Origin of the sequence: Desulforamulus aquiferis (assembly GCF_030577015.1) — a bacterium.
Lineage (GTDB): Bacteria > Bacillota > Desulfotomaculia > Desulfotomaculales > Desulfotomaculaceae > Desulfotomaculum > Desulfotomaculum aquiferis.
Genome location: NZ_JARPTC010000002.1, coordinates 57,672 through 173,014, shown reverse-complemented (window position 1 = coordinate 173,014; position 115,343 = coordinate 57,672). Strand labels below are relative to the sequence as shown.

At 41.2% G+C, this 115,343-nt stretch carries 118 protein-coding genes, 2 tRNA genes, 1 pseudogene and 1 riboswitch (2 of these 122 cut by a window edge); of the genes and pseudogenes, 16 read left to right on the top strand and 105 right to left on the bottom strand.

What is annotated here, in order from left to right; translation table 11 throughout:
• The 3 genes in view from hydF to P6N53_RS01960 are tightly spaced (at most 12 nt apart) and all read right to left on the bottom strand, a layout consistent with a single transcriptional unit that may run on beyond the window.
• Positions 1–690: the 5' portion of a [FeFe] hydrogenase H-cluster maturation GTPase HydF gene (gene hydF, locus P6N53_RS01970; RefSeq protein ID WP_304540741.1), read on the bottom strand. Its footprint begins 540 nt before the window's first position; only the first 690 of its 1,230 coding nucleotides appear in the window; it begins with the start codon at positions 688–690; its stop codon lies beyond the left edge, outside the window.
• A gap of 12 nt (positions 691–702) precedes the next feature.
• A complete protein-coding gene (locus P6N53_RS01965) occupies positions 703–2,127 on the bottom strand; it encodes an aspartate ammonia-lyase (RefSeq protein ID WP_304540739.1) in 1,425 nt (474 codons plus the stop codon).
• Positions 2,128–2,138: 11 nt separating this feature from the next.
• Entirely contained in the window at positions 2,139–2,387 is a 249-nt protein-coding gene (locus tag P6N53_RS01960) for a TM1266 family iron-only hydrogenase system putative regulator (protein WP_304540738.1), read from the bottom strand.
• A 356-nt stretch (positions 2,388–2,743) separates the two neighbouring features.
• Here P6N53_RS01960 and P6N53_RS01955 point away from each other — a divergent pair, with 356 nt between their 5' ends.
• Positions 2,744–3,163: a chemotaxis protein CheW gene (locus P6N53_RS01955; protein ID WP_304540735.1), complete on the top strand. Its 420-nt coding sequence runs from the start codon at positions 2,744–2,746 to the stop codon at positions 3,161–3,163.
• A gap of 100 nt (positions 3,164–3,263) precedes the next feature.
• Here the strand turns inward: P6N53_RS01955 and P6N53_RS01950 are convergent, their stop codons facing one another.
• From P6N53_RS01950 to P6N53_RS01895, 12 genes are all read right to left on the bottom strand, one after another.
• A complete protein-coding gene (locus P6N53_RS01950) occupies positions 3,264–3,575 on the bottom strand; it encodes a YbjQ family protein (protein ID WP_304540734.1) in 312 nt (103 codons plus the stop codon).
• A gap of 30 nt (positions 3,576–3,605) precedes the next feature.
• The gene (gene hemL, locus P6N53_RS01945; RefSeq protein WP_304540732.1) at positions 3,606–4,907 is read right to left on the bottom strand and encodes a glutamate-1-semialdehyde 2,1-aminomutase; all 1,302 of its coding nucleotides are present in this window, start codon (positions 4,905–4,907) and stop codon (positions 3,606–3,608) included.
• A gap of 11 nt (positions 4,908–4,918) precedes the next feature.
• Positions 4,919–5,392: a siroheme decarboxylase subunit beta gene (ahbB, locus tag P6N53_RS01940; protein ID WP_304540731.1), complete on the bottom strand. Its 474-nt coding sequence runs from the start codon at positions 5,390–5,392 to the stop codon at positions 4,919–4,921.
• Between the two features lie 13 nt (positions 5,393–5,405).
• Positions 5,406–5,873, bottom strand: a complete 468-nt coding sequence (ahbA, locus tag P6N53_RS01935; RefSeq protein WP_304540730.1) for a siroheme decarboxylase subunit alpha — start codon at positions 5,871–5,873, stop codon at positions 5,406–5,408.
• Entirely contained in the window at positions 5,874–6,866 is a 993-nt protein-coding gene (nirJ2, locus tag P6N53_RS01930) for a putative heme d1 biosynthesis radical SAM protein NirJ2 (protein WP_304540727.1), read from the bottom strand.
• A gap of 3 nt (positions 6,867–6,869) precedes the next feature.
• Positions 6,870–7,850 carry a porphobilinogen synthase gene (gene hemB / locus P6N53_RS01925; protein ID WP_304540725.1) on the bottom strand — a complete coding sequence of 327 codons (981 nt, stop codon included), beginning with the start codon at positions 7,848–7,850 and terminating at the stop codon, positions 6,870–6,872.
• 18 nt (positions 7,851–7,868) lie between these two features.
• Complete coding sequence (gene nirJ1 / locus P6N53_RS01920) at positions 7,869–9,044, bottom strand: putative heme d1 biosynthesis radical SAM protein NirJ1 (protein ID WP_304540723.1); 1,176 nt, start codon at positions 9,042–9,044, stop codon at positions 7,869–7,871.
• A gap of 89 nt (positions 9,045–9,133) precedes the next feature.
• A complete protein-coding gene (cobA, locus tag P6N53_RS01915) occupies positions 9,134–10,657 on the bottom strand; it encodes a uroporphyrinogen-III C-methyltransferase (RefSeq protein WP_304540721.1) in 1,524 nt (507 codons plus the stop codon).
• A gap of 3 nt (positions 10,658–10,660) precedes the next feature.
• Positions 10,661–11,590: a hydroxymethylbilane synthase gene (gene hemC / locus P6N53_RS01910; RefSeq protein WP_304540719.1), complete on the bottom strand. Its 930-nt coding sequence runs from the start codon at positions 11,588–11,590 to the stop codon at positions 10,661–10,663.
• A gap of 17 nt (positions 11,591–11,607) precedes the next feature.
• Positions 11,608–12,999 (bottom strand): glutamyl-tRNA reductase, encoded by a 1,392-nt coding sequence (gene hemA / locus P6N53_RS01905; RefSeq protein ID WP_304540718.1) that lies wholly within the window; start codon positions 12,997–12,999, stop codon positions 11,608–11,610.
• Positions 12,984–13,616, bottom strand: coding sequence for a precorrin-2 dehydrogenase/sirohydrochlorin ferrochelatase family protein (locus P6N53_RS01900; protein ID WP_304540716.1), 633 nt, complete (start codon positions 13,614–13,616; stop codon positions 12,984–12,986). Before P6N53_RS01900 ends, hemA begins: the two co-directional genes overlap by 16 nt.
• A gap of 12 nt (positions 13,617–13,628) precedes the next feature.
• Entirely contained in the window at positions 13,629–14,591 is a 963-nt protein-coding gene (locus tag P6N53_RS01895) for a polyprenyl synthetase family protein (RefSeq protein WP_304540713.1), read from the bottom strand.
• 218 nt (positions 14,592–14,809) lie between these two features.
• Between P6N53_RS01895 and P6N53_RS01890 the strand changes: the two genes are divergently transcribed.
• Together P6N53_RS01890 and P6N53_RS01885 are read left to right on the top strand one after the other, a co-directional pair.
• Positions 14,810–15,100, top strand: a complete 291-nt coding sequence (locus P6N53_RS01890; protein WP_304540711.1) for a hypothetical protein — start codon at positions 14,810–14,812, stop codon at positions 15,098–15,100.
• Between the two features lie 161 nt (positions 15,101–15,261).
• Positions 15,262–15,359, top strand: a tRNA-Sec gene (locus P6N53_RS01885).
• Between the two features lie 307 nt (positions 15,360–15,666).
• On the opposite strand, the gene P6N53_RS01880 is transcribed toward P6N53_RS01885, so the two are convergent.
• From P6N53_RS01880 to P6N53_RS01855, 6 genes are all read right to left on the bottom strand, one after another.
• Positions 15,667–16,323, bottom strand: a complete 657-nt coding sequence (locus tag P6N53_RS01880) for a Crp/Fnr family transcriptional regulator (protein ID WP_304540710.1) — start codon at positions 16,321–16,323, stop codon at positions 15,667–15,669.
• 229 nt (positions 16,324–16,552) lie between these two features.
• Positions 16,553–16,864: a thioredoxin family protein gene (locus tag P6N53_RS01875; RefSeq protein ID WP_304540709.1), complete on the bottom strand. Its 312-nt coding sequence runs from the start codon at positions 16,862–16,864 to the stop codon at positions 16,553–16,555.
• An 18-nt stretch (positions 16,865–16,882) separates the two neighbouring features.
• Complete coding sequence (locus P6N53_RS01870) at positions 16,883–17,800, bottom strand: NAD(P)/FAD-dependent oxidoreductase (protein WP_304540707.1); 918 nt, start codon at positions 17,798–17,800, stop codon at positions 16,883–16,885.
• Between the two features lie 104 nt (positions 17,801–17,904).
• Positions 17,905–19,785: an aryl-sulfate sulfotransferase gene (locus P6N53_RS01865; RefSeq protein WP_304540705.1), complete on the bottom strand. Its 1,881-nt coding sequence runs from the start codon at positions 19,783–19,785 to the stop codon at positions 17,905–17,907.
• 145 nt (positions 19,786–19,930) lie between these two features.
• On the bottom strand, positions 19,931–21,364 hold the full coding sequence (locus P6N53_RS01860) for an SLC13 family permease (protein WP_304540703.1): 1,434 nt from the start codon (positions 21,362–21,364) through the stop codon (positions 19,931–19,933).
• A gap of 676 nt (positions 21,365–22,040) precedes the next feature.
• On the bottom strand, positions 22,041–22,673 hold the full coding sequence (locus P6N53_RS01855; protein WP_304540701.1) for an HAD-IA family hydrolase: 633 nt from the start codon (positions 22,671–22,673) through the stop codon (positions 22,041–22,043).
• A gap of 155 nt (positions 22,674–22,828) precedes the next feature.
• Here P6N53_RS01855 and P6N53_RS01850 point away from each other — a divergent pair, with 155 nt between their 5' ends.
• A complete protein-coding gene (locus P6N53_RS01850) occupies positions 22,829–23,179 on the top strand; it encodes a DUF2512 family protein (protein WP_304540700.1) in 351 nt (116 codons plus the stop codon).
• 4 nt (positions 23,180–23,183) lie between these two features.
• Here the strand turns inward: P6N53_RS01850 and pgaD are convergent, their stop codons facing one another.
• The 5 genes from pgaD to P6N53_RS01825 all read right to left on the bottom strand — a co-directional run bounded on the left by pgaD (position 23,184) and on the right by P6N53_RS01825 (position 26,220).
• Positions 23,184–23,585: a poly-beta-1,6-N-acetyl-D-glucosamine biosynthesis protein PgaD gene (gene pgaD, locus P6N53_RS01845; protein ID WP_304540698.1), complete on the bottom strand. Its 402-nt coding sequence runs from the start codon at positions 23,583–23,585 to the stop codon at positions 23,184–23,186.
• Positions 23,582–24,808, bottom strand: coding sequence for a poly-beta-1,6-N-acetyl-D-glucosamine synthase (gene pgaC, locus P6N53_RS01840; protein ID WP_304540696.1), 1,227 nt, complete (start codon positions 24,806–24,808; stop codon positions 23,582–23,584). The genes pgaD and pgaC overlap by 4 nt, the downstream gene beginning before the upstream one ends.
• A 171-nt stretch (positions 24,809–24,979) precedes the next feature.
• Positions 24,980–25,156 carry a hypothetical protein gene (locus P6N53_RS01835; protein WP_304540694.1) on the bottom strand — a complete coding sequence of 59 codons (177 nt, stop codon included), beginning with the start codon at positions 25,154–25,156 and terminating at the stop codon, positions 24,980–24,982.
• 18 nt (positions 25,157–25,174) lie between these two features.
• The gene (locus P6N53_RS01830) at positions 25,175–25,468 is read right to left on the bottom strand and encodes an abnormal cell lineage family protein (RefSeq protein WP_304540692.1); all 294 of its coding nucleotides are present in this window, start codon (positions 25,466–25,468) and stop codon (positions 25,175–25,177) included.
• 92 nt (positions 25,469–25,560) lie between these two features.
• The gene (locus P6N53_RS01825; RefSeq protein ID WP_304540690.1) at positions 25,561–26,220 is read right to left on the bottom strand and encodes a YkgJ family cysteine cluster protein; all 660 of its coding nucleotides are present in this window, start codon (positions 26,218–26,220) and stop codon (positions 25,561–25,563) included.
• Positions 26,221–26,450: 230 nt separating this feature from the next.
• On the opposite strand from P6N53_RS01825, the gene P6N53_RS01820 reads away from it, so the two are divergent.
• The gene (locus P6N53_RS01820) at positions 26,451–27,878 is read left to right on the top strand and encodes a metallophosphoesterase family protein (protein WP_304540688.1); all 1,428 of its coding nucleotides are present in this window, start codon (positions 26,451–26,453) and stop codon (positions 27,876–27,878) included.
• A 51-nt stretch (positions 27,879–27,929) separates the two neighbouring features.
• Here P6N53_RS01820 and P6N53_RS01815 read toward each other — a convergent pair.
• Positions 27,930–28,004: transfer RNA gene (locus tag P6N53_RS01815), tRNA-Gly, on the bottom strand.
• A 267-nt stretch (positions 28,005–28,271) separates the two neighbouring features.
• On the opposite strand from P6N53_RS01815, the gene P6N53_RS01810 reads away from it, so the two are divergent.
• Positions 28,272–28,709 carry a universal stress protein gene (locus tag P6N53_RS01810; RefSeq protein WP_304540686.1) on the top strand — a complete coding sequence of 146 codons (438 nt, stop codon included), beginning with the start codon at positions 28,272–28,274 and terminating at the stop codon, positions 28,707–28,709.
• Between the two features lie 58 nt (positions 28,710–28,767).
• On the opposite strand, the gene P6N53_RS01805 is transcribed toward P6N53_RS01810, so the two are convergent.
• The 6 genes from P6N53_RS01805 to P6N53_RS01780 all read right to left on the bottom strand — a co-directional run bounded on the left by P6N53_RS01805 (position 28,768) and on the right by P6N53_RS01780 (position 35,116).
• Positions 28,768–29,688, bottom strand: coding sequence for an S-layer homology domain-containing protein (locus tag P6N53_RS01805; RefSeq protein WP_304540684.1), 921 nt, complete (start codon positions 29,686–29,688; stop codon positions 28,768–28,770).
• Positions 29,689–29,817: 129 nt separating this feature from the next.
• A complete protein-coding gene (locus tag P6N53_RS01800; RefSeq protein ID WP_304540682.1) occupies positions 29,818–30,390 on the bottom strand; it encodes a xanthine phosphoribosyltransferase in 573 nt (190 codons plus the stop codon).
• 15 nt (positions 30,391–30,405) lie between these two features.
• A complete protein-coding gene (locus tag P6N53_RS01795; protein WP_373322971.1) occupies positions 30,406–31,311 on the bottom strand; it encodes an ABC transporter permease in 906 nt (301 codons plus the stop codon).
• Between the two features lie 30 nt (positions 31,312–31,341).
• Positions 31,342–32,436, bottom strand: a complete 1,095-nt coding sequence (locus P6N53_RS01790; protein ID WP_304540679.1) for an ABC transporter permease — start codon at positions 32,434–32,436, stop codon at positions 31,342–31,344.
• Positions 32,433–33,962 (bottom strand): ABC transporter ATP-binding protein, encoded by a 1,530-nt coding sequence (locus P6N53_RS01785; RefSeq protein WP_304540678.1) that lies wholly within the window; start codon positions 33,960–33,962, stop codon positions 32,433–32,435. The genes P6N53_RS01790 and P6N53_RS01785 overlap by 4 nt, the downstream gene beginning before the upstream one ends.
• Before the next feature lie 59 nt (positions 33,963–34,021).
• The gene (locus P6N53_RS01780; RefSeq protein WP_373322970.1) at positions 34,022–35,116 is read right to left on the bottom strand and encodes a BMP family ABC transporter substrate-binding protein; all 1,095 of its coding nucleotides are present in this window, start codon (positions 35,114–35,116) and stop codon (positions 34,022–34,024) included.
• Between the two features lie 319 nt (positions 35,117–35,435).
• Between P6N53_RS01780 and P6N53_RS01775 the strand changes: the two genes are divergently transcribed.
• Together P6N53_RS01775 and P6N53_RS01770 are read left to right on the top strand one after the other, a co-directional pair.
• Positions 35,436–35,633: a cold shock domain-containing protein gene (locus P6N53_RS01775; protein WP_441315715.1), complete on the top strand. Its 198-nt coding sequence runs from the start codon at positions 35,436–35,438 to the stop codon at positions 35,631–35,633.
• A gap of 101 nt (positions 35,634–35,734) precedes the next feature.
• Positions 35,735–35,914: a double zinc ribbon domain-containing protein gene (locus P6N53_RS01770; protein WP_304540676.1), complete on the top strand. Its 180-nt coding sequence runs from the start codon at positions 35,735–35,737 to the stop codon at positions 35,912–35,914.
• On the opposite strand, the gene prpE is transcribed toward P6N53_RS01770, so the two are convergent.
• From prpE to metF, 11 genes are all read right to left on the bottom strand, one after another.
• Positions 35,911–36,687 (bottom strand): bis(5'-nucleosyl)-tetraphosphatase PrpE, encoded by a 777-nt coding sequence (gene prpE / locus P6N53_RS01765; RefSeq protein WP_304540675.1) that lies wholly within the window; start codon positions 36,685–36,687, stop codon positions 35,911–35,913. The genes P6N53_RS01770 and prpE overlap by 4 nt on opposite strands.
• A gap of 42 nt (positions 36,688–36,729) precedes the next feature.
• Complete coding sequence (locus P6N53_RS01760; protein ID WP_304540674.1) at positions 36,730–36,951, bottom strand: hypothetical protein; 222 nt, start codon at positions 36,949–36,951, stop codon at positions 36,730–36,732.
• A gap of 11 nt (positions 36,952–36,962) precedes the next feature.
• Positions 36,963–37,172 (bottom strand): hypothetical protein, encoded by a 210-nt coding sequence (locus P6N53_RS01755; RefSeq protein WP_304540672.1) that lies wholly within the window; start codon positions 37,170–37,172, stop codon positions 36,963–36,965.
• A gap of 143 nt (positions 37,173–37,315) precedes the next feature.
• Positions 37,316–37,693 carry a prenylated flavin chaperone LpdD gene (gene lpdD, locus P6N53_RS01750; protein ID WP_304540670.1) on the bottom strand — a complete coding sequence of 126 codons (378 nt, stop codon included), beginning with the start codon at positions 37,691–37,693 and terminating at the stop codon, positions 37,316–37,318.
• A 2-nt stretch (positions 37,694–37,695) separates the two neighbouring features.
• Positions 37,696–38,199 (bottom strand): nucleoside recognition domain-containing protein, encoded by a 504-nt coding sequence (locus P6N53_RS01745; RefSeq protein WP_304540668.1) that lies wholly within the window; start codon positions 38,197–38,199, stop codon positions 37,696–37,698.
• 27 nt (positions 38,200–38,226) lie between these two features.
• Positions 38,227–38,646 carry a nucleoside recognition domain-containing protein gene (locus tag P6N53_RS01740; protein WP_304540666.1) on the bottom strand — a complete coding sequence of 140 codons (420 nt, stop codon included), beginning with the start codon at positions 38,644–38,646 and terminating at the stop codon, positions 38,227–38,229.
• Between the two features lie 10 nt (positions 38,647–38,656).
• Entirely contained in the window at positions 38,657–40,564 is a 1,908-nt protein-coding gene (gene selB, locus P6N53_RS01735) for a selenocysteine-specific translation elongation factor (protein WP_304540665.1), read from the bottom strand.
• A 3-nt stretch (positions 40,565–40,567) separates the two neighbouring features.
• Positions 40,568–41,992, bottom strand: coding sequence for an L-seryl-tRNA(Sec) selenium transferase (gene selA, locus P6N53_RS01730; protein WP_304540663.1), 1,425 nt, complete (start codon positions 41,990–41,992; stop codon positions 40,568–40,570).
• 79 nt (positions 41,993–42,071) lie between these two features.
• Complete coding sequence (locus P6N53_RS01725) at positions 42,072–42,806, bottom strand: FadR/GntR family transcriptional regulator (protein WP_304540662.1); 735 nt, start codon at positions 42,804–42,806, stop codon at positions 42,072–42,074.
• Positions 42,807–43,002: 196 nt separating this feature from the next.
• Complete coding sequence (locus P6N53_RS01720; protein WP_304540660.1) at positions 43,003–43,851, bottom strand: nitrilase-related carbon-nitrogen hydrolase; 849 nt, start codon at positions 43,849–43,851, stop codon at positions 43,003–43,005.
• 69 nt (positions 43,852–43,920) lie between these two features.
• Positions 43,921–44,787 (bottom strand): methylenetetrahydrofolate reductase [NAD(P)H], encoded by an 867-nt coding sequence (gene metF, locus P6N53_RS01715; protein ID WP_304540659.1) that lies wholly within the window; start codon positions 44,785–44,787, stop codon positions 43,921–43,923.
• Positions 44,788–44,943: 156 nt separating this feature from the next.
• On the opposite strand from metF, the gene P6N53_RS01710 reads away from it, so the two are divergent.
• A complete protein-coding gene (locus P6N53_RS01710; RefSeq protein ID WP_304540657.1) occupies positions 44,944–45,435 on the top strand; it encodes a rubrerythrin family protein in 492 nt (163 codons plus the stop codon).
• Between the two features lie 63 nt (positions 45,436–45,498).
• On the opposite strand, the gene mqnC is transcribed toward P6N53_RS01710, so the two are convergent.
• The 12 genes from mqnC to P6N53_RS01650 all read right to left on the bottom strand — a co-directional run bounded on the left by mqnC (position 45,499) and on the right by P6N53_RS01650 (position 56,205).
• On the bottom strand, positions 45,499–46,575 hold the full coding sequence (gene mqnC / locus P6N53_RS01705; protein WP_304540872.1) for a cyclic dehypoxanthinyl futalosine synthase: 1,077 nt from the start codon (positions 46,573–46,575) through the stop codon (positions 45,499–45,501).
• On the bottom strand, positions 46,559–47,407 hold the full coding sequence (locus P6N53_RS01700; RefSeq protein WP_304540655.1) for a menaquinone biosynthetic enzyme MqnA/MqnD family protein: 849 nt from the start codon (positions 47,405–47,407) through the stop codon (positions 46,559–46,561). Before P6N53_RS01700 ends, mqnC begins: the two co-directional genes overlap by 17 nt.
• Positions 47,407–48,510 (bottom strand): aminofutalosine synthase MqnE, encoded by a 1,104-nt coding sequence (gene mqnE, locus P6N53_RS01695; protein WP_304540653.1) that lies wholly within the window; start codon positions 48,508–48,510, stop codon positions 47,407–47,409. The genes P6N53_RS01700 and mqnE overlap by 1 nt, the downstream gene beginning before the upstream one ends.
• A gap of 53 nt (positions 48,511–48,563) precedes the next feature.
• On the bottom strand, positions 48,564–49,433 hold the full coding sequence (locus tag P6N53_RS01690; protein WP_304540651.1) for a UbiA-like polyprenyltransferase: 870 nt from the start codon (positions 49,431–49,433) through the stop codon (positions 48,564–48,566).
• 48 nt (positions 49,434–49,481) lie between these two features.
• Positions 49,482–50,198, bottom strand: a complete 717-nt coding sequence (locus tag P6N53_RS01685; protein WP_304540649.1) for a demethylmenaquinone methyltransferase — start codon at positions 50,196–50,198, stop codon at positions 49,482–49,484.
• A 21-nt stretch (positions 50,199–50,219) separates the two neighbouring features.
• Positions 50,220–50,987: a polyprenyl synthetase family protein gene (locus P6N53_RS01680; protein WP_304540647.1), complete on the bottom strand. Its 768-nt coding sequence runs from the start codon at positions 50,985–50,987 to the stop codon at positions 50,220–50,222.
• 231 nt (positions 50,988–51,218) lie between these two features.
• Complete coding sequence (gene speD, locus P6N53_RS01675) at positions 51,219–51,602, bottom strand: adenosylmethionine decarboxylase (RefSeq protein WP_304540646.1); 384 nt, start codon at positions 51,600–51,602, stop codon at positions 51,219–51,221.
• Between the two features lie 290 nt (positions 51,603–51,892).
• Entirely contained in the window at positions 51,893–54,115 is a 2,223-nt protein-coding gene (locus tag P6N53_RS01670) for an alkaline phosphatase family protein (protein WP_304540644.1), read from the bottom strand.
• Between the two features lie 35 nt (positions 54,116–54,150).
• Positions 54,151–55,299 carry a glycosyltransferase family 4 protein gene (locus P6N53_RS01665; RefSeq protein ID WP_304540642.1) on the bottom strand — a complete coding sequence of 383 codons (1,149 nt, stop codon included), beginning with the start codon at positions 55,297–55,299 and terminating at the stop codon, positions 54,151–54,153.
• A 153-nt stretch (positions 55,300–55,452) separates the two neighbouring features.
• Positions 55,453–55,641 (bottom strand): ferredoxin, encoded by a 189-nt coding sequence (locus P6N53_RS01660; protein WP_304540641.1) that lies wholly within the window; start codon positions 55,639–55,641, stop codon positions 55,453–55,455.
• Positions 55,642–55,742: 101 nt separating this feature from the next.
• On the bottom strand, positions 55,743–55,958 hold the full coding sequence (locus tag P6N53_RS01655; protein WP_304540639.1) for a hypothetical protein: 216 nt from the start codon (positions 55,956–55,958) through the stop codon (positions 55,743–55,745).
• Positions 55,959–56,058: 100 nt separating this feature from the next.
• Positions 56,059–56,205, bottom strand: a complete 147-nt coding sequence (locus tag P6N53_RS01650) for a hypothetical protein (RefSeq protein WP_304540638.1) — start codon at positions 56,203–56,205, stop codon at positions 56,059–56,061.
• Between the two features lie 384 nt (positions 56,206–56,589).
• On the opposite strand from P6N53_RS01650, the gene P6N53_RS01645 reads away from it, so the two are divergent.
• Complete coding sequence (locus P6N53_RS01645; protein WP_304540636.1) at positions 56,590–58,248, top strand: L-lactate permease; 1,659 nt, start codon at positions 56,590–56,592, stop codon at positions 58,246–58,248.
• Positions 58,249–58,314: 66 nt separating this feature from the next.
• Here the strand turns inward: P6N53_RS01645 and P6N53_RS01640 are convergent, their stop codons facing one another.
• The 5 genes from P6N53_RS01640 to P6N53_RS01620 form a co-directional block, all read right to left on the bottom strand.
• A complete protein-coding gene (locus P6N53_RS01640) occupies positions 58,315–58,596 on the bottom strand; it encodes a hypothetical protein (protein ID WP_304540633.1) in 282 nt (93 codons plus the stop codon).
• A gap of 2 nt (positions 58,597–58,598) precedes the next feature.
• Positions 58,599–60,155, bottom strand: coding sequence for an ASKHA domain-containing protein (locus P6N53_RS01635; RefSeq protein WP_304540632.1), 1,557 nt, complete (start codon positions 60,153–60,155; stop codon positions 58,599–58,601).
• 17 nt (positions 60,156–60,172) lie between these two features.
• Entirely contained in the window at positions 60,173–62,575 is a 2,403-nt protein-coding gene (locus P6N53_RS01630; protein WP_304540631.1) for a homocysteine S-methyltransferase family protein, read from the bottom strand.
• Between the two features lie 2 nt (positions 62,576–62,577).
• On the bottom strand, positions 62,578–63,261 hold the full coding sequence (locus P6N53_RS01625; protein WP_304540630.1) for a hypothetical protein: 684 nt from the start codon (positions 63,259–63,261) through the stop codon (positions 62,578–62,580).
• Between the two features lie 73 nt (positions 63,262–63,334).
• Positions 63,335–63,443, bottom strand: a riboswitch (SAM riboswitch).
• Between the two features lie 52 nt (positions 63,444–63,495).
• The gene (locus P6N53_RS01620; RefSeq protein WP_304540628.1) at positions 63,496–64,773 is read right to left on the bottom strand and encodes a BaiN/RdsA family NAD(P)/FAD-dependent oxidoreductase; all 1,278 of its coding nucleotides are present in this window, start codon (positions 64,771–64,773) and stop codon (positions 63,496–63,498) included.
• A gap of 217 nt (positions 64,774–64,990) precedes the next feature.
• Between P6N53_RS01620 and P6N53_RS01615 the strand changes: the two genes are divergently transcribed.
• Complete coding sequence (locus tag P6N53_RS01615; protein ID WP_304540626.1) at positions 64,991–66,733, top strand: Na/Pi cotransporter family protein; 1,743 nt, start codon at positions 64,991–64,993, stop codon at positions 66,731–66,733.
• 100 nt (positions 66,734–66,833) lie between these two features.
• Here the strand turns inward: P6N53_RS01615 and ychF are convergent, their stop codons facing one another.
• The 10 genes and pseudogenes from ychF to gldA all read right to left on the bottom strand — a co-directional run.
• The gene (ychF, locus tag P6N53_RS01610) at positions 66,834–67,934 is read right to left on the bottom strand and encodes a redox-regulated ATPase YchF (RefSeq protein ID WP_304540625.1); all 1,101 of its coding nucleotides are present in this window, start codon (positions 67,932–67,934) and stop codon (positions 66,834–66,836) included.
• A 128-nt stretch (positions 67,935–68,062) separates the two neighbouring features.
• Entirely contained in the window at positions 68,063–68,596 is a 534-nt protein-coding gene (gene rbr / locus P6N53_RS01605; RefSeq protein ID WP_304540624.1) for a rubrerythrin, read from the bottom strand.
• 147 nt (positions 68,597–68,743) lie between these two features.
• The gene (locus tag P6N53_RS01600; RefSeq protein ID WP_304540622.1) at positions 68,744–69,097 is read right to left on the bottom strand and encodes an arsenate reductase family protein; all 354 of its coding nucleotides are present in this window, start codon (positions 69,095–69,097) and stop codon (positions 68,744–68,746) included.
• Positions 69,098–69,114: 17 nt separating this feature from the next.
• Positions 69,115–69,516, bottom strand: a complete 402-nt coding sequence (locus P6N53_RS01595) for a PaaI family thioesterase (RefSeq protein ID WP_304540620.1) — start codon at positions 69,514–69,516, stop codon at positions 69,115–69,117.
• A gap of 15 nt (positions 69,517–69,531) precedes the next feature.
• Positions 69,532–70,725, bottom strand: a complete 1,194-nt coding sequence (locus tag P6N53_RS01590; protein WP_304540619.1) for a M24 family metallopeptidase — start codon at positions 70,723–70,725, stop codon at positions 69,532–69,534.
• A 154-nt stretch (positions 70,726–70,879) separates the two neighbouring features.
• Entirely contained in the window at positions 70,880–71,569 is a 690-nt protein-coding gene (locus P6N53_RS01585; RefSeq protein ID WP_304540618.1) for a response regulator transcription factor, read from the bottom strand.
• Entirely contained in the window at positions 71,547–73,004 is a 1,458-nt protein-coding gene (locus tag P6N53_RS01580; RefSeq protein ID WP_304540617.1) for a sensor histidine kinase, read from the bottom strand. Before P6N53_RS01580 ends, P6N53_RS01585 begins: the two co-directional genes overlap by 23 nt.
• Positions 73,005–73,065: 61 nt before the next feature.
• Positions 73,066–74,169, bottom strand: a complete 1,104-nt coding sequence (locus P6N53_RS01575; RefSeq protein WP_304540615.1) for an efflux RND transporter periplasmic adaptor subunit — start codon at positions 74,167–74,169, stop codon at positions 73,066–73,068.
• 20 nt (positions 74,170–74,189) lie between these two features.
• Positions 74,190–77,453, bottom strand: coding sequence for an efflux RND transporter permease subunit (locus tag P6N53_RS01570; RefSeq protein ID WP_304540614.1), 3,264 nt, complete (start codon positions 77,451–77,453; stop codon positions 74,190–74,192).
• Between the two features lie 259 nt (positions 77,454–77,712).
• A pseudogene (gene gldA / locus P6N53_RS01565) lies at positions 77,713–77,913 on the bottom strand (glycerol dehydrogenase); the annotation flags it as partial.
• A gap of 177 nt (positions 77,914–78,090) precedes the next feature.
• Here gldA and P6N53_RS01560 point away from each other — a divergent pair.
• Together P6N53_RS01560 and P6N53_RS01555 are read left to right on the top strand one after the other, a co-directional pair.
• Positions 78,091–79,008: an ABC transporter ATP-binding protein gene (locus P6N53_RS01560; protein WP_304540613.1), complete on the top strand. Its 918-nt coding sequence runs from the start codon at positions 78,091–78,093 to the stop codon at positions 79,006–79,008.
• The gene (locus P6N53_RS01555; protein ID WP_304540612.1) at positions 79,008–80,615 is read left to right on the top strand and encodes an ABC transporter permease; all 1,608 of its coding nucleotides are present in this window, start codon (positions 79,008–79,010) and stop codon (positions 80,613–80,615) included. Before P6N53_RS01560 ends, P6N53_RS01555 begins: the two co-directional genes overlap by 1 nt.
• On the opposite strand, the gene P6N53_RS01550 is transcribed toward P6N53_RS01555, so the two are convergent.
• The 17 genes from P6N53_RS01550 to P6N53_RS01475 form a co-directional block, all read right to left on the bottom strand.
• Positions 80,612–81,484 (bottom strand): ABC transporter ATP-binding protein, encoded by an 873-nt coding sequence (locus P6N53_RS01550; protein WP_304540611.1) that lies wholly within the window; start codon positions 81,482–81,484, stop codon positions 80,612–80,614. The genes P6N53_RS01555 and P6N53_RS01550 overlap by 4 nt on opposite strands.
• A gap of 17 nt (positions 81,485–81,501) precedes the next feature.
• Positions 81,502–81,891 carry a GntR family transcriptional regulator gene (locus P6N53_RS01545; RefSeq protein WP_304540610.1) on the bottom strand — a complete coding sequence of 130 codons (390 nt, stop codon included), beginning with the start codon at positions 81,889–81,891 and terminating at the stop codon, positions 81,502–81,504.
• Positions 81,892–81,906: 15 nt separating this feature from the next.
• Positions 81,907–82,647 (bottom strand): hypothetical protein, encoded by a 741-nt coding sequence (locus P6N53_RS01540; protein ID WP_304540609.1) that lies wholly within the window; start codon positions 82,645–82,647, stop codon positions 81,907–81,909.
• Positions 82,648–82,682: 35 nt separating this feature from the next.
• Positions 82,683–83,177: a small multi-drug export protein gene (locus tag P6N53_RS01535; RefSeq protein WP_304540607.1), complete on the bottom strand. Its 495-nt coding sequence runs from the start codon at positions 83,175–83,177 to the stop codon at positions 82,683–82,685.
• Positions 83,178–83,320: 143 nt separating this feature from the next.
• Complete coding sequence (locus tag P6N53_RS01530; RefSeq protein ID WP_304540605.1) at positions 83,321–84,895, bottom strand: DUF5050 domain-containing protein; 1,575 nt, start codon at positions 84,893–84,895, stop codon at positions 83,321–83,323.
• Between the two features lie 110 nt (positions 84,896–85,005).
• On the bottom strand, positions 85,006–85,863 hold the full coding sequence (locus P6N53_RS01525; RefSeq protein ID WP_304540603.1) for a nitroreductase family protein: 858 nt from the start codon (positions 85,861–85,863) through the stop codon (positions 85,006–85,008).
• A 43-nt stretch (positions 85,864–85,906) separates the two neighbouring features.
• Positions 85,907–86,665 (bottom strand): transposase, encoded by a 759-nt coding sequence (locus P6N53_RS01520; protein ID WP_304540601.1) that lies wholly within the window; start codon positions 86,663–86,665, stop codon positions 85,907–85,909.
• Between the two features lie 35 nt (positions 86,666–86,700).
• Positions 86,701–87,801 carry an ABC transporter permease gene (locus P6N53_RS01515; RefSeq protein WP_304540600.1) on the bottom strand — a complete coding sequence of 367 codons (1,101 nt, stop codon included), beginning with the start codon at positions 87,799–87,801 and terminating at the stop codon, positions 86,701–86,703.
• Positions 87,785–88,786 (bottom strand): HlyD family secretion protein, encoded by a 1,002-nt coding sequence (locus P6N53_RS01510; RefSeq protein WP_304540599.1) that lies wholly within the window; start codon positions 88,784–88,786, stop codon positions 87,785–87,787. The genes P6N53_RS01515 and P6N53_RS01510 overlap by 17 nt, the downstream gene beginning before the upstream one ends.
• A 26-nt stretch (positions 88,787–88,812) precedes the next feature.
• Positions 88,813–89,436: a TetR/AcrR family transcriptional regulator gene (locus P6N53_RS01505; protein ID WP_304540597.1), complete on the bottom strand. Its 624-nt coding sequence runs from the start codon at positions 89,434–89,436 to the stop codon at positions 88,813–88,815.
• A 264-nt stretch (positions 89,437–89,700) separates the two neighbouring features.
• Positions 89,701–90,387 (bottom strand): response regulator transcription factor, encoded by a 687-nt coding sequence (locus P6N53_RS01500; RefSeq protein WP_304540596.1) that lies wholly within the window; start codon positions 90,385–90,387, stop codon positions 89,701–89,703.
• Positions 90,365–91,555, bottom strand: coding sequence for a HAMP domain-containing sensor histidine kinase (locus P6N53_RS01495; protein ID WP_304540595.1), 1,191 nt, complete (start codon positions 91,553–91,555; stop codon positions 90,365–90,367). The genes P6N53_RS01500 and P6N53_RS01495 overlap by 23 nt, the downstream gene beginning before the upstream one ends.
• A gap of 102 nt (positions 91,556–91,657) precedes the next feature.
• Entirely contained in the window at positions 91,658–91,888 is a 231-nt protein-coding gene (locus P6N53_RS18705) for a 4Fe-4S dicluster domain-containing protein (RefSeq protein WP_373322964.1), read from the bottom strand.
• Between the two features lie 13 nt (positions 91,889–91,901).
• Entirely contained in the window at positions 91,902–92,573 is a 672-nt protein-coding gene (locus P6N53_RS01490; protein ID WP_304540593.1) for a hypothetical protein, read from the bottom strand.
• Between the two features lie 339 nt (positions 92,574–92,912).
• Complete coding sequence (locus P6N53_RS01485) at positions 92,913–93,167, bottom strand: TfoX/Sxy family protein (RefSeq protein WP_304540591.1); 255 nt, start codon at positions 93,165–93,167, stop codon at positions 92,913–92,915.
• A gap of 198 nt (positions 93,168–93,365) precedes the next feature.
• Positions 93,366–93,779 carry a chemotaxis protein CheW gene (locus P6N53_RS01480; protein ID WP_304540589.1) on the bottom strand — a complete coding sequence of 138 codons (414 nt, stop codon included), beginning with the start codon at positions 93,777–93,779 and terminating at the stop codon, positions 93,366–93,368.
• 15 nt (positions 93,780–93,794) lie between these two features.
• Positions 93,795–94,838 (bottom strand): PocR ligand-binding domain-containing protein, encoded by a 1,044-nt coding sequence (locus P6N53_RS01475; RefSeq protein WP_304540587.1) that lies wholly within the window; start codon positions 94,836–94,838, stop codon positions 93,795–93,797.
• A 704-nt stretch (positions 94,839–95,542) separates the two neighbouring features.
• Between P6N53_RS01475 and P6N53_RS01470 the strand changes: the two genes are divergently transcribed.
• A complete protein-coding gene (locus tag P6N53_RS01470; protein ID WP_308447255.1) occupies positions 95,543–95,761 on the top strand; it encodes a VOC family protein in 219 nt (72 codons plus the stop codon).
• Positions 95,762–95,867: 106 nt separating this feature from the next.
• On the opposite strand, the gene P6N53_RS01465 is transcribed toward P6N53_RS01470, so the two are convergent.
• From P6N53_RS01465 to P6N53_RS01440, 6 genes are all read right to left on the bottom strand, one after another.
• Entirely contained in the window at positions 95,868–97,298 is a 1,431-nt protein-coding gene (locus P6N53_RS01465; RefSeq protein WP_304540583.1) for an ABC transporter substrate-binding protein, read from the bottom strand.
• Between the two features lie 104 nt (positions 97,299–97,402).
• Entirely contained in the window at positions 97,403–98,530 is a 1,128-nt protein-coding gene (locus P6N53_RS01460) for an ABC transporter ATP-binding protein (RefSeq protein WP_304540581.1), read from the bottom strand.
• Positions 98,499–99,905 carry an ABC transporter permease gene (locus tag P6N53_RS01455; RefSeq protein WP_304540580.1) on the bottom strand — a complete coding sequence of 469 codons (1,407 nt, stop codon included), beginning with the start codon at positions 99,903–99,905 and terminating at the stop codon, positions 98,499–98,501. Before P6N53_RS01455 ends, P6N53_RS01460 begins: the two co-directional genes overlap by 32 nt.
• The gene (locus P6N53_RS01450) at positions 99,902–101,068 is read right to left on the bottom strand and encodes an efflux RND transporter periplasmic adaptor subunit (RefSeq protein ID WP_304540579.1); all 1,167 of its coding nucleotides are present in this window, start codon (positions 101,066–101,068) and stop codon (positions 99,902–99,904) included. Before P6N53_RS01450 ends, P6N53_RS01455 begins: the two co-directional genes overlap by 4 nt.
• 28 nt (positions 101,069–101,096) lie before the next feature.
• On the bottom strand, positions 101,097–101,975 hold the full coding sequence (locus P6N53_RS01445) for a carbohydrate ABC transporter permease (protein WP_304540578.1): 879 nt from the start codon (positions 101,973–101,975) through the stop codon (positions 101,097–101,099).
• A 52-nt stretch (positions 101,976–102,027) separates the two neighbouring features.
• Positions 102,028–102,897 carry a carbohydrate ABC transporter permease gene (locus tag P6N53_RS01440; protein WP_304540576.1) on the bottom strand — a complete coding sequence of 290 codons (870 nt, stop codon included), beginning with the start codon at positions 102,895–102,897 and terminating at the stop codon, positions 102,028–102,030.
• Between the two features lie 189 nt (positions 102,898–103,086).
• Here P6N53_RS01440 and P6N53_RS01435 point away from each other — a divergent pair, with 189 nt between their 5' ends.
• Both P6N53_RS01435 and P6N53_RS01430 read left to right on the top strand, forming a co-directional pair.
• Entirely contained in the window at positions 103,087–103,770 is a 684-nt protein-coding gene (locus tag P6N53_RS01435) for a response regulator transcription factor (RefSeq protein ID WP_304540575.1), read from the top strand.
• Entirely contained in the window at positions 103,767–105,476 is a 1,710-nt protein-coding gene (locus P6N53_RS01430; RefSeq protein ID WP_304540573.1) for a HAMP domain-containing sensor histidine kinase, read from the top strand. The genes P6N53_RS01435 and P6N53_RS01430 overlap by 4 nt, the downstream gene beginning before the upstream one ends.
• A gap of 77 nt (positions 105,477–105,553) precedes the next feature.
• Here P6N53_RS01430 and P6N53_RS01425 read toward each other — a convergent pair whose 3' ends face one another.
• From P6N53_RS01425 to P6N53_RS01375, 11 genes are all read right to left on the bottom strand, one after another.
• Complete coding sequence (locus P6N53_RS01425; RefSeq protein ID WP_304540571.1) at positions 105,554–106,120, bottom strand: copper amine oxidase N-terminal domain-containing protein; 567 nt, start codon at positions 106,118–106,120, stop codon at positions 105,554–105,556.
• A 231-nt stretch (positions 106,121–106,351) separates the two neighbouring features.
• Positions 106,352–107,635, bottom strand: coding sequence for a sensor histidine kinase (locus P6N53_RS01420; protein ID WP_304540569.1), 1,284 nt, complete (start codon positions 107,633–107,635; stop codon positions 106,352–106,354).
• A 1-nt stretch (position 107,636) separates the two neighbouring features.
• The gene (locus P6N53_RS01415; RefSeq protein WP_304540567.1) at positions 107,637–108,323 is read right to left on the bottom strand and encodes a response regulator transcription factor; all 687 of its coding nucleotides are present in this window, start codon (positions 108,321–108,323) and stop codon (positions 107,637–107,639) included.
• Between the two features lie 155 nt (positions 108,324–108,478).
• Positions 108,479–109,264: a WD40/YVTN/BNR-like repeat-containing protein gene (locus P6N53_RS01410; protein WP_304540566.1), complete on the bottom strand. Its 786-nt coding sequence runs from the start codon at positions 109,262–109,264 to the stop codon at positions 108,479–108,481.
• Positions 109,265–109,450: 186 nt separating this feature from the next.
• Positions 109,451–110,926 carry a protein adenylyltransferase SelO gene (locus P6N53_RS01405; protein WP_304540563.1) on the bottom strand — a complete coding sequence of 492 codons (1,476 nt, stop codon included), beginning with the start codon at positions 110,924–110,926 and terminating at the stop codon, positions 109,451–109,453.
• Positions 110,927–111,104: 178 nt separating this feature from the next.
• Positions 111,105–111,569, bottom strand: a complete 465-nt coding sequence (locus P6N53_RS01400) for a chemotaxis protein CheX (protein WP_304540561.1) — start codon at positions 111,567–111,569, stop codon at positions 111,105–111,107.
• Positions 111,569–111,988: a bacteriohemerythrin gene (locus P6N53_RS01395; RefSeq protein WP_304540559.1), complete on the bottom strand. Its 420-nt coding sequence runs from the start codon at positions 111,986–111,988 to the stop codon at positions 111,569–111,571. Before P6N53_RS01395 ends, P6N53_RS01400 begins: the two co-directional genes overlap by 1 nt.
• A gap of 161 nt (positions 111,989–112,149) precedes the next feature.
• Complete coding sequence (locus tag P6N53_RS01390) at positions 112,150–113,346, bottom strand: DEAD/DEAH box helicase (RefSeq protein ID WP_308447254.1); 1,197 nt, start codon at positions 113,344–113,346, stop codon at positions 112,150–112,152.
• A gap of 176 nt (positions 113,347–113,522) precedes the next feature.
• Complete coding sequence (purK, locus tag P6N53_RS01385; protein WP_304540557.1) at positions 113,523–114,653, bottom strand: 5-(carboxyamino)imidazole ribonucleotide synthase; 1,131 nt, start codon at positions 114,651–114,653, stop codon at positions 113,523–113,525.
• On the bottom strand, positions 114,653–115,138 hold the full coding sequence (gene purE, locus P6N53_RS01380) for a 5-(carboxyamino)imidazole ribonucleotide mutase (RefSeq protein WP_304540555.1): 486 nt from the start codon (positions 115,136–115,138) through the stop codon (positions 114,653–114,655). The genes purK and purE overlap by 1 nt, the downstream gene beginning before the upstream one ends.
• A 183-nt stretch (positions 115,139–115,321) precedes the next feature.
• Positions 115,322–115,343, bottom strand: partial view of a DUF6179 domain-containing protein gene (locus P6N53_RS01375; RefSeq protein ID WP_304540553.1) — the end only. The gene runs 1,352 nt beyond the window's last position; 22 of the gene's 1,374 nt are visible here — the last part of the coding sequence; the start codon falls outside the window, past its right edge — the gene reads right to left on this strand; it ends in the stop codon at positions 115,322–115,324.

Sequence of the window (115,343 nt, the reverse complement as noted above, 5' to 3'; positions counted from 1 at the left end):
TTCCCTCTCCTTAACTACATAGGCCATGGCATCATGGTCCAGAATATCCCTGATGGTCTGTACCTGGGGTAATATTAACCTTCCCTTAGGAGCAGCCAGGTCAATGGGCACAACAAGGACTGCCAAATCCCCGGGGTTTAGTAAATCACCGACAATACTCTGTTCATCCCAACTGGGAGGAGCAGCTTTAACCAGGGCAATTTTCAGTTCACCAATACCTGCTTTGGTAAGGGCACTCACCGCTACCGGCTCTGAACCTAGCTTTTCCTTGTATTCTGCTAGTTCCTCTGGGGTTATGGGAGTGGCATCTATTTTATTTATGACCACTACCACCGGCAATTTTTTATCCCTGCAGCGGTTGGTGATATCCTGTTCAAATTCAGTTAGGCCTGCACCGGAGTCCATGACCAGCAGCACCATATCAGCCTTATTTAGAACCTCCATGGAGCGCTGAACCCTCAACTGACCCAAATCACCTGTATCATCTATACCGGCTGTATCAATAATTACCACCGGGCCTACGGGAAGTATTTCCATGGCCTTATATACAGGATCAGTGGTGGTTCCGGGAACATTGGATACTACAGCAATATCCTGGTTAGTTAAGGCATTTATCAAGCTGGATTTTCCTGCATTTCTTCGTCCAAATATGGCTATATGAAGTCTGTTTCCCCTTGGGGTGGTGTCCATGTTATCGCCTCCCTAGCTAGGTTGTTTTTTCTTTCTAGTTCCTGCTATACCCGGCCTTGTCACTTCTTCCGGTCTTAATAGTTGGTCCAGTTCTTCCCCAGTAAATAGTCCCGCCTCCAGTATCACTTCCCTGACCGGCTTTCCCGTCCTTAAAGCCTTTTTGGCAAGTTCCGAGGCTATATCATACCCCACATGGGGTGAAATCACCGTGATAATTCCTACACTATTGTGAAGGTGCTCAAGACATTTATCTGGAACTGCCTCAATACCTTTGATACAGCGTTCTGCCAGTAGGAGCATGGCCTTACTCAGGCTTTCCATGGCCGGCAGAAGATTGGCCGCTACCAGCGGCAAGAAGGCATTTAACTCCAGCTGCCCCGCCTGGACAGCCAGGGTGATGGCCAAATCCTGGGCCATGGCCTGGTAGGCCACCTGGGTTGCCATTTCCGGCATTACCGGGTTTACCTTACCCGGCATAATTGATGACCCCGCCTGCAAATCCGGCAGCCTAATTTCCCCAAAGCCCGCCCTGGGTCCGGAGGACAATAGCCTTAAATCTCCGGCTATTTTTACCAAGCTAGCGGCACAGGCCTTTACTAAACCTGAGACCTCCACAAAAACGTCCGCGTTTTGGGTACCGTCAATCATATTCTCATTGCGGGCCAACCCTAGTCCCGTTAGTGCCCTTAGTCGCTCAATGACTGAGTAAATATATTTTCTTTCTGCATTAAGACCTGTTCCTACGGCTGTACCCCCAAGGTTTATCTGCCTCAGTCTTTCCTCCACCTTATACAGCCGCCAGCGATCCCTGGCGATGGCCTCAGCCCAGGCTGAAAACTCTTGACCCAGTGTGATGGGCACAGCATCCTGCATCTCTGTTCTGCCTACCTTTAGGACCCCCGCAAATTCGGCCTCCTTGGCCTGCAGGGCTCCCTGTAGGGTGGCACAGGCAGTTGATAGGTGTACTAACAGCCTGATGGCCGCAATCCTTAAAGCAGTGGGGTAAACGTCATTGGTGGACTGGGACATATTTACATGGTTTATGGGATGGACCAGGTCATAATCACCCTTTTTCCCACCCAAAATTTCTATGGCCCGATTGGCTATTACTTCATTGACATTCATGTTGGTGGAGGTCCCGGCCCCACCTTGCAGGGCATCCACGATAAACTGCTCTGTCATTTGCCCTTCGGCCACCTCCATGGCGGCCTGGAATATGGCATTTCCTATTTGAGGGTCCAGTTTACCCAGGGAAATATTTGTTTCAGCAGCAGCCTGCTTTACCACTGCCATGGCCTTGACTAATTCAGGATGCACCAGTTGGCTGGATACATTAAAATTTTCTGCGGCCCGGAGGGTATGGATACCGTAATAGGCATTAATGGGTAGCTTTCTTGTGCCAATTACATCCTGTTCCGTACGGTACTCCAAATCCATTCACCCCCCTGTTAAAATTTTGTACTTAGGGCTGATTTTACCTGAACACCCTTGATATTACCCAGTTTTCCAGTCATAGCCCCAATCTCATCATTGGTGCCCTCAACAATTAGGGATATAACTGATAAAGCCCTTTCCCTGTGAGGTATACCCATACGTCCTATGATTATTTCTGAGTAGTTGCTCAAAATATTGTTAATTTCAGCTGCTTTAGCCCTGTCCTCGATAACTATACCGACCACACCGATACGACGATTCATAGCACACCTCCAAAAATAAAAACCCGTCAAGCCGGAAAAAGGCATAGACGGGTTGCGTACACCACTTAACGGCATACCCCTTGGTCTAAGGCCACTGCCCTTCTCCTCAGGGAACATCCTGCTTTGTCAAACCCTCCGGACCAAGCGCACTCGATCTGTTAGGTCTACTTTTATTATACATAGATAAAATTTTCAGTCAATTATTATTTTACTTATTTGCCAAATTGTAACCACAATGTAATCTTTAATTTTTTATAACTTAATCCTTACAATTTTTTTATCGTAAAGGAAATTTTCGACAGATGGAGAATAAACTAGTTAATCCCTTCTGCTTCGAAAATAAAGGAGTGATTATAATGGCAGTAGGTCAGGAAGATCAATTAGTTGTATTTCAACTTAACGACCAGCAATATGCCCTCCCCATTAATGAAACCCAGGAAATCATCAGAATGGCGGATGTAACCAAATTGCCCAATACCGCTTATCACATCGAGGGTATCATTAACCTCCGGGGGACAATTTTACCAGTTATCAGTCTAAATCGACGTCTTGGCCTACCCGAGACACCAGGTACCGAGGATACCAGAATCATCGTGGTTGAAAACAAGGGTAACAAGGTTGGCATGATTGTTGACTGTGTCCTGGAGGTTGGGCGCTATACCAATGAAGAGGTGGAACCTCCCCATATGATAGGTGATAACATGGATTTCCTAAAGGGTGTAGTAAAAAAAGGTGACCAACTCTGGCTCTTGGTTAATTTGGATACAGTTCTGTAACTTCTTTATGTACAGGACAGCCTTGCCATAGGTATGGTAAATATCTTTTTAAATTATTATTAAAGCACGGGATTTATCCCGTGCTTTATCGCTGGCTATTTTATATACCTACTGCTGTTCCACTAGCAGTTACCATAAGCATGCCATCCCTTACTACCTCATAGTCAAGATCTACTCCGACCACTGCATTGGCACCCTTGCGACGTGCCTGCTCCTGCATTTCAGCCAGGGCAATTTCCCTGGCCTGGGCAAGTTTGCTTTCATAGGCCCCGCTGCGTCCACCCACCACATCAGTAATGGTGGCAAAAAGATCCCTTACTATGTTGGCACCCATTATGGCTTCTCCACAAACCAGGCCATAATATTGCTTAATGGGGTTTCCTTCAATGGTGGGGGTAGTGGTAACAATCATAACTCTTCCTCCTCGTTACTAATTTTACTATTACCTACCTTCAGCCACTGCCTTAAAGGCATTAAAGGCTGCTTCAACAGTACGTTCAATATCATTGTCCGTGTGGGCTGTTGAGATAAAGGCAGCTTCAAATTGGGCAGGGGCCAGATAAATGCCTTGTTCCAGCATGCTCCTAAAGAATGTGGCATAGTCATTAGTGTTTGAGGTGGATGCACTGGCAAAGTCAGTTACCGGATGCTTTGTAAAGAAGCTGCACTGTAAGGATTGAACCCGATTTAGGCTTACGGGCACTCCTGCCGCCCTGGCAGCTTGGGCCATTCCCTGGGCCAGCAGGGCAGACCTGCGGTCAAGCTCCTGATAAACACCAGGCTGTTGAAGCTGCTCCAAGGTGGCAATACCGGCAGACATGGCTAAGGGGTTTCCCGAGAGTGTGCCAGCCTGGTAAACCGGACCGGCAGGTGACACCATCTGCATTATTTCCCTGGAACCACCATAGGCACCCACAGGAAGTCCCCCACCAATTATCTTTCCAAGGCAGGTCAGATCAGGCATAACATTGTAGTAAGCCTGGGCACCACCATAGCTCAGTCGGAAGCCGGTAATAACCTCATCAAATATTAGCAGGGCACCATGTTTGTTACATAGCTCCCTAAGACCTTCCAGAAAACCATTTGCCGGGGGAACAACACCCATATTCCCCGCCAAAGGCTCAACTATAATACCGGCAATATCATTACCAGCCTCGGAAAAAATTTTCTCCAGAAGCTCCATATCGTTATAACGCGCATTTATTGTACTCCCTGCAATATCCTCAGGCACCCCAGGACTTGTGGGTACTCCATGGGTTAAACAACCAGAACCTGCTTTAATAAGTAAAGAATCATGGTGTCCGTGATAACAACCCTCAAACTTAACAATCTTGTTCCTTCCGGTATAGGCCCTGGCCAGGCGAAGAGCACTCATGGTGGCCTCTGTACCGGAATTAACCATCCTTACCATCTCAACTGACGGGAGTGCCTCGCATACCATTTGAGCTAAAGTTAGCTCCAAATCCGTTGGTGCACCGTAGGTAGTTCCCCTTTCCAGACAGCGCTGGATGGCGTGGATCACAGCGGGATGGCGATGACCTAAAATCAATGGACCCCAAGAGCACACATAGTCAATATATTCATTTCCGTCCACATCCCAAATACGTGAACCATTGGCTCTGGCTATAAAGGGTGGGGTAGTTCCCACAGACTTAAAGGCACGAACGGGACTATTAACTCCTCCTGGAATGTAATGCTGGGCCTCCTCAAACATTGCTCTGGATTTTTGATAGCTGGGAGCCATTTGGTAACCTCCTAGTCCATGAAATATTTCATGCTGCTTTTCTTTAATTCCGCAACACTAAATAATAGGCGATATTTTGCAATGCCTATGGCTTCTGCTAGTTTTTTAGCTGTTTTCTCACATTCTTCACGGTTATGACCATGAATCATGGTATAAAAATTATAGGGCCAATCAGGTGCCGTCTTTCTCTGGTAACAGTGGGTCACCTCGGGTATACCGGCCATTTGGCTACCAATTTCCTCTATTCTGTCCTCCGGCACTGACCAGACGATCATGGCATTGGCCACAAAGCCAACTTTACGGTGTCTAAGGGCCGCACCAATCCTTCTCAGTACCCCTTGCTGCTGAATTGCGTGGACCCTCTGAATAAATTCTTCCTCGGAAATACCCACCCGACGGGCTAGTACTTCAAAGGGTCTGTTCACCAGGGGCAAGCCCCCTTGCAGCTCCATAATTATCTGCTTATCAATCTCACTTAATGACATATTCTCCCCCGTACTATTCTTCTTTATCTTTTACATTGAAACTTACCAGTACCTTAAAAAATCTTTCAGAAGGAAGATTGATCAATTCATCTATTCCTGACTTTTCTTTAATTTCCTGAAGAATTTGTTCCACCTTTTGGGGCGATTGGGCTAAAATAGTAAACCACATATTGTACTCATGATCACGCAGATAATTATGGGTAATGCCTATATAGCCGTTAATTATTGCAGCTACTTCATCAATGCGATCAGGAGGAACCTTAATGGCACAGAGGGTTCCCTTGTAGCCTAGCTTTCTGGAGTCAAAAACTCCACCCAATCGGCGAATTATATCATTACTCATTAGCTGTTCTAAACGATGCAAAACATCTTCCTCGGTTGTCCCTAGCTTTTCAGCCAAAACCCGATAGGGTTCAGTACAGATGGGGAAATCCGTTTGAATTAAATTTAATAGACGCCTGTCTGTGTTGTCTAACTGCATTTAATACCCCTTTCGACCATGGAACAGGCACCAGGGTTCTTCGGCCATATAATCACCATGGTAATAATGTGCCCGGGCCCGGCAACCCCCGCAGATTTTTTTATAGCCACAGGTGCCGCAGCCACCCTTATATTCGAGGGTCCTTAATTCCTTCAAAACAGCATTATTCTGCCAGATATCCACAAAGGAGGTATCCCGAACATTGCCCAGGGGAACATTTAGATAGGCACAGGCCTGAACATCTCCCTTTGGACTTATAATACAGTAGGCTGTCCCAGCTAAACAACCCCTTTGAAAACGGGTATTTACACCAAGCTGCTTGGCAATTCTCATAAATTGAGGCGCACAGGTAGGTTTTAGCTCAATATCTACCTGCTTCTGCTTTTCCATAATCCTTTTTAGCAGATTTTCATACTGCTCTGCCCGTAAGGATTCCTGTTCTATATTAACAGCCCGTCCGGTGGGTACCAGGAAAAATACATGGTGGGCCATGGCCCCCTCCCTTACGGCCAAATCTGTAAGCTCCTCCACCTCGTCATAGTTCCAATCCATAACTGTGGTATGAATTTGAAAAGGCAAACCTGCCTCCCGGCAGTTGCGCATTCCCTCGATAGCTGCTTGCCAGCAGCCTTCCTGGGCTCTAAATTTATCGTGTTTTTGGGGATCTACACTATCAAGGCTTATGCCTACAGCCATACCACCGGCTTCCTTGAGACGTCTGGCAACCTCCAGGGTAATCAGAGTGCCGTTGCTGCCAAAGACCGGCCTCAGACCCTTTTCCCTGGCGTGGGACACAAGCTCATAGATATCCGGCCTCATTAAGGGCTCCCCGCCGCTGAAAATCATAATCTTAAAGCCTGCCTCGGCAATTTGGTCAATAAGCCTCTTGCCTTCCTCTGTGGTTAGCTCATCCTCTGCCTTAACGCCGGAATCACGGTAACAGTGGGCACAGTAAAGGTTACAGGCATTGGTGGTATTCCATGAAATAATCATTTATTAGCCCTCCTTAAGCCACCGAGCCACATCCATTGCATGATAAGTGATAATGATATCGGCACCGGCCCTTTTAAAGCCAACCAGTGTCTCCAATACCACCTTTTGTTCATCCACCCAGCCCATTTTTGCTGCCGCCTTGACCATGGCATATTCACCACTGACATTATAGGCAACCACCGGGCAGCTAAACTCGTCTTTGACCCGGCCAATGATATCCATATAAGCCAGGGCTGGCTTGACGATTACTAAATCTGCACCCTCCTCAAGATCCTGCCTGGTTTCCCTCAGGGCCTCATCACCGTTGGCAGGGTCCATTTGATAGGTCTTCCTATCACCAAATTGGGGAGTAGAGCCGGCAGCCTCCCTGAAGGGTCCATAATATGCTGAGGCATACTTAGCAGAGTAAGACATTATGGGTATATTGGTAAATCCTGCTTGATCCAGTTTCTGTCTGATGGCAGCTACCCTTCCATCCATCATGTCGGAAGGGGCAACCATATCAGCCCCAGCCTCAGCATGGGATAGGGCAGTCTCGGCAATTAGCTCCAAGCTGGAGTCGTTATCTACAGTATTACCAACTATCAGACCACAATGACCATGGCTGGTATATTCGCATAGACATACATCCGTAATTACTAATAGCTCGGGAAATTTTTGTTTTAATGCCCTGACTGCCTGCTGGACGATACCATCCCTGGCATAGGCCCCGGAACCAACCTCATCTTTTTCCTCGGGAATACCAAAAACCAATATCCCAGGAATGCCGGCTTCAGCTACCTTGCTAGCTTCCTCTAGAAGAGTATCTATGGAGAGATTATAGATTCCTGGCATACTGGCTACTTCCCGCCGCACTCCTTGCCCGAAGGTTACGAAAACCGGGTAGATTAAATCATCCAGGGAAACCTTATTTTCCCTTACTAATCTTCTAATATTTTCACTGCCCCTTAGACGCCGATGGCGCAGCTGTGGAAAACTCGTCATGGCACAAACACCTCACATTCAAACCTTAATTCCTATTTCCTCATCAGTCAGATAGCAGGCGGGATCTTCTGCCCAAAAGTCTCCATGCACCGCTTCAGCCCTGGCCCGAAAATTACCATTGCAATAATTTAGCCACTGGCAGCGGGCACAGCGCCCCTTTAGTAACGGCTTTCGATCCTTAAGCCCCGCTAAAATTGGATTGCTTAGGTCAGTCCAAATATCACCAAATTTCCTCTCCCGTACATTGCCAAAACGGTGGTTTCGTGTAAACTGATCCGCATGGACGTTACCTTCCCAATCCACCTCACCAATGGCAATACCTGTTCTGTTTCCCCCATTGCGGGATAGCAGCTCTAAAACATGCTTGGCTTGTTCAGGGTTTTCTTCAAGTAATTTTAAATATATATATATGGCATCGGCGTGATTATCCACTGTTAGTATTTCTTTATTTAAACCCCGCTTATGGAAATCCAAGGTTCTCTCAATGATTAAATCCAGGGCTTCCCGGGACTCCCCATGGCTAATATCTTCCTTAATCATCTCACTGCCACGTCCCGAGTAGACTAAATGATAAAAACAAACTCTAGGTATATTTTCCCTTTCAATTAAATCAAATATCTTATCTAATTCCTTGTGGTTATGCCGGTTAATGGTAAAGCGCAGGCCAACCCTCTGACCCACAGCTAAACAGTTCCTGATACCTGCCAGGGCTGCCTGGTAGGCCCCCTGCCTGCCCCTAAATATATCGTTAACCTCACCGATTCCATCAAGGCTTATTCCCACATAGCCTACCCCAATATTTTTTAGCCTTTGGGCAACTTCCGGGGTAATCAAGGTGCCATTGGTGGAAATTGTGGTTCTAATACCCTTCATCTTTGCATATTCAGCTAATTCAAAAAAATCTGGACGCACCAAAGGCTCCCCACCTGAAAAGAGTAACACAGGCACATTAAATTCGGCCAGGTCATTAATAAATTCCTTGGCTTCTTCGGTATTTAGCTCGCCGTACTTCTTACTATCGGATTCTGAATAACAATGACGGCATTTCAAGTTACAGGTGCGGGTAGAATTCCAAACTACAACAGGTCCATGCCCAGTAACGGCACCATGTACCTGTCCCCGGGAGCCCTGGGCATATCGCAGACTGTCTCCAAAGTTTTCCGTTCCACAAAGCAGTTTACTAATACCGATCATCTAGCTCCCACCTTTACTAATAGTATAATTCCATAAAATTTAATCCGGTCGGGAGAAAGAAAGGACTCCCGGCCGGTAGGTTTGTTTTATTACTTCTGTGAAAAATGGGTAATAATAGCTTCTACTAAGCCAGTTATGGTATATTCACTGGCTTCCAAATCCACCCGCAACCCCAGTTCCCTGGCAGTACGGGAGGTGATAGGCCCAATACTAGCCACCACAACATTTTCCATCAATGCCTGCAAACCTTCTTCCCCTACTAGTTTAACAAAGTTTTGCACTGTGGATGAACTAGTAAATGTAACCACATTGATTTCGCCACTGACAAGCCCTTCCCTTATGGCAGCTGCATCCCCATCTCCCAAAATTGTATGGTAGGCAATTACTTCCTCAACCTGGGCTCCCATTTCTTCTAAGGCTTTCGGGAGTAGTTTTCTGGCAATGTCAGCCCTAGGTAGCAATACCCTATCTCCAGGAAGAACCTTTCCCTTTAAGCCCTCGACAATTTCCTCAGCCCTATATTCACCGGGCACATAATCTACCATTAGTCCCCGCTTTTCCAGTTCTTCCTTGGTTCTCGGACCAATGGCACAAAGCCTGACATCTGTTAAATCCCTAATGTCTTTTCTTTTGGCCAACATCCTATCAAAAAACATTTTTACTCCATTGACACTGGTAAAGATTACCCAGCGGAAGGAGCGCACATCTGCTATGGCTTTATCTAAAGGACCCATATCTTCAGGGGGTGCTATTTGAATGGTGGGAAATTCCCACGCTTCTCCCCCTAAAACTTCAATAGCCGAAGACAAAACACTAGCCTGCTCCCTTGAGCGGGTAACTATGATGCGTTTACCAAAAAGGGGCCTATTTTCAAACCAGGCCAATTTATCCCGAAGTCTGACCACTTCTCCTACTACTATAACAGCAGGGTTTTTAAAGCCGGCCTGGGCAGCCTTTTCATTAATATCTGCTAAAGTTCCTGTAATTGTTCTCTGTTCAGGCCTGGTTCCCCAGCGAATAAGGGCCACCGGTGTGTCCACGGCTCTTCCATACTCCATTAGTCTGGCGCATATGCCGGGCAAATTTCCCATGCCCATTAAAAATACCAATGTGCCGGCTCCGGTAGCCAGCTTATCCCAGGCAATACTGGAATCATCCTTATGGGGGTCCTCGTTGCCGGTTATGATGGCCAGGGTAGAAGTATAACCCCGGTGAGTTACCGGAATACCAGCATAGGCTGGAACAGAAATGGCAGAAGTAATTCCCGGCACAACCTCAAAGGGCAGGCCATTTTCAACCAGTAATTCAGCCTCTTCTCCACCCCGTCCAAATACAAATGGGTCGCCACCCTTTAACCTGGTAACAACCTTCCCTGCCCTTGCAAGATCAACAAGCAAGTGATTTATTTCATCCTGAGTCATGGCATGACGGTCAGGAGATTTACCAACATAGATTCTTTCTACACCGTGCCTGGCATAGGACAGCAACCTTGGACTGGCCAGACGATCATAAACCAGAACGTCGGCCTTGCGAATGCACTCCAATCCCTTTACTGTAATTAGTCCCGGGTCTCCGGGTCCTGCTCCAACTAAATAAACAATACCTTTAGCCATATATCATTCCCCTGACCTAACTTTTTGCAAAATTTCCTTGCCACCCATAGTAAGTAATTTCTCTGCCACCTCTATACCCAGGGCCTTAGCTCCGTCTATTTCTGCTTCCCCCTGGGTTCTAAGAACCTGACTGCCGTCCAGTGTAGACACCAGCGCAGATAAGGTTAACCTTTTATTTTTTACTTGTCCGTAGGCCCCAATGGGTACCTGGCAACCTCCCTCAAGGTGCCTTAAAAGGGAGCGTTCCGCATCGGTAGCAACCCTGGTTTCAGAATGTTCAATGGTCTTTAGCATTTCCAGTATATCCCTGTCATCCTCACGGCATTCAACTGAAATTGCTCCTTGACCAACGGCGGGCAAGCATATATTAAAAGGAATTATCTCAGCAATCATATCTTCCCATCCCATTCTGATAATCCCTGCCGCAGCAAGGATTATTCCATCGAGTCTTTCTGCAGCCAATTTTTTCATTCTTGTATTTAAATTTCCCCTGAGGGATTCCAATTGGAGATCCGGGCGGTAGCTTAGCAGCTGGGCGCAGCGTCTTAGGGAGGATGTACCTATTCTTGCACCCCTGGGAAGCTGCGAGAGTTTCCTGCCATCTTTAGAAACAAGGGCATCCCCCGGGTTATCCCTTTTACATACTGCCCCAATGGTCAAGCCTTCAGGCAATGCTGTGGGCATATCCTTTAAGCTGTGAACTGCAAAATCTATTTCCTTGTTTTGCATGGCTATCTCTAGCTCTTTGGTAAAAAGTCCTTTGTCACCAATTTTGGCCAGAGCCACATCCAGCATCTTATCACCCTTGGTCTTCATCTCCACCACTTCAAAGGTAACTTCGGGATGCTGCTTTTCCAATTGCCCTATAACCCATCGTGTCTGCCACAGGGCCAAGGCACTATCCCGGGTCCCTACGGTAACTTTACGTCTCATGGTAGCCTCCCAAAATTTTATTCCTTAGATCCGCTCTCCATTGCCTTTGCCGTATGGACATGGTGCCAGTCGGTACAGTTGGAGCCGGATATCATCTTTTTCCTTATTGGTTCAAGTTGGGAATTATTCTGGGTTCTTTGACCCTCAACTTCTAAATTAAAAAGATTTTGCAAAATTTCAGTATACAAGTGTCCCTCGGGGGTAACTGCATACTTCTTCAGTTTAACTACCGGACTATGAAGAAGCTGGTTTACAATGGAATTAGCCAGGGACCCAATAATCTTTTTCTCCCGGTCATCTAAATCCCCTAAACGGTTAAATGCCCTGGAAAGTTCTCTCTGTTTTATCTCTTCGGCTCTTTTTTTCAGAGCCGTAATTGTAGGCACAACAAATCTGGTGGAAAGCCAGCACATGAAGGCATCCAATTCTTCCTCGATAATGCCGTCAGCTACTACTGCAGCCTTCCTGCGCTCAGCAAGATTAGCGTCAACTACATTTTGCAGGTCATCCACATCATAGAGGGTAACCCCTTCTATCTTGTCTACCTCCGGATCAATATCCCTGGGAACAGCAATATCCACCATCAGGATGTTTCTATTACCCCTTTGCTCCATTACCCTTTTCATATCCGGGGACTTAATAACATAATGGGAGGCAGCAGTACTGGATATAACAATATCTGCCTGGGTCATATAGTGAAAGAGCATATCAAATTTGACAGCCCTGCCGTTAAACTTTTCGGCAAGCTGTACCGCACGGTCATGGGAGCGATTGGACACAATAACGCTGGATACCCCGTTGGCCACCAGGTTTACAACCGTCAATTCACTCATTTCCCCTGCACCTATCACCAAAACCGAGCAACCTATTAGGGATTCCAGACTCTGTTTTGCCAGTTCAACAGCTGCATAGGGTATGGAAACGGGGTTTTGGTCAATTCCGGTTTCAGTCCTAACCCTTTTGCCGGTGGTAATAGCCTGCTGAAACAGAGTATTTAACACCACATTGCTGGTATTTGCCTCCAGGGCCATTTCATAGGTTCTTTTTACTTGTCCTAGTATCTGAGTCTCACCTAAAATCATTGAATCTAATCCAGCCACAACTCTGAATAAGTGCCGGATAGCATCATATAAGGTATGGGAAAAGGTGTAGTTTTTAATATCGGAAATATCTAGCCCAGATTTTTCAGCTAAAAAGCCCCAAACCGAACTCATTCCCGTATCCAGCTCCACAGGTGCAATATATATCTCTGTCCTGTTACAGGTTGACAGAATAGCACACCCATCAATGCCGGGAAGTGCCTGAAGCTTTGTCAGCCACTGGGTTATGTTGTACTCTGGAAAGGATAGTTTTTCCCGCACTTCCAGCGGGGCGGTGCGGTGGTTAACTCCAATTACCGCAATAAGCATTTTTCAAGCCGCTCCTTTACCTGGTCATACTTTTTCATCTTTAGTAGCTCCAATATGTCTGATTCTACCAGGTCATTAAAAATCGCCTTCCTTTGAGCAATGTCATCCACATTGCTCAATACCTGGCGGCGTACATCGGATAAAAGCTCTATAAACTCAGCATATTCTTGGCCATATTGAACCTCCAACTGCCTTCTAATCTTTGCAGCCAACAGTGGGCTTGAACCACCTGTGGAGACAGCTATGGTTAATTTGCCCCGGCGAACCACAGATGGAACCTGAAAGGTCCCTTTATCAGGGTCATTTACAACATTTACAGGCAGATTTAGTTCAACACAATCCTTACTTATCTGGTTGTTTACTTCTTGACTGTCTGTGGCAGCAAACACCAGGCAAACTCCTTGCAGATCCTTACGCTGGTAGTTTCTTCTCACCAACATAAGCTTACCTTGCTCAGACCAATCTTTTATATGTGGAGTAACTCTGGGGCTCACCAATATTACATTGGCCTGACATGCCAAAAGTGCTTCTAGCTTTCTTTCTGCAACCAGGCCACCGCCAATTACCAGACATGGCTTATTTCCTAAATCCAGGAAGATAGGATAAAGATTACTCATAATAACGCTAGTTTAGAACCTCCTGATACCAATAAAGTCGGCAATCTGATAAAATACCTGCTTTATAGGTTTATCCGGCAAATAACTAAGATTATTTTTTGCCTTGTCTATATATCTGCGGGCAGCCTCGAAGGAATAGTCAATACCACCTGAAGCCTTAATTATATCAATAGCTTCTCTTACTTGTTCATCGGTTTTTTCTTTTATTTCTACAAGTTCTTTTAGTCTCTCCCGTTGGCTGCTTCTTTCCAAGGAATAGATCACAGGCATAGTCAAAATGCCCTGGCGCAAATCGCCCCCAATTGGTTTACCTAACTTTTGTTGTTCTGCAACCATATCAAGAATGTCATCAGTTATTTGAAAAGCCATACCTATTTGATGGCCAAATCTGTACAGCCTGCGTGCTTCCGACTCGGGTGCCCCTGCTGCCACTGCACCAAGCTGGCAACTGGCGGCTATAAGCAGAGCTGTCTTTCGCTCAATACGGTAAAAATAGTCCCGCCAGTTTTGGCTGGCACTGTATGCAGTAGAGATCTGGTGTATCTCACCCTCACACATTTTTACACTGGTTTCTGCCAACACTTTGGATATTACAGGATTTTCATAGTTTGATATTAGCACCAATGATTTGGCAAAGAGGTAATCTCCCGTATGCATGGAGATTTTGTTGCCCCAATTAGCTTTTACGGTAGGGGTTCCCCGCCTGGTTAGAGAATCATCCACTACGTCATCATGAACCAGGGATGCCATATGTATTAATTCCAGGGCCACCGCTAAGGGTAATAATTTATCTAAGCTATAGTCATAAAGCTTCCCTGCCAAAAGTGCAAAAGCCGGACGCAATCGCTTTCCTCCGGCATCTAGCAAATGCATGGAAGTTTGAGTTAAAAGCGGGTCTCGGGATTGGACAACGGACTTAATTTCACGCTCAACCACCCCCAGATCGTCCCTTACCTGGTTAAAAAAATCTAGCATAATCTAATCTGTCACCTACTTGATTAGGTTATCTTACCAACCTTAACAGGTACTTATTCGCCGATAGTTAAAAAATTCCTCCCCATTATACAATTTCTGCACATAATGTAGCTTATAGTATTTTTTCATTAAAGGTAAATTTTTATCCTAGGAGGAAAATATAACCTTAAGGGTGAATTACAGTTTTATAGTAACTCTTCAAAAGGAGAGATTTGAATATGACAAAGAGATTTATTATAAAAAAAGAAATGCTTGATGTGTTAGATCCAGAAACCATGCGAGACTATGTTAGCAATATTCTACAGCACATCGAAGACTGTCAGGGTAATCACTCACTTCCAAATTTAGAAAGTCTAGGGCAGGATGTTCTGAAAACCTCCTTTGAGTTTGGCCTTGTAGACATAAACAGCGGTTGCTCCGGCTGCTCCGGTGGATGCCCCACAACAAAGGAAAAAACTCCTGTTTCTAACAAGAGCGGTAAAGTAATACCCTTTAAGAAGCTACACTAATCTAGGATTAGCTATCCTTCCCTTTGGCAGGATATAAATATTTTACAAGCATTAAATAATAATGCCTGCTTAAGGTTGCTTCGTAATTCGTTGTATTATATAATGTAAAAGCACTTTGTAATTTTCTGCGAAAAATATTGAGACTATCTTTTCGCAGCAATGGGGGTGGATGGTGCCTGGTGGTGCTCCTGGTCTTCAAAACCAGTCGTTGGGCAGTGTTCCTGTCCATGGTGAGTTCGATTCTCACACACTCCCGCCAGTATTTTCAAGGCTTCCGAGAAATCGGAGGTCTTTTTTGTTTGGTGCGAGTCAAGGTTTTATCCCACATAATTACTATTGGGGTGACATTTTCCCACAGTTTTACACAATTTCACAAGGAATTTTAATACTCTATTAATGTTTGTCCTGTAAACTATACTTAATTCACCACCTCCTCTCATTAATTAATATAGATGACACCTTCGGGAAGCGTTGCGTTTATCGCAGCGTTTCTCGTTTTATTTAGTCATAAATCTCAAAAGGACTTAACCATGGTCAAATGGCTAAGTCCCGCTTGTATATACCCATTATTCGCTTTCTAAAATTAATTTATATAAACCGTCCATATCATTTACTATAATTTTATTTCTTGATTTCTCTATAATTTTTTCCTCAGAAAGTTTCTTTAGTATATTGCTGGTTGTAACCCGATGCAGTCCAGAAATATTTGCTAATTCTTGGTGTGTCAACTTAATATCTATTAAGTATTTATTGTCAGCTAATTTTTTACCATTCTGATGAGCCATTAGATAAAGCAATTTAGCCAAGCGAACCCCAGGGTTGCTAGTACATAGGTCCTCAATTTGATTTGTTATTACCCGAACCTTTTGGGCCAGCAGTTTATATAAAAACAACATTATATCGGGATAATCAGAAATATGCTTCAAGAAAAAATCCAGACTAAAGCTATAAACAACGGTATCCTCAGCGGCAGAAATGATATGTCTGCTTGGCTGCTTGTGAAAAAAGGGTACCTCGCCAAACACATTTGGGGCATTTAAATACCAAATTACTTTTTCCATCCCAACACTGGTTATGGCACTCATTTTTACCTGACCAGTTTGCAAAAAATAGATGTTCTTCACAACATCTCCAATATCAACAATTAGTTCTCCATCCTTATATTTTATGGGCTCACCATACTTTAGAATAGGTTCCCAGTTTGGTACCTCGATGGAAATCATTGGAGAAGCCAAGGCCATCAGGTATAAGTGATCATTATATGTTGAACTCTTTATAGGATCACCTCCAAACTTTCATACTTTTTGATTCTATTATAACCCTTGCTGGAGCATAACTTCCAAAAGATCGCACCTTGGGGCAGGGATTAAATCATCTCCTGCCCAAGTGTGTTCTATATACTATTTATTGGTAGTTAATATTTTAAGGCATGCCGATCTTCTTTAGATTAGCTCAAGCTTTAATCATACGAAGAATGGCAGGCTTTTGCTGCAAGCCCTTCATCCTCTCTACCTCTTGTCCATCCTCGAAATAGATCATAGTGGGATAGCCACCAACACCATATTTTTCTACTGCTTCCTTGTTCACATCATAATCTAGCATTACAATTTCTGTAGCATCAATTCCTTTGGCTACATCCTTCAAAACAAAGCTTAACATTTTGCAGGGTCCACAGGTCTTAGAATAGAAATCCACCAAGACCTTGCCCTTTTCAATTATTTCCTCTAATTCTGCACCATTGATTTCTCGAACGGTAACTGCCATATCAAACAAGCTCCTTTGCTATTTCAGTTTTTCAATATATTTTGCTGCAGCTTGTGCGGCAATTGCCCCGTCACTACAGGCAGTAATGACTTGTCTTAAATGCTTGCTGGTAATATCACCCGCTCCATATATACCGGCTATCTTTGTGGCCATATGCCCGTCGGTTTCAATATACCCATGGGCGTTTAATATTCCCAAGTCTCTAAAGGCTTCTGCCGTAGGCTCCAAGCCAATGTATTCAAAGGCCCCAGCCCCTGGAACTGAAATTACTTCGCCTGTCCGGGTTGACTCCGCCTTTAGTCCCTCAAAGGTGTCATCACCAAGGAACTCAGTAATTTTATAATATTCATAGACTTTCACATTCGGCAGCGCCCTTAATTTATCACAGGCAGAAGGATCCGCTGTTAAATCGAAAAGCGTCACAATGCTCACCTCTTCTGCCAGGCCTGCCAGATATATTGCCTCTTCAACGGCAGAATTTCCGCCACCGATGACAATAACCTTTTTACCTTGATAGTGGGGACCGTCACATATGGCGCACCAACTAATGCTAGTTCCTGCAAACTTAAATTCACCTGGGACTCCAAGCATTCTCGGTTTAGTTCCGGTGGCAATAATGACTGTCGTTGCTTCAAAGGTTACTCCTTCTTCACAAATTAGTCTTTTCTTTGACCCTTCTAATTCTATAGCTTTTACTGTCCCATAATCAAATGTGATCCCCAACTCCTGGGTATGCTCAAACATTTTAATTGCCAGCTCTGCGCCATTAATGCTTCCCATACCAGTATAATTTTGAATTTCAAAAGTATTTACAATTTGTCCACCTGGTGCCAGCTTGTCAAGTAAGAGGACCCGCAAATTAGCTCTGGCAGCGTATATAGCTGCTGTCATACCAGCTGGGCCTGCACCCACAATAGCTACATCATACTCAGCCATTTCATCTATACTCCCTTCTACAATAGACACCAGCAATTAGCTATAAGGGATATCACTGTGTCTAGCCACAACAACTAACCAAATAGATAGCCTTGATAATTCCTTTAGAAGTCGATAGTTATACCTGTATGATATTTTTTATCATCAACCACAAGGTAAACCTCTAAGGAGCCAGACAGACCTTCTTTGTTTACGTAATATTCTACAACTCTGCTGTCGTCTTCCTGAAGGAAGGTTCCCACACACATTGCTGTAAATGGCTTTTTGGTGGTAGGGATGTAATATTGATGTTTTGCTTCGTTATTTTCCAAGACAAGCATAACCACTTGCCCCTTTTCAAAGCTACCCTTAAAGGCCAGTCGATCCTCTTCCAGGGCAAACTTTGGCTTATATCTTTCTGGAATTATGAGACCGGTATCTTCTACATCGGGGATATCAGTTGAAAACTCTTCGGTAACACCCAGACTTCCTAACTGTGATCCTTTCCCAAGAACAAGAGTTTCTTGCTTTGAGTATAGAGACATCTTCTCTGCCCTGTAGTAGTTAGCAGGTAAATGCATTTCATAAACCACCTGGTCATCTAACAGTTCCACAGTGATCGAGTTCAGCACCACCAGGGGATCATTTGTATCATACTGGGAAGCTAGTTTATCTGAAGCCACTCCATCGTAATTCACAATACCGCCGGAATGTACCAGATAATGTCCTTCACCATAATATTCAACATTACATATATAGGGAGAGAAGAATTCCGAGCCCCTTTCTTTTCCATACTGCCATACTTGCTGGATAGTCATGTCTGTGGTGTTGATTCTATAGCGGACACCACGGGAAAAATTGTCCTTGGCTTTCAAATATTTGTCAGGTGATTTTGCACGGTAATGTCCATTATCAAACACAAATATATCACCGTCAGGCAGTACCATACAAGCATGCTGCTCATACTGCCAATCAAACTCCGTTTGACCCACAGGTTTAAAGAAATATCTATTAACTAAATCTTCCGGCCAACCCTCTGGGTCCCCGATAATCCAGTTCAGTTCACCTGTTTCATAATCAATATTGATGATAATATCCTGATGTCTCCCCGACAAGGTCAGTGAATGGGTTTTTTTATCATACCAAACAGCATTATTGTGAAACCAGTCATACTCAGTCCAACTGCCTGATTTGCCAACTGTTTGCGGAAGAATTTTTTGGTAGTCCCACTCTTTAAGAATTTTACCTGTTTTTCTATCGACCAGTACTGCCATATCTTCAACAGTACCCCGCTTGAAATCTTGTGAAAGAATTATGAAATTGCCATCCTCCAGTTCAAGCTGGTCATGATGATAGCCTCCTGGAAGTCTATATTCCTTGTACACCTTCCCGGTCAGACTCATTTCAATAACACCTGTAGTATGATAGGGAGGGGCAACCAGCCTATAAGAACCAACAAGAATATTACCATTAGATATCCTCTTTAAGTCAAAAACAAAGTTTAAGGTTGTGTACCAGCGGCAATCACCCTTATAATCATAGGCCGCGTCATAGGCATAGCTTGTTGGAGTAACGAAAATAACATTGTCTTTCAGATATTCCGAGGTTGTCTCAATTTTTGTTGGTAATTTTACTTTGTTAGGTAACGGTTCGGTTTTGATTTCCAGCACCTTTTCTTCTCCCGTTTCCAAACATAAAGATATTTTATTATCATAGTCGCCATACAAACCATAGATAGGCAAATGATGAATCTTGCTTTTAGGAAAAGTATGTGAAATATCCCCTGCAGGCTCCTTTCCTTTAACTGTGATGGTGACTCCCACTTCCTCATCGGTACGGAACATTACCAGTGCCGACAAAGGAGCAATTATATAGGGATTAACCTTGACATAGGGATTTTGAAAGGTATAGTCACCGGTATCAAATTCCTTTAGGAATTGTCTTTCCGCTTCATACTGCTCATTAATGATATGATTTACCCTTTGGAGTGTAAGCCTCTCATTCATTACATATCCTCCATTCATTATTTGTGTGGGATTGCACAATAATTTTAGATAGTTTGCTTGCAATATTCCGGAGAAACAAAAAACAACGCCGATTGGTGTTGTTTTTTGTTGTTTAGCGCACCATTTTACACAAGGTTCATAAAATCTAGTTAAACAAACCTACGAATTTCCAATAAGGGTAAGCAATTAGTGCTAAGAAAACTGCACTTAGAATAATCCTTATCGCCAGTACTTTAATCATATTTTTCAATGATATATAACCAAACCCGTAGATAAACATTAGAAGTGCATATTCATAGGGGAACAAATACTGGTCTAAGCCTTGCAGTAAAGCATAAACTATCGGCACCGGGTTAATCCCGGAACTTATGGCCATCTCGGCGATAGGAACGGTAAAGCTTGCCGCTGCCGCCAGGGGAGTTAATACAAAGTTCATCATTACCCCAAAGAACCAAACGGCCAATATGGTATACAGCTCGCTGCCTGTTAGGTAAGGAAATAAAGTCTTTGCAAGCCACGAACCTGCTCCACTTGCCACCGCCGCTGAGCCAATGGCCATGGTTCCGGTAATGAAAAATATCATGCCCAGCTTTACTTTACCTAACTTTTCGTTATTCATTAAATCAATCTTGGGTAAAAAACAAATGGCGGCAATGGTCATAAATATCCAGGCGGCATCAACATTATGAATCTTGTCTGTTACTAGGGCGATTAAAATTACTCCCATCAAGCCTGCAACTTTTTTCTCGTCGACAGTAACTGGCCCTAACTCCTTATAACGCTGATTTATCAGTTCTTTGGCTTGTATTTCTTTTTCCGGTTTTAGCATCAATAATACAATGGCCAGAGATATAAAACTCCAAAGGGTGAAAATTAACCAGTTATAATAAGCATACTGAGACCATGAAATTGTTTCTCCGGCCACCTTAGCCACCAAGCCGGAGGCCATAATAATATGACTACCACCGGTGAGGTAAGAGAATGCCGGGTTAGTTACGGCAAAAAAAGCAGTAATCATTACCCCGGAAGCAGCCCGGGATTTGGCCGGTAGGTCTAAGGCTTGACATATACCAATGGCAATTGGTGTCAAAATGGCCATTTTACCCATGGCAGTGGGGATAAAGGGGGCAAGAATAATACCTGCTAGGGTAAGGCCAACCAGTGTCCCCGTATAGGTTGCACCCATCTTTAAAATTGTCCAGTAAGCAATTCGTTTAGCTAGGCCTGTACCAATGAGCACCGCACCAAAAATCATACCGCCTACAACTACCCAGGGGATGGTTGTGGTCCATGGTGAATATACTACGTTGGTCTCAGCTATTTTAAATATTAGATAAAATACCGGTAGCATTAGGGCTACTAAGGTTTCGGGCAGCGTACTTAGCACCCAGCTTAGGACAGCCCAGGCAGTTACCGCAAAAAATACCTTGATTTCTGGGGTGAAGGTCTCTGTTGCAGGTATTAAGAATATCAACGCTGGCAACACGAGGTTGATTAGCCATTTTGACCATAAATATTTGTCAGTCTTTTCTACAACCCCTTGCTCTACCACAGGGGTAGAAACACCGTTTGTGCTCATATTTACGTCCTCCTGGTCAGCGGAAGATTACCATAAAAAAATCCCCGCCGCAAATTTATTTGGACATTCACTTCAACATTATTAGAATGATAACAAAACCAAATGTGTATCTAAATGAACGGACTATCAGAGTTCCTACCCTGTATGACCTGTATTTTAATACCATCCTCCTTTGTTTTTGCACAATTAACTAGTTATTGTGAACGTTCTTTCTATCATTATTATAAATAAAACAATTTTACTTTTCTGTAAACACAACTACAAAAACATCACTTTAGAACAACTTTGGTCATTTACCGGACAAAATGTTAAAAGTGGGCAAATATTTGTCACAAATTAGAGTATTTTCCATAAAATTAATATTAGGATTATGGAGAGGAGGATCTACCATGGGTGGATATGGAACCGGAGGATTTGGAGGCAGTAACTCTTTTATTGTTTTCTTAATTCTCATCCTATTGTTATTTGGCCAAGGTTATGGCGGCTTTAGTGTAAACAAATGAAAATAGTAATTCCCCGGCGGTGCCGGGGCTTACTTTTCCTTACAATCTAACTGGAATAACTTACCTCTCAATAATAAACTATAATTGTACGAATATATTAGTATAACCCCTCCTATTTTTTGATAGGCCTAGGATATTTTTACATCTAGGCCTATCTTGTTGCTCTTTTTAAATTAAGCTAAACTACGGACTATTTTCAGTATGTCTTCAGGAGAATTAGCCATATAGTCCGGCCCTTCTTTGTTTGCCATTTCTATTATGTCATATCCCCAATCCACCCAGATTATTTTTACTTTAGCTTTTTTACTGGCCACAATATCCCTTAACTCATCTCCAACATATATGGCCTCACTAGGTTTTAGCCCCTTAGCACTTAAGAACTTATTAATAATTTTATCCTTGCCAAAAATATTATTAGAGCAAAGAATATCACTTACTTCAGTTATTTGTTTTTTGTCAAGAAAAGCTCTAATATTCTTCTCAGCATTTGACGATATAATGGCAATTTTGTATCCACTAGCTGCCAATTTTGATAATAAATTATTAATACCCTCTATCATAATCAGTTCTTTATCAGATGCTTCATACAATTTATAAATTTCCAAGGCAAAAAAGGGCAGCCTATATAGGGGAAAGTTGAGATACTTACATCTCTCGGGTATGGATAACCTTCTCAAAGGCTCAATATCCTCTGTTTTTAGCAGCTTAAACTTATATTTGTTAGCAAGTTGATTGTAAACTGAAATGAAAACCTCCTTTGAGTCAACCAAGGTTCCGTCAAAATCAAAGATTATATATTTAATCAAATTATTTCTCCTCTTTCTTTTATTCCTTACCACCATCTTTAAGAAACCCCTGGTGAATAACCAGGGGTTCAGTTTTCGAAAAACTACTTATATTCGGGTTTTAATAGTGTTTATAAGGAAAAGCTACTATAATATACTACTCGGAGGCTAAATTAATGAACGAATTGCTAATCAAGCTTTTCACATGTCCGATTATAGTCTTGGGTGCAGATTACTTTATAAATCAAGTTCACTACGTATCCCCTTACCAAGCAGTCATTACAGGCTTAATAATTGCCATAGTTGCTTATTTTATTGAGCTTAATCTCTTAGGACCCGGAACAATCTTGTTGGATACTTTTTTAGATTTCTTATTGGCAGCTATTGTAATATATTTGTCATCTTTTGTATTTCCTGGCTCATTCATTTCTTATACTGGCGTTTTGCTAACTGCCCTTGCAATTACAGCTGTAGAATATTTCCAACATGTATGGTTAGTATCAGTTGGTTATAGGGATATCCCCTAGCAGCTTACACAATGGTCTTTTTCAATTCTATCCACTTTTCCCTCTGAAATGATTCAATTTGTTCCGGTTGAACACCAAAATATCTTGAGATATCCTGGACCTCTACCTTTGGCGGGAATTGACGGCGGTTAAGCCCTCCATATTTTCTAATATTATACTTACCCCATAAATATAATATCATAAAACTGCATCCCGCTATAAAAAGGGTGATGGCAAAAACCTTTATAGTATCAAGTATATGAGGGAAAATTACCAGCTCGTTAACTATAAAGGATAGGTTAAAATACCATAGTAGCAGAGAAAGAATAATCTGCGTCAAAAAAACCACTATATACAGCCAGCCTAGTGTGGTTACTAAACTCTCCAGAACCTTTAATACTCCCCTTTGCCTGCCATCTATAATCACGATATCCCAATCCCCCTATCCGGGCTATCCCACACAGCAAATTGACGTCTTCTATTGCTTGCCAAGGCCTTGGGAATAGCCCTTATCACAACCAAGGCATTAATATACCAGTAGAAAATTGGGTACCATATTGCCCAAACATAATATTTTAACAATCCTTTATCGTAGGCTCTATCAATTATCATTGCTATCACAAATTGCACTAGACATAATAACGCTAAATAAGAACCAGACCAAAAAACAGGGTAAATAAAGGTCTTTGTTGTGATCATTTTAAGGATAAAAGTAATTGTAACAACTATCCAGGAAATGGACCAGCATATACTTGCCAATTGTTCTAAATATATAGGAATTAGTCTTTTCTGTCTCCAATCTAGAAATATATTTCCGTGCCTTAGTAGAACCTCTATTCCCCCCTGTGCCCATCTTACCCTTTGTTTCCAAAAGCCTATCAGGGTCTCAGGAACTAGCATCCAACATATTGCCCTTGGTTCAAAGCGAACATCCCAGAATCTCTTTTGAAGTTTCCAGGTTACACCTATATCCTCTGTAATCACATCTCTATCCCATAATTCACAATCAAGGAGGGCACTCTTGCGAAAGGCTACAATGACACCTGATACCGTCATAACCTTTCCCAGAATTCGCTGTGAACGCTTGATTAACCCAATAATGCTTGAAAACTCACAAAGTTGTACCTTTGACAATAGTGAGCTGCGGTTTCTTACTCTCGGATTTCCTGTTACCGCCCCAACCCTTTCTCCAAAGCGGGGAGTTGTAAAATGGGGCACCATATAGCTAAGGGCATCAACATCCAGCAAGGCATCAGCGTCAATACCAACGATAATTTCTCCCTTTGAGGCTATTAGTCCCAAGTATAAAGCATTTGCCTTGCCGCTGTTTTGATGTAAATTAATTATTCTAAGCCATTGATACTCTTCTTCTATTTTTTTTAATACATTGACAGTCCCATCTTTACTTCCATCATTAATAACTATTACTTCATAGCTTGGATAATTTAAATTATCTAAATGCTTGATGGTCTCCTCGATGGTAGCCTCCTCATTGTAACAAGGTATTAAAATAGATACCAAAGGAGTCTCAATGAGCGGCGGGGAAGCTTGTCTCTCTCTTCTCATATAATATAAAAGCCCCCCGATGATCCACATAGTGCTCATTACTAGGGGGTACCAGAAGACATAATGATATAGTATATTAAGCATCTTTTTCTCCTGCATCATAGTTAAATGTTTTTTTTATAATTTTAATTGTAACCTTTCAACTTGAACATTAAAATGAATAAATCTTTGTTAATTAGCTAATTTATGGGTGTTTAATCTAAGGGAACTAACAAAAAAATAATGCCTGGCTTACTCCAAGCATTTAAAGCTGTATTATATCTTTTCCAATTCATCTAAGTCCCTGGCTAATAATTTAATCTCAGTTCTTAATTGGCATTCCTCAATTTTTAATCGCCTAACTTCAGACCTAACAGTCATTAGCTCTTTAACCAGTTTGTTTAGAAGAGTAAGTTTTTGTTTGTGGCGGTAAGAATTAATATCGGTAATCATAATAATATTATTCCCATTTTATAATATTTTATCCAATTCATCCGATGCCCTGTTTATTGCTTCCTTTAATGAATCTTCCCTTTCCTTTAATTCAAAAAAATAGAAGTAATCAGATTGTTGTCTCTGATGAAGGCTCTTCAAAAAATTCACATCAACACCTTCAGGGACATTAACGATCATGGCCTGATAATTGGGTAAATTTAAATCTCCGAAATATTTGAGGTATTGTCTTACCTCAAGTAGTTCCTTTACCAGGACATTTAATCTTTTCAATTGACAGTGTTTACGGTAATCCCTGATATCAGTTACCATTAAATATCACCTATTAGGTCTTTCGACATTTAGGGATTGTTTCCTGCATCATAGATGATACGTCTTACATTAAACAATGGGAAACAAAAATACTATTTACCAACATATATCTTTTTCCAAAGATCCCCACTACAAATATCTTTGATTAGTATTTGGCTGTAATTCTTTTTGTTACTAAAACCATTTAGGGGATAGTCACTTATATTGAAACAGGGTCTGTGAGCCTCATGGGTAAAGGGCTTCTGTCCATGACGCTGGCATTCCATTAGCCAAAGTCTGACTAACTCATCCATGCCTGTATTTACCAGTTGGGATCTTAAATCCTGGGCCCTTTCGGAGCTCTCTAAACACACAAAACTTTGACAGACCAGGGATCTTGCTAAATAGTTTGAACATATCTTCTGGGTTTGGTTTAGAAAGGAACATGCTCCTTCCAATGTAAAGCCTAGGCTTATATCCACAACTCTACCCTCAACATAAATATAACAATACTTTTTTAAAAATTCTAAGAGTAAATTTTCTGAACCTAGTTTTAGCTCCTTGCTTGAAGTCTCGATATATTTAAATACATCTACACTGGTCAACGGTATCCTTTCCCAGCAGCATTCGTCACACCCACGGCAGGGTGATGACATATTCGTATCTATAAAGTTGTTTAAGGCATCTAAATAATCTTGTACCGTTGCACTAGGGTCCAATATTTCAAGATCATATCCTTTACTCCCCGAGTCCTTAAATACCTTTATTGACATATTGCTCCCAGCCTTCTTTCTAAACAAGTATTAGGAATTTTGTTTGAGTGAAATGTGGAATCTTAGTAGGGTCCCACTGATAGTATATAATATCAGTCAAATCGGCAAAATAAGCCTCTAAGATTGTCGAGAAACTGCGCTGATCTTTCTTCTTTTATTGTGATTTATTAATCATTTCCTTTGACCACCTGGGTAAAATAACTACATAAATTATACTTTGGAGAGTGACGATGATCTATCGTGCAAAATCCCTTTGGTTTGTACTTTTATTATCTGTGATATTTTCACTTTTGTTTTTTCATTTTCTTGGTGACTATAATTTAACATTTGAAGGCCTACAATTCCAGGTGGAGACCTCATTATACATTCGTGGAATTACGCAAATAGAAGTGCCCCCCCTTGGCTTAGTGAGGGCCCACACCCACAGAACTCCGGTAATGCTAACGGTTAGACTTAATAATATTGATTTAGACCACTTAAGGCACATTCTGGAGGAGTCCCCGGATCAAGCTCAGTTAACCCAACAGCTTGAACTAAGGGTGCGACAAGAGGCTACTCGTTATGTAGCTATGCTGGTGCTTATTGCAATTATTGCTGGACTTTTGGCCGCATTTTTCATGCGTTCCAATAAGCCTGAAGATTATTTTAAAAGTATCTTTGTTTCCGTTGCTGTGGTTGCTTTCTTGTTAACGGCAACCTATAAGGATTATGATGCTAATCAGTTTCGTAATCCTGAGTTTGAAGGGGTTTTAAAGGTTGCACCCTGGATGATAGGCATTGCCGAGGAAGCCATTGCAAAAATTGACACCCTGGGGCGCAAGCTGGAATTAATAGCGGATAACTTTAATAAGCTTTACCAACAAATAGATGAATTACAGCCCCTGGAAACTGCTGCGGGAAACATTAGGGTACTTCATGTTTCTGACATTCATAATAACCCTGCTGCCATACAATTTATAAGCCGGATGTCAGAGATTTTTTCAGTGGATCTAATAATAGATACGGGAGACATCAGTGACTTTGGTACCCCTTTGGAGGGGCTATTATTAGAAAGCATCAGGGATTTGCCCGTTCCTTATTTATTTATCGCAGGAAACCATGATTCCCCGGATATCATCAACAAATTAAAGGAATTTAGAGGCAATGTCTTGGTAGCTGAAAATCCCGTTGAAATCAGTGGTCTTCGCATAGCCGGGTTTCACGATCCGGTATCAGCCTCCAATGTAATCACTCCTGCAGCGCCAGATATGGTAAGCAAACATATTGCTGAGATTAAAGAGTTTATTAAGGCTGAAAATGAGCATAAGCCTATAGACATTATTGCCGTGCATAGTCCCTATGTAGCCCAGCCCTTGGCCGGATTAGCACCAGTTCTGGTATTTGGTCATAATCACCAGTTTGGGGTTAGTACAGCTAATAATAGTGTACTGGTCAATGCCGGTACCACTGGTGCCTCTGGCCTAGGTACTCTGCAGGAAATAGAGAGACGTCCCTACTCAGTAATGCTGCTTCATTTCTATGTGGATAGTGAGGAAACACGTCTGCTGGCAGTAGACTCAATCAGGGTAGACAGTGTGACATCGGAATTTAGTATGCAAAGGCATTTATTCGGCACTGCTCCAGATGAACCTGAAAATACGCAAAACCCAAGTTCTTAGTTGGGTTGATCCAAAGAAAAATAGCAGGGCTATTGCCCTGCTATTTTTCTTTGGAGCGGAAGACGGGATTCGAACCCGCGACCCTCGCCTTGGCAAGGCGATGCTCTACCACTGAGCCACTTCCGCATTAACAAAGTTAATATAGCATATTCTGGCTGGACTTGTCAAAATATATTTATAATATTTTACCGATGAAATTCCTCTAACGCAAATATTTACCGATTAATATCTTATTCTAATACTATTAAAGTAATCATAGGTTTAAACATAACAAATTAAAAGGGGGCGATAATGAAAAACTTAAGCATTCCCTCCCGGTATTTGCAGGAATTTTATAGAAGACATAGAACTGAAGATAGAATTCAAGGAATAGTATAAAAGGAGGGTATGCTAATGTACAGTAAGTTATTAGTGCCCGTAGACGGTTCAGACAGAGCTGCCAAGTGTTTGACCCACACAATTGAGTTGGCCCAAAAATTGGGAGCGAAAGTTACTTTAATGCATGTTGTTCCAAGCCTTCCACCCTATGTTAACACATCCGTTGACCGACTAGGTCAGGCACAGCAATCAATAATCGAAGAATTAATGAGGAATGGTAAGGAAATGCTTGAAGATTTGCTTTCCTCGGTGGCCGGAAAGGGTGTTGATGTGGATTTATACACTGTGATGGGGCAACCGGCAGATGAAATTTTAGAGAAGGCCCGTGCGGAGAATTATGACCTAATAGTAATTGGCAGCCGTGGTTTAGGAGAGATAAAAGGTTACTTAATGGGAAGTGTCAGTAACCGTGTTTCAAGGCACGCTTCTTGTCCGGTTTTAATAATCCGCTAATACAATATAAAATTATGATAAGGCACGCCTAAACCTTCAGGCGTGCCTTATTTATTAACTATAACTTTTGTAAAATAATATTTAGGCTAGCTGGAAAGCTAGACTCCAGGGTCCTACTATCCTTAGGCTCTGTTATTACTGTGGAATTATATGAGCCGGGGTCTGGTTCCTGGGTCGAATATTTTACAATCAAAGTACTGTCTTCTATAACTAATTCTTCAATTCTAACTTCATAACCACTGGAAGGCTTTTCCCCCCAAGTTAGCTCTACTTCACGGTTTCCTTCTTTATTTACTAGTATTTTTGCCGTTACCTCTTCGTTCTTTACCTCTATCAAGCCGGATAATTTCTTGACTATGGCTTCAAATTCCCTTGGTGTGACATGCTGCTTTGGTTGAAACTTTCCTTCTTTTAGTGTCATAACATTTGATCCTACTACGGTCAATATATCATTAATGGCCTCTGACCTAGCCTGTGCAAGATCCTTTATGGAGCTGCTATTAACGCTATTATCCTCTAAGCTGTTCTTTGCTTTATTTCTCAATAGACCACCCAGCATTTGGGCCATTTCTTCCCTATTTATCTTATCTGAAGGCCGAAAACTTCTTTCAGAGGTATCTACGGCACCATTATATCCTAATATCATTATTGCTTTAGCAAAAGATGAGCCTTGTGAAACATCATCAAAGAAATCGGAGACCTCTGGGGCCTTGAAAAATCTGTATGCATCCAGGTTTAAATCAAGGGCATTAACAAGCTTTTCCGCAGCTTCACCCCTGGTAATATGTATTATTTCAGGTTTTTTAACTTCAACCGGGCCGGGCTTTTCTGTTGCTGTAGATATAACTTCAGACTCCTGCACCAACTGCTGAACTGGAGCTTTTGCTATTTCATCTGCTTGCCCTAATTCTATTGGCCAACAGACAGCGGAACCTAATACAAAGGCCCCGAGGAGCATGTAACTGATAAGCTTTTGCATAAATTTCCCTCCTCGAATATATTGACGTATGGGCCAAGTTTAAAGTTCCACTTATTCTTAAAAGATAATAAAAAGAAATTCCCGTACCAGCTGGTCGGGAATTGTAATAGTAATAAATTTTAATAAAAATTAATCAATTAAATCTAGTTTTCCGCCGGCTAAACTATTAATCCTTATTAAAGATTCTATACGAACCCCGGATTCCCTTAGCTGCTGGCCGCCTCCCTGGAAAGCCTTTTCTATTACTATGCCTATACCTACCAATTCAGCATTGGCCTGTCTAACCAGCGATGCCATACCTCGCAAGGCCTCTCCCCTGGCAAGGAAATCATCTACGATAAGGACTTTATCATCACTGGTTATATATTGCTTAGCTACAAAGACATCTACTGATTGATTTTTAGTGAAGGAATAGATATTTGATGAATAATAACCTTGCTCTAGGGTTGATGGTCTTTGCTTTTTTGCAAAAAGCAAGGGAACCTTTAAAGCCATGGCTGTGGTAAGTCCCACTGCTATGCCAGAGGCCTCAATAGTTAATACCTTCGTTATTTCCTGTTTGGCAAACCGTCTAGCAAATTCATGGCCAATTTCTAACATTAAATCAGGGTCAACCATATGGTTGATAAAGGAATCAACCTTTAAGATATGGTCTGATATTATCTGTCCATCTTGTTGAATTTTTTCTTTTAGAAGTTCCACACCTATTCCTCCAATTTAACGTTCCTCACGATCATAATGCAAGCCTAAGGCACCTGGTGCTCCAACCCTATTTGCCAAGGCCTTACGTGTAACGATAATAAGAACAACTATGGTAAAAATATAAGGAAGCATTTTAAGGAAGAAGGATGGAATCATAATACCCATTGCCTGGGCACGGAAGCCCAGAGCGTCGATCCCCCCGAAAATATAGCTACCAAACATAGCCCTCACGGGGTTCCATGTGGCAAATATAACCAAGGCTACAGCTATCCAGCCTCTTCCTGCCGTCATATGCTCCAGCCAGGTTGGGGCATAGGCAATGGAAAGATATGCTCCTCCCAAACCGGCCAGCATACCGCCCATAACAACATAAATATACCTGACCCGATAAACACTAACCCCAAGGGAATCCGCAGAGGCAGGATTTTCACCCACTGCCCTTAAATTAAGTCCTGCCCTGGTTTTATAAATTAATAGCCAAAGAACAGGAACTAAAATATAGGATAGGTAAACCAGCGGGTCCTGCTGAAAAAATATTGGTCCAAGGTAAGGAATGTCCCCCAAAATGCCCAGACTCACTGGTTTAAAGGAATTTTCAAGGGGTATCCCGATGAAGGGTTTGCCAAGGAAACCAGACAAACCTGTCCCAAACAGGGTCAATGCTAAACCTGTAACAACCTGATTGGCCTGCATGGTTACCGTTAAGAAAGCATGAATTAATGCCATCAAGCCACCAGCCAGCATAGCCCCCAAAACACCAATCCAGGGGTTGCCAAAGCTTATGGCAAAGGCAAATCCGCTAACTGCACCAACCAGCATCATACCTTCAACCCCAAGATTAAGGATTCCAGATCTTTCAGTTAATATCTCTCCAAGGGCGGCAAATAAAATTGGGGTGCCTGCAGTGATGGCGGTGGCCATAATAATGATGATAAAACCTTCCTGCACTGGTTACACCTCCACCTTTGATTTGCTCTTTGCTACTAATTTAAATCGGTTAAAATATTCTCCCCCTAGAACAAAAAATAGCAGGGCACCTTGAATCATGGAAACAATAGCAGCAGGTACTCCACTAGACTGCACACTGTAACCGCCCACCTGTAATGCTCCCAACAACACAGATACCACAATAATTGTAAAGGGATTTAATTTAGCTAGCCAGGCCACAATAATTGCTGTGTAGCCATAGCCTGGACTTATACCCTGCTGCATTCTTTGTGTGATGGCTGATACTTCAGCCATACCGGCCAACCCTGCCAAGGCTCCACTAATAAACATTACAATCAATATGTTCTTGGTAATACTCATGCCGGCATAACGTGCCGCCCTAGGACTTTCACCTATAACTGTCACTTCGTAGCCCCACCGGGATCTTCTCAGCACATACCATAGAACTACTGCTATGATTAGGGCAAAGAGCAAGCCTAAATGAACCCTGGTGTTACCTAAAGTGGGTAATATGGCAGCCGGTTCAAAATGGGCACTTAGTGGAAAATTCATACCCTGGGGATCCTTCCAGGGACCAAAGACCAGATAGTTTACCCAGAGGATTGCCACATAGTTAAGCATCAGGGTGGTAATGGTTTCGTTTACACCCAAATATGCCCTGGGAATACCAGGGATTAAACCCCATAGTCCACCGAAAAACATGCCTACTAAAATCATTGATGGCATCATTATATAGGCAGGCAGATGGGGGAAGCTTAGAGCTACCCATGCCGCACCAAAGGCTCCCATGTAAAATTGTCCCTCAGCTCCGATGTTCCAAAGCTGCATCCTAAAGGCGATTGAAACACCAAGTCCACACAGCATAAGGGGTATGGCTTTAACCAGGGTCTCAGATATACCGTACTTTGAGCCAAAAGCCCCTTGAAACATTCCGCTATAGACTGCAAATACCTGCTGCAGGCTGATACCCTTGGGGGATGATAAACCATTAATATAAAGAAATATGGCACCGGTTAATAAAGCGAGAATAATAGCGGTAAGGGGTACTAAAAATAAACTTGCCTTGGAGGGGGCCATTCTGCGCTCAACTCTGATCATGATACCTTTTCCCCTCCTAACTCTGAGCCTAACATCATTAAACCAATCCTTTCAGGCTCAGCCTGTTCCACTGGAAGAATCCCCATCAAGGTACCCTTATATAATACTCCAATACGATCGGATAGCTTTAATAGCTCTTCCAGGTCCTCGGAAATTAAAACAATTGCCGCACCTTTGCTGCGTTGATCCAACAGCATTCTATGCACTGCTTCCGCAGCCGCAATATCCAAACCCCTTACAGGATAAACGGCAACAATAACTCTAGGGGAAGATGCCAATTCCCTCGCCAGCAAAAGCCTTTGCAGGTTACCACCCGACAACATTTTAACCGGGGCATTTAAACCTGTTACCTTTACATCAACTTCCTTGATAAGCTTCTGCGCATATTCCTTTGCCCGCCGCCGATTAATAAGCGGACCCCTGCCCAGCCAGGGTCTTCTGTATTCTTTAAGAATAAGATTATCTATTGCTCCCAGGTTGGGCACCAATCCGGACCCCAGACGATCTTCAGGAATATAACTGACTTTCTCATCAATAATCTGAAGGGGTGTAAAGTTGCTAACCTCTTTGTCACCAATAATTAGGCGGCCCTTTGTAACTGCCCTTAACCCCACTATGGTTTCTGCCAAATCCCTTCGTCCGTTACCGGCGATACCGGCAATACCAAGTATTTCTCCCTCTTTTACAGTTAGTGAGATATTACTTAGCCCTGCCCGTTCACCGTCACCGGCTGCAGAGACTTGATCCAATATTAATACGTCGTTACCTAATTTGGCAGGGTTTCTCTTTTGTGGCATGGTGATGTCCTGACCCATCATAAGTCTGGCTAGCTCACGCTCATCCACCTGACTTCTTTCCCTGGTGGCAATGGATTTACCACCTCTTAAAATAGTTACCCTGTCGGCAACTTCCATAACCTCATTTAATTTGTGGGTGATTAGGATAATAGATTCACCCATCTCGGTCATTTTTCTAATAACCTGAAACAGTTCCTTTGCCTCTTGGGGCGTTAAAACAGCAGTAGGCTCATCTAATATCAATAGTTTTGAACCCCTGTATAGCATTTTGACAATTTCCACCCTCTGCCGTTCAGCCACTGAAAGCTGCCATAGTTTTGCAGAGGGATCTACCTCAAGCCCATATCCTCTGGACAGGTCTCTAATTTCATTTTCAACGCTTTTAGCATTCACTAGAAACTTTGACTTATGACTGCCTAAAATCATGTTCTCAGCCACTGAGAAGGTTTCCACCTGCTTAAAATGCTGGTGAACCATGCCAATTCCAGCATCAATGGATTCCCTGGGTGACTTAAAGCTATACTTTTGTCCTGATATGAATATTTCACCTGAATCAGGACGATAAAGGCCCGATAAAACGGACATAAGGGTGCTCTTTCCGGAACCGTTTTCACCAAGTAAAGCTAGTATTTCACCCTTCTTTACCTGTAGGTCAACCCGGTCATTTGCCAGCACCCCAGGAAACTTTTTAGTTATTTGTTTCATTTCTACCAGGAAATCGGTAGTCAAGTTGTTCTCCCCTTAAATTTTGCTGCTGGCAGGAAACCTGCCAGCAGCCATTGGATTTTTTATTTAGGAATAGTTCCGTCTACGCCTTCAACAAACCAGTCGAAGGATAACATATCTGCATCAGACATAACCTGACCGGCAGGAACCTTTTCTTGTCCACTCTGGTCTTTGATAGGTCCGGTAAATACGTCCCATTTACCTTCTAAAATTTCTTGTTTCTTAGCTTCTACCAATTGCTTAACTTCGTCGGATACCATTGGACCATAGGGAGCAAGACCTACGATACCGTCAGACATTGGACCCCAGTATTGATCGCTCTTCCAGGTACCTGCTTGAATGGCCTTTACAGTATCAACATAGTAGGGACCCCAATTCCAAACTGCGGAGGTTAGAACAGCCTTAGGAGCCATGCTGGCCATATCACTGTTGTAGCCAATACCAAATTTACCCTTTTCCTCAGCAGCCTGCATAGGTCCAGGAGTATCCTGGTGCTGGGTAATTACGTCAGCCCCTGCTTCCAGTAAGCTCTTAGCAGCTTCTTTTTCTGCGGCAGGATCGTACCAGGTGTTGGTCCAAACAACCTTAACCTTAGCTTCGGGATTTACTTCCCTAACACCCACTGTAAAGGCGTTGATACCACGAATTACTTCGGGAATAGGGAATGCGGCAACATAGCCGATGATATTGCTCTCGGTTTCCTTACCAGCCATTAAGCCTGTGAGGTAGCGAGCTTGGTACATACGGCCAAAATAAGTTCCTGCATTCTCAGCAGTTTTATAACCGGAACAGTGTAAAAACTTCACATCGGGATATTTCTGAGCTACTTTAATAACAGCATCCATGTAACCAAAACTGGTTGCAAAAATAATCTTGTTACCCTTCTCAGCCAGCTCTGTTAATACGCGCTCACTATCTGCACCTTCGGGAACAGACTCAATATAGGTTGTCTCGATACCGGGTACTTCCTTCTCAAGGAATATCCGGCCAAGATCCTGTGCATAAGTCCAACCACCGTCACCAATAGGCCCAACATAAATAAAAGCTATTTTTAACTTCTCATCGGCAGCATCTTTCTTTTCTTCAGCCTTTTGCTCTCCACCACCACAGCCTATTACAGCTATGGACATAACCAGCGCAAGAGCAAGACCAAGCATTCTCTTTAATGTAAGCTTCACTTATCTATACCCTCCTCAAAAATTAAAAAAATAAAGGCCAACCAATGGAACCCGACTTCATCCCTCCTTAATAAAATCAACAAATAGATAATAAATTGGTATTCAATAAAACGGCATGAAATCCTGCCTACTCGACAAAAAATTAGTTTTACATTTCAGTGCAGAAACTGTCTAGCTTTCAGACAGATGTCAGTGTATCTTTAAAAAAATATTCTTTTTTTGGAATAGTTTTCATATTTTCTGATAATACTCTAAAGGTAAAGCTTTAAGCTTCATTAAATCTGAGGAGGAAATAAATTTGCAAGGCAAGGTAAAATGGTTTAATGCTAATAAGGGCTATGGCTTCATCGAAGCCGAGTCAGGAGCAGATGTATTCGTTCACTATTCCGCTATTCAGACCGATGGATACCGCAGTTTAGAAGAAGGTGAGCCTGTTGAGTTTGAAATAGTAGAAGGAAATCGCGGACCCCAGGCTGCTAACGTTATAAAGCTCTAATAGTTTAGAGAACAAAGCATTATTCCCAAACAAAAAAAATCCGGTCAAAACCGGATTTTTTATTTTTATCTGAATATGATGGTAAGGTGAGGTGTTCATATATGTCAATCTGCCCATATTGTCAAAAAGAAATGGACGCAGGGTTTGACACCTGCCCCCATTGCGGTGTTACTATGACTTATTTATACAAATGTAATCGTTGTGAGCAGGAATTTGCTGCCACCGGAATTTTAAGATTCTGCCCCCTGTGCGATGCAGACCTTACGGATCAGCTTAATTAATGGGTGCCAAGCAAGGTCCTCATCTCAGGACGTATATAATATACATCCTTTGCCGAAACCTGAACCAATTCCCTTTCCGGGTATCTCAAAGCAGTCAATGCGCCTCCTGTTGCACAACCAGTATCAATATTAATGGTATTATTTTTAAACTCAGGTTTTTCCACTGGAGTATGCCCATAAACTACAAGGGCCTTCCCTTTATAATTTTTAGCCCAATCCCTACGAATAGGAAGTCCTTCTTGAGTAACCTCTCCTGTGGGATCTCCATATAGGCAGAAGCTCTCTATTCTTTTATTTATTTTTCCCATCATATTTTCTTTGATCCCTGCGTGTGAGACCACTAATTTGCCATTGTCTAAAATCAGATAGGGTGAGGCTGCTTCAAAGAATGCTTTAAACTCTCTTGAAAAGTCCTCCCTTTGCACTGAACTAAGCAAGTCTAACTCCTCAACTGTCTTTTCCAGACCATGTTTTACCTGGACTTTTCTACCCAGCAAATATCTATATAGCTTGTTACAGTGATTTCCTGGCACATATAATGAACTTCCCCTATGAGTCATTTCCATGACCAGCTTGATACTTTTTAGGCTGCGGGGTCCTCGATCCCCAAGATCACCTAAAAACAATGCCCTTCGACCATTGGGATGTCGATATCCTGCTCCCTCTGCTTGATAGCCCAATTTTTCCAGCAGCATTTTCAATTCGTCAAAACAACCATGAATATCACCAATAATGTCAAAGGGTCCCTTTTCTTGCTTCTGATTAAACCGCAAAGGTTATCACCCCTGTCACCACACCGGGATAAATATCACATACTAAAAGAAATCCTCATCATCCTCTTCTTGCTTTAGCCAGTCAATAACCGGATCATAGCCTATGAGACCTACGGTGGCGGTTTTTACCCCCAGTAAAGTCATACCTTTCCCCAGTAGAGATTTTTTAAAACTATCAGAACGTCCCAACCCTGTAAAAGCAATACCTCCCACAACGCTTAGGATTCTTTCAGTGGAATTCATATTTTGCCTCAATTTGTTCACCTCCATTTTTATTATGGTCTGTGAACTGAATTGTCTATCAACGAAATATTTGTCATTAACTCCAATAATCTCTTCATTGGCCTAAATTGGCCATCTTCACAATTTGGGCAATACATTAAATGGACACAACATTCTTCTGTATAGCCTTGATAACCATCCTCATAAATTGCTTGTTCTTCATAGGCGCTATAGGGATCATAAAAGTCCTGAATTATGCCCATATCTTTCAACTCCTGCCCACAATTGGGGCAGCTCATAGTTACTTTAAAAAGTCCATTACATAATATACAAACCTTATCCAAGGAAAACACCTCGTTTATTACCTTAATGTTGTTATTCTCTCCTTGCCGAGGTGATTTATGTTCTAATGGGCCTTTAAAAGTTCCTCGACACAAAGCCAGCAATTTGTGATCAAGGCTTTAATATCATTGTCTGAGGCATCTTCAACATGAATTCCAGCCACCACTACCACTGTCTGATTAAAATGTTTAGCGATTTTTTCTGCAATTGGCTTAGCCAATTCATCTTCTTTATGCCCTAAAAGGGGAAGTACGCTGGAATTGCAGCTTATCTGGTAATCCTTCTTTAAACTGGGCCTCGGCAGGGTTAAAACCACCGCACCTATATGGGATTTATCACCCCCATATAATTGACAAACTAGACCGTCATCAGAGAAGGTAGCCTGCAATTCTATTTTTAAAGAACCTTCACCCGCAGTGAATATATGATTCTTTACTGACATGGTTACTCCTTTCTGCAATGGGAGCAATGGGGCACTGCTATTTTCCCACCCATTTGTTTCTCTAGTCTATCTATACCTGTCCATCTGGATAGGGCAAAGGTTACAATTAAAGCTAAGATTAATCTCCCCAATATGATAACTGTTCCATCAGCCCCAATTGCAATGAACAATCCCGTATCCTCAAATACTGAGTGAAATAATACCAAAAAGATATTGATTAAGAATAAATCCCGCCAATTGAGGTAGCCGTTTTTGGCACTATCAATAATGAATCCTGCCCCGTAGGATAATCCGAAGGTTAGTCCCACAAGAATTGGAAAGGCCCCTTCCTTAGGCAGCCTATAAATTCTCATTACAGGTTCCAGCCCTTTGGCCGCCCTTTCTAATAAGTTCATATCTTTGGCTATTTCCATCAACAGCATTAGCGGAATTATGATTAACGCCATCTTAAATACACTTTTAAGACTCCCTGTTAAAGCCACCTGTAAAAATTCAAGCCAATCCATATAATAACCTTCCATTTTTTCAATTAATTATAAGATTATATTAAGTACAACCCCTGAAATCAGACACAGAATAAAACGACCTCCCCCAATCAGCCAGGGATTGATCCCACATTTAGCTGCAACTGCACTTTCAATAAAAATTGTATGTGAAAGCAATAACATCATGGATATAATAGTAGTTTCCCTAGAATCTAAACTAAGGGAGGCCATAACCCCCAGGGCGGCATATAAATTTAACACATTCCCCATCACTATCGCCAGTGCTGCCTCGCCTGGCAGTCCCACCCATTTCATAAAAGGGGAACCTAAAGAGGCAATTTTGCCCAACAGGGGTGTAAAGCTCAGAAATGTTACCGCCACGTAAATTGGAACCACCACCTTAGATAATGTCCAGGTGGTGGAAAGTCCTTTATTTAATCCTCGTTTAAAGGTGTCTACAGTGACCATGTTCTTCCCCCTAAATCAATACCCTGTTGTCCCCAACCCTACGGGTTAACCTTTCTCTGTCAAAGGTCTCTAAAAGAGGAAGGGCATATTTTCTGGAAGTGTTTAGTAGATCTCTGGTTTGTCCAACAGATATTTCCTTATTCTCCTTTAAAAAATTAACAATTTTAGTTCGGGCCTGTTCAAAGCTATGGCTAGCCAGATATAGCTCCTCATCTACCAATTTGACTACCAGGCCTTTTCTAAGGAGGTATTGCAGGTATTCCTGGGCTTCAGATTCCTTCAGTCTATGCCCTTTAGCAATCTCTGTCCAAGAAGGTGGCTGAAGGCTTCCATCCCGAAGGGATTTAAGTAGTGAATCAACAGTTCGCTGATATTTATCCGATAAATCCCCCTGAAAGGACGAACTGGATAGTGTCTTTTCAAAAAGCTTAATATATCCATCTGATTCCATAGCTTGTAACAGATATTGAAAGTTCTTTGTATTTATTTGAGAAAACTTCCTGGAACGCAGTTCCTCCCTAGGATAACCTTCCCGCAAGGGATGCTCTTGATGATAGACTTCTGCCATATTTTTGACTTCCTGACCCCATTGGTGATAAACATATCCCGAGACATATAAATCTTTTTTATCTGTAGGTATTATTTTTATATTCCCTTCAACCAATAGCTTTTCTGTTCCTTGTTGTATATCTTCTTCAGGAAGGTTTAGTGCCAGGGCTAACTCTTCAAGGGTGAATAGAACCTGTTTAGCCGACAACAGTTGTTCCACCAGTTCGTCTGGCTCTCCCATCTCCTTAGTAGCTATAGCCTCAAGAACCTCTGGCCGAAAGCGCTTGTGCTTAGAGGCATTGGCATCTATAACAGTTCCCCCGCCGATGGTTCTCATTGGAGAGTAGGAGCGAATAACAAAGCGATCTCCTTTACCAGCAATGGCCTCATCCTCTAATTCCAATTGGGCATAAACTTCCTGACCTGGCTCCAATTCATCCCTGTCTAATAACCTAATCCGTCCTAAAATTTCATCAGTACCCAGGTACATACGAACCCTGGCCCTATTTTTAAGCGGTTTTTCCGTTCCCTCCAAAAGCAAAAACTTAACATCCATTCTGTATGATGGCTCAACGCTTTTTGGTGCCACCACTACACTGCCCCTGGTTACCTCATGAACCTCTAAACCTGAAAGATTCACTGCAGTACGCTGTCCGGCCCTAGCCTGTTCAACCTTCTTTCCATGCACTTGTATTGAGCGAACCCTATAGACATTGCCCTGGGGCATGACTTCAACGGCGTCTCCTACTATAATCCTTCCTGATAGAAGGGTCCCGGTGACAACAGTACCGAATCCGGTGACTGAGAAAACCCTATCCACCGGCAATCTTAATTTTCCTGTACTAGTTCTTTCTTCTGTATCTTCCACTGTTTTATCGATCACAGCAAGGAGCTCGGAAATACCTTGACCCGTGGTGGAGGAAACTGCCATTAGAGGTGCTTCTGCTAAAACTGTTCCCTTTATAAAATCCCGGACCTCCTCCTTTACCATCTCCAGCCACTCATCATCCACTAAGTCCGCCTTTGTAATAACTACAATTCCCTTTTTAACCTGCAGTAGTTGAATAATGTCAACATGCTCCCTTGTCTGGGGCATAACTCCTTCGTCAGCAGCAATTATCAGTAGAACTAAATCAATTCCACCAACTCCTGCCAACATATTCTTAATAAATCTCTCATGTCCAGGAACATCTACAATACCAGCCTGCTTGCCGCTGGGCAGCTTTAGCTGGGCAAAGCCCAGTTCAATGGATATACCCCGTTCTTTCTCTTCTTTAAGCCTGTCTGTCTCAACACCAGTAAGGGTTTTGATCAGTAAAGTCTTGCCATGATCAACGTGACCGGCGGTACCAATAATGATATGCTTCATTGTTTAGGTAACCTCCCCGGTGTTAATTACCTTGGCCATAACCTCAGCCAACATGTCCAATTCTCCTTGCTGAACAGTCCTTAAGTCCAATTGAAACTTGCCCTCCTGAACCCTGGCCACAACAGCAGGCTCACCCATTCTTAAATTAATTGCTAATTTATCAACGGACATATTTTCTGGCAGGCAAGATAAAATTATAGTGGGTAACTGAGCAGTAGGCATTGAGCCACCGCCAACCTGAGAAATACCTGGCATTATTTGGAGCTCTGCAGGAACATTCAATCTGTTTCGCAACTTTTTTTGTAAAGTACGGGCTCTCCTTTGAATGATATCTATCGGTTCAGTGAGCATCCTTAGGGTAGGAATATTTTGCAATGCCCTGTGGGAATCTAGATACTCCCTTAAGGTGGCCTCCAAGGCGGCCACTGTGAATTTATCAATTCTCACTGCCCTGGTCAAAGGATTTTTTTTCATTTTTTCTATATAGTGTTTCTTGCCCACGATGATGCCGGCCTGGGGTCCCCCTAATAGTTTATCCCCTGAGAATGTTACAACATCTGCCCCCGCCGCAACCGTTTCCTGTACACTTGGTTCTTTTGGCAGGCCATACTTGGCTAAGTCAACCAAAAACCCACTACCCAGATCTGACATGACTGGAATTTTATACTCGCTACCCAGCTCCACCAGTTCTTCTACCGTTGTCTCCCTGGTAAAGCCCACTATACGATAATTACTGGTATGTACATGTAGTAGTAGTGCCGTTTCACCAGTAACTGCAGAACGGTAATCCCTGGGATGGGTTTTATTAGTGGCACCCACATCAACTAATATGGCACCACTTTGTTCCATAACCTCGGGTATTCTAAAGGACCCCCCAATTTCCACCAGCTGCCCCCTGGAGACAATTACCTCTTTTCCCTTAGCCAGGGTGCCAAGGGCAAGTAAAACAGCAGACGCGTTATTATTTACCACCAGGGCTGCCTCAGCCCCGGTAAGTTGAATGAGCAATTCTTCCAGTGGTTCATACCTTGAGCCCCTCTTGCCCGACTCCAAGTTCATCTCTAAATTACAATAGTTCGAGGCCACACCTATGGTGGCTGTTTTGGCAGATTCAGCTAACAAGGCCCTTCCTAAATTTGTGTGTAAAACCACACCTGTACCATTGATTACTCTACGCAGATTTGGTCTGGCAGACCATTTAATTCTATTAATAGACTTTCTTAATACAACATCAAAAATTTCTTCAGATGTTCCAGTATACTCTCCATCTAATATTGAACATCTAAGTTCATCAATGGATGACCGGATACTGTCCACCACAATTTTTCTTGGGTTATCCCTCATTAATTCAATAATTCGAAAATGCTGGAGAAGCTCATCTACCTTTGGTAGATCTCTTAATAATGATTTATCCACTGATAAAGCCATAATTTCCTCCATAGGATTATTTTCACTATCCTCTAACATTATATGGTACTAAATATATAAAAAGCAACTAATCCAAAGACTAGTTGCTTTCCTTTATATTGGTGGAAATATTCATGTTTTTAATAAATTCCTTTTCAGCATAGTCCAGGTGAATGAACATAGCATTCCTTGATCCCTCAATGTTTCCAGCTTGGATATTATTAAAAATCACTTCATGTTGCTCATATAAATTTTGTGGTGTGCCAAGTGTAAGATACATTTTCTCTCTAATAGTCACCATTTCTTTTTTCATGGTTTCGGAGATGGAATTCATTAGTCTGTTGAGTAGTGAATTATGTGCTGCGTCTGATAATGCATAGTGAAACTTTATATCCGCCACATCTCCCAGGCTGCCACCTGCTATGTCCTTTTTCATTTGCACCAGCCAGTGCTTCATGTTTTTTAAATCCTCTTCGGTTCTGCGCTGGGCTGCTAAAGCAGCGGACTCCACTTCTACTATTTTTCTTAATTCCATTAGTTCAAATATTGTATCTTTTCCAGTCAAAACGGCCAAGGACATGATATCATTCATGGCCTTGGTGCCCATCTCCCTAACGAATGTCCCTTCACCAGGTCTAATCTCAATTAAGCCAATGGCCTCCAGTGCCCTGTATGCTTCCCTAACTGCCGATCTTCCAACCTGCAGACGTTCAGCCAGCTCCCTTTCAGGTACAAGTTTATCCCCTGCATTTAATTCACCAGACGTTATCATTCCTTTGATTTGTTCTACAATTTCTTCATATATTTTTTTTGCTTTGATGGGCTTAAACTTCATTATGCAGCACTCCAAACCTAAGTTTTTAACAAAGATGATATAATTCTAGTGAATTAACGTTCAGGCATTAGGAGTCCTATGTATCATTCAGTGGACTGATGGTATGATCATACCAACGACAAATTATCCTAATATTTTAATAATACTGTAAGTAACAAGCAGTTGTAAATATATATTTGAATATTAGAAGTAACTTCTAATTACTCTGGTTCATTTCCTTAATTAATTCTGTATAAAGCTCCGGCCTGCGTGACTTTAAATAAAAGCTATTGGCCATGGTAGAAGATTGTTGTCCTCTTATTTTATTAATTTTATCGGACCTTAGATCAACCAAGAGCATTGATTCCTTACCATTAAAATCCTCAGCCAGTACATTCCCTTTAGGATCTAGGACAAGTGCTCCCCCGCAAAAGTTTCCGCCTCCACCATCTTCTCCAACCAGATTGCAGGCTGCCACAAACACTGCATTATCATATGCCCTGGCAGCTAGATACTTTAACCATATGCCCCTACGATCACCCACCACCACCGGAGAGGCATGTGGCGCAAGCACCAGTTCTGCACCCCTCAGGGATAGTATTGCAGTCATTTCAGGGAAATGCATATCCCAGCAAATCTGAATGCCAAATTTGACCTTAGTATGATCAAAGACCTTAAAATCGCTGCCTGGAGAATAATAAGGCTTCTCACTATTGCCCAGATGAGTTTTTCTATACTTCTCAACCACTCCCTTTGGCTGAACCACCAGTTGGGTAATAAATGGCTTTCCATCATCATTGCATTCAGCTAATCCAACTACAATAACAATATTATTTTGAGCAGACATTTCCATTAGAGGTCGGCTTACATCGCCAGCCTCCAGATTTACTGCTATTTTTTTCGCTATATCTCTACCATAGCCCGTAATACACATTTCTGGGAAGCAAATAATATCAGCCTTCTCACCTGCCGCTTGATTTACATACCCATTTATTTTTTCTAAATTTTCCTTTACACCACCTAGCTTGGACTCCATCTGAACTAAGGCAATCTTAGTATCAAGCAAAGCTGCACCTCCCAAGTTTTCTAAAAGAAAAACAAACCGTGCCAAAATTTGGCACGGTTGCACTTCGAGCTAGGCCCGGCCAACATTCCTCAGAATCTGAGTAATTTGTTGGGGCTTATTCATGGTATATAGATGAATCCCCTCAACTCCATTGTCCAGCAAATCCTGCACCTGGTTGCTGGCATATTCTATACCAGCTTTTTCCATATCATCATTATTATCTCCATATTTATCAACCATCATTAATAATTTAGCCGGCATAGAGGCCCCACATAAAGAAATTATTCTTTTTATCTGTTTTCCATTCAGTACTGGGAGAACCCCGGCCGCCACCGGGCATTCAATGCCGATCCTGCGAGCATTTTCCATAAAGTTATAAAATACCCTGTTATCAAAATAGAGCTGGGTAATTAGGAAGTCTACCCCTTGGTCAACCTTATTCTTTAAATGGTCTAAATCATCACTTAACCTTGTACAATTACAGTGTCCTTCAGGATAAGCCGCAGCACCAACACAAATATCACCTTGGCTTTTTATGTGCTTTACTAAATCAGCGGCATATTGGAAATCGCAGGTAGAGAAATCGAAATCTAATTGATCTGCAGGTGGATCTCCCCGTAAAGCCAAAACATTTTCAATATTTTCTTGCCGCAGTTCCTTGACTATTTGGTCTATTTCAGCTTCTGACTGACCAACACAGGTCAAATGAGCCATAGTTTCTATCCCATACTGATTTTTTATTCTGGAGGCTATTTCTTTTGTACGATCACGGCTGCTGCCACCGGCACCATAGGTCACACTTATATAATCAGGGTGGAGCTTAGTAAGCTCCGCCAAAGTGGAAAATATAGTTTCCAGGGGTGTGGTACTTTTGGGTGGAAAAATTTCAAAGGATATTACAGGATTTTTCTGGAGATAAATTTCAGAGATTTTCATATTCATCACACCTTAACTTCTATATTATAAATTCTTAATTTATTTTTTCTTACAACACCATTACATTTATTCAATAAGCTTGTATATTACACTAAAGAAATAATATACTATTAATTGGAATTAACACCAATAACATACTTGAGGAGGCCTTTTCTAATGACCACAGAAAATAATTTAAAAGAAGCCTTTGCGGGGGAATCCCAGGCCAACAGAAAATACCTTGCCTTTGCTGCTAAAGCTGACCAGGAAGGATATCCTGCAGTGGCTAAGCTATTCAGAGCTGCAGCAGAAGCTGAGGCTCTTCACGCCCTAAGTGAGTTAAAGGCACTGGGTGGAATTAAGTCCACCGCAGAAAATCTTCAGACAGCAATTGACGGGGAAACCTATGAATTCACTCAAATGTACCCCGGTTTTATTGAAACCGCCGAAGCAGAAGGTAACAACCAGGCGAAACGTGCCTTCCACTTTGCCAATGAGGCAGAAAAGATTCACGCTGACCTCTACAAAGCAGCACTGGAAGCCCTTGAGAGTAAAGAGAATGTCGACTATTACCTATGCCCTGTCTGTGGGTACATTCATAAAGCTGATGCCCCAGAAAAATGTCCTATCTGTGGAGCCAATGGCAGCAGTTTTAAAAATCTAGGTTAATATTTTACTATCAAAAGTGGGATGTGACAAGTCGCATCCCACTTTGTTTTGCGCTCCTATATACTAAAACTCTTTAATGATCCGGTAATCTGTAGTCCTCTGGGCTGGTGTAAAACCTGCGCTGCTAATACAGTGCAGTATTTCCTTGAGTGCCACCCTATAGTTTACCCCTGCGGCCCGAACCACATTTTCTTCCAGCATGGTACTTCCAAAATCGTTGGCACCAAAGCTTAAAGCTATCTGAGCTATTTTCGCTCCCTGGGTGACCCAGGAGGCTTGAATATTTTTTATATTATCCAACATTAGTCTAGCTACGGCCAGAGTTTTCAAATATTCCACTCCGTGGGCAGTTTCACCGCCTAATTCTGTATTCTTCGGCTGAAAGCTCCAGGGAATAAAGGCCGTGAAACCACTGGAACGATCCTGGGCTTCCCTTACTCTAATCATGTGCAGGATACGCTCTTCGGTTGTTTCGATATGCCCAAACATCATGGTGGCTGTAGTCTTCATACCAATTTTATGGGCTGTGCCCATTACTTCCATCCACTCTTCCCAGGTTATCTTTTCAGGACTTATGGCCTTACGCACCCGGTTATCCAATATTTCAGCCCCGCCCCCAGGCAGTGAATCCAGTCCTGCCGCCTGAAGTTTCACCAGCACCTCCTGAAGAGATAAGCCTGATTTTTTGGCAATGTGCCAAATCTCAGGGGGTGAGAAAGAATGTATATGGATCGAATAGCTCTCTTTAATGGACTTTAGCAAATCCAGATAGTAATCTAAGCCTAGTTCAGGGTGTAAGCCTCCCTGAATTAAGAGTTCGGTTCCTCCCGCATGCAGGGTGGCATCTATTTTATTGAATAATTCCTCTTTACTAATAATATACCCTTCAGGGGAGTCAGGATCTTTCCAGAAGGCACAAAACTTACAGCGGCATGTACAGATATTTGTATAATTAATGTTGCGATCAATAATAAAGGTTACCCGGTTCTCCGGGTGTAATCTCTGGCAGACTATATTAGCGGCGGCACCAAGGGCCAGTAAATCTGAAGAATTTAAGAGGGCAACGCCCTCTTCTAGACTCAGGCGGTGCCCTTCTAGCACCCTTTTAAGAATTGGGGAAATATCAGGCACCTTCTTCACCCCAAACCGATAGCCGTACCCTTTCTTCAATAAGACCGCTCTTATAACAATAATCGTAAAAGGTCAGTAGAGCTCTCTTATGTCCTTCGTCAAAATCGTTGTTTATGGTTTGAAAATATTCTTCCAAAACCTCCATGGGCAGTCCACTTCTACGCCGGGCCTTCTTTAATAATCCGTCATAGTTGGCAGCTGCGTACTCCTTAGCTTCCACCAAGGTTTTGCAAAGTAAATCTATCTCTTCAGGGTGCTCTAAAGCAAAATCTTTTTTTATTATCCAGAGGGCAAAAACCATTCTTTCTCCAGTAAATTGTTTCCACACCTCTCCTAAATCAGTAACATGATAGGGCAATCCTTCTTCCTTGACCCTCAAATTAGCCCTCATTGCATCATCCCCAATAAGCAGAGCTCCATCTGCACATGACATCATTTTATCCAAATCCGGTGCTTGGGTCTCATATTTTGCCTCCACATGATAGTAATGGTCAAAGAGAACCTTAAGCAGAGCTATTGAAGTAGAGGAAGATGATGTAAGACATATTTTTTTCCCTTCAAGTTCAGTTACAGGAACATGACTAAATAAAAATATACTATGAACCGGACCATCTGCACTGACTGACAAGTTAGGAAGTATAAAGCATTTGTCTACATGACGAGCATATTCAATTGATGATAGGGCGGTCACATCCAACTCACCTTCAAGCAGCATTTTATTTAACATTGTTGGTGTTCCCTTAATTAACTCACCTTCAAAGGGTAGAATCCCATCTTCCAAGGCATGGAATACTGGTAGGCAATTTAGGTAGTCCACCTGCCCTAACCGAACTTTTGCCACTAAAAACCCTCCCCAAGAACATTGTACAGGGTATCCCGTTCTACGGGCATCTTACCCGCAGCCTTGATCATATTTATCAATTTGTTTTTTGTCATAAACTGAGCGGTTTCTGCCCCTGCATCATGGGCTATTTTTTCTTCTATTACTGTTCCATCCAGGTCATTAACACCAAAGGATAAAGAAGTTTGAGCCATTTTGGGACCATATAATATCCAATAGGCTTTGATATGCTCAATATTATCCAGCATTAACCTGGAGATTGCAAAGGTTTTAAGATCATCATAGCCAGTGGTATGAGATAGCTGCTCCATCTCCAAGGCAGTGTTTCTAGGATGAAAGGCAAGTGGAATAAAGGTCAGAAATCCACCTGTTTTATCCTGCAGCTCCCTGAGCTTTAACATATGCTCAAGCCGCTCCTCTACTGTTTCCACATGTCCGTAAAGCATAGTAACATTCGTTCTCATCCCTATCTTGTGGGCCGCCGCGTGTACTTCCAGCCATCTATCGGCAGTAATTTTATTTTCGCAAATTATATCCCTTACCCTCTGAACCAATATTTCAGCTCCGCCTCCAGGTAAAGAGTCAAGTCCCGCTGCCATTAAAGTTTTTAAAACTTCTTCCAGGGATAAATTATGAATCCTTGCTAAATAATCAATCTCCACCGCTGTAAACGACTGAATAAAGGCACCTGGTGCAGCCCTGCGAACACGTTGAAGCATCTCTACATAATAATCCAGCTTTAAATTAGGATTAAGGCCTCCAACAATATGTATTTCAGAAACCTTTAGCCCATGACATTCCCCAGCCTTTGCCTCTACCTCGTCCAGTGACAAGGTGTATGCTCCCTCATCCTCAGCCTTTCTACCAAAGGCACACAATTTGCACAGAATCTCACAAACATTAGTGTGATTAATATGCCGATTAACAATAAAATATGTTCTATCACCATGTTTTCTCTTTCTCACAATATCTGCAAGATAGCCTATTGCCAGCAAATCATTGGAACTATATAATTTTAACCCGTCTTCCATGGTTAGCCGCTTGCCCTGTTCCACCTTTGACTTAATTTCCTTCAACTCACTGTTTTCAAAGAGTTCTTCCATGTTCTTCCCCTTTCTTCCGGTGGGACAAATTTAATGGGCTTAGTATGTCTTCCCTAAAGTAGCTGGAAAGGGAATAAGATATCAAAAATCGTAAAAGCAAACATTGTTACACTAAGGGTCCCGTTGAGGTTAAAAAAAGCTAAGCCTGCCCGGGAAAGATCCTCCGGGACCACTAACATATGCTGGTAAGCTAAAAGCCCTGTAGCAATGACGACCCCAATAAAATAAAATAATCCAAGGTTTAAAATCAAGCCCACGCTTAAGAAACAAATCGGTGCCAGGATATGAAGAATTGTTGATAACCTCAAGGCACTTTTAATACCAAATTTTGCAGGAATGGAAAATATACCTTCCCGTCGGTCAAAATCAAAATCATCACAGGCATAGATTATATCAAAGCCTGCCACCCAAAGTAGTACACCAATCCCCAGAATAATCGGTGCTGGATGAAAGCTCCCGGTTATGGCAACCCAGGCACCTAGGGGAGCTAATCCCAGGGCTAACCCACACCAAAAATGACAGGTCCAGGTAAACCGTTTGGTAAAAGAATAAAAGCTTAAGAAGAACACTGCAACTGGAAACAACTGTAGGGCTAGGGTGCTAAGGTTATAGGCCGAAACAGCTAATAACCCGAAGGATAACATAGTATATAACCACACCTCATTTACCCCCAACATGCCCTTTGGCAGGGCTCTACCCGCGGTTCGAGGGTTTTTTGCATCAATATGCCTGTCAACCAATCTATTTATGGACATAGCCGCAGTCCTTGCTCCAACCATGGCCAGGGTAATCCAAAGGATATTATGCAGACTAGGGATTTTCTGCTCCGTTAATAGAGCAGCAATATAGGCAAAGGGCAAGGCAAATAATGTATGCTCGACCTTAATCATTTCTAAAAACACTCTGAACTTATGAAAAGCCATAAGCACCGTCCTTCACCAAAACTTTAGCTGATAGGAAGCTTTTCTACTTTACTTAATACCAACATGTACAGCTACAATACCGCCGGTAAGCTCATGATAGACGGCATCCTTTAGCCCGGCACGTGAAAACATATCCCTTACCACCGACTGGTGGGGAAATATCTTAAGTGAGTTGGGTAACCATTGGTAGGGGCCATCCTTTCCAACCCCCATCTTGCCCAATAAAGGAACCAGTCTGTCAAAATACAGGTAATAAAGCTGTTTAAACACAGGGGCACTGGGTTTTGCCAGCTCCAAGGAAACCACTCTACCTCCAGGCTTAACCACCCGACGCATTTCATCTATACACTTTTCTACATCTGGAACGTTCCGCAGGGCAAAGCCAATGGTGGCACAATCGAAGGTATTGTCCTCAAAGGGTAATTCCATGGCATTTCCCTGAACTAATTCAATAGAGCTTTTATATTTGGTCTTATCTATATTTTCAACGGCTTTAGCCAGCATATTCTCACAGAAGTCTAAACCTATAACCCTTCCCGTTGGAAAAGCTATCTTTGCTAATTCAATGGAAAGCATACCGGTACCACAGGCAACATCCAGTGCCATGGCCCCTGATTTTATATTTGTCTGTTCAACAGCAAATCTACGCCAATATTTATCCCTATTAAAGCTAAGGGTTGTATTTAATAAATCATAACGATGAGCGATTGAGGAAAAGACTCCGTGGACAAATTCCTCTTTACTTTTTCCGCTAAAGTTCTGCAAAAGTATAAGCCCTCCTTTCAATTAGACTACCTTTCTGACTATGCCGTCAGTTGTGCGAAACAAAGAGGTTAGTTCTGTCAGCATTTTTTTGTCAGGGCGGTTAGGTAGTTGTTCAAGGGCTTTTAGAGCAGAGTCTAAATATTTATTTATTTCGCCACCAGATGCTCCATTACGGCACATACCATAGGCCATCCCCAAATCCATTCCATAGTCAAACAACAGGCCTTTTTCATATTCAGGCGCCCCTGCCAAATCGCCGGCTAGAAAGGCGGAGCCAGCCATAAGCTCGGCCTCTTCCAATTTTAATATTTCTTTATTTATCTGACTATTTTCCGAGTGCAGGCTATTATTTCTTAGAATCCCGCCCTCGTTTATTTTAGCTATAATGTTGGCCAAAGGTTTTAGGTAGTGATTCATATCATAGCTGCACAGGGTAGTAAAAAATTTTCCATATAGATAGTCTCCCACTAAAACAGGAAACTGGGTACCATCTCTAGGATCTGATTCTGATTTTGAATTTATGGTGACTTCAGGAATTCTCCTGTGTACTTGAGAAGCCATAAAAATAAACTGCACAATGGCTCCAAGGGAAATAACCTTGGCTGACATGCAGTTATAAAAGTGGGCAACAGAAATAACCACTGCTGGTCGAATAAAATTATCCATTGGTGAAAACTCTATGTGGGCATAACTCCCAACATGACCGGCTTTAATGGTAAGTTGTCCTTTAATTTTTTTGTGAACAGACTGTAAATCTTCCCGGATATTAGCAAAAATATCGCCAGACATGATAAGTCCTCCTCGGCTGCGGATAACTTATTACTATTTCGTTAAGCATAGGCGATTTCCTTCCTCTTACCCCTATTAAAATACTTAAGTAACCTTAAAATACTTAGCACTATGCCACTATGTACCATTTGAACCATATTTATGGGCAAAAACTAACGAGCCTTGCTCCTCCATTTAAGTTGAGCAAGGCTCGTTAGGGTTTACTGCATTTGGTACTAATAAATATCCCTCCTATGAATTTACGGCCGCTAAACGCGGAACCATCCCAGGCAGGATTCCTCTCTTAGTTTCCTGAGCAGCCATATCTTTTGCCCCAAACTCTCTCGTCAGGAAATTGCAGGCATCCCAGGGATTTACTGTGTCGCCGCAGGTAAATACATCTACCGCAGCATATCCTAATTCAGGCCAAGTATGGATGGCCAAGTGACTCTCACTGATTACAACCACTCCACTTACACCCTGCGGGCTAAACTTGTGGAATACAAATTCGCGGACCTCAGCCCCCGATTCCAGTGCTGCGTTTACCATAATTTCCTCAACCCTCTTTGCGTCATTGAGGATATCAAAATCACAGCCATAGATTTCAGCCAAGACATGGCGGCCCAAAGGTTTCATCTTAGTTATCCTCCTCCATTTCATTAAAGAAAAGTATTGGAACCAACAAGCCCATTACCATTTTTCGGGCTGGCCAATTCCAACCAAAATCAATTTTAGCATAAACTATTTGATTGTCAATAAAATTTTACGCAAATCTTGGCTTCATTTGGCGAAAATCCCTAATAGCACCTTATTTCACGATATTTATCAATTTCCCTATATTTTCTATACTCTTTTCTTTCACCCTACTATATTCCATTAATAATAATGTACGCCTGTCTAGGCAAAAAGGTGTTAGAGATATTGACCTACATATCCCTTTTTTGCTCAGTTAAGACCAGGTAAACCAAGGGAGGAGCAGCAAAAATCATTGTTGTGGCAGCAGCAACAACCCCTGAATCATTAAAGGCAAAGGCTACCAAAGCACCTGTTAGGACTCCTATAAAACCCTTGTACAAATAGGGGTACTTATCCTTAATATTTTGCATTACTCCCCTGGGGCGGTAAAATAGCAGGGCTAGAACCGCTAGGCTTGCCAGAAGAATTCTGCTCCAAACGGTATATTTAAGAAGCTTCATATTCATAGCCCATTTTCTTTGAATAATATCCAGCACTTGCCCAGGCCCTGAGCTTATAATTAATGAAGCTGTGGTCCCCATATGGGATCTTAAATCAGGTGGGCGTGTCAAATCAAAGGCAATAAAGCCACCCACAGCAACAATCACTAAACCTGCCACCGTTAGGATGGTATGCACCCTAAAGCGTACTCCTAGCAATAGTAAAAAGGTAACCAATAGGGCTGATGTGGCCGCGATGGCTCCGCCCACATTTGTACCTATATGCGGGGAAGCCATGGCATATACCCCAATCAAAAATATTATACCGGTGAGGGCAATTAGAGGCTTTCTCCACTTATCAAAATACTGTATAGCAGCGGTGGTGCCTATGATTAATGAACCAATTAAGACCCCCATGTATTCATTTCCAATTCCATAAAATCTAGCTCCCACAATAGGGTCATATCCCAGTATAGACTGTTTTTGCAGATATGAAGCATTCATCAGATCTATCAGAATTGCGCCGGCAGTGGCTAAACATATGAAGATAAAGGGATCCATCCCCAGTTTCCTATGAATCAAAATGGCCAAACCTACTATCAAGGCTGTGGCAATAATAAGCTGGAGAACTAAAATAGCTACTGAGCCTCCCGGCAAAATGGGTATAAGCAGTTCCGCCAGGGGTACTGCCATCACTAATAATAAAAATGGCTTAATCAATTCTGCCATGTGGCGTCTAAAAAATACACCAAAGAGGGCAACAAATAAGACTACTATCTGGATCATAACATAGGCAGATTGTACAGGCGGCCTTGCCTGATAGGTGGTAACAAGCCTGTCATTTAAATTTTGAAGGTATTCCAAGGTATTCTCTCTCATTTGCAAATTCGAGCTACTTAAGGGCCTTCCCGACATTCCCAGCACAGGTTCCAATCCTAAAGCCTTAAGTATCGTAGGTGCAATATCGGTATTCTTTACAATACCATCTCGCTTTGTGGTGCCTGAGGTTAACAGGGAGCCTGGAGCAAAACCAGGTCCTGCGGCTACCATTAGGGTAAGATTCCTATTACCCCTTAATGCTTCATAGGTAGGTGTTGGACTTACCACCAGTAACATTTCCTTGGAGAAGTCTAACTGGGTGGTTAAATCGCCCACAAAATCATCTATTCTATTTAAGACCCCGGCCCTCTGTTTGGCATAGGACTGATCAGTGCTTCGATCCCTCTCTTCATATAATCTAGTAACATCGCCTGTTTCAACTACAATCAGTGATACACCCATATCTCTGTATTGCAAAACCTTCTGGCTGATCTCTGCAAAATTAGTTCTTAAGCCTCCCAATACATCATCCTCGTGGAGCAATATGGATCTATCCACAAGTCCAAAGTCTGTCAAGCCTTGCTTGTCCATGGTGATTGTGGTGGCCAGTCGCCTATGAACAGCAATGGAATCCCCATTACCTATTACTGCAGTTGAAAGGCCAGCCTCCTGAAGTGCCTGTCCCAATGCACCCGGTTTAGCAGGATAAGGTAAATTTTGGTTAGCTCGATTCAATTTACCAATTGCCAATTGAATCACAGCCTCTGGAGAGGTTTGCCATCCTGTGCGTCTTAAATACTCAATACTGGCAACGGTATCCAGCACCTCTTCGTCGCTGTTAAAGCCATTAAGGGCATCGCCGCTACCTATCAAATGTGCACCGGCACCAATGGTGGGATAGGTATGCTCAGAATTAATTTGAGCACCTGTGTTATTATTAAGAAGTCCCAGGGAACCTTTTTCTGCTAGCGACTTAATATTTTTTAAACTATCCCCTTGATAATCACTAACATCCAATCGGTCGATAACAACCAGCACTACCCTCTCAGCCTGTTCAACTGAATTAACCCCCGCTGCAAAGGCGGGGGCAGCATATATAAATAATAATAGGGCTAACAAACCGGCCCTAAATTTGGGCCAGAAAAACAAATACAAAATTTGTCTCCTCCGTTCTTAATTAACTGTAAATATTATTTGCTTCCAGAAATTTTCTTTTCCAATAACTGCCCGTAAAGGTTTTGAGTTCTTTCCACCATTGTTTCCACTGTAAATTTTTCCTTTACTAGCTTATGTCCTGCTAGACCCATGCGAACTATACGTTCCCTTTCCCCTAACAAACCAGCCAGTGATACAGCCAGAGCCTCGGGATCTTTAGGCGGTACCATCAGACCCGTTTTACCCTGTACAATAGCTTCTGGGATACCACCAACCTGGGTTGCTACAACTGGTTTACCTGCTGCCATCGCTTCTAAAATTGTTAAGGGTAATCCCTCTGTAATTGAAGGTAGGACAAAAATATCAATTATACTCATGATTTCAGGAATATCTTCTCGGCGACCTGCAAAGGTGACCCTGTTTTGTATCCCTAAATCTACAGCTTCCTTTTGCAAAGCCTCCATGAGTGGTCCGTCACCAACAATTAGAAAATTCACCTGATAATCCTTTAATAGGGATGCTGCCTTTAAAAAATAACTTAACCCCTTCTGGGAAGCCAGCCGGGCAATTGTACCTATCACTGGACCAAGTTCAGGGATATCCATACTTTTTCTAATAGTCATTAAATCATTTTTTGTCTCAAAACGCGAAACATCAATACCATTATATATGGTAGTTATATGTTTACCCTGCAGGCCCTCCCTTTCAATTAATTCCTGCTTAAGGGCATCAGATACCGTTATTATTCTATCAGTAAATCTGGCCAGAAAACGTTCCACTGAAGCAAAAAGCCTCTTCTTCCATTCTGGCCACTCTTCATAAAATATACTATTATGGGCTGTGAAAATAACCACCGGAGTTCTGGCAATGGCTGCCGCGACTCTCCCCACTAAAGCCCCTTTAGAACTATGTGCATGCATGATGGAGGTTCTGGTATTATGTAGATGTCTTATCAAAATGCTGGTTGCTGCATAGTCCTTAGCTGGAGATAACTCTCCAACTAAAGGAATGGGAATAACCTTAACGTTCATATTATAAAGAGTTTCCCACAATTGACTATTCGGAGGACATGCGACCGTAACATCAAATCTGGATTTATCGGTTCGATTAACCAGATCAATGATATGATTTTTCATTCCTCCAGCAGCAGGTCTTACCACGTGCAATACCTTTATCTTGGCCACCGGTGTCACCCCTGCCGAAAATATGAATATTATTTCCATAACTATCCATTTTAATACATCACATTCTATTCGCCACAGCTTATGTTTTTACCTGCACGGGGTCACAAAATAAAGGCTAGAAGGATAAAAGGCCGCGAATGGCGGCCTTTTATCCTAGTTTACTTTAATTGCCTCGGTTGGGCAGCTTTCTGCTGCTTCTTTTGCAGAATCTTCTTGGCCCTCAGGTACTTCATCTACAATAGCATGAGCCTTATCATCATCATTCCATTCATATACTTCTGGACATACATCAATACAAGCACCGCAGCTAATGCAGAGATCCTGGTCTACTACTGTTTTCATGGATACACCTCCAATTAAATTTGCAAAGTTAGTTTTGCTTTAACAACGGAAATTATACCCGTTTTTGGACATTATTAACCATGAAATAACAGACTTGCTTCCTAATAATTATTGCGACCAGTGTCCATTCTTCTCTCTTCGTCAAGACCAACTGAAGAGAAAAGCCTCTGAAATTTTAGGAAATCCTCCACACTCATTATCTCGGAATTAGAGTAGAAAATTCGTCCGGCGTTATTTACAGCACCCCAGGTTACTTTTACAATATCCTTATTTATACCCTCTTTCGTCTCGGTCTTTACAAAGAGTTTAACTGTCATATATAAATCCCCCAGAAACATTTTTTAAATAATTATATCACTGTTTTTATTTTGACAATAAAAAAGAAGAACGGGTTATCCCGCTCTTCTTAGAGTGTTACTATTCGCAACCGCAATCATTAGAGACACGGCCACCACAGCCATCGGAAACTGAACTGCAAGAGTCAGCACATTCATTGGAAGTTGTACAGGATTCCAAAGCTTCCAAATCTTCTACCTCTTTTTTCGCCCGTTTCTCTTTAGCCATTTTGTAACACCTCCCGTTCTATTGTACCCGAAACAACAAAAAACAATCAGTAAATCTTTTCCTTTAGATAATTTTTATGGAGAAACTGAATATTGTGAAAAGCCTTACTAACTGATAGTCTAAAATCTGAGAATTTTTTAATTTTTTTTTAAATTAATTAAAATGGCAGCAGGATTTTTACTGAAAACATTTAATATTTATATTAATTGGTCAGGCCACCTTACATTCATGCCAGTAGCTTTTATAATTTTCCGAAAATTTTGGTTCCATGTAGTAATGTTTTTAGTGGATTTGGACTTACTAATAAAGGGGGTTGATAATTACAATAGCAGATACAATTAGGCTATCTTATGAAATTCAACATCATTAGGGAGGTCTTAACCTATGCTTGCATTTATGGCAGCAGTGCCTATTTTGGTAACAATAATATTAATGGCCGCTTTTAACTGGCCTGCTAAAAGAGCTCTACCTGTTTCCTGGTTACTCTCGGCAGGTATTGCACTTACAATTTGGCAGATGGATTTCCAACATGTTTTTGGTTATTCAATCTTTGGTGTTCTTAAGGCCATTGACGTACTTATCATAATTTTTGGTGCAATATTAATTCTTAATACTATGAAGCTATCTGGTGCCATGACCACCATCAACAATGGATTTAGTGGCATCACAAAGGACCGTCGTATCCAAGCTGTAATTATCGGTTGGATGTTTGGTGCCTTCATTGAAGGTGCTGCTGGTTTTGGTACCCCAGCCGCCCTTGCTGGTCCCCTGCTGGTTGGCTTAGGCTTCCCTCCTCTGGCTGCAGCAATGGTTGCCCTCATTTTCAACAGTACTCCTGTTTCCTTTGGTGCAGTTGGTACTCCTGTATTCGGTGCCATGAGTACCTTAGCGGGGAACCTGACTCAAGTTGGAGCCGAGCAAGAAGCTTTTACCCTAGTCATGACTAAATGGATTGCTATCCCTCACGGTTTAGTAGGCGTGTTTATCCCCTTGCTGGGTCTCTGCCTCCTAACTAAGTTCTTTAGTGAAGAGAAATCCATCAAGCCAGGTCTGGCTGCTGCTCCCTTTGCTATCTTTGCCGGTCTGGCCTTCGTTATACCCTATATCCTGACAGCTTCCTTCTTAGGCCCTGAGTTCCCATCTCTGGTTGGCGCCTTTATTGGCCTACCCATCGTGCTGTTGGCTGCTAAAAAAGGCTTCCTGGTACCTAAGACTTCCTGGGATTTCCCACATAAGTCCAAGTGGGAATCTGACTGGAAATCAGTTATGGAAGATAAGGGAGATATTGGCGAAGCTAAAATGTCACTGGCAAAGGCCTGGGCTCCCTATGCCTTAATCGCTATCATACTGGTTGTTACCCGTATCCCTGCCCTTGGTCTAAAGCCAATTCTACAGGCTCAAACTATTAAAATTGTTAATATCCTAGGAATTGAAAACCTAACCTATAGCCTCCAATGGGCTTATCTGCCTGGCACTATACCCTTTATCTTAGTTGCGATGATCACCGCATTAATTCACGGTATGAACTTCCAGCAAGTTAAAACTGCCTGGACCTTGACCTTTAAGCAGATTTCCGGTGCGGCCATTGCCCTCTTTGCCGGTGTGGCACTGGTGCAATTAATGCTGAACTCTGGCGTTAATGCCGGTGGACTGGACAGCATGATGACTGCTATGGCTAAAGCTACTGCAAGCATGGCCGGTGATGCTTATCCCTTTGTTGCACCCTTTATTGGCGTGCTAGGTGCCTTTATCTCAGGTTCCAACACTGTTTCAAACATTCTCTTCTCTTCCTTCCAGTTTGAGACAGCTAGAATCTTGGCCATGCCTGAGATACTAATTGTAGCACTACAGGTTATCGGTGGTGCGGTAGGTAATATGATTTGTGTTAACAACGTAGTTGCAGTGTGCGCTACCGTTGGTACCATCGGTGTAGAAGGTAAGATAATCAGACGAAATGCCATACCTTGCTTCATCTACGGAATCGTAGTGGCCACAGTTGTTGCATTAATGATTTACAGCGGATTTAACCCCTTCCCAATTTAATAATCAAAGCCAAACGTTAGCCCCGGGATTTATGCCCGGGGCTAAGCTTTTGTTTGTGTATTCTCCCTATTTTTTTCCTGATACCTTTGGAACGCCCTTTTTTCTTGTGGGCTTTGTAGGTACTGTGGATGTCCTTTTGGCACCCATATATTTAACAATTACAGCGCTTGTTAATAAAGCAATAAATGCCTTGATAAATAAATCTTTCGCCAGGACAACCTTGGCAAATTCCCAATACCAGGATATTCCTATCTCCTTGGTCAGTTCCATATCAACAGCAAAGGCCTGGAGTGCCGTGATGGTAATAAAGATTCCAATGGCATGAATGATAAATTTCTTGTTATTCATGTTTATTCTATACACTCTCTCTCCGGAAAGTTTAGACTTTGCAAAAATAGCTCCTGATAGCGTGGGTCCTCCGCCAGCCCAAGGTGTTTAAACTTAGTGCTTAAAATCTCCGCGTCCTTCCTTAAGGTATGGGATAGTAGCAGCATTACCGCTCCTGTACCGGCTGTATTACCTACCTGTTTTATTCTCTTTGAAGGAATATTTCCCAGCAGGCCAATTCTTTGGGCATTGGCTGGATTTAGATAATTGCCAAAGCCGCCAGCCATTAAAATACTGCTAATATCCGTATCTTCTATTTTAAAGTCTTTCAAAAGAATTTTAATCCCAGCCTCAATGGCCCCTTTAGCCAGTTGTATTTGCCTTATATCCCCTTGTTGGATACTGACCCCATTGGCCAATTGAAAATAGGTCTGTCCATGATCATCCTTTTTCAACCTGCTTCTTATTTTAAAGGAAGTAACTGGTGGTAACTGTGAGGCTTCGGAAATATTGCCCTCGGAATTTATAATTTCTAACCTAATCATTTCCGAGATAGAGTCAATTATTCCCGAGCCACAAATACCCAGAGGCTTTATATTTCCTATTACTTCAAGGTTAACATCATAATCCAACCAGACCTTATTGATGGCCCCTGCTGCAGCAATCATTCCCTTTGAAATATTGCCCCCCTCAAGGGCCGGTCCTGCGGGGGCAGATACTGCTACAAGTCTATCTTTATCTTTTAGTAATATTTCAGCATTGGTTCCTATGTCGATCAGCAATGTTTTATCCTGGGAGTTTGCCAAATCACAGGCAATTGCAGCAGCAAGTGCATCTGACCCGATAAAACCTCCAATAAATGGCGGAAAATAGCATATAGCCTGGGGAGCTATTTGGATTGCCAGCTCTTTACCTTTTATGTATGTGGGTCCCATGGCATAAGGCTGAAATGGGGACTCCTTCAGGCTTGCTATGGGCCATTTTAGCAATAGGTGAATCATAGGCGTATTGCCCACAATAACTATTTCGCAAATTGAGTCGGGTGATACCTTAGCCTCAGAGCAGCATTTCTGTATTAGTTTTTCAATACTATTTATGGCTGCCAGGGTAAGCCTCTGGTAATGCTCCTGGGACCTTGCACCATAAGCCATTCTGGTAATAACATCGGTCCCGAAGGCAACTTGTCCATTTAGTGCTGAGTGGGAGGACAGGCAACTGCCGTCTGTGAGATCATGAAGGTATCCTGCCAGGGTGGTTGTTCCAAGGTCTATAGCCATGCCAAGGTGAGCTGCAGCTTTACTGTATTGTTTTGTGCTGGAAGGCTGAGTATTTACTTCGTCCTCTAGATACACCTTCATCCCATTTATAACCATTGTCTGGCAGGCTAAGGAGAAGGTAGCCCCTTCCTGTCCAGGAATAGTTACCCTGACTCCACATCTCCCGCACCGCTCGGTACCACCGCAGGGTGCGACTAATTCAACACCGGCTATTCTTGCCGCCTCTAATAGCGTTGTATCCCCAACAACCTCTACCATGTGACCCTCAGGTAGAAAGGTAATCCGCTTCTTATTGCTTTTCAACCCATCATCTCCGCTTTTTACAAGCCCACAAGTTCCTTGGCTACACGTACCGCTTCAACGGCATCCTCTGCGTAACCATGGGCGCCAATTTCCCGGGCGTACTGCTCTGTTACAGCTGCCCCTCCCACAATGACCTTACAGTTCAGACCCCTTTCTTTAATGGTATCTATTATTTGGGGCATATGAATCATGGTAGTGGTCATTAATGCACTTAACCCAATAATCTCTGCTTGACGTTCTTCAGCTACTTTAATAATTTCCTGGTTATCAACGTTTTTTCCTAAGTCAATGACATCAAACCCATGATTTGCCAGCATCACAGATACAATGTTTTTTCCTATATCATGGATATCACCCTTCACCGTTGCCAAAACAACTGTGCCGGTTTTTTTGGCAGGTCCCTTGGCCAGTTCCGGTCTTAACCTCTCAAAACTTTTGGTCATAGTTTCCCCGGCCATCATTAATTGTGGAAGGAAAAACTTCCCTTCTCCATATTTTTTACCCACTTCCTCAATACCAGGAATAAGAGCTTTATCGAGAATATCCATGGGTGCCAACCCATCGGTAATGGCCTTTTCAATGTAGCTGATGATATTATCCTTATCCCCTGATAAAACAGCATTGTATAACATCTCCAGGGGAGTGAACGCCTTAACCTCTTCAGTTTTAGCAGGGGTAACTCTACCATCCTTTGACTGTTCCCAGGCAATATATTGTTCCGCCCTCATATCCCTGCCGCATAATACGGCAGATGCCCTGAGGGTTTCCATCATACGTTGTTCCTGGGGATTAAGTATAGCTGCATCTAGTCCCGCATACAGGGCCATGGCAAAGAAAGCAGCATTTATCAAACCCCGGTTAGGTAAACCAAAGGAGACGTTACTCACGCCTAAACTAGTGGTTGTCCCAAGTTCCCTTTTAACCATAGTAATGGCCTTCAAGGTCTCAGGCACACCTTCAGGCTGAGCGCTGACAGTGAGTACCAGACAGTCCACCATTATGTCCTCCCGTGGAATGCCAACTGCTTCAGCCCGCTCCACAATTTTTCTAGCCACAGCCAGTCGCTCTACCGCGGTGGGAGGAATGCCGGCGTCGTCCAGGGTGAGGGCTATCAAAGCAGCACCATATTTTTTTGCTAAGGGCAGGATAGTCTCTAAACTGTGTTCTTCACCATTTACAGAGTTTATGATCGCTTTGCCGTGATATATTTTCAGGGCGTGTTCGATAACCTTTGGGTCTGTACTATCTATACACAGGGGTGCATCCACTAAAATTTGCACGGCATTAACTGCCCTCTCCATGGCTGCAATCTGGTCAACACCACCAACACCAACATTAACATCAAGGATAGCTGCCCCTGACTGTACCTGGGCCAGGGCGTCTCTACGGGTAATCTCAGTTTTCCCTTCCCTTATTTCGGCCTGCAGAGCTTTTTTCCCCGTTGGGTTTAACCTCTCTCCAATAGCCACAGGAATACCGTTTGGTTCAATAGCAACCGTTTTTACCCGGCTGGCCACCCTGAGTCCAAACTGCCTAGATCTCTTCACTGGTTGTAAGTGTTTAACGCTGCCCTTGATGGCTTGAATATGTTCTGGTGTTGTTCCGCAACACCCGCCAAGGAGTGATGCGCCATACTCAACAAAACTGGCTGCATATTGTGCCATTGTTTCCGGCATTTCTCTAAATACGGTTCTTCCATCAACAATCTCAGGCATGCCCGCATTGGGGGATACCAGGATGGGAATGTTTGTGCTTTGGCCCAGCTTTTTAACTACACTTACTAACTGTTTTGGTCCCACCGAGCAGTTAACCCCAATGGCCACAGCCCCTAAGCCCTCGGCCACCACAGCAGCAGTTTCCGGGTCGGTTCCTGTAAAGGTCCTACCTGTTTCATCAAAGGTAAAGCTGGCAACTACCGGAATATCTCCCGCATCTGCTGCTGCCACCAGGGCTGCCCGCATCTCACCAATATCCCCAAAGGTTTCAAAGAGTATTAAATCTACTCCTGCCTCAACCAAACACCTACATTGTTCGTAAAATTGCTGGTAGGCCTCATCAAAGCTTAGAGTCCCAAGGGGCTGCAAGAATTTTCCTAAAGGTCCAACAGAGCCTGCAACCATTGCTCCAAAGGGTTGGGCTGCTTCTTTAGCTAATCTAACAGCAGCAAGATTAAAGTCTCTGACACTATGTCCATAGCCATACTCCTCAAGCTTTGTACTTATTGCGCCAAAGGTATTAGTTGTAATTATATCTGCACCCGCCTCTAAATATAGCCGGTGTATGTCCTTTACAGCTTCGGGCTGACTTACATTCCACTCCTCGGGACACCAGCCTGATGGCAGTCCCTTTTGCTGCAGCAGGGTACCCATAGCCCCGTCCACAACCAGAATTTCCTTTCCTACTCTATCCCTGAAGGTCAAACTTAACCCTCTCCTTCCATTATTCTAACTCGGTATATACAATTTTCTTTTTGGCAGGACATACATTTAACCTGGATAATACTTCTATTAGGACCCCATCCCACCCAAAAGACAAGGGATTTTACCGGCTCCAGTTGGTAATACGGGGTACAATTTATACTTAAATTACCTGCCCCGGCTAGTTCCATGAGAAGTGGTAAATAGGCCAGCTCATTTTCTTTACAGCCGGGAATATACCTTGGTGTGGGGAACAACCCCTTGCTTCGATATTGCTTGGACAATAGATTTACTATCCAATCAGCAACCTCTTGAACTGCAATGTTTCCCACAGAATCAAGTATTATGGCGGTGGTAAAGTTTCCCTGTTTAAATGCTTCCTGTACCTTATTTTCTATAGCTTCTCCTATGGATACTGCTATCACACTAACTCTCTCGATTTTTGTATTATTGAACTTTATACCTGGAAGAGGAATATTATCTCCCCCGGGACCTATCAAATAGCCCTCTAATGATAATTCATAACATGACCAGGCTGCGGTTGGACATAACAGGGATTTTGCCTGTGTAATTACCTCACCAACTATGTTTCCTAGGGGAGAGACTAACGACTCACTATTATCCCCTTGCCCTAGCAGTCCCAGCACCTTATCCAGCCTTATCTCCACCGGCACCTGGGGCAGCAGCATAAGTAACCTCCCGCAAGTAATTTTATATAAAAAAACGCCCATTTAAAGGGCGTAGGTTTAACATCCTTAGCGCACCTCATCTTTCCGAGCTTCAAAAAGCTCCGCAGGAGTTGGCACCGCCGCCATCTTAGGCCGGTTGCCGGGTTTCATTGGGCCAGTCCCTCCACCACTCTTGATAAAGTAATCATTGTCGGTATTTGTTTATTAATCGTAATTTACACTAATTTAGCACTATCAGTCAATACTTTCTAAAGCATGTTTAGCGGCAGCTTCTCCGGCTACATAGCCTGTACTAAAGGCCACCTGCATATTGAACCCTCCCGTATGGGCATCAATATCCAGTATTTCTCCGGCAAAAAAAAGTCCCTTTATCAGTTTGGATTCCATTGAACGGGGATCCACTTCCTTCACTGCTATCCCTCCACCGGTAACAGTAGCCTCATCAATTGATCTGGTCCCTTCAATATTTACAGGCAGTCCTTTTAATAGTAAGGCCAGCCTACGCCAAGTTTCTTTCTGGATCGCTCCCACAGTTACCTGGGGGCTAACCCCGGCCAGCTCTGCCAATACCAGAGCTAGGCGTTCCGGCACCACCGTCGCTAAAGCAGTCTTTAAGATCTTTTTATTTTCCTCAAGGGCAATTTGCCCAAGCCTTCGGGCTATTTCCTCTTGATTTGTGCTTGGGTATAAGTCTATCTCTCCCCTAATGCTTTCTATCCCTGTTTTCTGTTTTTCTATGGACACATACCTTCCTACCCTGAGGGCGCCCGGCCCGGATATACCCCAGTGAGTAAAAATAATGTCCCCCATTTCACAGGCCATTATTTTTCCTTTACCATTATATAGGGTGATTTTTACCGAGGGTAAGGATAAACCCTGAACATCCCTTTCCCTAATCCATGGATCTGAGCATGTTACCGATACCGCTGAAGGAAATAGTTTTGTAACAGTATGGCCCAGCTTTCCGGCTATTTTATAACCATCTCCGGTGCTGCCGGTTTTGGGGTACGAAAGTCCCCCGGTGGCTATCACCGCTGCCTTTGACTTTAGCTCTTTTCCCCCAACCACCACACCGCGGCAACATCCCCACCCTTCAATGAGGGCATCAACCTTTGCCTGGTACTTGATCCTCACACCTAACTTTAATAGATGCTTTTCCAATGCCTCTACCACCTGGGCAGCACTGTTACTTCTGGGAAATACTTTTCCCTGGTTTTCCACCTTAGTCTTAATACCTAATTTATTAAAATAATCCCTTAAATCCTGCCCTGAAAATCTATATAGGCTGCCGAAAACAAACTTCCCGTTACCGGGAATATTGGCAACCATTTGCTCAATATCGGTATCGTTGGTTAAATTACACCTTCCTCCACCTGTTATCAGCATTTTTTTACCTAAGCGTTCATTTTTCTCAAGGAGCAGGGTTTTAGCACCCTTTGCTGCTGCCACAGAAGCGGCCAACATGCCAGCTGGCCCTCCACCCACCACTATTACATCATAGCTATTTTCCATTTCGAACTCACTTCCTATTGTTAATACACTAGTACCAAATATTGTATCACAGAGCATGACGGCTATACATTGGTCTACTAGAGTTAGCAGTTTGTTAAATTACAGTTAAGAAGATTATAAAAAATAATTCTTTGTTAAGAGATTGTTAAAGTACTTTTCCAAAACTTAAAATTTGTTAAAATATAAAAGGTTATGTCTACTAATGGAGGAATAATACATGGCAATTTCTATCCAAGATGTGTTATTTTTAGGCTTCGGTGGCCTGGGTATCTTTCTTTTCGGTATAAAATTTATGTCCGAGGGTTTACAAAATACCGCCGGGGCAAGAATGAAGGAGTTCTTGGAAAAGGGTACAAAGACGCCCCTTAGGGGTGTCATCACCGGTGCTCTGGTAACTGCTTTAATCCAGAGCAGTAGTGGAACCACTGTTTTAACCGTTGGCCTTGTTAACGCAGGCTTATTAACATTGAGGCAAGCCATCGGAGTTATCATGGGGGCAAATATTGGAACCACCATGACAGCCTACTTAATCGGCTTTAAATTGGAAAAGTATGCTCTACCAATTATTGCAATCGGTGTTATTATGCTGTTCTTTATCAAGAACAAAAAGGTAGCCAATATTGGACAGGTTGTCTTTGGTTTTGGTATGTTATTCTTTGGTCTGGAGCTAATGGGCTCTGGATTAAAGCCATTAAAGGATTTACAGTTCTTTACTGATCTAATGGTAGGCATAGAAAATAACCCTTTCCTTGGAGTATTTATTGGCACAGTTTTCACATTTATTGTACAGAGTAGTTCAGCTACTATTGGTATCCTGCAGGAACTTGCTGACCAGGGGGCAGTTACTTACAAGCAGGCAGTTCCGATCCTCTTTGGCGATAACATAGGTACAACGGTAACAGCTTTACTGGCATGCATTGGTACCACCGTTGCGGCACGCCGTGCTGCCATCACCCATACATTGTTTAACATTAGCGGGACAGTTATCTTTTTGCCATTGTTTTTATTTGGTATCTTCCCCGAGGTGATTCGTTTAGCCACTAATTATGTATTTGTATTGATTCCCGGCTTCGAGGGCACCTGGGAAACACTTAATATTAGGATGCAGATTGCCCAAACCCACGGCATGTTCAACATTACTAACACACTTATCCAGCTGCCCTTTGTATCCTATCTAGCCTGGGCCGTTACCAAGCTGGTGCCTGGTAAAGATGCCATGTTTAATATGGAACCCCGTTACCTGGAACCAAGATTGCTTGCCAACCCTTCGGTGGCCTTAGGACAAGCAACCCAGGAGATTTTAAGGATGGGCCGCCACTCCAGCGAATTCTTTGGTGAGTCTATCAGATTCTTCTTTAATCCGAAGGATAAAGAATTAAATCCCATGTATCTAGAACAAAAGGAAGAATTGATCAACAGGTTGGACAGCAATATAACCGATTACCTTGTCAAACTATCAGCAAGTAAAAATATGACCGAAGAGCAGTCTAACTATGCTTCTACCCTGCTCCAGGCAGTCAATGACTTTGAGAGAATCGGTGACCATGCAACTAATATTACTGAGTCCACCATTTTTAGCATGGAGAATAAGGTAACATTCTCAGAGGAGGCCCTGGCCAGTATTCGTCAAATTGCTGATCTTACAGATGAAACCTTAAAGATGGCCTTGGAAGCTTTGCAAACCGGAAACCATTCCCTGGCCAGACAAGTAATTAAAAATGAAGTTGTCATTGACAACCTGGAAAAGGAATTCCGCTTTGGACATATCATGAGGTTAAACGATGGTATGTGTAATGGTTCCGAGGGCTCAATATTCCTTGACATGCTAAGCAACATTGAGCGGGTCGGTGACCATGCAGTTAACATAGCCGAGTATGTACTTGGCAAAATGGGTACCTTAGAACGCCAGGAAGTAAAAATAACCAGTAAAAAGATTGCCTTTGGAGAAAATAAGTTTTAATTAATAGACTTGCAGGCAATTTAATATGTCATGCTAAAGGGGCCCTGTAATTTCTACAGGACCCCTTAGTATTACCTTAAATTAAGTAAGCATGATCATTTTATACATTAAATCTAAAGTTGATAATGTCTCCGTCTTTAACGATGTATTCCTTACCTTCCAGCCGGAACATTCCTTTTTCTCTGGCCTTACCCATGGTTCCTGCTGTCACCAAATCCTCAAAGGCCACCACCTCAGCTCTGATAAAGCCCCTCTCTATATCCGAGTGAATTTTACCAGCTGCCCTCTTAGCATCCGTTTGCCTCTTAATAGTCCAGGCCCTTACTTCATCTTCTCCTGCTGTCAGGAAGGATATTAGGCCGAGATAGTCGTATACCGCCCTAGCTAATCTATCTATACCTGGCTCTGAGATTCCTAAGTCTTCCATAAACAGCTCCCGATCATCTTCAGGAAGCTGGCTTATTTCCATTTCCATACGTCCACATATCTCAATAACTGCAATACCCTTATCTGCAGCATATTTTTCCACCTCTGATTTGCCTGGGTAAGTTCCTGCCCGGTACTGATCCTCATCAATATTTACTACCAACATGATGGGCTTCTCAGTTAGAAATGCATAGTTCTTCAGGGTGAATCTTTCTTCTTCTGTAAGACCCAGTTGGCTTATCAAGGACTCTTCTTCCAAGGCAGCAAGGCATTTTTTCAGCACTTCCAGCTCGAAGGCATTTTCTTTAGTAAGCTTTTTACCCGCTTGTATTCGCTGGATACGTTTTTCTACTAAATCCATATCGGCCAGCAGCACTTCATAGGAAATAGTCTCAATATCCCTTAGGGGGTTAATATCTTCTTCCACGTGGGGCACCTCGGAGTTTTCAAAGGCCCTTACCACATGCACCAGTAGATCTGCGTTTCTTATGGCACTGAGAAATTGATTACCTACACCCTTTCCTTCACTGGCACCCCTTACCAAACCCGGCACCTCACTAAATTGGATCTGAGCATAGGTTGTCTTCTTGGGCTTATACATTTCTACAAGAAAATCAATTCTTTTATCGGGAACCTTCGCAGATGCCGTAATGGTTTCAGTTTTACCACTCAGGAAGTTTGACGTTTCCTGGTTAGAATTTGTCAGCAGGTTAAAAATTGTTGTTTTTCCTACCATAGGTAAGCCAATTATGCCACTGGTTAGATTAGTTGACATATCCCTTAATCACTCCTGTATTTTCATTACTAAAGGATTTTATCATATATGGCCTGCATTTTCCACTAAGAAAGACTGGCCAGCCCATCTGCAAAAAAATAAGGCCGGATTTTTAACCGGCCTATGGCTTAATAATTTTCACAAAGAAGTTCGTAATGGGCTTGGGGATGGGCACAGGCTGGGCAAAGCTCTGGTGCTTCATTACCCTTATGGACATAGCCACAGTTACGGCACTTCCACTTGACTTCTTGGTCGCGTTTAAATACTGTACCTTCCTCCACGTTCTTAAGCAGTGCTAAGAATCTCTTTTCATGTTCTTCTTCAACTTCTCCAATTTCCCTGAAAACATCGGCGATCTCATTGAAGCCTTCTTCCCGGGCAATCTTCTCAAATTCTACATACATGTTGGTATATTCATAATTCTCACCATCAGCAGCAGCTTTTAGGTGATCTTTGGTATTAGTGATACCATTCAGGAACTTAAATAATCTCTTAGCATGCTCCTTCTCATTGTCAGCTGTTTCAATAAAAATACCGGCAATTTGTTCATAACCTTCTTTTTTAGCCATGCTGGCCCAATATGTATATTTGTTTCTGGCTTCACTTTCTCCGGAAAAAGCAGCTTTAAGATTGGCTTCGGTTTTACTTCCCTTTAACTCCATATATAAATCCTCCCTTTTAATATTTAATTTGAGCTTCAACCTTTTATTAATATACAACAAATGGTAAACTAATTCCTATAGCTTTACTAATATTTAAGCATTTGTTAATTTTTTCGTTAGATTAATACCCTAGCCATAAAAAGGCTGTTACAGCTTACCCTCCCACTCATCAGCCTTAAATCCCACCAGCACCCTTTCCCCATTTGTTAGGATAGGACGTTTAACCAGCATCCCATCCGAAGCCAAGATATCATATAATTCCTCGATAGCCATGGTCTTAATTTTATCCTTTAAACCTAGCTCTCGGTATTTCACACCACTTGTATTAAAGAATCTCTTAATTTCCAAGCCACTTCTTTGGTGCATCCCTTTTATTTCATCCCTCGAAGGATTTTCTTTGACAATATGCCGGGTCTGATACCGGATGCCCCTATTATCTAGCCAATCCTTGGCCTTCTTTACAGTACCTCAGCCCGGATATTCAAATAACGTCCATTCCATATCTATTGCCTCCGTTACTAAAATTCAATATTGCTTCCTTTTTTATAGCCGGTAAAGCTTAAGCTTGCAATTAACTCCTTCATCTCATCAAACACATGTACCACATAATTTGTAATCTTTTTGGAAGCAGATATCTCCTTTGCTTCTGCAAACAATACCTTTCCCTTTGTGGCCTTTAGATATGTAACGTTGGCGTTAATTCCAACGGTCACTTGCCCACCTGCATTGGAAGCAGCAGCAAAGGCAAAATCGGCTAATGTGAAGATTACCCCACCTTGAATCATGTTTACCGCATTATAATGATGTTCATTAATTTCCAGCTCTACCTCAGCTATACCTGGCTCTGCTTTTATCAGCTTTAGACCTATATAAGCAGCAAACCTATCTTGCTCAAAAAATTTAATTACTTGCTCACTCATTCTTCTTCTCCAATTCTAATATACAGGAATCAGCCCAGGGTTATCTCCCGTTATACACCGTCCACCCTGGGGTGTCACTATAAAGGTATTTTCAATGCCGACCATACCGATACCGGCAATTCCCTTCTTTGGCTCAAGGGCTATGGTCATGCCTTCCTGTAAAAAATCATAGAAGCCCTCGGCGATTACTGGTGTCTCATCTATTACTAGTCCAATGCCGTGGCCTAAAAACTTAACCCTGCGATTGCCAAAGCCCATAAAATTCTCCATGAACTCCGGACTTACGCCATTGATTATTGTTTCATAGATAAATGCCGGGGTAACACCTGGTTTAAGCAACTCCGCTATCTTATTTTGTATAGCTACACATTCTTGATGAACGGAAATGACTTCCTGGGGAAGGGATTCCCCAAACATGTAGGTCATGGTTTTATCTGTATGATATCCCTCCACACCACAAGCCACGTCAACAAATACCAGATCCCCCTTCTTGAGCTTTCGCCTGTGGCTGCCCAATAATGGCACTGCCGGACTTAACCCATAGCTTCCCCCAGGCCCATTAAAATAAGAAGGGTAAATCGAACCTTCCCCAAAACCAATCTGTCCAAAGAGCATTTCCGTATTAAACATACCGAAGCGGGCTATCCCATGATGCCCTTCCTTAACCATGACATCAAATAATTCCGTACCCAAGTCCGCCTCACTCATACCTTCCCTTAGCATCCTCGGCACATATTCCTCGGTTATCCTTTTGTGAAGATTGCCCGCTTGCTCCATTAAGGATAGTTCAAAGGGACTTTTTATTGCCCGCACGGCAGCTAGCTGAGCATCTATTCCCCTTGAGCCTGTAAAGGGAAAATATTTATTAAGCCGCTGGTAAAGGGCCAGGGGTACTACCTCAGTTTCCAGATAAACTGTGTTAGGAAAGTTTTTTATAGCGGCTGCAGCATCCCGGAAACTTTTCATCGGCTTAATGGAAGGAAATAACGATTCATCCAGGGCACGCTCGTAACTGCGTCGTACCCAAAGGGTAGGTTCACCATTCCTGAGTATAATAAGTATGCCATCCTGCATTGTTCCTGTAAAATAATATTGATTTACCTTGCTAACAATAATGGCAACTTCCCACTCGGGGTAAGACATATCCATTTGCTCTTGAAATCTTTTCATTCTGGTTTGCAATTCAACTAAAGGAACTTTATGAATCATAAACATTACTCCCTTTTTATTTGGGTCATACATTTATTGTAATATTTTAGCACTTGTTTCTCAATAATTATACAGAGGTAGAGATTTTAAAAATATACAACTACAAAGCTAACTTTCGAATTCTTAATATGCTCAAAAGATCCAAAGATAAACCTCATATTTTAAGCCTATAACCAACACCCCAAAGTGTTTCAATATATTGTGGATTTGATGAGTCTAGCTCAATTTTTTCACGAATCTTTCGAATATGAACGGTTACAGTAGAAACATCTCCTAGGGAATCTAATCCCCAGATACGTTCAAATATTTCCTCCTTGCTGAAAACACGGTTTAAGTTTCTTGTTAAAAGCAATAGGATATCAAATTCTTTAGAAGCTAAATTAATTTCCTTGTTATTCACAAATACTCTTCTTGAATTAGTATCAATTGTAAGTCCGTTAATTTCTATAACCTGTTCATTTCTTTTATCTTTTTTCGTCAGTCTTTCATACCTGTTAAGATGTGCCTTGATCCGGGCCACCAATTCATTGGGGTTAAAGGGCTTGGTGATGTAATCATCTGCCCCCAGCCCGAGTCCTCTTATCTTATCAATTCCTTCTCCCTTGGCAGAAACCATAAGGATTGGAATATCCTTTCTTTTCCTCAACTCTTTACATATTTGAAATCCATCGATACCTGGAAGCATCAGATCCAAGATAAGTAAATCGAAATCTTCTTTTAGAGCCCTTTCTATTCCCTTAGTACCTGAATTTTCCACCTCAATAGAGAATCCATTGATTTCCAAATAATCCCTTTCTAACTCAGCAATACTTATGTCATCCTCAATTATCAATATTTTTGCCAAGCTTATCACTGCCCCCTTCATATTTTCTCAGTACAAAGAAAATACTGGTTCCTTTATTAGTTTCACTGTCCGCCCAGATTTCCCCACCGTGCTTTTCAATGATCTGTTTGGCAATAGCCAGCCCGATACCACTTCCGCCAATGGAAGTATTACGAGATTTATCTGTCCTATAAAATCGCTCAAATATGAAGGGTAAATCCTCTTGAGAAATTCCCAGCCCGTTATCTTTTATTTCAATCAATACGGTTTCAGCTTTGTTTTCTACAAAAATGCCTATCCGCAGGGGTTTCTCTCCCATATATTTTATTGAATTTCCTACAATATTCATAATAACTCTCTGCAGCTTTTCAGCATCTACCAAAACAGTAATTGCTTGTTCTTGATGATGTAACTCAATTTTTCCTCCCTTTTTCTCCAAATCAAGTGTCGTGTCTTCAACACAGTATTTTAGATATTTAATAATATCAATAGGCTGAAAATTAAAGGATACCTCTTTTAAATCTAACTTGGAAAATAAAAACAATTCGTTAATCATGGTTTCCAAATCACATGACTTTTTATAAATGGTATCAATATATTTATTCATCTTTTCCGGGGAATCCGCTATCCCATCACGAATTCCTCCAATGTATCCCTTAATGGACATTATGGGTGTTTTTAAATCATGGGATATATTTGAAATCAAGGTTCTCCTGTTTTCTTCATATTTTTCCTGCATTTTCAGTGAATCCTTCAGCCTCACCCTCATTTCTTCAAAAGCAAGACTAAGGTCACCAATTTCATCCTTCAAATGTGGTTTCACTAGATAATCTAAATTCCCATTCTTAATTTCATTGGATGCCTGCTTTAACTTTTGAATGGACTTAATAATGTCTCTGTATACGGAAAAAGTTAAAAGCCTTGTTGTGAGAACAAGGATACTGATAATTATGATCACAAATAAGACCCGTGCTATAGTAATATCTCTCTCTAAAAGCTTTGCATTTAAAACTAAAAACAGGGAATTCTCAGATAGGTCGGAGAGATAATAATCTTTTTGTAGATAAATCAAATAATCACTCTTAAACTTACTCTTAAAATAGCTTTCTTCATTAAACTCCGCATTAAAATCCGGCAGTAAAGGGGCCAGTAATTCTTGGTCCATAATCCCGGAATATAAGATCTGCCCATCTTTTCTCCAGACCATACTTGCATATAAATTATCCAGTCCGGTATCCAGAGCTCTAATGAACTCTATATCTCCTAATTTATCTTCATTATTCAATTCCACAAGATTTATTTTCCTGGAAATCTCCGCGTTTTTTATTTCAAGCAGCTCTGATACGCGTATTGGATCGACATCATTAACATTATTTTTAGCTATCAATATAATTAAGATCACCGGAATAACTATCATACCAATATAGGAAAGAAATAAACGAGATTTAATGGACATAGGTTGTGTGCCTCCTAAATATCGAACAGGGCAAATACAAAGTATTTACCCCTGGTCCAAATTATGACAGGCTTACATTGTTGATAATGGTTACCTGACTATTTTCATTAATATACTCCTGTCCCTTTACCACCAGCAGATCTCCTTCCCTCAGTCCCTCAGGGATTTGTACAAAACCATTGTTGGTAATTCCCTTTTGCACAGGTACTTTTAGTGGAATATTATCTTTGATAATATAAACATACTGTTCATTGCCCCTGGTCAATATTGTCTTATTAGGAATCTGTATTTGGTTTTCAGCTTTTTCCAGTTTAAAATATACCTCAGCAAACATGCCCGGCTTTAATATGAAGTCGTCATTTGCTATTTGTATTTCAACGGGATAAATATTACCGTTGTTTACTCCAACTGGGTTGATGGATGAGACTTTGCCTGAATACTCGTCCTTGGAACCGGACTGAATAATTACCTTTACTTCATCCCCTAGAGAAATTCTGTTGATCAGATCTTCGGAGACGTTTGTCTTAACCACAATTGGGCTTAGGTTAACAATTACAAAATCAACTGTGGTGTTCATCTCCCCTGGCTGGATATTTCTTTGGGAGACAATGCCGTCAATAGGACTCTTTATTATAGTATCATTTACAGCGGCATCCAAGGACTTATAATTTAAATCTCTTTCTTTTTCTGCCAGCTCATAATTTAACTTGGCCTGATTGTAAGCTAAAAGTGCCTGATCATAGTTGCTCCGTGAAATGGCCTCGGCTTGATACAAGATTTCGTTATTTTTAAAATTTGTCTGTGCATCGTGCAATTTGAGTTTGGCGTCTTCTACTGCTTTATCTAACTTGCCCTTGCTTAAATTAACATCATTGATTAAATCTCCATTATCCAGGGTATATAGGGTGACCCCCTTGCTTACCCTATTTCCTTCATTAAAATAGACGTTCTTAACTGTACCCCTTGCCTGGCTTGAAACATTCACTTCCTCGCTGGCGGATAATTTCCCCATAGTATAATGATCCTTAGCTATTGTAGTGGTTTCAACCTTCATAACCTCTACAGGAATACTCTTGGCATCTTCCTCTACAGTCTTAGTTGAACAAGCCGTGAAAATCAAGGGCAACAAGAGAAAAATAAGGATTAACCATTTATTTGTTTTCATTGTTTTTGGGCTCCTTTCACTTACTCCTTATCTATTAAAATGGGTACTTTCTTTTGAAACTTAAGTTTATATTCTTCCACTAGTGAATATAAGATTGGTATAATCACCAGTGTCAGTACTGTAGACGTCATCAACCCAAAAATCAAAGTAAATCCCATTTCTCCATAAGTTAGATCCTTTAAGGCCAGAGGTAAAATTGCTCCAATGGTGGTCATAGATGTGATAAATACAGGCAGAAACCTTATTTTGCCGGCTTCTGTGAGTGCATCCAGCATATCGTAACCCTTTTTCCGTAAATCATTAGTAAAGTCTACCAAAACTATGGCATTATTCACTGCTATACCCACCAGGGAGACCACACCCATAAAGGCATACATACCGAAATTGTTGTGTGTAATAATTAATCCGAACATAACCCCGATCACTGCTAAGGGCACTGTAAAAAGAATGGTCAATGGCTGGGATAAAGAATTAAATTCAATGACCAGAATGATAAATACCAGGATCACTGCCACAATCATCTTAACAGCTAATTCACCAAAAACCTCTGCCGTGGCCTCAGACTCTCCTCCGTAGGATATTGTCACATCACCGGGAACAGAGTAATCACTTATTTTTGACTTAAATGTACTTAAGACCTCATTTACCGTAATTCCCTTGGTCAAATCCGCTTCCACTTTAATAATTCGCTGTAAGTCTTGATGTTCTATGGCACTGAATCCTCTTGTTTCCACAAGGGAGGCAACTTGGGTAAAGGCGATCTTTTCTCCTGCAGAAGAAGTAAAGTATACCTTTTCCAAATCCCTCAGAGTATTAAATCTTTCTGCACTTGTGCGGATGACAATATCTACTTCTTTCTGGTTTTCTCTTAATGTTGAAACCTTTATACCTTGCACGGCATTTCTTATCTCAGTGCCTATGGTTGTCGGGTCAATGCCTAACAGGCTTGCTCTTTGCCGGTCTACCACTACCTGGATTTCGGGAGCACCTTCACCCAAACTTGTACTTGGCTCAACTACCCCAGGGATAGAATTTAATATGTTTTTAAAATCCTCTGCAGTTTCAGCTAGCTCCTCTAAATTATCTCCCTTTAATTCAATACTAATAGGTATATCACCAGACAATCCCCGTGAGCCTTGGTTAACAGTTATCCTGGCCCCAGCGATATTCTTCACATCAGCCCTTAATTGATCGACTATTTCCATACTGGCTCTAGCTCTTTCTTCATAAGGAACCAGAACAACAGAAAGTTGTGCTGAATTGGCACCTTCAATACCAACTTTACTAATAAAATTATCAATTTCAGGATAGGTGAATAATACATTTTCTATTTCTTTAACTACAGTTCCTGAGTCATCCAGTAAATATCCGGTTGGTGTTTCTACAACAATTGATATATTGGGATTATCTACCGTTGGAACCAATGCTATTTTTAATAGTCCCAGCGGAATCACTGATAAACTGATGATAAAAATTAGGAGTGTGACTGCTAAAATAGATAATTTTCTTTTTTTATCTCTAAGAATCCCCGCCATAAATCCCTCATAGAGTTTAATAAAACTAGATCCATTAAGGGGGCTATTATTATATTTAAATTTTTTCAAATACATTGCTCCTGAAAACAGGACTGCACTGCTCCAAGATAATAAGCCAAAGGAACCGTTACTGAATGCATAAAGAGATAGGCAAAATACCAATAAAACAGATAGTATGTTTTGGATCAACACCAATTTAGGGTTCTTTTCCTTGTTCTTTACCTTATGTGTCCTCAGAAACCTGGAACATAAAGCCGGAGTAATAATTAGAGATATTATGAGTGATGCACCAACGGCAAACATCACTGTGATGGGGATTACTTTCATGAAATCTCCCCTAATGCCCGACATCAACGCCATTGGAAAAAATGCAGCCATGGTGGTTAAAGTGGATGCCGCAACTGCCGGTGCAACCTGATTGGTAGCAAACTTGGACGCACTTTTTATATCTAATCCCTGACCCCGTATTCTATTGATATTTTCCATAACAACAATAGCATTATCCACCAGCATTCCCAAGGCAATGATCAGGGCCAGCAAAGAAATTCTATTAAGGGTCATACCGCTGTACTGCAGCAACATAAAGGTACAAAGCAAGGAAATGGGAATAACAAAGGAAACAATTAGCGACTCCTGGAACCCAATAAACAAAAATAACACAATAATTATAATCAAAAGTCCGGATATGGCATTTCCTGTTACATCAGCCAATTGCTCATCTACTTTAACTGCCATATCATTACTGATAGTAATGAGGACATCTTCCGGGTATAATTTACCTTTGCCATTTTCCAGCAGTTCCTTAATTTCATTACTGGGCTTAATTGTATCTGTACTATCATTTCTTGTTACGGTAAGAGAAATGGCAGGTGTTACCGTTTTTTCTTGGGATATCCCCTCTTTATACATGCCGAAATATGATGTGGCTTTGGCGTAGCTGTCTTCAACGCTGGCTATATCCTTTAAGAAGACAGGGGTATTATTTTTTGTAGAAACAATTATATTCTCTAGATCTGCCGGAGATTGCAAAGCTGCTACGGTACGTATACTATACTGCAGATTATCCAGTTCAAGATTTCCACCAGGTGCATTGATATTGGCTTTTATAATTGCATTCTTTATTTCATTCATTGAAATATTGGAGGCAGCCAGTTTGGCCGGGTCTATATAGATATTGATCTCCCGTTCTAAACCGCCAACCATTTCAACTTCTTTAATCCCGTCAATTCTTTTTATTTCTTTTTGAATAGCCTCGGCAATATTCTTTAATGTAATTAGGTCATAAGCACCGCTTACATTTAAAACCATGATCGGTTCAGCACCTGTTTCAAAGCCCCTGACAACGGGTATACCTGCATCTTCCGGTAAATCATCTTGCAGATCCGCTATTTTATTTCTTATTTCCTGTAGATTTTTCTCCATATCAACACCAGGATTAAATTCAACCAGAACTGTTGAAATTCCATTACTTGACGTAGAGCTAATGGCTTTTACATCCCCTAGTTCCTCCAGCTTCCCTTCAATTTTATCGGTAATTAAACTTTCAACTTCATTGGGAGCAGCACCACTATAGGATACTGCAACCATGGCATAGGGAACAACAATTTCTGGTTGCTCTTCCCTAGGCAATTGCATATAGGCATTTACACCCATGAGAACTAGTGCGGCTAAAATCAAATAAACCACTCTATATTTGTTAATAAAAAATTCGGAAATTCTCCCTAAGAAGTTTCTAGGATCACTATTCATTTTTTTCGTCCTTTCAGTTAATCTGCACGTGTAAATATTACTGTAAGCTTCTTAAATATTTTGAAAGCAATTATTAATTTTTTCTTAACAGATAGACAACTAATTATTAACCCCTGTCATGCGCAACCAGAAATATTACGCAAAATTGCCAACCATATAGTAAACTTAAACGATACCAATGGAACAAAAAAATGACCCCGGCTCAATACCGGAGTCATTTGCTAGCTGCAATCTTTATATATCATTACCTATACATCTTCCCCATTTCCTCTAGTGCAACAGGGAGTCCTACACTAATACAGAAGCCAATAACCTCTTCAATTTCTTCCACACCTCTATTTTCAAGGACTAGTTGGACTATGGTTCCGAATGCTACCTTTTCGCCATGATATAAATGGTGGCATTCTTCAAATACAGTGAATCCGTTATGTATAGCATGGGCAGCGGCTAAGCCTCCACTTTATTATGCGCCTTAGAAAATTTACTATTCAGGGGCAATTTACATGGTTTGAATCAATTGAGATAAAATTCCTGCTGTTATATATTAATTGCATATATTAACCCTAAACCCTACTGGGGATATTAAGAATACCTACCTAGATTTAAGTGGATACTTTATATGTAGGGGGGGTAGCAAATGACAGTATTAATGACCAGCAAGCTGACGAAAAGGTTTGGCAAATTTACTGCTTTAGATGGGGTTAATATGGAGGTTAACAAAGGGGAAGTCTACGGTTTTATTGGCCCGAACGGAGCGGGTAAATCTACAACCATACGAGTACTATTAGGTATTTTAAAAGCCAGTGAAGGTGAAGCAACGATATTTGGCAAAGACGCCTGGAACGATGCAGTGGAAATTCATAAGCAAATTGCATTTGTCCCTGGTGACGTAAACCTGTGGCCTAATCTCACTGGTGGTGAAGTAATTGATTTATTTGTAAAGCTACGTGGTTCCAATAATAAAAATCGGCGGGAGGAACTCATTCAGAAATTTGATCTGGATCCTTCTAAAAAATGCGGGACTTATTCAAAGGGCAATCGTCAAAAGGTTGCATTAATCTCCGCCTTTTCATCAGAAGCAGAGCTTTACATATTAGATGAACCTACGTCAGGCCTTGATCCCTTGATGGAAAGGATCTTCCAAGAATGTGTCAGTGAGGCTAAAGTGGCCGGAAAAAGTGTCCTGCTCTCCAGTCATATCCTATCCGAGGTAGAAAAATTATGTGATAGGATAGGTATCATTCGCCAGGGTAAAATCATTGAAACGGGTACTTTAAAGGAATTGCGTCATTTGACAAGAACAAGTCTCCTTGTGGAAACAATAGAGCCTATCGCAGCTCTAAATGACTTGAAGGGTGTTCATGATATTCAAGAGCAGGAGCAAGCCCTTTCCTTACAGGTAGATGCAGAAGAATTGTCAAATGTGATTAAACATATAAGTAAATTCGGAGTTATAAAATTAGAAAGTGCTCCGCCTACCCTAGAAGATTTATTTATGCGGCATTATAAAGGGACGGGGGGAACCTCCACTGTTGGCGCGGGAGGTGCTTCATAATGCCCAATCAATATCATAATACGGGAAAAATAGCCCGATTAATACTGCGACGAGACCGTATGCGCATTCCCCTATGGATAATTGCCATAACTCTGGTCACACTAATTACTGCTCTAGCCTTTCTTGGCCTGTATGCTACTGACCAGGAAAGACAGGCAATAGCCGAAACAATGAACAACCCTGCTATGATCGCCATGGTGGGGCCTGGCTACGGATTAGATAACTATACAGTTGGAGCCATGATGGCCCATCAAATGCTGCTTTTTTCCGCTATTGTGGTGGCCATTATGAGCATTTTACTTGTTACCCGTCATACCCGGGTAGACGAAGAGGACGGGCGTATTGAAATGATCCTGGCTCTCCCTGCTGGAAGGTTATCTAACCTAAGTGCAGCCACCGGGGTTTTAATTGGAACCAATTTGCTTTTAGCCCTATTAGTAGGACTTGGCTTGTATGCCCTGGCTATAGAAAGCATGGATTTAGCAGGCTCCCTTTTATATGGTGCGGCATTAGGGGCAACGGGCATTTTCTTCGCAGCAGTCACAGCATTATTTGCCCAGCTTTCCGGAAACTCCCGGGGCACCCTTGGCTTTTCCTTTATGATTTTAGGACTTTCTTATCTAATCAGGGCAATCGGTGATGTCAGCAATGAAGCCCTTTCCTGGGTTTCGCCCCTTGGTTGGATATTACACTCTGAGGTGTATGTCAATAATTATTGGTGGCCGATTTTAGTCACCTTGGGAGTTGCCATTGCCATCCTGCTGCTTGCCCTTTATTTGAATGCAATCCGTGATTTGGGGGCTGGCTTTATACCTGAAAGGCCAGGCAGAAGAAATGCTTCAGCCTTTCTGCTAAGTCCGTTGGGGCTTATTTTAACCCTTCAACGCACAGGGCTAACTGCCTGGGCAATAGGCATGTTCATTTTAGGCATTTCCTATGGTTCCGTCCTTGGGGATTTAGAATCATTTTTGGAAACAAACGAAATGATGCGAGAACTGCTGGCCCCTATTGAAGGCTTTTCATTAACGGAACAGTATTTAACCATGATGATGTCAATCATCTCCTTAATTTGCACAATTCCCGCCCTGCTGGTAATTCTTAAGCTTAATGGAGAGGAAAAACAAAACCGCACCGAACACTTACTTGCCCGGGCGGTATCCCGCACAACCTTATTGGGAAGTTATGCTTTAATTTCTTTTATCACTAGTTTTGCTATGCTGCTGCTTGCTGTAATTGGTTTATGGTCTGCAGGTACAGCAGCAATGGATGCTCCCATTGCCTTTGGTACCCTCTTTAATGCTGGTATGGTATATTTACCTGCTATGTGGGTGCTGATCGGTGCTGCTGTGCTTTTGATTGGCTTTGTCCCACAAGCGGCAGTATTAGCCTGGCTATATTTAGGATATTCTTTTTTTGTGGTATACCTGGGGGCATTACTGCAATTTCCAGATTGGCTGGCTAACTTATCACCCTTTGGCAATGTTCCACAAGTGCCCATTGAAGATTTTAATTTGGCCAAGCTTTCTATAGTAACTGTCATTGCCTTGTTGCTGATAGTAATAGGCTTTGTTGGTTACAACAAAAGGGATATCCTTGGTAATAGTTAGGCACTATTTGTTTCAATATAATGTTCAAGCACTTCTTCAACCGCTAATCTTTGTATGTGGGTAATGGAGATTTGTTCCTTTCTCAATTCCTCTTCCACTGCCCGTAAATTATTTGTTACAAGCTGCAAGGGGCTACCTGTTATACTCAACACATTTGGGTGCCTTGCTATTTGCTCCCTAACCTCTGACACCCAAATCCTGGCCCAGTTTTCATATATTTCATCTTTATTTACAGAATAAATTATCCTTCCTTCATGCAAAACAGTTATGATATCGCAAATGCTTTTAATCTCGTCGATGGCATGGGTGGCCATTATAATGCTCTTTTCCCCATTTTCCATAAAGGACATTAAGTCCTCTTTAATTTTTCTCTGGGAGCTTATGTCGACACCAACTGACGGTTCATCAAGTAGCAGCAATTGTGGGTCATGGCATATGGAAAAGATAAATTCCACTTTCTTTTTTGTTCCTTTCGAACATTTCCCATATTTAGCACCTTCGTCAATGTTATATCTTTTAAGAAAATGCTCATAACGATGATTATCCCATTTGGGATACCAATAGGATACCATGGACGAAAGTTCTTTGATGGTCACATGTCCAAAGGGTTCTAACAGCTCACCAGCATAACCAACTCTTTCCTTAAATTCAGTCTCATTTTCTTTTGTTCTTTGACCTAAGAACTCAATTGTACCACCGTCAGGCTGAAGAATGTTCATAAGCAATCGAAGAAGTGTACTCTTACCTGAACCGTTTGCCCCGACTAAGCCCATGGCAGTACCCTTTTCTATCTGCAAATCCAAAGGCCCAAGGGTAAACCTTTTAAAATGTTTTGTTAACCCCTTTATGTCTAAAACTGAAATATTCATACCTTCCTCCACCTGACCTATTTACGGTCAATTTGTTTCATTACAGTATCAAAAATGACTTGCATTTCTTCCTTGGAGCAACCTAATTGTTCTGCTTGTTCAACAGCCTTTATAAAGGCATCATATACTGCCTTGTGTTTTGTTTCTTCTTTTCTTATTATTCCTATCTCCCTAACAAAGGTACCCTTCCCCTGGACTGTCTTGATAAATCCATCATTTTCTAGGTTTTGATAGGCCCTCCTTGTTGTGATAACACTACAGGCCAGGTCGAGGGACAGTGCTCTAATGGAAGGAAGGGCAGTACCAGGTGACAGCTGACCACTAAGTATCAAGGATTTAACCTGGGTTTCAATTTGATGATAAATAGGTTCTCTGCTCTCCTCTGAAACCCGAATTGGTAACTTCATATACCTTCCCCCCCACTACAGGAAATCTCTTTTTAGTAAGCGGTTGGTCAGTAATTGATTCCAGCTAAAGCACCCTATTATCCCAACAAGCAAGGAGATCAGAGCTATAACCCAACCAAAATCCTTTACTAATAAAAGACTCCATTCAACAAAGCTATAATTGGATAAATAGCGAAATATAACCATAATGATAATCAATACACCAATGAGAACAAAGGGGGTGATATGCAATACCTTACCGCTTGTTCCATATTCAATAAAGGGGTTAAACCCTCCCAGGGCCAAGGTATAGCCGAACCAAAAAAATATAAATACCAGAAACTCATTAGGAGTAATATTTTGAAAAAAAGTATCAGATAGGCCAAAGGCTATTATCATATAAAAAACACTAGACATGCTGATTAATGTTGCCAACATAATAAAGGTTCGGCTTAAGGCTAGTGTTTTTATCGGGATCGGTAGTGAGCGAAAAAAAGCCATTCTTTTGACATAAGGATCTTCATTAATGGTTCTATAGCTTAAATATGGCCCGGACATGAAAATTGCTGCTAATGATGGGGTAATTCCAATAAACATAATATCAATCATAAAGCTATTGTAAAAAAATGGCTCCATTGCAAAAAGCTTTCTGACAGATTGTTCAAGAAGCTGGGTTGTGAATAGCGCCAATAATACTGTGACCACTGCAGTAAATAATATAGCCACCCAACTTTGCCTTACTTCCTTTTTTGCTAACCAAATGGCCTGCTGTAGCATGGAATAATACCTCACTTCCAATTCATGATATCTCTCTACTGGGGAAAGAACCTATTAAGAAAATTGTGATCCTTATAGCCTAAGAAATCCACTCCTAAATAAGCTAAAATGGAAAATACTATACTCCATAGTGTAATGCTTATAACCATCCAATAAAGGGTTCTCTGTTTATTTTCCCCTAAAGACACTCCCATAAAGGCTGTAAGGTGACTTCCCACTAATAACGGGCCAAGGATGGCAAGACCAGGCAACCCGTATTTCTCCCATAATTTTTGTGCCCTTTGGGAACGTTTACTAGGCTCCTTTTGCTCAGAAGCCCTCCGATTTTGTCTCCATACTTTAATTTTATGAATAAAAATAATTAATAAAAATACGGTAAATGCATTCCCTGCCAAGCCTATTATGAAAGTTGGTACCACCGATAAGCCTGTAATAATGGCTAGGGGAATGACAACGTAGGCTTCAAAGAAAGGTACTGCAGCTAGTAAAAACACAAGCATATATGCCCACAATAATTCAAAAAAATTCATTTTTGCCCTCCTAGTGTTATGGTGTTTATATCTATATATACACTATAACATATGGTGGGATAAATTATCAAGGAATAAAAATAAGGTTCAACTGGTAATCAATTACCAGTTGAACCTTATAAGTATAACTATAATTAATATTTTTAGCTATTAATTAACTCCTTTGAATACATATTCTTACTTGTGCTTTCTACATAAACAAGCTTATTGTTTTCTATGGATATGGTGTTTATCTTGGCAATATCCGAGGACTTAAAAACCTCCTTGCCACTTTTATCAAATACTATAATCCTATAATGGTTATTGTTATCTTCCTCAAATGTACTAATGAGGTAGCCATCCTCAAGCTTCAATCCGGTTACCTTTCCGCCGGGATTTAAGGATTGGCCTGTAACTGCTTGATATAACTCATTGTCCTCCCTATTAACATAATAAACATTACCGTCCATTACCTGAATGTCAAAATTAAGGCTTACCGGGCCTGTAACTTCCAGTTGTCTCTCGTTTACTCCGTCAATAGTTTGTTTGTAAAGCTTGCCTTCACTTATTAAATATATATTGTCATCATCCATCTTAAATGAATTGGCCCTTAAATTGCTTACACATATTGTTTCCCCTGTGTGAATATTGACCCGGTAGATTTTACTTGCATCCGTATCCTTTTCTCTATTTACCCCTAATACATAGATGATATCACCTGTTAGATAAATATCCCCGCTGGCTCTCCCACCTTCTGAAGATCTCCCATGTTCATAATCCCAGCCATACAGATAATCGGGACTTCCCACCCGAACATATTCCTGTCCAGGGTATTTTACCATTAGATTATTACTTCCCGGTGGCCCCCTCTGGTCTAGCCTAACTGTGATATCCCCGAAAACTCTGAACGTCAAATAGCCGACTTCGACCTCTTCCCAGGTACCGTCGTCCTTTAATTTAATATAATAATCCGATCCCATAACAGCTCCGCCCTGATGGTAACTAAGCCAAGCAACTCCATCTTTCTTAATTAAATCATAGTAAACATATGAATCCCCATAGCTCCACATGGGAAGCTGATAAACTTTTCTTGGGTTTTTTAGATTATTTACAGAAGTCTGATAAATTTCACCTTCGGAACCACCATAGTAATAATATTGTCCGGCATTTATAAAGGGACCATCCTTATATCCTGGAAGGCTGCCTTGATCTAGCATTCCATTAGCTGACTGGATAACTAGCCCATTTGTTGAGTCAAATTTATAATCCCAGCCAAACTCTTCAACACCAAATCTCCAAGTCATAGGGAAATAGGTTACATCCCTGAATACCAGGAGAGGGTATTCCTCCTCAGAATTATTGATGGCTTTTCCATTTACCTTTACATTAAATTCCGGGATATTAGCCGTATAGGTATATCCGTTTCTGACCTTTCCTTGGTAAGGCCTATAGGCTCCAGAGATACCTGTTTTATCTATTTCAAGACCGTCTACCCTATCCCATTTTGTTTCGATTCCTAAGAATCTGCAATCATAATAGGTCATGGGGAAATATGTAATATCCTTATATATAATAAGGGGGTATTGGCGATATTTATTGTCTACCTGAACCCCGTTTAAAGTAACGTTAAAACCGGGAAGCGAGATCTTAACAGCCTTTGATGAGGCAAATGCCCCAACAGGAATCACCAGCATCAGCAATGCTGAAATGATCAACACTAGAACAATTTTTCTCTTCATACTTTAAACTCCTTTTATTGCTAACTTCATTCAGGGAAAAATCCATTTAAGTTATGAACAGGTTCTTCATTGATGCTTTACAAAACAGGTTGCTGTTATCATGCCATTTATTACTCCTCAACCCAGCTGGCAATATGCTCCATTGTCTCAGTCCTCTTTTGCTTTTGTTCTCCTGTATCTATGATCCAATGCCCTTTTCTTCCTGACTCCTTCACTGTCATCTCAAAGTGGCACATGGCGATCCCTATGTCAATACGTTGTATATTGTAGCCCATTGCTTTTGCATATCCTTTTGAAGAGCATAAGTAAAATTGCCATTGTTCCCCCATTTTCACTATCCTCCAAGGTTGTTTGTTGGAGGCTGATGGGGCTAGCCTTACCATCTCAAGGGGGGTTATGTATTCTCCAGCCTCTGACTGCTGTATTGGTTTATCAAACCCTTCATTGAAAAACAGCTCCTTCCAATCCTTTCGATTATTAGAGCCTGCTGTAAATCGCATTAAGGACTCCAGTATTCTTTTTTTCTCTACTTTATAACCAACAGGTGTGATCGCTGGTAGCATCTCATGATCCTGTAGTTTTAACAACTTTTCAAACCCGCTCCTAGTAAAGGTCCCTCCTAACCAACAGGTTCCTAGATTTAAAGCCGTTGCAAAAAGGATTAGTTTTTCAAATATGTATCCCAGTTGTTCTAAATCACCTTCTCCTTTTTCAACGATTCCTGCAATATAGGATCTAGCCCCCTTTATTACCCCATACGTTCCTATCTTACCATCAGTATTTTTAGCGATATCACCATCATTGATTAATTGAAATCGCACCTTAGGCTGAAAAGGTCCTTGTATTGTACTAGCAAACTCCATTAACTCCTGCCTTATTTCCTCAGGTATAGCATCTGACTTATAAGTCCTGACCGAGGTTCTATCTCTAATCACCTCTATAATTGGCCTATCAAAATACTGACTCATTTACCCACTCCTCCTGGGACAAGGGGACAGGTTCCTTGTCCCACTAAATCCTATCCACTACACTTTTTGGTATGCCGGTTATTCTGGCTATTTGCCTAATAGTTATCCCTTCAATCCTTTTTATTATTCTAATAATTTCATTTCGTTTTTCTATTTCAATGCGCTGCAATTCACTAACATTTAATATTCCCAGTTTCTTAAGGTATTCTATAACTTCATCATCGCAAATCTTTATCTTTTCTCTGTGTTTTAAGCACTGGTCATCATTTTTTTCGCTCATAAACTTAAGGAGAGACTCCTTTGATTTTGTTTTGTCACCTAAGATAAGGCTAAAGGCAAAATCAACCTCAACATGGTCGCTATTCCCCATATATTCCCTATAACTACTCCATACATATTTCTCCATGTCTTCAGTGATACCCGCTTTAAGAGGGTTTTGATGTATATATCTAAGTACGGTTAGAAAATACTCATCTGTTTCAACTGCTTCGCTTCTAAACCTTTCCTGAAACAAATGACCACATCTAGCATACTTTTGATTGTACCAAGAGACATAACTACTACTTATTCTTTTGACTATTTTTGATACTGACTCACCATTCTCTTTAATCAGTAAATGAATATGATTGTTCATAAGACAATAACCGAAAAGTTCATAGTTGCAAATTTTCTTATAGAATCTGATAGTGTCAATAAACCTTGTACGATCCTCATCAGCCTCAAATATATTCTGCCTATTATTTCCTCTTAAAATTAAATGATATATTCCACTATCACTTTTCTTTCGTGCTTGACGTGCCATCAAGATCACCTCAAAACAAGTATATCAGTTTTTTATTAGTTTTCAGTAGTGGGACAAGGTACCTGTCCCCTTGTCCCTTCCCTGAAAATTAGAAAAAAGATTCCTAATAAAAAAACACTAATCAAAACCATGTAGTGACCCAGCTCCGGAATAAAGTAACCCAGTCCCCCCCCTTTATAACCCATACCTCGTAAAATACTTAGGTGCAATGACAAAGGAATAGCCTTGTTAATCCATTGCAAGAATTCTGGTAATAAAGCAACTGGAACCTGACCACCACTTAACAAAAAGGAGGGGAGCATCAGAAAAACGATTCTGCCGTTAGCCTTCCCGGGGTTAGATGCTGTCCAACCCACCAGCATTGCCAATAAACCTGTACTGAATGTATACAAAAAGAATGGAATGAATATTTGCCACCAATTGGCTTCAAAGCGAAGACTACCAATCTGTTTGAGAATACCCATGACTAAATAGGATGAAGCGCAGGTAATGAGTGCATAGGGTATTATGCGTAATACAACGCAGAGAGGTTGTTGCAAATCCTCCTCCAAGCGACCATCCTGCCGAAGACGTGGAACTATTGATATGGTTTGTAAGCCAAGGAGGGCGACCATAACCACATTTATAAACAGAATAACGGAATTCATGAGGGTATGATTGGTGGGGTTATACAGGGTACGCTGCTCTAAAACCAAAGGCACACGAGCTCCTTTGGTTGCGTTTTCCATAGCAATGACTTCGCTGACTCCCGTGCGTATACTATTGGCACTGGCATTCAGGGTCATGTCTAAGTATAGGCCCATATTCAGAGGTCTCCCTTGTAAGAAAGCTGCCTCTAATCCCGCCGGGAGATATAATACGCCAGAATATTTTTCATTGTACAAAAGCAGGTCGGCTTCAATATAGTTGTCATAAATACCAACAACCTGAACATATTGGGAAGAATCTAGCTTATTGACTAGTTGTCGACTATAGGTGCTGTGATCAAGGTCAATAACCGCCAAGGGTGCTTCATTTACTACACCATTTTTAAATATATAGCCAAATAGGGCAGCAACCACCAAGGGAACGATCAGCATCAGGATAATAAATTTACCCCGGGTAATGTGCCTCCACTCATCAATGAGTGTTTTCACCGCTATTCACCTCCACTGTCATTCCAGGAATAAGCTCTGGGGTATTTTCTATATCAATGCGAATCAGAAAGGAACTTACATCTGCCTGTCCTTTTTCTCGACTCATTCTCATATTAGCATATTGAGGTGCTGAAGTTATATAGCGGACCTTACCTTCGACATTTCGTTTTAAGGCTACCACATAGCCCGACACCATGCTGCCGGGCTTATATTTATTAATTTGTGTTTCGTTAACATAGATATCGTAATATAATTGATTGGATTCTATGACAATAGCAATGACTCCTGGTGCGATATTTTCTCCAATCTTGGGAACAATACGGGACACTTTACCATCCGCCGGTGCTTTCAATACCATACGATCCTTTTGAACTTCTAAGGCTTCCAGTTGAACCATCATGGATTCCTTTTGCTTTTCAGCAAGTTCCACGTTATAGTCGTTGTTTTGGATATCTGTTTTTAGCTTTTTGAGGGCTGCCTGTTGCTGGGATAAGGCGTTTTTGGCGTTCTCAAGCTGAAAAGTGACGGTATCCAGACTTGCCTGAGCAACCGCCTCGGCTTCAAATAATGCCTTTGTACGATCATAGTTTATTTGTGCAAGGTCTAAGGCTTGTTTGACAGCTTCTACGGCCAGTATTTGACGCTCAACATCTTCCCCACGGTCTCCTTGAGCTTTGACCTGTTGGAGCTTGACGTCCTGTTGTTGGATATCAGTCTTTAGTTTTGCTATTTGCAATTCGAGGTCAGTAGGCTCAAGTGTCATCAAAACATCACCCTGTTTTACCTGTTGCTCCTCGATAACTTGTATAGCTATTACTTTGCCACCCACCCCTTGAAAGGATAGGTTCAAGGTATCGGCAGTTAATAAACTGTTTTTCGTCACGGAAGCCATTGTTACGGCATCCTTACCCTCAAGCATCATCAAGGTCCCCCCGGTAAAGAGGGCAGTAATTAATAAGATAAAGGGGAGCAATCTTTTTTTCATATACGTGAATCCACTCCTGTTATTTGCTAAGATTTAGTAGTTTGAATTAATCCTGCTACAGTTACAGGTCCTAAAAAGGTAAGTTTTAATAAAATCACTGACATATCCCGTGGAGATTCCTTCATACCACTTTCTAACCAGGACTGAATAACCCCAAGGTATGCTGAGCTAAGATAAGCAGTCCAATAATCGGCAGGAACCATCATTTTTTCCTTATTAAAGGTTTGTACCCTTTTTAATAATGCTTTTCTCAATACCTCTTTCAGCTTCACTTGAAAGGATGGATTACCCTTGGGTCCCAATATAACTTTAATAAAGGGGGAATTTTCTAATATGTATTCAAATAGTTTTATTACGAAAGGAAATGGTTCAAAATAATGCTTTAATTTCACTACTTCCTCTGGTCTTAGCTGGAGTGCAGCCTTTATAATTTCGTTGATTTCTGTAATAATCTCATCTTCACATTTTTCTAGTAGGTCTTGTTTATCACGATAATGCAAATAAAAGGTTCCCCGATTAATATCAGCTTTTACAGTTAGTTCATTTACTGTGATACCATCAAAACCCTTTTCTTCCATTAACTCAGCTAGGGCACTCCGAATCAATCTTTTCGTTCGAATGGTTCTTCTATCTATAGTTTTTTTTGGCATATTTTATCTACTCTCTAATAATAGTTAGACCTCTTAGCACAAACCCAAGAATCCATTATTCCGCAATATTTTCTAAACAACGTGTTCATTAACGATCTATTTGTATAGTATATTATTAGGTGTTTTTCCACAATAAACAATATCCCTAAGAAAGTTAATAAATCAACAACCACATAAAAATTGTTAATAATAACTATAAAAAAAGACAAACCTCACTAGGAAGAATGTCGGGAGGGGAGGGACAAGGTACCTGTCCCCTTGTCCCTATGCGTTGAACCTATAGCCGGTTCCCCATAGAGTTTCGATGTATTGTGGATCGGCAGGGTTAGGCTCAATCTTTTTCCTTACCTTTTGAATGTGAACAGCCACGGTAGCAGGTTCACCGAAATAATCCTCACCCCATATCTTCTCGAACAACTTCTCTTTGCTGAAAACAATATTGGGGTTGGAGGCAAGAAATAATAAAAGTTCATACTCTTTGGTGGTCAAGATAATCTCCCGGCCATTGACAAGAACTTTGTGGGAAGAAGTATTGATCTCTAACCCCCTATGGCTGATAATCTCTACGGATGCCTTCTTGCCCATTAGACGTTCATATCTCTGGATGTGAGATTTTACTCTGGCAACCAGTTCAGCCGAACTGAAGGGTTTTGTCAAATAATCGTCAGCACCGAAGCCTAGGCCTCTGATTTTATCGATGTCTTCGCTTTTGGCTGAAACAATGATTACCGGAACCTCTAAATTTCTGCGGATTTCCCTGACAATTTCGTAACCGTCTATGCCTGGTAGCATTAGGTCGACGATAATAATATCGTAACCACCGTCTAAGACCTTTTGTAAACCTATTTCGCCATTTTGGCAAATATCTACTTTATAACCGTTTAACTGGAGGTAATCCCTTTCCAGTTCAGCAATATGAAGATCATCTTCAATTATCAGAATATGCTTCATGGCCAGACCCTTTCTCCGTAGATAATGGAATTGCCAAAGTAAAACATGAGCCTTCTCCGACAACACTTTCAACCAATACTTTTCCGCCGTGTGCTTCCACCAATTCTTTAGCTATAGACAGACCTAGACCTGTACTCATTAAGTCTTTAGTTCTCTCACTATCAACCCGGTAGAATCGGTCGAAAATTCTAGGAAGTTTATCTTCAGGAATCCCTGGTCCGTTATCCCTTATAGTCAAGTAGCTGAATCCTTCACTTTTATATAGTCGTGTTTCCAGCCTCAGAGCCCCCGGTGGTCCATATTTGATAGCATTACCGATAATATTGCGGATTACCTGATAAATCCTTTTCCTGTCAATAACTACATTATACTTTTCTGCCATATCATCGGTATAATGAAATTCAAAGCCCCTTTCCTGGAGCTCAAAGCTGAATTCGGTCATCAGATCATGCATATAAGCTTTAATTGGCACACTTTCCATCTTGAACTCCAACTGGTGCATGTCAAGTTTGGAAAACAAAAAGAGATCATCTATTAAATGGTTAATATAAACTGTGTTATTATTTATGATTTCTAAGTATTGAGCCATTTTCTCAGGTGAGGTAACAATACCGTCCTGAATTGCTTCAATATAGCCTTGAATGGCGGTAATTGGGGTTTTCAGATCATGGGATATATTGGCAATCAGCGCCTTCCGGTTTTCTTCATACTCCTGCTTAAGATTTTCATTTTCCTTTAACTTTTCTGCCATAATATTAAAAGATTCAATTAGGAAGCCGATTTCGTTACAAGCGTTATTATCTATCCTCACATTGTAATTACCCTTGGCAATTTCCTTAACTCCATCATGAAGCTGTAAAATAGGCTTGAAAATTCTTTTTTCTAAGTGACTAATCCAAACAAAATGAACAAGATGTCCTATGATAAACAGACCGAGTAAAAACGTGAGAATTTTGTTGACAGGGAAATAAATTAGCATATAAATCAATAGGATGATCAATAGCAAAAAAACAGGCCTTAGGAATTTCAAAGATTTGTGGGATAAAGCAAAGTCTCTGTGCCGGTACTGCTTCATATGATGCATACGATGCATATAAGAATGATAAAATCTATGTGATTCCTTAAATCTCTGATATTCTTCCGGGTTAAACTTTCTATGTCTATACATGATTCACCTACAACCTTTTCCTCATTATATCCTATAGTTTGGAAATTTTAAAACAAGTCATGGGAGCTGAGCATAGCTCCCATGACTGTTTCTCTAATCATACTAAGTTATAGCTTGGTGGAAACATGCAATTTTACAAGCCAGGCAGCCGGTACAGTTTTGTGGATTATTAAGGTGAACATGATTATGCAAAAAAAAGTTTACTTTAGCCAGTACGTCATTGGGACATTCTGCAATACATTTACCGCAACCTCGGCACTTTCTCACATCTATTGAGATATACCTGGTCTTTAGAATTCTTTTCCTAGGTTGACGCAAGATTGCTTTTAGCATCATGGTTCACCAATTAATTATTTATAAAAGTGAGCTTAGCTTTTAAGTTAAGGCTATGACCTTCATCCAAGCTACCTTGCCGCTTTCCACTTAACAGTATCTCAACACTTTCTATCTCATTATTTTTATTGATCTGGGCAGTTAAGATCAGTTTTGGATTTTGTAATTCATGAAATTCTTTCATCAAGCAATGTCCATGTTGATGATTTTCATGGGCATGCCCATGACCATGGCTTTCCATAAAATGTTGTTTTAATTCTTGCAATTCCTTTGGTAATTCATTCATTTCCAGAGTTATCAAGTTGGAATTGTCTGTTTGTGGTTCAACCTTTGTTCTGTTCAATATGTCCAGAGCTAAAGTTAATCCCGTGAAAAGGCCTTTCAGACCCCCGTGCCCCCGGTGATGGAAATGAGGATGTCTTCCCCTAAAGCAGCCCTTTGACTGTGACTTACTCAGTTGTGTGTATTCTGTGTTACTCTCATGTTTGAATGTTTTCCCCTGGTAGTCCATTTCTGTCTTTATTTTGGCTACCATAAGACCTGAAGTCAAATTCTTGGAAAATTCATTTTCCATATGGAATATTGCTGTACTATCCTTGGCACATTCGACCTGCAGAAAACCATTAAATACTTCCTTTTCTTTCATGGTTTTAGCGATATCATACATAAGTTTAATCTTGTTCATCTGAACAACCTCCCTTTTTGTTTATAAGGTCATTCTAAACGGCAATATTAAACTCACTTTAATCGAACTATAAATTTTTTATAAAATATATGTTGTCTCCTACTCCTGCTAATCTATTGATAAATAGTATAATCTAAACTTTTAACGGAGAACATCACGCTTATTTAGGAATTTATAGGCAATAGGAAAATCCCAAAGATAATAAAAAATAAATATACCAATATAGGTAAGTACCATTGCCAAAATTCCATCCCTTGCTCCGGGTTACCATTTGATTTTTGTACCAAGTAGAACAGCATTATAGCGGTTGTGGCTATTTCATTTAAATTAAGGCTAAGGTTATTTAAAGGAGTCAAAAAACTTTTTCAAGTCCTCTTTAGTTTTTGCGTTCAAGTTATGCCACCTTATTCCTTGTACTGCACCCTCCAGACCGCAAAGGGAACTAAAGCAGGTATCCCCCTCTAGCATGCGCAGTTTTATAAAAGCCTCTTTACTTCCTATTTTCCTTAATGATTCCACATCGTTGATTCCAACTGCTGCAAGACGTTTTTCCATTATTTTACCTATATTTGGTAGGTTGGTTAAATCTGACATATTGACCCCTCTTTTCAAAAGATCTTTTGACTTGTGGCAAATGCGTGGTAAGGCAGGGATAACAACAGGTATTAAGAATAAAAATAACCTCTTACACATATTTTACCATTTTACCTCAAATCTGTGTAAGGGGTATATTTTAATAGCAATATAGAATTAAATCGTCATATTTTTATGTTTTATAAGGGTGTTTAACCTTTAAAATATAAATTTTTCAATATCTAAAATTAACCATAACTGTTCATCTTTTTTGACTATGCCTTTAATATAATGATTATTACCTACCATTAAATCAACTTTCTGCATTTCTTCATCTAGAATGTCTTCTACTTCACACACATTATCTACAATTAGTCCGAATTTCCTATTATTAATTTCAATAATAATAATTCTTGTATCTTCAGTATAATCTTGCTCCGATATACCCAAGAATCGTCCTAGTCTAACCACAGGAATAACCTTATCTCTTAAGCTAATAACTCCTTCAATTACGGTTGATGTCCCAGCAATAGGTGTTATCGTTTGCAATTTGATAATTTCCTTTGATGACATAATATCAATACCGTATCTTGTAGCACCAATCTCAAAGATTACAGCTTTGGTTTTTGACATGATGACACCACCTTACTACAAATCATTTGATATCTTGTTTAATTGCTCGGATAATGCCATAATTTCCTCAACACTGGCATTTACTTCTTGTACAGCAGCTGCCTGTTGCTCAGTTGTACTTAGAGTAGAACTAGAAGTATCCAGGGTTTTTCCAACAGATTTTTGAATATGTGTAGTTAAATCTCTAATTTTTACAACTGTTTGCTTTGATTCGTCTGACAGCTTGCGAATTTCCTGAGCCACTACTTCAAAACCCCGACCGGCCTCACCAGACCGGGCTGCTTCTATTGCAGCATTTAGACCAAGCATCTTTGTCTCATCAGCTATTTGTTTAATAAAGGCTAGGACTTCATTAATTTGTTCTGATAAAGATTGAACATTACTTATTTCTTGATTTAATAAGTTTTGATTTTGGGAAACCTCCGCAGCAGAGGCAGCCATTTGTTCCATGGAAGCGGCTATCTGTGTAAGCCCTTCATGAAGATTATTTGACATATTTTTTAGTTTATATTGACTGTATCCAATTTTGGATAGGTTATTTGCAACCATGTAGAGAACTTCAGCAGCTGCTTGAATGCTTTCCTCAGTTCTAATTTCAATTTTGTTGGCTGCCTCTACAAATTTATCTGGATCAACACCAATTTCCTTGGCAGTTTGTTTAAAACGTTCAGCATCTGGCGCTTGATCTAAAATCTGCCCACCCAAGATGGTTCCAAGTTGACGCCCTTCAAGTATTATAGGTGCAGCAAAATCGATTAATCCGGCGTGGCAATGATATACTGCAGGTTTTCCTGTCCTTGCTGCTTCTTCTCCACCCTTACGGTGTGATTCCGCACAACGATCATCCCCTATTTTGGTTGAATGTGTAAAATTCATACAAAATTCAGTATAACAACTTGGCCTGGTTACCGGGTTACCTTTATCATCCACAGTTACACTCGCTAATCCCATACCTTTTGCAAAATTATCTTGAAACTTTTGCAAGAAGTCTAAATCAATTACATCAGATAAATTTAAAGAGGAAACGTCAAAGAATTCTGAAGCCTTCTGTTTAAACATATTGAGCCCTCCATTGCAATTTGTCTGTTGATAATAAAAAGGTGCTTTGATATTAGGTAACTAAGATAACAACTATAAAACTACGATATTTACTTTTCTGCTACATACCGATTTTGCCAAGCATTATACTCAAAAGTCAGTTCATACCCCCCTCTTTCTAGGTAATAACTTATTGATTGATAAGCTAAATTCTTTACCTGTGGAATATTATTATCCTTATTGTATTATCCGTTTTCATCTAATCCATTAATTCGACATTTTTTGACATTTTCCTTCTCTTTTGAATTTTTTTACCATTACTATAATTAATAAGATTCTATTATTAATTAATTTTAGGCACTAAATGTTCTTCAGGTGAATAGTGTTTTTTTACTTGTCAAATTTCTCTTAGACGGAGAAATATATTTGATTATTAAAAGTTAAAAAATACAATTATATATTTTACTGTAATGAAGGACTAACAATAATAACTAAGGAGTGAACCTAATGTCTATTAATGTTTTATATTAATTTTAATGGCAACTGTCGTGAGGCAGTAGCGTTTTACGCTGAAGTTTTTGCAGCGGAAAAACCTCAAATTATGACTCTTGGAGATACACCAGCTTGCCCGGAATTTTCTATTCCAGAGGAAGCAAAAAATTTAGTAATGCACACACGGCTTAACATAATGGAAGCAATGTCATGTTTTCTATATTTTTCCGGGTATGCCTTTTGTTGCGGGAAACAACATAAGCATTTCCATAATCAGTAAAAACATGGATGAAGTAAAATCTTTATTTCATAAACTGAAAGAAGGTGTTTCTGTAGACATGGAGCTTCAAGAAACATTCTGGAGTAAATATTACGGCTATGTAACCGATAAGTTTGGAATTCCTTGGCAATTTAACTATGACAGTGGAGAGGCAAATAATCTTTTTTGCTGATAAAAAAAAGAGGTATAATACCCCTTTTCCTTATAGTTTATATTTGCAGAATTTTTGTGACTTAAACTGTCTTTCCATTCGTATGTTTTAAACTAAATGCTTTCTATTATTCATTTAAGTATGTACTTACCCTGTCTTGAATTAACCGGGCAGTCATCTCCGCTGTCTTTTGTCCGGTAAAGAAGGCAGTGGTTTCCTCCTGCACAATTGAAATAATCTTTTGGTTCGTTCCGTTATATCTGTTGGCTTTATTAAGCAGGTTTTCCACAAAATCGATCTCCTCCTGAGTTGGAGGTTGCATCGTTATGGTCTGGGCTTGGCTGCCGTTGGCCACTTTTATGATTCCTCCTCCACTTTTTTGTAAAGGCTGGATAATATCCTGGGCAATTTGGGGAACCACACTCTTATTAATTGGCATTCCCATAAGTGTCCTTTGGGTCATCATCTCATCAGAAACCAATAATTTCAGGAATTCCCAGGCCAGTTCTTTATTGGCTGACTTGTTGCTGATCCCATACATAGAGTCCGTGGAAAAGAACAGATTGCCTTCGTTTCCGGGAGTCTTTAAAAATTGAACCTCTCCGTTGAAAGTCATCTTGGCCGCTTGAAGACCCATAAATCCTCTCATGGAAGTCACATTGAAAATAAGATTGCCCCGTGATGCCAGCTCCATCATTTTGTTCTGGGTTGTATCCGTATTAACCATCTTGTTGTCAATCAGATACTTACTAAGGTTCAGGATGTCAAGAAATTCTTTTTCAGTAAAATGGGCTATCTTTCTCTCCGGATCGACTAATTTGCTAAAGTTTTCTTTAACTAAAGATGTAATCAGCATTTTTTCATCCATCCCGGCCAGGGCATACATCTCCTGGGTTCCCCCGTTTTTGTTGTCCATAATAACCTTTTCCGCAGTTGTTACAAAATCATTCCAACTCCAGGTGTTGTCATCAATTTCCACCTGGGAATTTTCCAGCAAAGTTTTATCGGCGGCCATCATATCAATACTGAAACTAACCGGCAACCCATAGAGATTACCCTTATATTTTAAAGCCTCCAGAACATTCTGGTAGTATTTGCTGCTGTCGAAGCTCTGATCCGACTGCATCATCTGATCTATATTGACCAGAAGATTTTTATCCGCATAGGTCTCATAGGGCAGGTTGTTTAACAAAATAATATCGCTGCCCTGGCCGGACATAAGCTGGGTATTCATAGCCGTTACATATTTTTCAATATCGCTGGGATCTTCTGTCCTAATCATTACACCGTTTCCTGAAGCAGGGGGCAAGGGGTTGGAGGTATATTCTTTCACTTCCACGCTAACGCCAGGATGAAGATCTTCAAATTTTTTTACTGCTGTATCCAGGTACATATCTTTGGTCACAACCGAAATGGTCAGGGACTCATTTTCTTCCCCGGTAGCCTGACTGTTTCCACAACCGACGGTAAATAAGCCTAGGAAGAGGACCAGGACCAAGGTTAGTGTCAGGCAAAGGATTTTTTTACCAAAAACAACTTCAGTTCTATTTTTTGTCACAAAAAGCACCCCTTTTCAAAATCTAACAAACAATAAGAATCTATGTTAATCGTGGACATACCATTAATTGGGGACATACCTGTCCATAAAGAAATACCTAAACTTTAGCAGGTGTGTCCCCTTTCCGCTATATTCACCCCACTTTCTTTATCGAAAAAATGGATTTTTGACATATTAAAACCCACCTTCACTTTCTGTCCAGTTTCGACCTGTAATTCCGAGTCCACCCTAACAACCACCTCTATCTCCGCTATCTTTACATATTGATAGGTCTCAGACCCCCTCAATTCGGTAAACTCCAGCCTCCCACTCAAAATACACTCAGGATGGCGGGCCAGTAAATCTCCTTTTCCGTAAAGATGCTCCGCTCTTATCCCTAGTATCACTTCCTTGCCTAGATATCCCTTATCTTTTAACTCTTGTCCCCTTGCAATGGAAACGAGCAAGAGAGAATCAGCTACTTTGGCAAAAATACGGCCATTTTGCTCTATAATTAAGGCTTCCAAGAAATTCATCTTGGGGCTGCCTATAAAGCCAGCCACAAACCTATTAACCGGGCGGTCATAAATGCGTTGCGGGTTATCAATTTGCTGGATAAGGCCATCCTTCATTACAACAATTCTGGTTCCCATGGTCATAGCTTCTGTTTGATCATGGGTCACATAGACAAAAGTCGTCTCCAGATTTTTATGGAGCTTGGCAATTTCTATTCTCATCTGAGTTCTCAACTGAGCATCCAAGTTGGACAGGGGTTCATCCATCAGGAAAACCTTGGGCTTTCTCACCATAGCTCGTCCCAGGGCTACCCTTTGCTTCTGCCCGCCGGAGAGCTCCTTGGGTTTGCGGTCAAGCAGGTCTTCGAGAGCAAGGATCCTGGCCACTTCTTGCACATTTTTCTTAATTTCATCCTTAGGTATCTTTCTTAATTTAAGTCCAAAGGCAATATTGTCATAGACCGTTAGATGGGGATAAAGGGCATAGTTTTGAAAAACCATGGCAATATCCCTTTCCTTGGGAGCTACGTCATTAACTAACCTGTCTTCGATATATATTTCACCGGATGAAATTTCCTCCAATCCAGCAATCATCCTTAATGTGGTTGTTTTGCCACAGCCCGAGGGTCCTACCAATACTAAGAACTCTTTATCCTTTATTTCAAGAGAGAGATCTTTGACTGCTGTAACGTTATCAGGATAGATTTTATATAGATTTTTCAAAATTAGATTGGCCATCCAGTTCACTCCTCACAGTAAACGAAATTACGGTTGAAAATATAGAGATGAATAGCAAAAGTACTCCCTTGGTATCTATGACGGGAGGCATTTTTGTCATCAGCAACAATGCGATACTTATGACTAAGGAGACCATCATGATAGCACAGCAGAAAACTTCGACTTTTAGAAGTTTTTCCCCCAACATCTTTACCTGATAAAGCCCTAGATAGAATAGCGGCAAACCAAGGAAAATGCTTAAAAATAAATTCCAGTTCTGAATGGTATTTAGAATATTTAACTGGGTTTCCCCTGACGTTGCTACATACCCAGCACTTTGAACCTTAGCTTGTATCACGTTCTTCAAAAGGTTGCTAAAAAATGAAATATCTATAAGCTCATTGGGTATGTTTTCCGGCGAAATATATAAAGGAAATTTGATTAATCTCCATAACAGAAACATCACCGAGACAATCACTAATATTTCTGCAATACCAAAAATAAGCCGGGCGGCGTCCCCCCTAATAATCTCTGAAAAATATTTTTCTTGGAGTCTTAAGCGAAAGAAACGATAAATACTCCTTGTTTTTCGCCTGAATATACCGAAAAGCACCACAACTGCTCCCATGCCTACCACAAAATTACGCAGCAGGTTCTTTTGTTCCAGCAGGAGACGTTCCATGTTATAATCGATAATTTTGTAATTGGCAGGGTCTTGGCCAATTGAACTCAGGGCCGTTTTAAAATCGGCGACATTGCGGCCTGTGGTTCCGATATCCCTTGTTTCCACTTCCAAAGAGGTTATTTTAAAACTAGACTCGAATTCCACTAGCTTTTTAATCGGTATGTACACTGTACCGTACCCCTTGTCCATCAAGGTTCCAATCAGGGAGCGTTCATCCTCTATCACCCCGATTATTTTAAATTTCCAGCCATATAGTTCTATATCCAGGCCTACCACATTGCAGTTCTGAAAAAGATTCTGAGCCATTTCTTCATCGATTACGGCAACTAGTTGGTTTTCATGATTGGAGGTTAAAAAACTGCCTGCTTTCTGGTTTATTTGATGGAATTGATTATACCTGTCATTCACCCCCAGCACCTTGGCCTGACTTTGGTTTTGCTTATAAACTACAGAAGTTTTTGTTTCCAGGGCGTAAGCCAGATCATAGTCCCGGAGGTTGTATTGGGCTAGTTGTCTCATATTCTCCAGGGAAAAAGAGCCACCCCCCGACTGCTTGGAATTGCCTAGCCAAGTGGCGGTATTTTTATTTGTTTTATGCGGTCCATTTATTTCCGCAAATTTAGCGGACAGTGATGCCCCCAGGATTGGGCTTAAGGTTAAAATAAATATGCCCAAGGCCAGAATAAGAAAGGCTAGTTTGGCCGGTTTCAATTTGCTGCCTCCTTAAGAACTTTATCCCCATCCTCCACCGGTTTATTGCTTTGTATCACCACTTCGTCTATTACCATACTTGTAAGGGCTGACTTAGTACTATCGGTGTCTTCTACAATTACTTCCATTTTTTGCAAATAGCTCTCTGTGCCTAAAGGTCCTTTTCTTGATTTTAAGACAAAGATATAGGAACCGATGCTGTCGTTATAAACCGCGCTGTTGGGGACAAGGGTAGTGTATTGTTTCGTTTTTTTGCTTAAATAAACTTGTCCCTTTTCACCTCCTGTCAAGCCTTCCAGAGACACGTCGACCCATAAATCCTTCTCTTCTCCTTTATATTGGCTGTTATCTACTATCCTCTCAATTTTCCCTTCGGTCTTTTTGTCCACTAAGGAGAAAATATTAACACTGACCGTGTCTCCAGGCCTGGCATAATCGGCTAAGTCACTGGCTATTGGTACTACAAGCCGGAAACCTTGACTAGGATCGGCCAATTTAAACAGAGGCATCGAGTTGTTGGCCATAGAGCCTTTGTCAAAATTCAATTCCGTGATTATACCGTCTACGGGTGCTGTATACACGCCATTGTTTTCCACCTGTTTGGCTAGGCTTTCCACCTTTCTGGCCTGTATTTCCAGATTAAGCTGGATATTCTCACAGTTTCTTTCCGCATCCGTCAGGTTCTTTTCGGCATTTTGAAAATTTACCGATGTTTCAGCACCCAGTTCAAATAGGTATTTTAGGTTGTTATAATCCCTTTGTTTTTGGGCCTGCTCTTCCCAGGCCCCAGCCAGGGAAAGCTGCAATTGCTGATAGCGGGCCAGTTCATCCTGATAATTGGACTTCAGACTGTCTATGTCCAGGCTAAGGATGGGCTGGCCTTTGCTAACCTTATCCCCCAACCCCACCATGATATCCTTGACTCGTAAATTGGAATCAGTATATTCCTCCCAGATTGATTTAGCCTCAATCGTCCCTTCCCCGAATATTTCCTTAATTAAAGCCCCATTCGTTGGCCGGGCCACTTCGACCCTGGGAAGGGTAAAGTTATTGATGGTATTGGAGAAGAATGTCAAAAAGATCATCCCTATAAGGAACAGCAGGCCCAACTTCCCTATCACCTTTTTTCTTTGTGCATTATCCCCAATTGCTTCATTGTGCAATTTTCTGTCTCCCTTCTTGAGTAAGTTCTTAGCCTTTGATTCCCGAAAGCCGGATCCCTTCCAGTAAATATTTTTCTGCATAAAGGAAGATCAATAGTATTGGCATCATATACAGAGTAGCCGCGGCAAAGGCTACCCCCTTTTCATCAGCAATTATTTTAGAAAGATACAGAGAAAGGGGCTGTTTGGCAGCATCCTGTAAAAAAATCAACGGCTGTTCGACCATGTTCCAGTTATCAATAAAAACAAGGATAGCCATGGCTGCTATGCCAGCCCTGGACATGGGTAAGATTATTTTGAGGAAGATCTGTAGCTGGCTGGCTCCGTCTACTTTGGCTGCTTCAAGATAGGAATCCGGTATTTGCTCCATATACTGTTTTAAAAGAAATACGCCAAAAGTACCGAAAATGCCGGGAAAGATAATGGACAAAGAATTATTAAGCAGGCCCAGCTTGCTGGCCATTATATAATTGGGCACAAGGGTTACCTGAAATGGCATTAGCATCACAATGATATACAAAAAAAATAAGAAATTTCTCCCTTTAAACTTTAGTTTGGCAAAGGCATAAGCAGCCAAAATTGAAACAATAGTTTGCCCAATGACGATAGGGAAAGTAATCAGCACGGAATTCCAGAACATGAAAAGAAACTGAATCTTTTTAATAAGCACGGTATAATACTGCTTTAGTACTACTACGTCGGGTATAAGCTGGAACCGGGCAAAGGGATTCGTGTCGTCAGCATTATAGTTGCTTAAACTTTTGGTTGTAACCACATCATAATTATTGGCGATTGCCTGTTCACTCATAAATGAATTCGTAATGGTTACAACTAAGGGAAACAAGAAGAAGACAGCCAGAAGCAATAAAATTGTAAAATGGAGTATTTTTTTTATTTTACGATTCAAAACACTAATCCCCCCATTTAAGGAAATGGACAGAAATGTCCCCAACTAGTTTTTAATTAATCATGCTACTGATTTTTCTCTCCACAATAAAAAGCAGTAAAACGACGGCCACTATAAAGAAGGCCATAATGAAGGCCGCAGAAGTCAGTTTCTGATAATCCAGAGCCATGAACATATTATTCATGTAGTGCTGCAGCATATAGATACTGCTATGGGGATATTCACCGGAGATAAGATACGTCTCCCTGAAAACCTTGAATGAATTGATAATTGAGATGACAAAAATAAAAAAAGCCGTAGGGGTTAGATAAACCAGGGTTATCCGAAAAAACTCCTGCCAGCGGCTGGCTCCGTCTATCCTGGCCGCTTCGTAATATTCAGCCGGTATGTTCTGCAATCCAGTCAGAAACAGGATCATGCTGTAACCAATGTTTTTCCATAGATAAACCACCAGAACCACAATCATGGCCCAGTCTGTTTTCATCCAGTCCATAGGTTGGAGACCCAGGGTATGAATCAGGGAATTTAAAACTCCGTTGATATCAAAAAAGGCCTGCCAAACTAAAACCACTGAGGCTACGGGCACCACCAAAGGAGTTATGAAGATAGTGCGAAACAGATTGCTGTTCTGTATTTTTCTATTTAGTAACAAAGCCACTCCCAGGGACAGCATCATATTCAGAGGCACACAGATTAGAGTAAACTTGGCTGTATTTGCCAGAGCCGATAAAAAGCTGGGGTTTTTTAACAACGACACGTAATTATGTAATCCGACAAAATTACCGTTAAGGGGACTGTCCACCAGGGAATAGTAAAAACCGTTGACAAAGGGGAGCAGGTAAAAAAGAGAAAAACCTATCAGGCTTGGCCCAAGAAAAAACCAGGCCAGGCACTCATTTTTCATTGTCAATTTATTTTTCATATTTGCCACCTTAGTTGTGATGAATCGAGCAATGGCTTAATATTACTAAAGTTTTTTGGCAGCTTGATGGAGTTAATAAGGCAGTTTTGTGACAACCTCGTGGCGTCTATGTGACAGTTTTGTGGCAAAGGTTGTTTTTCTGTTTTTTTCCCTTAGGCTTATGCTAAAATCATCTACAGGTGATCATTAATGAATAAAACAATTTTAATTGTAGAAGATGAACCCCGCATGCAAGACATCATAGCGGATTATCTGCAAAATGAGGGTTATCAGACGCTAGTGGCCAATAACGGGGTCGAAGCTCTGGAACTTTTTAAAAAAAATAGAGTTGATTTAATTCTCCTTGATGTTATGATGCCAAAATTAGACGGGTTATCCGTTTGCAGGAATATCCGCAAATATAATTCCCAGGTCCTCATAATTATGCTGACCGCCAAGTCTGAAGAAAATGACAAGCTTTTAGGTTATGAATACGGGGCCGATGACTATGTAACTAAACCCTTCAGCCTCAAAATCCTGGTGGCAAAAATAAACGCCCTCTTAAAAAGGGCGGGTGATTACCTTAAGGAATCGCCGGAAATTCATTATGTTGGCCGTCTGGTTGTCAATGAACTATCACATACCGTAGCCCTGGCCAACGAAAATATAGAACTAACCCCCAAAGAGTTTGAGCTTCTGGTTTATTTTATTAGGAATAAGAATATGGTGCTTTCCCGAGAGATAATTATGAACAAGGTATGGGGTTATGAGTATTACGGAGATTTAAGAACTGTCGACACTCACGTGAAAAGGCTTCGGCAGAAATTAAAAAGTGAAAGCGATATTATTTCTACCGTCAGGGGCATCGGGTATAAACTTGAGGTGATAAAATGAAAAAGAAAAGTATTACCTTTAAGCTTTTTATCGTTACAGCCCTGTTCTTTATCCTTTTTACCAGCATTACTATGCTCCTGCAAACACTTTTTATTGAAAAGTTTTATTTCGATAAAAAAACCAAAGATTTTGAAGCCAATTTCAGGGCCTTCATTGCCACTTATACTAATTCAGTAAAAAACAACAGGGATTATACAGGCTTATTGGTCGGGTTCCAAAACGAAAACAACGCCAATACAGCAATCATCAATCTATCGAGTGAAACCCTACGTATTTTTGAGGATAAAAAACAATTCATACTTAGAGCCAAGTCATCTTCAGACCCAGTTACCCGGAACAATATCACAGATAATATTACTACTGACAATATGGACAGTAGAGAGGATAAAAAACAATTCATAATTAAAATTGCCTCAGCCCCTTTCGTCCAGCCCAATATCACAAATAATATTATTACTTACAATATGGACAGTAGGATAGAAATGCTGATCAATGGATTACAGCAATGGACCTTAGACCCCCAAGGGGTCTCCAGAGTCATTGACGAAGGTCAAATTATGATTTACAGCTCTGGCGTGAAAATTGACGGTCAAAACAGCCTAGTGGGGATTGCACCTATTGTAATCGACAATAAAGTGACCGGCGTTTTAACCGCTGCAACTTCGTTACAACCCATTGGAGAAGCCGCATCAGTCATTAAGCAATTTTATGTTTATTTTTACGCCATCGCTCTGTTATTAATTATAATCTTATCCCTGATTTTCTCGAAAATGATTGCTAAACCGCTTCTCACACTTAACAAAACGGCTTTAAAAATGTCCGAACTTGATTTTTCTGCCAAATGCCCTGTCAACTCCAAGGATGAAATAGGCAGTTTATCCGCCACCTTAAATTTTCTCTCCGAAAAGCTGAATTCTTCATTACTGGAATTAACGGTTGCCAATGAAAAGTTAAAAAAAGACATTGAGAAAGAAAAACAACTGGAAATAATGAGAAATGAATTTATTGCAGGGGTATCCCATGAATTAAAAACTCCCATCTCCCTCATCAGCAGCTATGCTGAAGGAATCAAAGACAATATTACCAACGGAGTAAAACGGGAATATTATTCTGATATTATCATCGATGAAACCAAGAAAATGGCCTCGCTGGTTGAGGATATGCTAGATCTCTCTCAGCTTCAATCGGGCACTTTTAATCTGAAGGTCGAAGATTTCCCAATCATTAGTTTATTAAACGATATTGTAGAGAGGTTTATGGCCAATGCCCAGCTTAAAGGAAAAACCTTTGATCTGCAAACTCCTTTAAATGACCTGGAAGTGATAGGCGATATGTTCAGAATTGAACAAGTCCTTACAAATCTTTTCGATAATGCTCTAAAATATACTCCCATAGGTGGCATCATAAAAATTTTTGCCGAGGATAATGGTGATATAGTGCTTATAGAAATAGAGAATCCTGGCAAGCATATCCCCGAAGCCGAGCTGCAAAATATCTGGAGTAAATTTTACCGGATTGAAAAGTCAAGGAACAAGGATCTGGGCGGAACAGGACTCGGACTTGCCATAGTCAAAGATATCCTCGCTCTCCATGGTAGTGAGTATGGGGTGATGAATACAACATATGGTGTCAAATTTTTCTTTACCCTAAAAAAAACCTTGAGTGTTATCAATCGTAAGCAATTATTGCCCAACTCTGACGCATAGCGTATTCATAAAAAAAGAAAGCCGGGATCCACGATCCACGGCTTTCTCTCCGGGCGAGCCAATGCCCGTTCAGCTGGTTATTCTACTACATCAACTTCTACTATTTCTTCCAAAACAACATCTTCATCGGCCTCATCATCAGTTAGATTCTCATCTACTATTTCTTCATCAATTAATGTTTCTTCCTCATCCACTATATCTTCCTGAACTACTGTTTCATCTATATCAGTTGCAGGCTTGTCCATTATGTCAACCCGATTCTGTTCGCCATTCCAATTAACATCTTTACCTAGGCTTTCGGCAACAAAGCGCAAAGGTACGTAAGTACTATTATCAATTATTTTCGCAGACACGTCTAAGGTTACTTCCGTTCCATCAACTGTGGCAGTAGGGTTATCTATCTGTAACCATATGCCGCCAGAAGTAATTGACCTATCATCAGCATACCATACTACTTCCTGGCCCATTGCCTCAAAAATGGCCCTTAATGGCAACAGTGTCCTGCCTTCTTCAATAACAACCCGGTTCTCTGTAACTAAGCTACTCTCATTAATATAGATCGCCGGTGGCGCCGCCGCCATCACAAGGCTGGTACTTAATAAAAAAAGACATAAAGTTAATGTTGCTATTAATTTCTTTTTCATTTTAACCTCCTTATTTTACCTTTGCCTGATATTCAGGGTCCTTGATTTTGCTTCTTCCCCCCTCCTTGAATAATTTTGGTTACTCTATTTTTTCTTTTATAAATTTATAGAATTTGCTATTATATCTTCATTTTCCTTCAATTTTCACAATTTTACACAGTTTATCATGTTTTTTCACATTTATAATAAAGCTAAAAACCTTGGCATTTAGTCAAGGTTTTTCTAAGGATTTTACAGTTCAAGGGTAAAAGTGAAGGTGGTTTCCTTATTTTCCACACTGTTGACATATATTTCGCCGCCCAACCTCTCTATGGTTGTTTTTGCAATGGATAGTCCTAAACCATAACCTCCATTTTCATGTGTTCTGGAAGAATCTGCTCTATAGAATCTGTCAAAAATCTTAGGTAGATCTTTTTTTGCTATTCCTTTTCCAGTATTCTTTATAGAACAGACAGCTTGCCTTTTTTGTCTTATTAGCAATACATCAATAGAGCCATTATCATCTGAATACTTTATGGCATTTTCCAATAAAATGGTGATAACCTGTTTAACTCTTTCCGCATCGCCTTTAACAATTATGTCTGGCTCAATGGAGCGGTTTAGCTTAATACCCTTTTCATTCATCATCACTTCCATGGACAGTATAACATCATTTATTGCGTTGCTAATATTAAATGGCATTTTTATTACCTTAAAATTAATATCCTCTATTTTTGCTAAAGATAAAAGTTCGTTAATAAGCTTTGTCATTCTATCAGTTCCGATTTTTATATAGCTAAACCATTTTATTTGACTTTTAATGGTTTCTTCCTGATTTGCTAAAAGCAAGTCATAATTAGCATTTATTATCGAAAGGGGTGTTTTTAACTCATGTGAGGCATCAGCAATAAATTGTTTCTGCTTTTCCCAAGTTTGAGCTATTGGTCTAATGGCCCGGTTAGCAAAGTACAGGCTAATAATAAAAATAGCAAAAAGCATAATTAATCCCACAAATAGTAATGTGATAAGGAGTTCAAACAGTGTTTTTGTGTATACTGTCACATCCAAAAATGTAATCTGATAATTTCTTTCGGTGCTGGTATATAGTAATCCATTTCTATAGAAGACATGTTGACTGGCTTGAGTTATTACATATTGCCATTGTTTACCCTCTAATGTTACTGTGGAATAGTCTTTTTTATTTCTCCAGGCAGCCTTGGCAGCCTTAAAATAAGCTTCTTCAGGCATGTCAATAACAGAGCTGATTTTTAATACCTCACCTTCGGAGTTTACCTCAATACTAAATGCAAGAAGATCATCTGAAGGAAAGATAATGGTTCTTCTTTCCGCAACCATTGGCAACTCTATTCCTTCTATTCTTAGTTGTCTCTCTGCCCGCGAAGCCAATTTATTTTGGATATCTCCTTGTATGTTGCTATAGGTCATAAAATAAATGATAGCAAATGCAATAATCATCACTATTGAAGTAATTGACATGTTAATAATGAGGAATTTGTTGCGCAACTTTGTAAACATTTTATTCCCTATCCTCTACCGATTTTAAGACATACCCGGCACCCCTTATTGTACGGATAGAGACACCGGATTCCAGATTATTTAATTTTTTTCTTAAAAGGGATACATGTATTTCTACACGGTTATCTTCAGCATCAGTATCATAACCCCATAATTTTTCAATAATATTCTCTTTTGAGATAATCATGTTATTTCTTTTGATTAATAATTCCAATAATTGGGATTCCTTTAGGGTTAATTTTGTTTCCCTATTCTCGCAGTTAAGGATAAGGGTATGTGGATTCAACCGGATATCTCCAAATTTAAGTATACCGTCATTTATCAGTTCGGTTTTTCTGCGGCCCAAGGCGCGTAAACGAGCTAACAGCTCGTCAGAATGGAACGGTTTTGCCAAATAATCATCAGCACCACTGTCAAGACCGATGACCTTGTCTTCTGTTTCTCCCCTTGCCGTTAATAAAATAACAGGGACTTCAATACCTTTCCTACGCAATTCTCTTAATATATTTATACCATTCATTTTTGGAAGCATAATATCGAGAATTATGATGTCGTAGATTCCAGAAAGTCCAAAATCCAGTCCATCTTCCCCATTGTGCACCAAATCAACGCTATAGTTATTCTTTTTTAGGACCTGAGCAATGGCTTCTGCCATATACTTCTCATCTTCGACCATTAAAATTCTCACCTTCATGCCTCCCTTATTATTTTTTTACTATATCACAAAAGTATCCGCAAAAAAGAGGCTTGCAAAAGCCCCTTAATTGTGGATACTTTGCTCTCGAATTAAACCTTTGCGACTTTGGAAGGATGTTTAGTTGGGTGCGATACTTTATTGATAGTCTAGTTTTCACCCCTTATAATCTTATTACCAGTGCCATCGTTTTTAAGCGTAGCTCCGCCTTGGACATTGAATGCCGGTAAAAATTCGGGGGCATTCTCACTCCAGGTTTCTCCACCATCGGTTGAGTATAGCATAGTTCCGTTTTCGTTCTTTATCCTTACCTTATATCCTGTACCATCGTTGGATACCATACCTTCAATGACGGTTCCATTTACACCCCTTATCATCTTATTACCAGTGCCATCTTTTTTAAGCATAATTCCGTCCTGAGCATTGAATGCAGGTAAACCTTCGGGTGCATTCTCACTCCAAGTTTCTCCACCATCGGTGGAGTAGAGCATGGTTCCGTTTTCGTTCTTTACCAGAATACCTGAGCCACCCTCGAGTGCTAAACCTCTAATGATTTTTCCTGCTTCTGCATTGAATGCCGGAAAACCTTCGGGAATATTCTCACTCCAGGTCTCTCCACCATCGGTTGAGTACATTTTGTTTCCATTTTCGTTTTTGACCAGAATACCTGAACCGCCCTCGGGAGCGATACCTATAATAACTTTTCCTTCCTTAATGTTGAATGGTGCGCCGTCCGGAACATTCTCATTCCACGTCTGGCCACGGTCAGAGGAATAAGATATTTGGCCCTTTTCAAATTTGCCCAGCATTATAGTATTAGAGCTTTCTGCAAAAGCAGTTCCAGTCCCTAGTGTAGTAACCAGCGCTCCGCAAAGAATAGCAACCCCAGCTTTCTTCTTTGTAGTGTTCAAAACTTTTAAAACTTTACTATTCATGATTATGATACCTCCAATAATTTTTTTGTAGCAGCTGCTTTACATTTATTATCATAAACAAACTACCTTTAGCGAACCTTTAATAAAATTATTAAAATGAAAAACAGCATAAAAAAGCGCTCCTTGTGTAAAACAAGGAACGGCTTTTTTTACCCTTAAGATCATATTTTAACATGCGTGCTCACATTAGGTGCCGCAAAAGGTTCGGTAAGGGCGGTCTGATGACTCAGGCAGAACGGAGTAAGCAGCCTGTTCCGAAGAGTGAGCGTAGGGATTCGAAAGAACATCCAGAAGTTTTTCCATTACTCTGTAATCCCCTTTTTTCACTGCAGCCTCTAATGCTTCTTCTACCCGGTGATTGCGGGGAATGAGCGCAGGATTGCAGCTGCGCATCAATTGGTGCGAGGAGGCTTTTGGTTCCTGCTGACGGCTTAGCCTTGCCTGCCATCCCTCATGCCACTGTGAGAATTCCTTGGTATTAAATAGCCCCGTTTCTTCAATTTTATCAAAGGTTAATGCGCGAAAAGTATTAATAAAGTCCGCCCCATACTTCTCCATGATACTGAGGAGTTCCTCAATAAGGGATTCATCCTGCGGTTCTTCATTGAATATTCCCAGTTTAGATCTCATTCCCCCGAGCCAATTACAATGATACAAATTAGTAAAATTCGCAATCTCATCCTGAGCCAGCTGTACGGCCCGCAATTCATCCTGATGCAGAAGGGGCAAGAGGGTTTCAGCAAACCTGGCCAGATTCCAAGCGGCAATTTGGGGCTGATTTCCATAGGCATAGCGACCATGCATATCTATGGAACTGAATACCGCTGTCGGGTCATAGACATCCATAAAGGCACAGGGACCATAGTCAATGGTCTCTCCACTAATAGACATGTTGTCGGTGTTCATCACCCCATGGATAAAGCCAACCAGCTGCCATTTAGCAATTAGCCTGGCCTGACGTTTAATCACTTCTTGAAGTAGGCTAAGATAGGGATTCTCATCGGTTTCAACCTTTGGAAAATGTCTTTGTATTGTATAATCAGCCAGGGCTCTGAGTTCCTCAACAGTACCCCAGTTTGAGGCGTATTGAAAGGTACCGACCCGTAAATGACTGGCGGCCACCCTGGTTAAAATTGCTCCAGGCTGTACAGTTTCACGGATTACTGCTTCACCCGTTGTCACCACCGCCAGGCTGCGGGTAGTATTAATACCAAGGGCATGCATTGCTTCGCTGATGATGTATTCCCGCAGCATCGGCCCAAGGGTCGCTCGGCCATCTCCCCGTCGGGAGTATGGAGTTTTCCCCGAACCCTTCAATTGAATATCAACCCGTTCACCAAGGGGTGTAATTTGCTCGCCAAGGAGTAAAGCTCGCCCGTCTCCCAACAAAGTAAAGTAACCGAATTGATGTCCCGCATATGCTTGTGCAAGGGGCATAGAACCTTCTGGTGCCCGGTTGCCGGCCAATACCGCTAGGCCGTCTTTGCTCTGAAGATACTCAAGGTCCAGCCCCAGGTAATTGGCAAGAGTATAATTGAGGAGGATCAACTTGGGTGCTGGTACAGGGGATGGGTTAAGGTTGGAAAAAAATATTTTGGGCAACCGGACGTAACTATTGTCCAGTTTCCATCCTGTTTCTATTATTGCTGTTCTATTTGTCATTGTATCTCCTTTTTCCTTATCTTTTGTACTTTAGTTTTTTGTTCTAGGTAATACAAAAATGCATAGTATTTTAAATTATTTATAAAAAGTGCACCTTCAAAAGGTTAGAACTATTTTATTGATAGTGTCTAACATTTGAGGTGCACTTCTGTAGGGTTCTACCTTTTAGAATTTATTTTTAGGCTTTCTCTTTTAGTGAAATGGCTATCTCAAATTCACCAATGGAAGTTGTTAACGGAAGTAAAAAAACTATTTCATTGGGCATATAAAAGGATTTGTATTCGCCTACAAATATTTGAGGCGTTACAATATCACAGTTGTAATTGTTAGAAGACAAAATTGTTAGTGCATTTCCACCAATGATATTGGCAATTTCCCCAATGGCTGATGAAACAAAACTATCTATTTGCTCCATTTCCATGCCACTCATTATTTTTACCATTTCTAACACCATAGTTTTAGGGAAGTTGAACAGTATTGTTCCCTTAAGATCGCCTGTGACTCCAAGAATTACACTGGCCTCGTTACTTTGATACCCGTTATTGAGCACCCTGGGTGTTCCTCTATCAGGCTTTATATCCAACATCATCTCAAAAACATCATTTGTTGCTTGGTAAAAGGAGTTTATATAAGCTGCTTTCATTAAAGTTGTCCTCCTTGACTAACTACATATTCCCCCAATTTTTGGTCCATTGCAGCTACGTGCATGATAAGCCAAGCCATTAATTTACCACTAAATTCCTGAACAAGTTCTTCGGAATAACCCTCTTGTTCCAACCTTAGCACATAGCCATTAACTGCATCTTTAAATTTAGCATGAACCTGCTTATGGTTCTCCAGATCAGGATACTGGATTTTTTCTTGATAGGCTTCCTCATCTGCAAAATGTACAACAACATACTCTTGCATAAAAGCCATGTTTTCTTTGACCTTAGCAAGTTTCGTTTCCCAAATACCCTCTTGACGAACAGTCTTAATAAAATCAGATACCCTCTTGAAAAGTTCTTCATGCTGCTGATCAATTAGAGGAACACCAATTTTATATTTGTCTTTCCACATCATATTAAAAGACCACCTTTCTAGAGGTGCTATCCCCTTTGTAAAATTTTTTTAGCCACTTATTGAATCATATATTATTTTCATTACATATTACTTAAGAATTAATCAACTAATTCTTAACAATTATCTTAATCTTATATCCTCTTGTCTTGCCTGTAATCCTCCTAATGCTTTTGCTTAACTTGGCTTTTTGTCACGCTCTTTTTCTTGAATGGGGGCCTATTTCCTGAAACGATGGCCCCTTTAAACACACCTCTTTTTTCTATTTTTATTTTAAGTTCTTTTTCCAATTGCCTAACTATAGGAAGCTCTCTTTCCGTTACAATTGATACAGCCGTACCCTTCTGACCGTTTCTCCCGGTCCTGCCGACCCTATTTAAGTATTCCCTCGAATCCTCAGGTAGATCTAAATTAAAGACATGGGTCACGCCCTTTACATCCAGACCCCTAGCAGCAATATCTGAAGCAATTAACAGCCGAGTTCCTTCACCTCTAAACCCCTCTATAGCCCTTTGGCGCTCTTCCTTGGATACCCTGCCAAATATTTTATAGGCTTTATAGTGATGATAATGAAGTTTCTCAGTAGTCCTTTCAATATATTCTTCATTATTAATAAACACAATTGCCCTCTCTATCTTAAATGCAGCCATGAGTTTTCTCAAAACCTCAAGTTTATCCCTTTGACTCTGGGCTATTACATAATGATGGGTAATATCCGTGTTGACAAGATTTTTTTCTTTGGTTTTAACAATTTCAACATTATCTATTAACTCCTTTGCAGCAACCAATGCTTTATTACTAAAATGGGCTGCAAAGACCATTAGCTGCCTGTCCCTCATGGTAGCTTTAATTACAGCTTTCACTCTATTAATATCATTTTGACTTAATAGTCTGTCACCCTCATCAATCACAATGGTCTTAATTGTCTGGGCATTGATCTTCTTTTTGCCGATTAGTTCCTGTATTCTTCCCACCGAGCCCACAACAATATGAGGTTTTTCCCGAAGGGCCTCAATTTGTCTCACAATATTAACATCACCAATGATAGGTACAGAAGCTACAGGCACCCCGGAGTTTCCCGATAGTCTTTTAATCTCAAAATTTATCTGCATAGCCAGTTCATGAGTAGGTGCCAATATAATGGCTTGCAGCTCTCTCTTATCACTTTGGATCTTTTCAAAAAGGGGTAGCAAATAAGCTAGTGTTTTGCCACTACCTGTTTGGGACTGCCCTATAACGTTTTTATTTCTTAACGCAAGGGGGATAACTCCTGCCTGAATCTCGGTAGGTTGAACTATTCCAACCTTGTTCAAGCCTTCTATCAGGCGTGGGTTTAGTCCAATTTCATTAAATGTCAGCATTATTTCTCCTATCTTAAATACCAGATATAAATTTTGCCCACTATATGCTACCTCTTTTACTAATTTCTTACAAGGATTCTTTATTATATTTAATGGTTAAATATTTATAATGGCTTACTATATTTATTCGGAGTGGAAAATTATTTCTAAAATTTTTGTCATTAATATCACCTAATCTATAGTGGAAAAAAAGTTTCAACCCAGGCCATGGCTTTCTCAGGCTGATTCGTTTTGAATGTTAGATGTCCCATCTTCCGTTTTGCATCCTGGGCAACCCGTTTGCCATAAAGGTGAAGCTTTACATTATCTGGAAACCTCGGTAGCTCTTTGAGTACAGGCGCTAGATCCTTCCCTAAAATATTCACCATCACCACAGGAGTCATCAATTCAGTATTTCCTAAATTAAGTCCACAAACAGCCCGGATGATTTGCTCAAACTGTGATATATAACAGGCGTCCCATGTGTAATGACCAGAATTATGGGGCCTGGGAGCTATCTCGTTAATCAATAAGCCCTCCGGGGTAACAAAAAACTCTATAGCCAGTAATCCAATCAACCCAAAGGTCTGGGCAATCTCACCGCCAATCCTTGCCACTTCCCTTTCCATTTTTAAGCCAATGCGGGGCGGCACAATGGACATAAACAAAATATTATCCCTATGAATATTTTCTGTCACCGGGTAAACCCTGATGTCACCCCTTTGGTTCCTGGCCACAATGGCTGATGCCTCATGGGTAAAGTTAATCATCTTCTCCAAAACCCATTCCATATCTTGGGACTGCAGCATTTCCTGGGCTCTTTTCATGTCCACTAAGCCTTTTAAAACAAGTTGTCCCTTGCCATCATAGCCGCCCCGGGAGGTTTTTAACACACATGGGTAGCCCAATTGGATTACTCCCTTTTCCAGGTCATGCCGGTCACTGATCACTTGGAAAGGAACCACCGGGAAACCGGCCTTTTGAAGCTCTCTCTTTTCTTTTATCCTATCCTGGGCAATTGAAAGAATTTTACTGCCTTGGGGCAAATAGTAATTTTTCTCTAATTCCTGTACCAGCAAGACATCAATATTTTCGAACTCGTAGACCACAACGTCAGATCTCCGGGCTAACCTGGCAGCAGCATCAAGATCATTTAGTGGGGAAACAATTTGTTCATCAGCAACTTGTCCACACGGAGAATCAGGATCAGGATCTAAACAAATTACGTCATAGCCCATCTTTTTAGCTTCAATAGCCATCATTCGTCCCAATTGTCCTCCACCCAAAATGCCCACTGTAGAGCCTGGAAGAATTAATCTCTCAACCATTATGATAACTCCCCGTCTTCCATTACCTGCTGAGCCATATCCTCCCGACGGACCTTTAGCCTTTTTTGCAATTCCTGGTCACTGATGGCAAGAATTTGAGCCGCCAAAAGACCGGCATTCTTAGCTCCACTGGCTCCTATGGCAACAGTGGCTACGGGCACACCCCCTGGCATTTGAACGATAGAGAGAAGGGCATCCAGACCTTGCAATTTTGTGGCCGGTATCGGGACACCTATAACCGGCAGGACGGTTTTGGCTGCTACCATGCCGGGCAAATGGGCTGCCCCTCCTGCTCCGGCGATTATTACCTTAATACCCCGGTCAATTGCAGTTTCTGCAAACCTAAACATCCAGTCAGGAGTACGGTGGGCTGATACTATCTTTTTTTCATAGTTAACACCTAATTCTTCCAGTATAAGGCATGCTTCTTTCATCACTGGCCAGTCAGATTTACTACCCATGATAACGGAAACATCTATGGCCATCTACGAAAACCTCCATTCATCCTAAAAAGGCATAAAAAAAGCTATCCTTAGCGATAGCCAAATTAATATTAGTATGTCTAGAGTTATTTATAATAACCCCTATATTATAAGGAGCTATGATGATGGAACACAAACAACCACTAATCCTTGTTATATTTCCCTTTTCCATAGACTCTACCCTTTTCAAAAAGATTCCCGGGGAAAT

Bases quoted from the DNA above. Each gene is read 5' to 3' on its own strand.
- P6N53_RS01950 (WP_304540734.1), bottom strand. From the start codon at position 3,575: ATGATTGTTACCACTACCCCCACCATTGAAGGAAACCCCATTAAGCAA.
- selA (WP_304540663.1), bottom strand. From the start codon at position 41,992: ATGGCTTTATCAGTGGATAAATCATTATTAAGAGATCTACCAAAGGTA.
- speD (WP_304540646.1), bottom strand. From the start codon at position 51,602: ATGAAACCTTTGGGCCGCCATGTCTTGGCTGAAATCTATGGCTGTGAT.
- hemC (WP_304540719.1), bottom strand. From the start codon at position 11,590: ATGAGACGTAAAGTTACCGTAGGGACCCGGGATAGTGCCTTGGCCCTG.
- P6N53_RS01880 (WP_304540710.1), bottom strand. From the start codon at position 16,323: ATGATTTCCATCGAGGTACCAAACTGGGAACCTATTCTAAAGTATGGT.
- P6N53_RS01725 (WP_304540662.1), bottom strand. From the start codon at position 42,806: ATGAAGTTTAAGCCCATCAAAGCAAAAAAAATATATGAAGAAATTGTA.
- P6N53_RS01965 (WP_304540739.1), bottom strand. From the start codon at position 2,127: ATGGATTTGGAGTACCGTACGGAACAGGATGTAATTGGCACAAGAAAG.
- purE (WP_304540555.1), bottom strand. From the start codon at position 115,138: ATGGCCATAGATGTTTCCGTTATCATGGGTAGTAAATCTGACTGGCCA.
- P6N53_RS01835 (WP_304540694.1), bottom strand. From the start codon at position 25,156: ATGATTACCGATATTAATTCTTACCGCCACAAACAAAAACTTACTCTT.
- P6N53_RS01805 (WP_304540684.1), bottom strand. From the start codon at position 29,688: ATGCAAAAGCTTATCAGTTACATGCTCCTCGGGGCCTTTGTATTAGGT.
- P6N53_RS18705 (WP_373322964.1), bottom strand. From the start codon at position 91,888: ATGCTAAAAGCAATCTTGCGTCAACCTAGGAAAAGAATTCTAAAGACC.
- P6N53_RS01470 (WP_308447255.1), top strand. From the start codon at position 95,543: ATGCCTTTTGTTGCGGGAAACAACATAAGCATTTCCATAATCAGTAAA.
- ahbA (WP_304540730.1), bottom strand. From the start codon at position 5,873: ATGCAGTTAGACAACACAGACAGGCGTCTATTAAATTTAATTCAAACG.
- P6N53_RS01660 (WP_304540641.1), bottom strand. From the start codon at position 55,641: ATGAAAACAGTAGTAGACCAGGATCTCTGCATTAGCTGCGGTGCTTGT.
- P6N53_RS01570 (WP_304540614.1), bottom strand. From the start codon at position 77,453: ATGAATAGTGATCCTAGAAACTTCTTAGGGAGAATTTCCGAATTTTTT.
- P6N53_RS01410 (WP_304540566.1), bottom strand. From the start codon at position 109,264: ATGAATAGTAAAGTTTTAAAAGTTTTGAACACTACAAAGAAGAAAGCT.
- P6N53_RS01640 (WP_304540633.1), bottom strand. From the start codon at position 58,596: ATGAATAACAAGAAATTTATCATTCATGCCATTGGAATCTTTATTACC.
- P6N53_RS01595 (WP_304540620.1), bottom strand. From the start codon at position 69,516: ATGAGTGAGCAAGTAATTAAATTTTTTGAGCAAGATAGGTTTGCTGCT.
- P6N53_RS01625 (WP_304540630.1), bottom strand. From the start codon at position 63,261: ATGCTGCTGCCCCAGGTGCCGGTGGAGATAAGGCTGGATAAGGTGCTG.
- P6N53_RS01490 (WP_304540593.1), bottom strand. From the start codon at position 92,573: ATGAACAAGATTAAACTTATGTATGATATCGCTAAAACCATGAAAGAA.
- P6N53_RS01780 (WP_373322970.1), bottom strand. From the start codon at position 35,116: ATGCTTGGTCTTGCTCTTGCGCTGGTTATGTCCATAGCTGTAATAGGC.
- P6N53_RS01435 (WP_304540575.1), top strand. From the start codon at position 103,087: ATGAATAAAACAATTTTAATTGTAGAAGATGAACCCCGCATGCAAGAC.
- P6N53_RS01860 (WP_304540703.1), bottom strand. From the start codon at position 21,364: ATGAGCACAAACGGTGTTTCTACCCCTGTGGTAGAGCAAGGGGTTGTA.
- ahbB (WP_304540731.1), bottom strand. From the start codon at position 5,392: ATGTCATTAAGTGAGATTGATAAGCAGATAATTATGGAGCTGCAAGGG.
- P6N53_RS01520 (WP_304540601.1), bottom strand. From the start codon at position 86,665: ATGGCACGTCAAGCACGAAAGAAAAGTGATAGTGGAATATATCATTTA.
- P6N53_RS01535 (WP_304540607.1), bottom strand. From the start codon at position 83,177: ATGAATTTTTTTGAATTATTGTGGGCATATATGCTTGTGTTTTTACTA.
- P6N53_RS01680 (WP_304540647.1), bottom strand. From the start codon at position 50,987: ATGTCTGGCGATATTTTTGCTAATATCCGGGAAGATTTACAGTCTGTT.
- pgaC (WP_304540696.1), bottom strand. From the start codon at position 24,808: ATGCTTAATATACTATATCATTATGTCTTCTGGTACCCCCTAGTAATG.
- nirJ2 (WP_304540727.1), bottom strand. From the start codon at position 6,866: ATGATTATTTCATGGAATACCACCAATGCCTGTAACCTTTACTGTGCC.
- P6N53_RS01770 (WP_304540676.1), top strand. From the start codon at position 35,735: ATGTCAATCTGCCCATATTGTCAAAAAGAAATGGACGCAGGGTTTGAC.
- P6N53_RS01960 (WP_304540738.1), bottom strand. From the start codon at position 2,387: ATGAATCGTCGTATCGGTGTGGTCGGTATAGTTATCGAGGACAGGGCT.
- P6N53_RS01485 (WP_304540591.1), bottom strand. From the start codon at position 93,167: ATGTCAGATTTAACCAACCTACCAAATATAGGTAAAATAATGGAAAAA.
- P6N53_RS01550 (WP_304540611.1), bottom strand. From the start codon at position 81,484: ATGAATATTTCAGTTTTAGACATAAAGGGGTTAACAAAACATTTTAAA.
- P6N53_RS01850 (WP_304540700.1), top strand. From the start codon at position 22,829: ATGAACGAATTGCTAATCAAGCTTTTCACATGTCCGATTATAGTCTTG.
- mqnE (WP_304540653.1), bottom strand. From the start codon at position 48,510: ATGGAAGAACTCTTTGAAAACAGTGAGTTGAAGGAAATTAAGTCAAAG.
- P6N53_RS01620 (WP_304540628.1), bottom strand. From the start codon at position 64,773: ATGGAAAATAGCTATGATGTAATAGTGGTGGGTGGAGGGCCAGCTGGC.
- P6N53_RS01540 (WP_304540609.1), bottom strand. From the start codon at position 82,647: ATGCTACAGCAGGCCATTTGGTTAGCAAAAAAGGAAGTAAGGCAAAGT.
- P6N53_RS01475 (WP_304540587.1), bottom strand. From the start codon at position 94,838: ATGTTTAAACAGAAGGCTTCAGAATTCTTTGACGTTTCCTCTTTAAAT.
- P6N53_RS01405 (WP_304540563.1), bottom strand. From the start codon at position 110,926: ATGACAAATAGAACAGCAATAATAGAAACAGGATGGAAACTGGACAAT.
- P6N53_RS01555 (WP_304540612.1), top strand. From the start codon at position 79,008: ATGCCCAATCAATATCATAATACGGGAAAAATAGCCCGATTAATACTG.
- P6N53_RS01650 (WP_304540638.1), bottom strand. From the start codon at position 56,205: ATGGCTAAAGAGAAACGGGCGAAAAAAGAGGTAGAAGATTTGGAAGCT.
- P6N53_RS01790 (WP_304540679.1), bottom strand. From the start codon at position 32,436: ATGATCAGAGTTGAGCGCAGAATGGCCCCCTCCAAGGCAAGTTTATTT.
- P6N53_RS01710 (WP_304540657.1), top strand. From the start codon at position 44,944: ATGACCACAGAAAATAATTTAAAAGAAGCCTTTGCGGGGGAATCCCAG.
- P6N53_RS01420 (WP_304540569.1), bottom strand. From the start codon at position 107,635: ATGTTTACAAAGTTGCGCAACAAATTCCTCATTATTAACATGTCAATT.
- P6N53_RS01825 (WP_304540690.1), bottom strand. From the start codon at position 26,220: ATGTCAATAAAGGTATTTAAGGACTCGGGGAGTAAAGGATATGATCTT.
- P6N53_RS01615 (WP_304540626.1), top strand. From the start codon at position 64,991: ATGGCAATTTCTATCCAAGATGTGTTATTTTTAGGCTTCGGTGGCCTG.
- lpdD (WP_304540670.1), bottom strand. From the start codon at position 37,693: ATGTCAGTAAAGAATCATATATTCACTGCGGGTGAAGGTTCTTTAAAA.
- P6N53_RS01655 (WP_304540639.1), bottom strand. From the start codon at position 55,958: ATGACAGTTAAACTCTTTGTAAAGACCGAGACGAAAGAGGGTATAAAT.
- P6N53_RS01870 (WP_304540707.1), bottom strand. From the start codon at position 17,800: ATGGCTGAGTATGATGTAGCTATTGTGGGTGCAGGCCCAGCTGGTATG.
- P6N53_RS01500 (WP_304540596.1), bottom strand. From the start codon at position 90,387: ATGAAGCATATTCTGATAATTGAAGATGATCTTCATATTGCTGAACTG.
- rbr (WP_304540624.1), bottom strand. From the start codon at position 68,596: ATGGAGTTAAAGGGAAGTAAAACCGAAGCCAATCTTAAAGCTGCTTTT.
- P6N53_RS01795 (WP_373322971.1), bottom strand. From the start codon at position 31,311: ATGGCCACCGCCATCACTGCAGGCACCCCAATTTTATTTGCCGCCCTT.
- P6N53_RS01875 (WP_304540709.1), bottom strand. From the start codon at position 16,864: ATGGCAGTTACCGTTCGAGAAATCAATGGTGCAGAATTAGAGGAAATA.
- P6N53_RS01755 (WP_304540672.1), bottom strand. From the start codon at position 37,172: ATGGGCATAATTCAGGACTTTTATGATCCCTATAGCGCCTATGAAGAA.
- P6N53_RS01400 (WP_304540561.1), bottom strand. From the start codon at position 111,569: ATGAAAGCAGCTTATATAAACTCCTTTTACCAAGCAACAAATGATGTT.
- P6N53_RS01745 (WP_304540668.1), bottom strand. From the start codon at position 38,199: ATGGATTGGCTTGAATTTTTACAGGTGGCTTTAACAGGGAGTCTTAAA.
- P6N53_RS01865 (WP_304540705.1), bottom strand. From the start codon at position 19,785: ATGAATGAGAGGCTTACACTCCAAAGGGTAAATCATATCATTAATGAG.
- P6N53_RS01830 (WP_304540692.1), bottom strand. From the start codon at position 25,468: ATGGTAACTGATATCAGGGATTACCGTAAACACTGTCAATTGAAAAGA.
- P6N53_RS01505 (WP_304540597.1), bottom strand. From the start codon at position 89,436: ATGCCAAAAAAAACTATAGATAGAAGAACCATTCGAACGAAAAGATTG.
- nirJ1 (WP_304540723.1), bottom strand. From the start codon at position 9,044: ATGATCGGTATTAGTAAACTGCTTTGTGGAACGGAAAACTTTGGAGAC.
- P6N53_RS01645 (WP_304540636.1), top strand. From the start codon at position 56,590: ATGCTTGCATTTATGGCAGCAGTGCCTATTTTGGTAACAATAATATTA.
- hemA (WP_304540718.1), bottom strand. From the start codon at position 12,999: ATGCTTATTGCGGTAATTGGAGTTAACCACCGCACCGCCCCGCTGGAA.
- P6N53_RS01740 (WP_304540666.1), bottom strand. From the start codon at position 38,646: ATGGTCACTGTAGACACCTTTAAACGAGGATTAAATAAAGGACTTTCC.
- P6N53_RS01390 (WP_308447254.1), bottom strand. From the start codon at position 113,346: ATGCTGACATTTAATGAAATTGGACTAAACCCACGCCTGATAGAAGGC.
- P6N53_RS01525 (WP_304540603.1), bottom strand. From the start codon at position 85,863: ATGAGTCAGTATTTTGATAGGCCAATTATAGAGGTGATTAGAGATAGA.
- P6N53_RS01890 (WP_304540711.1), top strand. From the start codon at position 14,810: ATGACAAAGAGATTTATTATAAAAAAAGAAATGCTTGATGTGTTAGAT.
- P6N53_RS01430 (WP_304540573.1), top strand. From the start codon at position 103,767: ATGAAAAAGAAAAGTATTACCTTTAAGCTTTTTATCGTTACAGCCCTG.
- ychF (WP_304540625.1), bottom strand. From the start codon at position 67,934: ATGTCAACTAATCTAACCAGTGGCATAATTGGCTTACCTATGGTAGGA.
- P6N53_RS01560 (WP_304540613.1), top strand. From the start codon at position 78,091: ATGACAGTATTAATGACCAGCAAGCTGACGAAAAGGTTTGGCAAATTT.
- P6N53_RS01895 (WP_304540713.1), bottom strand. From the start codon at position 14,591: ATGCTAGATTTTTTTAACCAGGTAAGGGACGATCTGGGGGTGGTTGAG.
- P6N53_RS01510 (WP_304540599.1), bottom strand. From the start codon at position 88,786: ATGAAAAAAAGATTGCTCCCCTTTATCTTATTAATTACTGCCCTCTTT.
- selB (WP_304540665.1), bottom strand. From the start codon at position 40,564: ATGAAGCATATCATTATTGGTACCGCCGGTCACGTTGATCATGGCAAG.
- P6N53_RS01955 (WP_304540735.1), top strand. From the start codon at position 2,744: ATGGCAGTAGGTCAGGAAGATCAATTAGTTGTATTTCAACTTAACGAC.
- P6N53_RS01690 (WP_304540651.1), bottom strand. From the start codon at position 49,433: ATGGCTTTTCATAAGTTCAGAGTGTTTTTAGAAATGATTAAGGTCGAG.
- P6N53_RS01495 (WP_304540595.1), bottom strand. From the start codon at position 91,555: ATGTATAGACATAGAAAGTTTAACCCGGAAGAATATCAGAGATTTAAG.
- P6N53_RS01440 (WP_304540576.1), bottom strand. From the start codon at position 102,897: ATGAAAAATAAATTGACAATGAAAAATGAGTGCCTGGCCTGGTTTTTT.
- P6N53_RS01480 (WP_304540589.1), bottom strand. From the start codon at position 93,779: ATGTCAAAAACCAAAGCTGTAATCTTTGAGATTGGTGCTACAAGATAC.
- P6N53_RS01395 (WP_304540559.1), bottom strand. From the start codon at position 111,988: ATGATGTGGAAAGACAAATATAAAATTGGTGTTCCTCTAATTGATCAG.
- metF (WP_304540659.1), bottom strand. From the start codon at position 44,787: ATGAAAATCTCTGAAATTTATCTCCAGAAAAATCCTGTAATATCCTTT.
- P6N53_RS01580 (WP_304540617.1), bottom strand. From the start codon at position 73,004: ATGTCCATTAAATCTCGTTTATTTCTTTCCTATATTGGTATGATAGTT.
- P6N53_RS01810 (WP_304540686.1), top strand. From the start codon at position 28,272: ATGTACAGTAAGTTATTAGTGCCCGTAGACGGTTCAGACAGAGCTGCC.
- P6N53_RS01425 (WP_304540571.1), bottom strand. From the start codon at position 106,120: ATGAAAAAGAAATTAATAGCAACATTAACTTTATGTCTTTTTTTATTA.
- hemB (WP_304540725.1), bottom strand. From the start codon at position 7,850: ATGACGAGTTTTCCACAGCTGCGCCATCGGCGTCTAAGGGGCAGTGAA.
- P6N53_RS01530 (WP_304540605.1), bottom strand. From the start codon at position 84,895: ATGAAGAGAAAAATTGTTCTAGTGTTGATCATTTCAGCATTGCTGATG.
- P6N53_RS01590 (WP_304540619.1), bottom strand. From the start codon at position 70,725: ATGATTCATAAAGTTCCTTTAGTTGAATTGCAAACCAGAATGAAAAGA.
- P6N53_RS01820 (WP_304540688.1), top strand. From the start codon at position 26,451: ATGATCTATCGTGCAAAATCCCTTTGGTTTGTACTTTTATTATCTGTG.
- P6N53_RS01545 (WP_304540610.1), bottom strand. From the start codon at position 81,891: ATGAAGTTACCAATTCGGGTTTCAGAGGAGAGCAGAGAACCTATTTAT.
- P6N53_RS01575 (WP_304540615.1), bottom strand. From the start codon at position 74,169: ATGAAAACAAATAAATGGTTAATCCTTATTTTTCTCTTGTTGCCCTTG.
- P6N53_RS01900 (WP_304540716.1), bottom strand. From the start codon at position 13,616: ATGAGTAATCTTTATCCTATCTTCCTGGATTTAGGAAATAAGCCATGT.
- hemL (WP_304540732.1), bottom strand. From the start codon at position 4,907: ATGGCTCCCAGCTATCAAAAATCCAGAGCAATGTTTGAGGAGGCCCAG.
- P6N53_RS01460 (WP_304540581.1), bottom strand. From the start codon at position 98,530: ATGGCCAATCTAATTTTGAAAAATCTATATAAAATCTATCCTGATAAC.
- cobA (WP_304540721.1), bottom strand. From the start codon at position 10,657: ATGGCTAAAGGTATTGTTTATTTAGTTGGAGCAGGACCCGGAGACCCG.
- purK (WP_304540557.1), bottom strand. From the start codon at position 114,653: ATGGTTGAGAGATTAATTCTTCCAGGCTCTACAGTGGGCATTTTGGGT.